A 115,343-nucleotide genomic window follows, 5' to 3' on the forward strand; every position below is an offset into this window, starting at 1 on the left:
TGATTTCCACGCGGCCGTTGTAGGTGTTGCCGGTTTGGATGACGCGCTTGGCGGCTACTTTCTGGCCGCCCTTCTGCTCCACCACCAGCACGTAGGAGTTCTGCTCGTCCTTCTGCACCAGGTCCACGGGCAGCACAGTGGCATTCTGGCGGTCGTAGTTGAGGATGCGCACGGTGGCCACCATGTTGGGGCTGAGCTGCACGGCTTTGCTGCCGCTCAGACGCAGCTCGGCGGTGAAGGTGCGGCTGGCCTGGTTGATGGTGCGGCTCACGGTGCGCACCGTGGCCGGCATTTCCTGGTCGCTCAGGTCCGGAATGGTTACCAGGGCCTGGTCGCCGGCCTTGATGCGGGCGGCGTAGGCTTCAGAGATGTCGGCCAGGATTTTGCCGCCCGAGCCGCCGGTAAGGCGCACCACCGGCGAGCCAGGAGCCGCCACCTCGCCCTGCTTCGGCAGCACCTCATCCACCACCCCGCTGAAGGGAGCCACCACGCTGTATAGCTCACGCTGGCGGTTCAGGGTGGAGAGGTTGCGGCGCAGCGCGTCGTAGTTGTTTTTGGCCTGCAGGTACTGAATCTCGGTGCCGATCTGCTGTTTCCAAAGGCGCTCCTGCTTCTCGTATACCACGCGGGTCAGGTCGAGGCGGGTGCGCAGCTCGGCAATGCTGGCATCTAGGATGCTGGCATCGATGGTAGCCAGCACCTGGCCCTTGCGTACCCGGTCGCCGCGCTGCACCCGAATGCTGGTGAGCGTGCCGGCCGAGCGGGCCGACACCGTGGCGCTCTGGTCGAAATCGACGCGGCCCTGCACTTCGAGGTAGCTCCTGAAGCTCTCGGGCGCTACTTTAATAACTGACACGGCTACGGCTTTGGCCGCGGCGGCAGCGGCCGCCGCCTCGGCGGTAGCCGGACCGGCTTTGGCCTCCAGCTCGGCAATTTTGGCCTGGTTGGCGGCCTGTTCGGCCTTTAGTTCGGCCAGCTCGGCCTTGGGGTCTTTTTCCGAGCCGCAAGCGGCCAGCTGCAAGCTGCAGGCGGCCAGTAAGCCGAAAGCCAGCGTGCGGGAAGAGAGTCGGGAAGGAGCGTATTTCATTGGGAGAAGCTTGGAGTTAGGAGGCAGGAGCTAGGAGCTAGGAGCTAGAAGCTGGGAGTTAGGAGGCAGGAGGTAAGGCCCGATGCTTGAATGAACAGCACTTCTATCTCCTAGCTTCCAGCTCCTAGCTCCTCATTTAGTGGCCTTATTGTACAGTTCGCCGGTGGCTTTGTCGCGGTCTACTTTGGCTACCAGCACGTCATAGATGGCACCGTAGTAGTTGGTCTGGGCGGCGCGCAGCTCGGTTTCGGCCGATACTACTTCTAGGTTCGAGCCTACGCCCTCCTGAAACTTGATGCGCGACACGCGGGCCACGTCGGCGGCCAGGGCCAGGTTTTCCTTCTGATTATCGAGCACGTCGAGGGCATTTACCAGGCTGGCCCGGCTCTGGGCATCCTGCAAATCGATGCTCTGGCGCAGGGTTTCGAAGCCCCGCTCCACGGTTTGCTGCGCAATGCGGGCCTGCTGCACCTGGTAGCGGCGGCGGAAGCCATCGAACACCGGCACCTGCAGGCTCAGGCCCACGTTGCCGAAGCCAAACCAGTTCTGGTTGGCGAAGCCGGCGCTGTTGCGCGAGTCGGGCCCGCGGAAAGCGAACAGCTCGCCAAACCGGTTGCTGGAGCCCGAAAAGCCGTAGGCCGCCGTAGCCAGCAGGCGCGGATACGCCCCGGCGCGGCGGTTGGCCAGGTCGAGGCCGGCCAAAGCCTGCTGGGTTTCGAGGGTGCTGAACTCGATGCGGTTGTTGTAGTTAAAGGCGGCCGCCGACTGACCGGTACGCCCGCCGCTGAAGGCCGCCTGCTGATCCTGGCGGCTCTGCTCGGGGCTCACGCCGGCCGGAGCCGGCACCGTAGGCACGGCCCCCAGGCCCGAAACGCCGCCCCCGGTAGTGGCGCTGCCCACGCCCAAACGCTGGCGCAGAGCCCCAGCGTCAATCACGGCCGCGTCTAGCGCGTCGGTTAGCTCTACTTGCTGCTCCTGGGGCAGGCCCATCTGAAACTTGAGCAAAGCCACGCTCAGCTCGGTGAGGCGCTGAGCCTTTTGCTGCTCCACCACCAGATTGTTGCGCTGCACGCGCAGGCGGTCCACGTCGAGCTTTTCGGCGAAGCCGGCCTTGAACACGGCATCGGTCTGGTAGAGCACCGTATCGAGGCGCTGCACGTTGCGGGCCAGCAGCTGCAGCCGCTCACGGGCCACCAGCGTGCTGTAGTAAGCCTTGCTGACCTGCTCCACCACCTCAATTTCGGCCTGCTGGGTTTGCTTCTGGGCCAGGCTCTCATACACCTTAGCGGCCTTCAGCCCAATCAGATACGAGCCATCGAACAGCAGCTGCGACACGGAGGCCGCGGCGTTGCCGGCGTACTGCAGGCCGAAGGCAAACGGCTGCGGCGGCAGGGCCAACGACTGCGTGGTGAGCACCTGCCGCTCGCCGGCGGTGGCGGCATTCACATCCGAGGAGGTGAGTACCGTTTGCTGCACCGGGAAGCTTACCAGGCTCTGCTGGAGCTTGAAGTTGTCGGCCAGGTTGGCGGCCACGTTCACCTGCGGGAAGCCCGCCGACTTGATTTCGCCCACCCGGGCGCGGGCCGTCTGCTCGCCCAGGCGGGTGGCCAGCAGCGTGGGCTTGTTCTTCACGGCGTAGTCGACGGCCTGCTGCAGGCTCAGCGGCATGAGGCCGCCGATGGCGGCCTGGCCGGCCAGCGCGGGACGGCCGGCCGGCGACAGGGTGGCCGGCGTCGTCGTCTGCGCCAGCGCGGCCCCGGCGGGGGCCAGCAGGCCCGGTGCGGCGGCCAGCAGCAAAACGCGGAGTGTGTTCTTCATATAACGAGGGAAGCTGGTGTAGTCGGGGTTGGGGAGGGAGCCGGGGCGGCGCTTATTCTTCTTCGGTCACGTGGCGGAACGCGTTGATCAGCTTGTGGCCTTTAAGCGTGGCCACGCCCAGCATGAAGTGCTCCAGCGTGACCAGCGCCACGCGCTGCGGATCAAACTGTCGGGGCGAAAAAACGGTGGGGTTGAAGGCCAGCTCGATTTCGGCCAGGCGCAGGCGGGCCAGCACGTCCACGTCGAGGTCGGCGCGGTAGAGGCCCTCGGCCATACCCCGGCGCAGGTTGTCCACTATCTGGTCGAGGATGAACTCATTTTTGTGCTCAAGCCACAGCTGCCAGGTGGCGGGGTGGTACTTCTGCAGGTCGTGGAAGATGCTGGGGTGGATATCGGCGAACTGGCTTTTCATCCAGCTCATCATCTTCACCAGCTCCGCCACCGCCGACTCCGACTGCCCGGCCATGGTTTCGCAGTCGCCCTGGGTCTGGGCCAGGTGCTGCTGCATCACGCCGTGCACAATCTGGTCTTTGTTCTCAAACCATTTGTAGAGCGTCTTTTTGGAGATGCCCAGCTGCGTGGCAATGTCGTCCATCGACACGCTCCGAATGCCATTGCGGCCAAAAAGCCCCAGCGCTGCCTGCAGAATCCGATCCTTGATTTCCATAACCGGGGCCAAAGGTACAACGGAAACTTTTAATGACTCCAAAGTTTCCATTAAATTTTTACTATCGAAAGAGGGGCCCAGATGCGACGCTGTGAGGGCTGACGGATTTGGCCGGGCAATATTTTAGCGGAGGTGCTTTTTTTTCGGCGGGCGGCGGGCGAACTGGCGGAAGTCTGAAATGGAGCGCAGCGCAATGGGACTTCCGCCAGGCCAGTGCCGGCGGTTCGTTGTACCTTGGCGGCTGGTATTATCTGCTCCACTTTTCTTCCCTGTTCGTATGAAAATCCGCGTTGGCTTCGGCTACGACGTGCATCAGCTCCGCGAGGGCCTACCGTTTTGGCTCGGCGGCATTCAGGTTCCGCACACCCACGGCGCGCTCGGCCACTCCGATGCCGACGTGCTCATTCACGTCATCTGCGACGCGCTGCTGGGCGCGGCCAACCTGCGCGACATCGGCTTCCACTTCCCCGACACCGACCCGCAATACAAGGGCATCGACTCGAAAAAGCTGCTGGCCGGCGTGATGCGTCTGCTGCGCGAAAAGGGCTACGAGGTGGGCAACATCGACTCGACCATCTGCCTGGAAGCGCCCAAGGTGAACCCCCACATTGCCGAGATGCAGCGGGTGCTGGCCGAGGTGATGGGCATTGCGGCCGAAGACATTTCCATCAAGGCCACCACCACCGAGAAGCTGGGCTTCGTAGGCCAGCGCGAGGGCGTGGCGGCGTATGCCACGGTGCTCATCGTGCAGGGCTAACGGCGCGGGCTAATGCAGCTTTCGGCGCGGCCGGTGTCTTTCATTTCATTCGTCCCTTTACACTTTCCGTTCATGTTCAAGCAGAAACACCCGTTTTACGCGCTGCTGCTGGCCGCTTGCTGCGCCACTTCCGCCGTGGCCCAGCAGGTGCCCGAAAAGAGCAAAATCAAGGTGAAGCGCGGCAAAGCCGAGAAGACCGCGCCGGCCCCCGTGGCCGCGCCGCTGCCCACCCGCCAGCCGCCCATCGAGACGGATATGGCGGCCGAATACGGCGCTACCATCACCCAGGACGACCTGCGCCGCCACCTCACCATCTTGGCTTCGGATGCCTACGAGGGCCGCGAAACCGGCGAGAAAGGCCAGAAAATGGCCGCCGACTACCTAGCCAAGGAGTTTGCCGCCCTCGACCTGACCGGCCCGGTGAAAAACTCCGACAACCCTTTCGTGCAGCACTTTAGCATGGAGCGCAGCACCTGGGCCGAGGGCGCGACACTGAAAGTGGCCGGCCAGACCTATAAGTGGCTGGCTGATTTCTACGGCATGGGCAGCTCGCCCTTCCAGACGGAAGCCACGGTGAAGCCCGTGTTTCTGGGCTACGGCATCGAGCAGGACGGCTACTCCGACTACGCCGGCAAGGACGTGAAGGGCAAGGACGTTATCATTTTGCTTGGCGAGCCGACCACGACCGAGGGCAAGGCCCTGCTGAGCGCCGATGGCAAAGCCACTAAATGGGGCACCGATTTCCGGGCCAAAGCCGTGAAGGCGGCCGAGAAGGGCGTGCGCAGCGTGTTTTTCGTGAACCCCGATCCGCAGAGCAACTTCGAGAAGATGGCGGCCCGCATGGCTCCTTATCTCAGCCGGCCCAGCATGCGCTTCCTGGATAGCAAAGACGCCGGCCGCTCATCGTTTTTCGTGTCGGCGGCGGTGGGCTACAAGCTGCTGGGCACCACGGCCGCGGCCCTGAGCAAGTATCAGGCAACGGTGGCGAAGGCCGGTAAGCCGGTGGTGGCCCCGTTCAAGCCGGCGGCTATCACCATCAAAGCCCCGAAAAAGAAGGAAGAATTCACTACCGAAAACGTGATGGGCTTTCTGGAAGGCTCCGACAAGCGCGACGAGGTGCTGGTCATTTCGGCCCACTACGACCACATCGGCATCACCAACGGCGAGGTGAACAACGGGGCCGACGACGACGGCTCGGGTACGGTGTCGGTGCTGGAGCTGGCCCAGGCTTTCGCCAAAGCCAAGCGCGAAGGCCACGGCCCGCGCCGCAGCATCCTGTTTCTGACCGTGACGGGCGAGGAAAAGGGCCTGCTGGGCTCCGAATACTACACCGACCACCCCGTGCTGCCGCTCGAAAACACCATCGCCGACCTGAACATCGACATGGTGGGCCGCACCGATAAGGAGCACGAAGGCAAGCCCGACTACGTGTACGTCATCGGCTCCGACAAGCTCTCTTCGGAACTGCACGCCATCAATGAGGAGGCCAATAAGAAGTACACCAACATCGACCTCGACTACAAATACAACGACCCCGAGGACCCGAACCGCTTCTACTACCGCTCCGACCACTACAACTTCGCCAAGCACAAAATCCCGGTGGCGTTCTTCTTCAACGGCGTGCACGACGACTACCACGGCGCGGGCGACGAGGTGGAGAAAATCGAGTTCGGCAAAATGGAAAAGCGCGCCCGGCTGGTATTCCACACCGCCTGGGAGCTGGTCAACCGCGACACTCGCATCGTGGTAGACTCGAATAAGCCGTAAGGCGGAAGATTGGCGCAAGCCGAAATTCGATGGACAGCCAGCCTAAATCGCAAAGTAGCCGCAGCGCGGCGGCAGGTTTGTAGCAACCAATAAGCACAAAGAACAAAGCCGCGTAGCGGTGACAGAATTGCCCGAACGGATCTGTCACCGCTACGCGGCTTTGTTCTTTTTCTACTTCAATGCTACAAACCTGTCGCCGCGCTGCGGCTTGCTTGTTCAGAGCTGACTTGAATGCGCGACGCAAAGTTGGGCTAAGAGCCCAGGTCGGCTTCGCGCCTTTTGCTTTGCCGGCCGGGCAGCCCACTTTTTCGGCTGCTTTGCGTTAGACTACCTCGGCTGTGCCAAGCGCCCCGCTTGCCGCGGCCGTCTCCGTCCTCTGCGCTATGAAAAAACTGCTTCTGTATAGTCTGCTGGCTCTGGTGGGCGGCTCCACGGCCTGGGCCCAGGCCCCAATTGCCAAAGCCACGGCCCGGCCGGGCAGCAAGGCTACCGGGCTGCCCTCTCCCACCGCGCCGGCCGCCACCTACGCCGCCACTATCCGCCAGGCCGACCTGCGCGAGCACCTCACGGTACTGGCTTCGGATGACTTTCAGGGGCGCGAAACCGGGCAGGCCGGGCAGAAAAAGGCCGCCGCCTATCTGGCCCGGCAGCTGGCGGCGCTGGGCCTGCAGGGGCCGGTGAAGGGCAGCGCCGACGGCTATCTGCAAGCATTTGAGGTGCGGCGGGGCTTGAGCCAGGAGGGCGGCTACTTGGAGGTAGGCGGGCAGCGCTACACCTGGCTGCGCGACTTTTTCAGCTACGGCCCCATCCTCTCGCCCTTCCCCACCGAAACCGCCGGCCAGCCCGTTTTTGCCGGTTTCGGCATCGATCAGGCCAACTATTCCGACTATGCGGGCCTGGATGTGCGGGGCAAGGATGTGCTGGTGCTGATGGGCGAGCCCCAGGATGCCAAAGGCCGCAACCTGCTCACGGGCACCAAGCAGGAAGGCGACTGGGCTTCGGGAACCAAAAAAATAGCGCTGGCCAAACAAAAAGGGGCCCGCAGCATCTTCTTCCTCACTTTCGGCTCTACTGCCGAGTTTCAGGCCCAGGCCGCCCAGTTGGCCCCGGCCCTGCGCGAGCCAGCCTTTCTGCTGCCCGACCCCGGCCAGCCCGCCCCCGACGCCGACCAGGAAGAAACCCCGACGGGCATTGGCGTATACCTCGTCTCGCCGGAGCTGGGCCAGCGCCTGGCGGGCACTACTGAGGAAAATTTGCTCGGCTACGTGGCGGCCATCGGGAAGAAAAAGGGGCCGGTGCCGCTCAACTTTCAACCGCCCGGCTTCACGGTTCACTTGCCCCAGCAGCAGCAAACGCTGACCACCGAAAACGTGCTGGGCCTAGTGGAAGGCACCGACCGCAAGGACGAAGTGCTGGTGATTTCGGCTCACTACGACCACCTGGGCATGAAGCACGACACCATTTACAACGGGGCCGACGATGACGGCTCGGGCACCGCGGCGGTGCTGGAAATTGCGCAGGCCTTTGCCCAGGCCAAAAAGGAAGGCCACGGCCCGCGCCGCAGCGTGCTGTTTGTGCTGATGACGGGCGAAGAGGAAGGCTTGTTTGGCTCGGAATACTACACCGGCCACCCCGTGCTGCCGCTGGCCAATACGGTGGCCAATCTGAACATCGACATGGTGGGCCGCACCGATAAAGCCCACGCCGACAAGCCCGATTTCGTGTATGTGGTGGGCGACGACCGGCTTTCGTGGGAGCTGCACACCGTCAGCGAAGCGGCCAACGCGCAGCACGCCCACCTCGCCCTCGACTACGCCTACAACGCTGCCGACGACCCCGAGCAACTCTACTACCGCTCCGACCACTACAACTTCGCCCGCCGCGGCATCCCGGTTATCTTCTATACCAGCGGCCTGCACGCCGACTACCACAAGGCCACCGACGACGTGGACAAAATAGAATTTGGCCCGCTGGAAAAGCGCACCCGGCTGGTGTTTCATACCGCCTGGGAGCTGGCCAACCGCGACCAGCGCGTGGCCCTGGACGCGGCAAAGAACTAGGTGGCGCACCCGGAAAAATCATAAAGGCCGGAAAGTTGGACAATGCCCGGAAAAGCGGCGGCCGACTTTCCGGCCTTTATATTTGTTGGTATCTCGTGCTGCCAACCTGCTACTGCCATGACAACCAAAGCCGCCCAGTTCCTCGCCGATTCCGATTCCAAAGCCTTCGATCTGGAGCACCGGCGCAAGATCCGCTTCAACATTGGTAAGTACAACGCGGCCGTGCAAACCGGGCTGGGCTGGTACCACGACCACGAGCTGGCGCGGGAGCGGGCTTCGTATCTGAAAGCCAAGGTGATAAACCGGCTCGATGAGTACCTGCTGGAGTTTGAGCGCAACTTCACGGCCCGCGGCGGCAAGGTAATTTGGGCGCGGGATGCGCAGGAAGCCCTGGCGGAAATCGGCAAAATCATGCAGCGCAAGCACGCCCGCACGGTGGTGAAGGCCAAGAGCATGACCACCGAGGAAATCCACCTGAACGACTACCTGGGCAAAAACGGCATCGACTCCATCGAAACCGACCTGGGCGAGTTCATCGTGCAGCTGAACGGCGAGCGGCCCTACCACATCGTGACGCCGGCCATGCACCTGAGCAAGCAGGATATTGCCGCTATCTTCGTGAAGCACCTCGGCATCGAGCACACCGACGACGCGCAGAAGCTGGTGCTCACGGCCCGCCACCTGCTGCGCGGCAAATACACGGCGGCCGAAGTCGGCATCACCGGCGGCAACTTCCTGCTGGCCGACATCGGCGCTGTGGCCGTGACCGAAAACGAGGGCAACGCCCGCCTTTCGGCCACCTTCCCCAAAACCCACATTGCCATCGTGGGCATCGAAAAGCTCCTGCCCAGCATCCACGACCTGGATTTGTTCTGGCCGCTGCTCAGCACCAGCGGCACGGGCCAGCAGGTAACGGTATACAATACCATCTACACCGGTCCGCGCCAGCCGCTGGAAAAAGACGGCCCCGACGAGATGTACGTGGTGCTGCTCGACAACGGCCGCACCAACCTGCTAGCTCAGCCCGAGCAGCGCGAGGCCCTGCAGTGCATCCGGTGCGGGGCCTGCCTGAACGTGTGCCCGGTCTACAAAAACATTGGCGGCCACACCTACGAAACTACGTACTCTGGCCCCATCGGCTCCGTTATTTCGCCCCACCTGAGCGGGCTGGCCGAAAACAAGCACCTGAGCTACGCCTCGTCATTGTGCGGGGCCTGCACCTCGGTGTGCCCGGTCAAAATCAACATTCATAACCTGCTGCTCAAAAACCGTCAGCAGGCCGTGCGGGAGGGCTTTACGGACAAAGAGGAGCGCCGGGCCGTGGCGCTGTGGCTGTATGGCATGAAGCACCGCTGGGTGTGGGATATGGCCCCGGTAGCGGGCAAAAACTGGGTGCTGAGCCGCCTGCTGGGCGAAGTGGGCTGGAACAAGCGCCGCGACGCGCTGCAAACCGCGCCCAAGTCGTTTCGGCAGCTGTGGAAGGCGCGGGGTAACTAGCGTAAGCAGCTACAGATGCGCGACAGGCCACGACAGCCGCGCCGCGGCAATCTGGCAGCAAATTATTGGGCCGGCCCCGCCACAAAGCAGAGCTTTGCCGGCGCTTCTATGCCCTGCCTGTAATATGCCCACCACTGATCCTTCCGACGATGACTTGGCGCTGCTGCGCAAGTTCCGGCAGCTGGCCGGCCGGATACTGGCCGAGCCCGGCTTCAGTGTGGACGACGCGGCCGGGCTGCTGGGCATGAGCCCCCGCTCGCTGCATCGCAGGTTCAAAGAGCTGACTGGCCTGACGCCGGCCGCCTACCTGCGTGAGCATCGCCTGTATTGGGCCAAGGAGCTGCTGGAAACCGGGGCCGTACGCAGCGTGGAGGCAGCCGCGTTTGCCGTCGGCATCGAGGATGCGGCCTACTTCGCCCGCCTTTTCTACCGGCGCTACCGGCTGCGGGCCAGCGCCCTGCTGCGTCCCTGAATCCTCGCTGGGCTCTACTGAAATGGGCAGCCTGATTGGCAGGAATTTACTAGGCCTCTATATAGTACTATTTTATTTTTGCGGGATTTTCTGGCGGCTGGCCGCGCGGTAAAGGGCTGCTGCCACTGCTGTGAGACTCGCCGAAATGCTGGCCGGACTTGTTCCAGCCGGCATTTGTGGCTTTTAGAAAAGCTAGATTTTTCTTCTATGACTCCAAGATTTACCTCCCTCCTGGCCGGCTTGTGCGCTGCCTTACTGCCGCTGCTGGCAGCGGCCCAGGCCACCGTACAGAGCACCACGCCGGCCGCCAACGCCACGAACGTGAGCCGCGCGGCCACCGTGCAGCTCACGCTGAATGGCACCATCGCGCCGGGCACGATGAGCAACTTCCGGGTGTTCAGCGCCCAGCGCGGGGGCAAGCTGGCGGGCACCTACACCCGCGTGAACATCGGCAATCGCACGATGGTGTTCGACCCGACCACCGATTTTCAGGCCGGGGAGGTGGTGCAGGCCGTCATTCCGTCCTCGGTGCGCTCGGTGTTCGACCCGGCCGTGAAGCGGGCCTACCAGTTTACGACGGAGACGGCGGGCGGCGGCACCTTTAGCGCCACGGGCAGCAGTTACGCCACCAACGCCCAGCCCAACGACCTAGCCGTGGCCGACCTCGACGGCGACGGCGACCTGGATTTTGCCACCGCCGACGCCGGGTACGCCACGCTGTCCGTCTGGCTGAACAGCGGCACGGGCAGCTTCCCCACGGCCGCGCCGATACTGGTGGGCAGCCAGCCGCGGGCGGTGAAGGCCGCCGACGTAGATGCCGACGGTGACCTCGACCTGCTCGCCGCGCTGGCCAGCACCGGCCAGGTGCAGGTGATGCTCAACGATGGCACGGGCGCATTTACGTTTGGGTCGCTGGTGACGGTGGGCAGCGCGCCGAATGAGCTGGCTATCGGCGACTTCGATGCCGATGGCGACCTGGACTTTGCGGTGGCCAATGCCAACAGCACGTTTGTGAGCGTAGCGCTGAACACGGGCAGCGGCACGTTTGGCGCGGCGGCCAGCCCGGCGGTGGGGGCCAAGCCCTACGGCCTGGCCGTGGGCGACGTGGATAACGACGGGGACCTCGACTTGGTGACGTCCAACAACCTGAGCAACACGGCGACGGTGCTGCTCAACGACGACAACGGCACGTTTACCGCCGCCGCTTCCGTGGGCGTGGGCAACGGCCCCTGGCGGGTGGCGCTGGCCGACCTCGACGACGACCAGGACCTGGACGTGGTAACGGCCAACGCGACCGGCGGCAGCGTGAGCGTCCGCCTTAACGATGGCAGCGGCGCGTTTAGCGGTACCACGAATCTGGCCATTGGCGGCGCGCCCCAGCAGGTGGCCGTGGGCGACTTCGACGGCGACGCGGACCTGGACCTGGCCGTGGCGGACCAGACCAACAGCCGGGTGGCGCTGCGCCTCAACAACGGCAGCGGCAGCTTCAGCGGCAGCGCCACGGTGGCCGTGGATGCCTCGCCCACCGCCGTGGCCCTGGCCGACGTGAGCGGCGACGGTGCCCTTGACCTGCTGACCCCCAGCTACAGCGGGGCCAAAGTCAGCGTGCGGCTCAACCAGATTCCGGCCCCGATTATCAGCTCCCTGACGCCCAACCCGGCGGTGGTGGGCGGGACGGTGGTGCTGACCGGGGCGAACTTTACGGGCGTGACGGCCGTGGCCGTGAACGGCGTGAGTGCCACCTACACGGTGGGGTCGCCCACCCAGATTTCGCTAACGGTGCCCGCCAGCGCCACCAGCGGCCCCGTGACGGTGACGACCGGCTACGGCACCGGCAGCAGCGCCCCGCTGCTCATCCGGCCCGACATCAGCAGCTTCACGCCCACCTCCGGCTCGGAAGGCGGCGGGGTGGCCGTCATCACGGGCACGAGCTTCAGCGGGGCCACGGCGGTGCGGTTCAACGGCACGGCCGCCAGCAGCTATACGGTCAATTCCGCGACCCAAATCACGGCCACGGTGCCGGTGGGGGCCAGCTCGGGCACCATCAGCGTGACCACGGCCAGCGGCACGGGCACCAGCAGCGGCAGCTTCACGGTTGTGCCGGGCGTGAGTGCCTTCTCCCCCAGCAGCGGCGCGGTGGGCACCTCGGTTTCGCTCACCGGCGACGATTTCCTGAGTGCTACCGTCGTGCGCTTCAACGGGGTGAGTGCGGCCTTCACCATCAATTCGGCTACCAGCATTACGGCTACGGTGCCTGCCGGGGCCACTACCGGGCTCATCAGCGTCACGTCGGCGGTCGGCACCCGTTCTTCGACCAGCAGCTTCGTGGTGACGCCGGGCATCAGCAGCTTTACGCCCCTGAGCGGCACGGCGGGCACCAGCGTCACCATCACGGGCACCACCTTCACGGGGGCTACCAGCGTGAAGTTTGGCGGCACGGCGGCGGCCAGCTTCGTGGTGAATTCGAGCACCCGGATTACGGCCGTGGTGGCCAGCGGCACCAGCAGCGGCACTATCAGCGTGACCACGCCCAGCGGCACCGCTACCAGCAGCACCCCCTTCACCTTGCCGCCCACCCTCACCAGCTTCTCGCCCGCCAGCGGCGTGGCGGGCGCTACCTTCACCCTTACGGGCACCAATTTTATCGGTGCTACCGGGGTGACTTTTAACGGCGTGACGGCTACTTTCAGTACGCAGAGCAATACCAAAATCACGGCCTCGGTACCGGCCACCGCGCTGTCGGGGCCGATTACGGTGACCTCGCCGGCGGGCTCGGCTACCTCGGCCACCTCCTTCGTGGTCATCCCGGCGCTGACGGCCTCGACGCCCGGCAGCGGCGTGGTGGGCACCGTAGTCACGATAACGGGCACCAACCTGACGAACCTGACCGGGGTGAGCTTCAACGGCACCGCGGCCACCAGCTTCACCCTGAACTCGGTTACGCAGCTTACGGTGCCCGTGCCGGCCGGGGCCACCACGGGCACCGTAACGGCCACGGTGAGCGGCACCACCGCCAGCCTGACGGTGCCCTTCCAGGTGCGCACGGCTACGGTGGTGGCCACCACGCCCGCCCGCGAGGCCCTCCAGCAGGCGCTGAGCGTGCGGCCGGCGGCCACCTTCAGCCAGACCCAGGCCGGCGGAGCCCCGGCGGCGGGCCTGAACGTGTACAGCGCCCAGCGCGGCGGCAAACGCGCCGGCAGCCTGAGCGGCAGCGGCACCTTCACCAGCACCTTCACCCCGACGCTGCCCTTCCGGGCCGGCGAGCGGGTGCAGGTGACGGCCCCCGGCGCGGCCGGCGGCGTGTGGCAGTTCCGCACGGCCGCTACGGGCACCGGCAACACCCACGTACTCACCAGCACCATGCCGGGCCTGGCCAGTACGGTGGGCAGCACCAGCGGCGACATCGACAACGACGGCGACCTCGACCTAGTGGTGACCAGCCGGGACTTCGGATTCCGGGTGCTGCGCAACGACGGCACCGGCGAGTTCACGTACTGGCAAGCCCCTAACTCCTCGGGCGATTGTCAAAATATTCGGCTAGCTGACATGAACGGCGACGGCTACCTGGATGCAGTGGTGGGAACGGGCCAGGTGCTCGTTTATCTGAACAATGGCACCACCGGGCAGCTCACGTATGCCAGTGCCTGTAGCATTAGTGGCGGCAGTAATTATGGGCCGCTTGACGTGGGCGATGCCGATGGCGACGGCGACCTGGATGTGGTGGCGGGCAACGACGACAGCGCCAGTATTTGCTACAACGACGGCACCGGCACGCTGACCGCCGTGCGGGTGGTCGGTAGTCCGGGCGATAATGATGCGTCGCTGTGGGTGGGGCCGGTGCTGCTCCGCGACGTGGACAACGACGGCGACCTGGACCTGATAAGGGGCGAAGGGGCCAACCTGGTAGTGTACCCCAATCAGGGCAATGGCACGATGGGCACCGCTCTATTCTCTACGAGTGTAGGCGGGATGATTGATGCCTTGCTAGGCGATGACTTCGACGGCGATGGCGACGTGGACATCGTGGAGAGCAACATGAACGGCGCTACCCGGCTGTTTGCCAACGACGGTACCGGCCAGCTGACCTTGCGCAGCACCATCAACCGGACGGCAAACTCCTTCTTTTCGTGGGCCGCTGCCGGCGACGTAGATGCCGATGGCGACCTGGACCTGATAACGGGCTTTCTGGACCAGAACGACGTGGCAGTGGTGCTCAACGACGGCACCGGCCTGCTGACCCTGCGAAATTATCTGACAATAGGCGATGCCAGCACCGGGACGCTTGGGGATTTCGACGGCGACAACGACCTGGACGTGATGGCCTACAGCTACAGCAACAGTAGCAGTCCTGCCGCCAGGGTCTTCCTCAACGGCCGCCCGCCCACCATTACAGCCTTCACGCCCTACGGCGCGGTGGGGGCCACCGTCACCCTCACGGGCACCGAGTTCAGCAACATCAGCGGCCTGACCCTGAACGGCACGAGCGTGGCCAGCTACACCCGCGTATCGAGCACGCAGGTGACGTTTGCGGTGCCGGCGGGCGCTACCAGCGGCCCCATCAGCATCACCACCGCCTGGGGCACGGCCACCACCAGCAGCAATTTCACGGTAGTCGTGCCGGGCAACACCACCGTGAGCGGGCTGAGTCCGGCCAGCGGGCCGGTGGGCACCAGCGTGACCATCACGGGCACGGCCTTCACGGGGGCCAGCAGCGTCACGTTCAACGGCGTCAGCGCCGCATTTACGCTTAATTCGACTACCCAGCTTACGGCCACGGTGCCCGCCACGGCTACCACCGGACCGGTGGTAGTGACGGCCGCCGCCAACGCGGCCAGCAGCGGCATCAGCTTCACCGTGACGCCGGAAGTCAGCAGCTTCAGCCCCGGCAGCGGCATCATCGGGGCCACCGTGGTGCTCACTGGCACGGGCCTGACGGGGGCCACCGACGTGACCTTCAACAGCGTCAGCGCCTCGTTTGTGGTCAACTCAGCTACTCAGATTACGGCCACCGTGCCCGCCACCGCCGCCACCGGCGTGTTGCGCGTGACCACGGCCGGCGGCGCGGTGAGCAGCAGCGCCAGCTTCACGGTTCTGCCGACCCTTACGAGCTTCACGCCCACCAGCGGGCCGGAAGGCACCAGTGTCGTCGTCAGCGGCACGGGGCTGACGGGCACGACCGGCGCGGCTTTCAACGGCACCGCCGTAACCACCATCACGGCGCAAAGTGCCACCAGCCTGACCCTGCTGGTGCCCGCCGGGGCCACCACGGGGCCGGTTAGCGTGACGACGGCGGGCGGCACCGCCACGAGTAGCGGCAGCTTTACCGTCTCGCCCACGCTCACTGCCTTCAGCCCCGGCAGCGGGCCGACGGGCAGCAGCGTGACGCTGACCGGCACCACGCTTACCGGGGCCACCGACGTAACCTTCAATGGCGTCAGCGCCCCGTTCGTGGTCAATTCGGCTACCCAGATTACGGCCATCGTGCCCGCCACGGCGGTTACCGGCATCATTCGCGTGACCACGCCGGGCGGCAGCTTCAGCACGAGCAGCAGCTTCACGGTGCTGCCCACACTCAGCAGCTTCGCACCCGGCAGCGGGGCGGAAGGAGCCAGCGTTACCATCAGTGGCACGGGGCTGGGCGGGGCTATGGCCCTCAGCTTCAATGGCACGGCGGCGAGCTTCACCATCAACTCGGTAAGTCAGCTTACGGCCGTTGTGCCGGCCGGGGCCACTACCGGGCCGATTAGCGTGACCACGGCGGGCGGCACCGCCACGAGTAGCAGCAGCTTTACCGTCACGCCCACGCTCACCGCCTTCAGCCCCGGCAGCGGGCCGGCCGGCACCAGCGTGACCCTGACCGGCACCACGCTCACCGGGGCCACGGCCGTTACGTTTGGCGGGGTGGCGGCCAGCAGCTTCACGGTGAATTCGGCCACCAGCATCACGGCCATTGTGCCCACCGCGGCCGTGTCGGGCGTAATTCGGGTGACCACACCCGGCGGCAGCTACGCCACCACGGCCAGCTTCCTGGTCACGCCGGGGATGCTGGCGTTCAGCCCGGCCAGCGGGCCGGTGGGCACCAGCGTCACCATCACCGGTACCGCGCTGACGGGAGCCACGGCGGTGCAGTTCAACGGCATCAGCGCCACCTATAGCGTGGTGAACAGCACGACCATCACGGCCACGGTGCCGGGCGGCAGCGCCCCCGGCCCCGTCACGGTGACCACGCCCAGCGGCGCGGGCAGCAGCGCGGCCAGCTTTGTGGTGACCTTCCCCGTCACGGCGGTGTCGCCCACGCGCCACGCGCTGGCCGTCAGCCGGGCCGCCGACGTGGGTGTGAGCTTCACCGAGCCGGTGGCCAGCGCCACGGCCGCCAACGTGCGGGTATTCAGCGCCCAGCGCGGCGGGCGGCGCGGCGGCAGCAGCAGCGCCAGCGGCAGCACGCTCAACCTGAATCCGACCCTGGATTTCCAGCCCGGCGAGTTGGTGAGCGTGAGCGTGCCGGCCGGCGTGACGAGCGTCGGCGGGGCTCCGGCCACGCCGCACGTACACCAGTTTACGGCGGCGGCCGGCCCGGCTCCCGGCGGCTTCGGCCTGCTGAATACGCTGAGCATGGGTGGCAGCGCGCAGCCCATCGGCACGGCCCTGGCCGACCTCGACGGCGACGGCGACCTGGATCTGGCCACGGCGGCCCTGGGCCTGAGCCAGGTGCTGGTGCAGCTGAACAACGGCAGCGCCGGTTTCGGCGCAGCCACTGCCTACGCCACCGGCAACGCCCCGGCCGACGTAACGGCCGCCGACGTGGACAACGACGGCGACCTGGATTTGCTCACGCCTAACTCAATCGGCAGCAGCTCGGTGAGCGTGCTGCTCAACAACGGCGCGGGCACGTTCGCGGCCGCCGCGGCGGTGGCCGTGGACAGCAGCCCGGCCCACGTAGTCGCGGCCGACGTAAACGGCGACGGCTGGCTCGATTTGCTGGTGCCCAACGCCAGCACGTCGTCGCCTTCGGTAGCCATAGCTCTGAACCTGGGCACCGGCGCGGGCACCTTCGCGGCGGCCACCACCTTGGCCAGCACCGGCCGCCCGCAAAGCCTGGCCGTGGCCGACCTCGACCTCGACGGCGACCTGGACTTTGCCCTGGCCGACCGCAGCAACAGCCTGGTGCGCTGGGCGCTGAACGACGGCACGGGCAGCTTCGCCTTCAGCGGCGGCACCGTGGCCGTGGGCTCCACGCCCTACGCTGTGGCCCTGGCCGACCTGAACGCCGACGGCCGGCCCGACCTGGCCACGGCCAACAACGGCGCGGCCTCGCTGTCGGTGGCGCTGGCTACGGGCGCGGCCACCTTCGGCACGGCCGGCAGCGTGACGGTGCCCGCCAGCCCCTACGCCTTGAGCACGGGCGACGTGGACGGCGACGGCGACCTGGACCTGATAACGGCCCACAACAGCAGCCCCGGCGCGGTGAGCGTGCGCCTGAACAACAGCAGCGGCACCGCCTTCAGCGGCAGCGGCTCGCTGGCCGTGGGCAACGCCCCCTACGGCCTGGCCCTGGGCGACCTCGACGGCAACCTGACCCTCGACGCCGTGACGGCCGACCGCAGCGGCCCTTCGGTGAGTGTGCTGCTCAACGTGGCCCCGCCCACCTTCGCCGGCTTCACGCCCACCAGCGGGCCGGAAGGCACCCTCGTCACCATCACCGGCACCAACCTGACCAATACCAGCACCGTGCGGTTCAACGGCACGGCGGCTACCAGCTTCACGGCGGTATCGGCCACGCAGGTGACGGCCACGGTGCCGGCCGGCGCGACCACCGGCCCCGTCAGCCTCACGGCGCTGGGCAACACGGTGAGCAGCAGCGGCAATTTCACCGTGACGCCGACCATTACCGCCTTCACGCCCGCGACCGGCCCGGCCGGCACGAGCGTGGTTATCAGCGGCACTACGCTGACCGGCGCTACCAGCGTGCGGTTCAATGGGGTGGCGGCGGCCAGCTTCACCGTCAATTCGGCTACCCAGGTTACGGCCGTGGCCCCGGCGGGCGTGACGACGGGCTACCTGAGCCTGACCACGGCGGCCGGCTCGGCCAGCAGCGCCACCGTGTTCGGGGTGCCGCCCACCATCAGCTCGTTCACGCCCGGCAGCGCGGTGGCCGGCACCGTGTTCACCCTCACGGGGCTGAATTTCACCGGCGCTACCGCCGTGAGCTTCAACGGCACGGCCGCCAGCAGCTTCACGGTGCTGAGCGACACCCAGCTCCAGGCCACGCTGCCCGTGGGCACGTCATCCGGCCCGCTCTCGGTGACGACACTTTACGGCACGGGCACCTCGGCCGCCAGCTTCACGCTGCTGCCGAGCATCTTCTCCTTCTCGCCCAGCAGCGGCCCGGTGGCCACGCGGGTGTACCTCACCGGCGACGGCCTCACGGGCATCAGCGGGGCGGCGGGCGTGAAGTTCAACGGCACCAACGCCGCGTCCTACACCGTCACGTCGGCCAACGCGCTGAACGCGGCGGTGGCCATCAACTCCACTTCCGGGCCGATTACCGTCGTGACCAGCGCGGGCACCCTGACCTCGGCCACGAGCTTCACTGTGACGACGGGCACGCCGGCCATCTCCTCGCTGACCGCCACCAGCGGGCCGGTGGGCACCGTGTTTGTTGTCGGGGGCAGTGGATTCCTGACCACCGGACCCTCGGCCATCACGGGGGCCACGGTGAACGGCGTGGCGGCCGCCTTCGTTCGGACCAGCCTGAACGCGATACAGGTAACGGTGCCGGCCGGGGCCAGCGGCACGGGCTACGTTACGCTCACCAACGCCAGCGGCAGCAGCCAGTCGGGCCAGACGTTCACGGTGCTCGACATCTTCACGGGCACCCTCAACCAGTGCCTGACCACGAACAGCATCCAGAGCACCGGGGGCAACACCTGGCAGTGGCTGCTGGCCCCGAATGGTCAGCTGGTGGCGGCCCTTAATGACGGGGGCAAGGCCCTGGGCACCGTGTACGCCGAGTACACGCTGAACGGCACAGCCGTGCGCAACGACGCACGCGGCGTCGAATACCTTGACCGGAACTGGCACCTGGTGGCCCAGAACGGCTTCACCGGCTCGTCGGTGCAGGTGCGGTTCTACGGCCTCAACACCGAGCTGACCCGCTTGGTGGCCGCCAACGACAACGACGGCAACGACGTGAACTCCGTGGCCGACCTGCGCCTGACCCAGTACGTGGGCAACAACGAAAACTGCGACTTGGCCGACAACACCAGCCCCACCAGCCAGCGCCTGCTCACGCCCACGGCCACCGAAAGCATCGGCGGCACCAGCTGGTTTTCGGTCACGGCCAGCGTGGCCGACCACTTCTCGGAGTTTTACCTGAACGGCGGCAGCAGCCCGCTGCCGGTGGAGCTGACGCGCTTCGGGGCCACCCGCAAGTCGGCCCGGCAGGTGGACGTGGCCTGGGCCACGGCCTCGGAAAAGAACTCGGCGGGCTTCTTGGTGGAGCGCTCGGCCGACGGGCGCACGTTCGCGGCGGTATCGGCTTTGGTGGCCGGGGCGGGCAGCAGCCCGGCCGCGCACAGCTACGGCTGGCGCGATGAGGCGGCCCCGGCCAGCCTGCTCTACTACCGCCTGCGGCAAGTTGACCTGGATGGCACCGTGCAGTTCTCGCCGGTGGCAGTAGTAGCAGGCGGGGCCGAAGCGGCCACGCAGCTGCTGGTGTACCCCAACCCCGCCGGCGGCCACGCCACCGTGCAGGTGACGGGCCCGACTGGCCCGGCCGCGCTGGTGCTGCTCGATGCCCTAGGCCGCCCGGTGTGGCGCGGCATGGGCCCCACGCTGGAGCTGCCCGGCCTGGCCGCGGGCGTGTACACGCTGCGCTGCCAGACCCCCACCGAGACCCTGACCCGGAAGCTGGTGGTGGAGTAAGGGAATTGGTCGCCCTCCGCGTGCGCCTTACCCCCCGGCCGCATCTGCTTTATGCGCAGAGTCTCCGAAAAGGAGAAGGGGTGTGTTCAACGACAGCCAAAACTACCTTTTGAGCGAGCCTCCGTGGCTCCCCTTCTCCTTTTCGGAGAAGGGGTTGGGGAATGAGGCACGCGCAAGGCGGACGACACCACAACGTAACGGCTCTGGGGGCGGAGGCGCAAGCAAGGCGACCATGCCCCATCACCCCGCCCGCGTTTACCCGGTTTTAGTCGGTAATTCGTGGCTGTCGGTGGAAATCGGCTTGCCAGCCCGCACCAGTGCCTACCATTGCGGCGAATTCGTTTCTTCGCACCCGATGACTATTGCACCCACGCAGCGCCTGACCACCGCCGTGAGCCAGGCGGCCACGGTAGCCCTGCCCGCCCTGTTGCCGCTGCTGCCGCCGCTGCTGCGCGGCGAGCTGCGCGGCTGGGCCGCGTGGGGGGCGCATTTGCTGGTGTCGGGGCTGCTGGTGGGGCTGTACTTTCTGAACACCCGCGTGGCGCTGCCGCGCCTGCTGCTGCGGGGGCGGGGCGGGGCCTACCTGCTGCTGGCCGCCGGGCTGATTGCGGCCGTGCTCGGCATCAGCCAGCTGAGCGGCATCGGCCTCACGCGGGGGGCGCTGGGCCAGCACGGCCGGCCCCGGCCGGATGCCGCCGCCGACCGGCCGGGGCCGCCGGGGCCGCTGGGCGTGACGCCCGGCGACGCGCCGATGGGGCCGGGCGGAGGGCGCGGGCCGCTGCGGCGCGTGAATGACTTCGCCATGATTCTGCTGCTCTCGAACATCCTGGTGCTGGGGGCCGGCACCCTCAACGTGCTCAACCAGCGCCGGCTCGACGAGGCCGAGGGACGGCGGCGGGCCGAGCGGGCCAGGCTGGAAACCGAGCTGGCCTACCTGCGCACTCAGCTCAACCCCCACGTCTTCTTCAATACCCTCAACACGATTTATGCCCTCACCGAGCTCGACGTGGAGCAGGCCCGGCAGGCCCTGCTGCGCCTCTCGCGGCTGATGCGCTACCTGCTGGCCCAAACCCACGAAACCCAGGTGCAGCTCTCGCAGGAAGTGGAGTTTCTGACCGACTACGTGGGGCTGATGCAGCTGCGCCTCACGCCCAACATGCAGGTGGTATTCGAGCGCCCCGAAACCCTGCGCAACGGCCTGCTGGCCACCATGCTGCTCCAGCCCTTCGTCGAAAACGCCTTCAAGTACGGCGTGAGCACCACCCAGCCGGCCACTATCTTTATCGGGCTGACCCAAGACCCCGCCGACGGCACGCTGACCTTCGAGGTGCGCAACCAGGTGTTTCCGGTTCCGCAGTCGGGCTTTGCAGTGGGCAGCGGCATCGGGCTCAGCAACACCCGCCGCCGGCTGGAGCTGCTGTATCCCGGCCGCCACATCCTGCGCGTGACCGAGCATACGGATACCGACGAATTTACCATTCACCTCACTCTGCCCCTCACCTGATGCAAACGCTCACTTGCCTGGCCGTAGACGACGAGCCCCTGGCCCTGAGCCACCTGTGCGGCTACATCGAGCGCACGCCCTTTCTGCGCCTGGCCGGCCGCTACACCAACGCCCTGGAGGCCCTGCACGCCCTGCAAGCCCAGCCCGTAGACCTGCTCTTCCTCGACATCCACATGCCCGAACTGACCGGCCTGGAGCTGGCCCGCCTGCTGGAAACGGCCGGCGGCCCTACGCCGCGCCTGGTGTTCACCACCGCCTTCCAGCAGTACGCCCTCGACGGCTACCGGCTCGACGCGCTCGACTACCTGCTCAAGCCCTTCGGCTACGACGAGTTTCTGCGGGTGGCCCTCAAGGCCCAGCGCCAGGCCGTGCCCCCGTCCGCCCCGGCCTCGGAACCGGCTGCCGACTCGGTTATTCTGAAGGTGGAAAGCCAGCTGGTGAAGGTGCGCTTCGCCGACGTGTGCTACATCGAGGGGCTGCGCGACTACGCCCGCGTCCACCGCCGCGACCCGCTGAAGCCGCTGATGACCCTGAGCAGTCTGCGGGCTTTGGAGGAGAAGCTGCCGGCCGGCCAGTTCATGCGCCTGCACCGCTCCTTCATCGTCAATCTGAGCTGCATCGAGGCCGTGTCGCGGCTGGCGGTGCAGATTGGGGAAACTCACATTCCCATCGGCGTGCAGTACAAGGACGAGTTCGGGGAGTTTCTGAAAACGTGGCTGGAGTAGAGGCAGGGCCGGCCGGGTTTTGTGCGTGTTGGTCGGAAAAACGTGCCTGCTGGCAGAGCGGACCCGCGAATGCTGCCGGGCAGTGGCATTTTCGGGGTGCTATGCCGTTTTCGCTTCTTCTCCAACCGCTCTGCGGACTGCTCGTAGCCCTGGCGCTGCCGCCGCGCCCCGCCGAAGCCACCGGCGCAGCTTCCCCCGCCCGGCCCGGCCCGCCGGCCGGCCTACGCCTGCGCGTGGAGCCGGTGTTTGGCTCCCAGCCGCTGGTGCTGGAAACGCAGACCTACCCTACGGCCCACAACGGCGCGGTCAGCCTCAGCACCTGCCGCTTCTACCTCTCGGCCCTGCGCCTGACCTTCACGGACGGCAGCAGCTACGCCGAGCCGGCCAGCTACCACCTCATCGACGCGGCCGACACCGCCACGTTCAGCCTGACCTTGCCCCAAGCACCCGGCAAGGCCATCAAGATGCTGACTTTCAGCGTGGGCGTGGATAGCGCCGCCAACGTGGCCGGGGCCCAGGGCGGCGACCTGGAGCCCGGCCGCGGCATGTACTGGGCCTGGCACAGCGGCTACGTGAACGCCAAGCTCGAAGGCCGCAGCCCCGCCTGCCCCGGCCCGCGCCACGAGTTCGAGTGGCACGTCGGCGGCTACCAGCGGCCCTGCGCCAGCCTGCGCCGTGTGACGCTGCCCGTGCCGCCCGGTCACCCGGCCACCGCCCCCCTGCGCGTGCTGGCCGACGTGGGCCAGTGGCTGAGCACCCGGCGCCTCGCCGAAACCGCCTCGGTGCTGGTGCCCGGCCCCGCGGCCCAGGCCCTGGCCGACGGCTACGCCACCATGTTCCGGCTAGCGCCGGCCACCCAGCCATGAGCCGCCGAGGGCCAAACCCGGCGCAGGCCGGCCGCCGCTGGCGGCGCCCGGCCGCGCTGCTACTGAGCGCGGGCCTGCTGGCCTTCACGGCCGCCGTGCCTGCCGATTTCGTGCCCTTCGTGCGGCCGGCCGGCTGGCCCAAGCCGGCCTACGAGCTGCGCCGCAACCCCCAGACGCCGGCCGGCTTCGCGCTGGGCCGGGCGCTGTTCTACGACCCCATCCTGTCGCGCGACTACTCCACTTCCTGCGCCAGCTGCCACTCGCCGGCCACGGCCTTCACCCACGCCGACCACCGCACCAGCCACGGCGTGGAAGGGCGCATCGGGCGGCGCAACGCGCCCACGCTCCAGAACCTGGCCTGGACTCCCGCTTTCCACTGGGACGGGGGCGTGAACAACCTGGAAGTGCAGGCCGTGAACCCGCTCACCCACCCCAGCGAGATGGACTTCACCCTGGACGGCGCCCTGGCCCGCCTGCGGGCCGCGCCCGCCTACCGGGCCCGCTTCGCCCAGGCGTTCGGCGACTCGGCCGTGACCGGGCAACGGCTGCTGAAGGCCCTGGCCCAGTTCACGGTGTCGTTGCAGAGCTACAACTCGCGCTACGACCAGGTGATGCGCCACGAGCCGGGCGCGGCGTTCAGCGAGCCGGAACTGCAGGGGCTGGCGCTGTTCCGGCAGCACTGCGCCAGCTGCCACCAGGAGCCGCTGTTCACCACCAATGGCTTCGCCAACAATGGCCTCGCGCCCGACCCCTACCTGCGCGACCCGGGCCGCGCCGGCATCACCCTCCAGCCCGCCGACTCCTTCCAGTTCCGCATCCCGACGCTGCGCAACATCGAGTTTTCGGGGCCCTACATGCACGACGGCCGCTTCCGTACCCTGGGCCAGGTGCTGCGCCACTACACCGCCGGCGGCATCCGGGCCAGCGCCACGCTGGCCCCGCAGCTGCGCCAGCCGCCCGCCTTCACGGCCGCCGAGCAGCGGGCCTTGCTGCTGTTTCTGTTCACGCTCACCGACAAGCAGTTTCTCCAGGACCCGCGCCTGAACTACGTGCCGGAAGCCGCTGCCGCCCCGGCCGCTGGCCCCTAGCCAAGTTCGGTTGCCAGCCCCCATGCTATATAGAATCAGGGGGATTTTTTGGCCTTCCGTAGTATTTTTGACTTTTCTCTCCTGCCATGTCTACCTTATTTACCCGCCTGTGTGCCGGTTTGCTGGTGCTGCCCCTGGCCGCCACGGCCCAGAATACGGCTTCGCCGGCCCTGATCGAAGTCAAGACCACCGACGCCACGCCGCTCACCCGCCTGCGGCTGCAAACCACGGGCGGCTTGTTTCTGGGCGGCACCTACAACACCAACGATACTGGGGGGGACGTGCCGGCCGAGAACGAAGGCACCCGCCTGATGTGGCACCCTGAGCGTGCCGCCTTCCGCGCCGGCTACGTCAGCGGCACGCAGTGGAACGATGCCAACATCGGCAACTACTCGGTGGCGCTGGGCCAGAACTGCCGGGCCTCCGGCAATAGCAGCTTCGCGACGGGCAACAGCAGCACAGCCGCCCAAACCAGCAGCGTCGCGCTGGGCCAGTACTGCACCGCCTCGGGCACGGCGTCGGTGGCGCTGGGCAACGATGCCCACACCAACGCCCGGCAGGGCAGCTTCGTGTTCAGCGACAACTCGCTGGTCCACGACAGCAACTCCGGCGCCGACGCCAACTCCTTCCGGGCCGCAAACAACAACTCGGCCAACTGGCGGGTAGCGGGCGGCTTCCGCATCTACACGTCCTCCGACAAAACCAAGGGCATCATCTTTCACGACGGGGCCACGTCGACCACTTCGGGAAGCTACACGCCCAGTTGGTTCAACTACCAGTACGTGATTTCGACCCACACCGGGGCCTACCTGAGCAACGGCGGCACCTGGACCAACGCCTCCGACCGCCGCAAGAAGCATCGCTTCGAAGCCGTGGCGGGCGAAGACGTGCTGCGCCGGCTGCGCCAGGTGCCCATCACGCGCTGGAGCTACCGTGCCGACCCCGCCACCGTGCGCCACCTCGGCCCCATGGCCCAGGACTTCCGCCGCGCCTTCGGGCTGGGAGCCGACAGCATCAGCATCGGCACCGTAGATGCCGACGGCGTGGCCCTGGCCGGCGTGCAGGCCCTCGATGCCCGTACCCAGGGCCAGCAAGCCGAGCTGGCCGCCCTACGCCGCGACAACGCCGAGCTGCATGCCCGCCTCGCGGCCCTGGAGCACGCCCCCGCCGCCCCGGCCACGGCGGGCCTGGCCGCGCCCGCCGCCGGGCTGCTGGCCGCGCTGAGCCTGGGCGTGGGCCTGCTGGCCGCCGGGCGGTGGCCGCGCCGGCCCCGGCCGGCGGCCCTGGCCGGGCGGGCCTGGCCGGGCGGGCCTGAGGCGTGCGGGGCGGGGCCGGCGGGGCCGTCCGAAAATTCCGGGTATCTATCCGGTTTCCGTCGCTATTAATCGATTTTGCAAAAAAGTCCGGCCCCGGCCGGGAGTTTTGGGGCTGCCTGCGTCGTGCGGGCGGCCCTTTTTTTTCAGCCCATGCGCCTTCGTCTTTTCTCCCTGCTGACATTTCTGCTGCTGGCCGCGGCCGCCCACGCCCAGCCCAACCCCCAGCTGGCCTCGTGGCTGCTGAACACCACCGGGGCCACCGGCTTCAACGGCCTGCCGGCCAATGTGCAGCGGGTGCAGTACTCCACCACCAGCGTGTACGTGAGCTGCTCGGCCATTCCGAGCTACACGGCCGGCTACGTGGCCCCGGCCAGCGGCCAGGGCACACCGGCCACCAACTCTTGGTTTCCGCAGCCCACGCGCGGGCCGGTGGCCCAGGGCTTTACGTTCCGGGTTCCGCGGGTGCCCCAGCCCAATGCCGGCGCAGCCATCAACATTCCGCCCGACCACGTGGGGCTGTGGCTGAACGGCGTGACCATGTTCAACGGCCAGGACGCGGCTTCCTACAACAACCAGGGCGTGTGGTTTACCGACGCGGTGGTGAACGAGGGCATCGGCTTTGACCGCTGCAACGGCCACCCCAACATGCAGGACGAGTACCACACCCACCTCAACCCCACCTGCCTCTACAACGACCGCGACAGCACCCGCCACTCGCCCATCATCGGCTGGGCCTTCGACGGCTACCCTATCTACGGCACCTACGGCTACCGCAATGCCAACGGCACCGGCGGCGTGAAGAGCATGAAGAGCAGCTACCGCCAGCGCAGCATCACCCAGCGCCGCACCCTGAGCGACGGCACCGTGCTCAGCGCCAGCCAGTACGGCCCGCCGGTGAGTGCCCAGAACCCCATCGGCAAGTATGTGGAAGACAACGAGTACGTGGCCGGCCGCGGCGACCTGGACGCCAGCAACGGCCGCTTCTGCGTGACGCCCGAATACCCCCAGGGCACCTACGCCTACTTCGTCACGCTGAACTCGCTCTACGAGGGTGCCTACCCCTACGTGCTGGGCAAAACCTACTACGGCGTGGCCCCCAATTGGGGCAATTTCGGCGGGCCCAACTCCGGGCACGTAGCTGTGAACGAGCCCGTGACCACCTACCTGCCCCTGGCCGCCCGCGCCGCTATCGGCCTCACGGTGCGCTGCTTCCCCAACCCCGCCCCGGAGCAGCTGACCGTGGAGCTGCCGGCCAGCGCGCCCCACGCGCTGCGCGCCTGGCTGCTCGATGGCCTGGGCCAGCCCGTGCGCTCGGCCGTGGCCCTGGCCGTCGGCCGCCCCGCCGTGCTCGACGTGCGCGGCCTGGCCGCCGGCCTGTATTTCCTGTGGGTGGAAGGCGAAGGTGTGGCCTTCAGCGAGAAAATAGTAGTGGGCCAGCACTGAGCCGGCCCGCACCGCGCCTCCCGTGCCAGCCCCGCCCGCCGACGATATGGCCCTGCTCCGACAATTCCGCCAGCTAACCGCTCAGGCCGTGCCCGACCCCACCTTCACCGTGGGCCAGGCCGCCGCCCGCATGGGCCTGAGTGAGCGCAGCCTGTACCGCCGCTTCCGCGAGCTGACCGGCCAGACCCCCTATGCCTACCTGCGCGAGCACCGCCTCACCCGCGCCCACGAGCTGCTGCAAAGCGGCACCGCCCGCACCCTCGACGAGGTGGCCTTCGCCGTGGGCATCGAGGACGTGGCCTACTTCGCCCGCATCTTCTACCGCCGCTTCCACCAAAGGCCCGGTGCCCTGCTGCGGCCTTAATGCCGGCCTGTCGGCACCGATGCAAGCCTGCACCTTCCAGCGGGCTTGCATCGGTGCCGATGGCGTTTTGAATCAACACTTGCTTATGCGTAAACTTCTACTTCTTGCCACCGCCGCAGCCGGGCTGCTGCCCGCGGCGGCCCTGGCCCAGGCCACCAACCCCATCGTCACGAGCTGGCTGCTGAACACGAATGCGGCCAAGGGCTTCAACAACCAGGCGGCCAACGTGACGAGCGTGCGCTACTCGGCCACGAGCGTGTACCTGGTGTGCCCGCGCATTCCGAGCTACTCGCTCAACTACCTGGCCCCGGCCAGCGGCCAGGGCTCGGCCACCACCAACTCCTGGTTTCCGCAGCCCACCCACGGGCCCTCGGCCCAGACCTGCACCGCCTACAACTTCCGCCTGCCGCTCACGCCCACGCCCAACATGGGCACGCCAGTGAGCATTCCGGGCGGCACCATCGGGGTGTGGATCAACGGCACCAACATGCACCCGGCCAAGGACGCGGCTTCCTACAAAACCAGCACCGCTACGGTGGTGAATAACGGCGACGGCGTGTGGTTTACCGACGCGGTGGTGAACGAGGGCATCGGCTTCGACGCCTGCAACGGCCACCCCAACATGCAGGACGTGTACCACACCCACGTCAACCCCGACTGCCTCTACGACCGGCGCGACAGCACCCGCCACTCGCCCATCATCGGCTACGCCCTCGACGGCTACCCCGTGTACGGCACCTACGGCTACAAGAACACCGACGGCACGGGCGGCGTGAAGAGCATGAAGAGCAGCTACCGCCAGCGCAGCATCACCCAGCGCCGCACCCTAAGCGACGGCACCGTGCTCAGCGCCAGCCAGTACGGCCCCGACGTGAGCACCACCCACCCGCTGGGCAAGTTCGTGGAAGACAACGAGTACGTGGCCAACCTGGGCGACCTGGACCGGCGCAACGGCCGCTGGTGCGTGACGCCCGAATACCCCGCCGGCACCTACGCCTACTTCTGCACCCTGAACTCTCTCTACGAGGGCACCTACCCCTACACCATCGCGGGCACCTACTACGGCACCGTGCCCTACACCAACGACCAGACCACGGCCACGGCCAGCCTCACCGAAACCGTGACCACCTATGCGCCGCCCGCCAGCCTGACGGTGAGCACCAGCAAGGTGCTGGCCGGCGGCAGCTTCGCCGACGTGACCGTGACCGGCACCGGCAACCTGGTGCTGGTGCAGCCCCTGGCCGTGACGGGCAGCCTGACGGTGCAGAGTGGCGGCGCCCTCGACGTGGGCACCCTCGACCCCAACACCCAGACCGTGAGCGGCGCGGGCACCTTCAGCCTGGCCAGCGGGGCCCGCCTGACCCTGGACGACGCCGCCGGCCTGAGCGGCAGCGGGGCCACCGGCGCGGTGCAAACCACCGGCACCCGCACCTTCGACGGCGGGGCTACCTACGTGTATAGCAGCGACGTGGTCCAGATAAACGACGGGGCCGCCGCCCAGAGCACCGGCACCGGCCTGCCCGCGGCCCTCAGCGGCCAGCTCGTCGTCAACAACACGGCCGGCGTGACGCTGAGCCAGAACACCTCCATCAGCGGCACCCTGGACCTGGCCACGCCCAGCACCAACACCACCGTGGGCAGCGGCACGCTCACGCTGGGCAGCGGCCGCACCCTCACCGTGGTCAGCGGCGGCACCGTCCGGCTGGGCCGCTACCCCTACCTCACCGGTGCCGGCTCCTTCGCGCTGGCCAGCGGGGCCAGCCTGTACACGGCCCACGCCAGCGGGCTGGTGAGCAGCACCGCGGCCGGCTCGCTACGCACCACCGTGGCCAACCGCAGCCTGAGCGCCAGCGCTACCTACGCCTACAACGGCACCGTGGCCCAGACCACCGGCAGTGGCCTACCCGCCACCGTGGGCAGCTTCAGCCTCCACAACGCCGCCGGCCTCACGCTGACCAACAACCTGGCCGTAACCGGCACGGCCACCTTCGGCAGCGGCAACCTGGCCTCGAACGGCAAAACGCTGACCCTGGGCAGCGGGGCCACAGCCATATTCAGCGCCACGCCCGCTTTCACCGGTGCGGGTGGCTTCGTGCTCGGCAGCGGGGCCACCCTGAAAACGGCTAACCCCGACGGTTTGACCAGCAGCGGCAGCACCGGCTCGGTGCAAAGCACCACCCGCAGCTTCAGCCCCGATGCGGCTTACGCCTACAACGGCACGGCCGCGCAGGTAACCGGGACGGGCCTGCCGCCTACCGTGGCCAGCCTGACCGTGGACAATGCGGCCGGCGTGGCTTTGAGCGCGGCTACCACCATCACCAACGCCCTGACGATGACCACCGGCGTGCTGAGTACCGGCAGCAACACCGCCACCCTGGGCACCGCCGCGGGCAGCCTGAGCGAGTCGGCTACCAGCTACGTGACGGGCCGGGTGCAGCAAACCAAAGACCTGAGCACGGCCGGCACCGCCACCAACTTCGGCAACCTGGGCCTGACCCTGACGCCCGCCGGCGGCATCCTGCCCGGCACCACCACCGTGGTGCGCACCACGGGCACGGCCCTCAGCGGGCAGGGCACCAGCCAAAGCATCAAGCGGTATTACGACATCGTGCCCGCCACCAACGCGGGCTTGAGCGTGACGGTGGAAATCGGCTACGCCGACGCCGAGCTGAACGGCATTGCGGAAGCCCGCCTGGGCATCTTCCGCTCCACCACCGGCACCGCCGGACCTTGGCAGAATGTGCCGTCCAGCGCCCGCGACGCCTCGGCCAACACCATCACGGCCACCGGCGTCGAGCACTTCTCGGTCTGGACGCTGGGCAGCTCGGCCAACCCGCTGCCCGTGGAACTGGTGCGCTTCACGGCCGAAGCGGCGGGCGCGGGCGCGGTGCTACGCTGGGCCACGGCTCAGGAAGTAAACAACGACCGGTTCGAAGTGGAGTCCTCCGCCGACGGGCACGCATTCCGGCACCTCGGCACCTTAGCGGGCCACGGCACCAGCCCCCAGCGCCACGACTACCAGTTCCTGGACCTCAATCTGGCCCGCTACGCCGCCCCGCTCGTGTACTACCGCCTGCGGCAAGTAGATGCGAATGGCACTGCGCACTACTCGCCGGTGGCGGTGGTAGCGGCCGGGGCCGAAGCGGCTACCCAGCTGCTGGTGTACCCCAACCCTGCCGGCAGCCACGCCACGGTGCGGGTGGTGGGCCCGGGCCCGGCCGCGCTGGTGCTCCTCGACGCCCTGGGCCGCCCGGTGTGGCGCGGCACGGGACCCACGCTACCGCTGCCCGGCCTGGCCGCGGGCGTGTACACGCTGCGCTGCCAGACCCCCACCGAGACCCTGACCCGGAAGCTGGTGGTGGAGTAGGGGGTGACAGGATAACGAAAAACCGGCGGGGCGCTGGACCAGGATGGTTCAGCGCCCCGCCCGCGTTTGCCCGGTGGCCCAAAACCCAACCATTCCGGGCCATAGCAGTAGAAAGACGGCCCCGGCGCTTTGCCTGTTACTCAGCCTGTTGTTATGCTCGATTTGCTCCTGCGCGTGCTGGCCTTCGGCAGCGGCGCGTTTTTGGTATTCAGCACCATATTGGCGGCCATCCGCTCGTTTGTGCTGCCCCGCAATGAGTCGGTGCTCATCAATAACTGGGTGTTCACCATCATCCGGCGGGCTTTCAGCGTGGTGGCGGCCCAGAAAAGAACCTACGCCGGGCGCGACCATATTATGGCTATGTATGCGCCGGTGGGGCTGGTGATGCTGCCCGTGGTGTGGCTGATTTTGCTGTCGGTGGGCTACACGGGCGTTTTGTGGGCGGTGGGTGAAGGCTCGTTGCTGCATAGCTACATTCTGAGCAGCACCTCGCTGCTCACGCTGGGCTCCGAAAAAGCGTCCACGACAATTGGCAGCATTTTCACCTTTTCGGAAGCCACGTTTGGCCTGCTGCTGGCTACGCTGCTGATTTCGTATTTGCCCACCATGTACCAGGCCTTCACGCGGCGCGAGCTGGTGGTGGCGCGGCTGGAGCTGCGCTGCGGCACCGACCGCACTGCTACCGAGCTGATTATCTGGCTGAACCGCACCGGCTCGCTCGCCGACGACGGGCCGCAGTGGGAGCAGTGGGAAGAGTGGTTTGTGGAGATTGAGGAAACGCACACCTCGCTGCCCATTCTGTCGTTTTTCCGCTCGCCGCAGCCGGGGCGCTCCTGGGTTACGGCGGCCAGCATCATCCTGGATGCCGCGGCCGTCATCATCAGCGCCGTAGACCAGCCGCGCGACCCGCAGATGGAGCTGTGCTTCAAGGCCGGCTGCATCGCCATCAACCGCATCAACCGCTACTTTCAGCACAGCGCCCACTCCGAGCCCAACAACCTGATAACCGAGGCCAACCCGGTGGAAGACCCCACGCGCCGCGACTTTTTCCAGACCTACGAGCAGCTGCGCGAAGCGGCCATGCCGGTGCGGGCCGACCGTGAGGCCGCCTGGCAAGAGTACCAGGAGTTGCGAATGCGCTACGCCGATGCGGTGCAGTACCTGGCCCGCCTCACCATGTCGCCGGACCTGAAGGCCATTGGCGGCAACCGCTGAAAACGGCACGGCAGCGGCGTAACGCGTCCTTGCGCCAAGACTGGGACTTGCTTTTCGTGCCCTCTGAAAGCTGCCGGCTAAAGCTCGGCAGCTTTTTTTTCCTTTCTTGAATGCGAAGTCACGGTTATCTGCTTTATATCAGCTACTTTGCTTTAACATTGTACAATAGCAATGCTTGAGCATTTTTCCGTTGGCAGTACTGGCCATTCCGGATAAAATGCAGGCATTTGTTTCGTTGCTATCCGGTATGCGTCAGCAGTATCAGCTTATTATTCGGCCGCTGTGCCGAGCCTAGGGCAGACTCCGTGGTCTGCCCCACAAGTTCGATAGTCAGTCGTTCGACAAGCAGTGCTTTTTTCCGGGCCTACGAGTGCGTAGCCGGCCTTTGCGGCCGGCGCTGGCTCGGCGGCCGGTTTCTTTTTTCACTTTTCCACCCTCCTTTTCATTTTTCTATGCAACAACCTTTACGTTTCGGGCGCCAGCCCGCATCTTCTACACCTGAGCCCGACACCCGGAGCCGCTGGACGCGGCTGCTGGGGCCGGGCCTCACCCTGCTACTGCTGCTCAGCAGCCAGCTCACGTGGGCGCAGACTACGCGCACCATTCCGGGCACCTACGCCAGCTTTCAGGCCGCTTTCGCCGATCTGAACACCAACGGCATACCGGCCGGCGGCGTCACCATCAGCGTAGCGCCGGGCTACGCCGAAACCCTGACAGCACCGCTGCTGCTCACGGCTACCGGCACAGCAGCCAACCCGATTGTCTTTCAGAAATCGGGCGCGGGCGTCAACCCTAAGATTACGGCCGGGGTGGGCACTACCACCAACCTGGATGCCATCATCGGCCTCTCGGGCTCCGACTATGTAACCTTCGACGGGCTGGAGCTGACGGAAAGCGCGGCCAACACCACGCCGACCACCCAAATGGAGTTTGGCTTTGCCCTGTTCCGGCCCTCGCCCACCGATGGCTGCCAGTTCAACACCATCCGCAACTGCGTGGTGACGCTGAACAAAACCAACACGGCTACCTTCGGCATCTACGGGGCGCCCTTCCCGGTTGCTACGGGCACTACTGCCGCGGCCACGGCTCCTAGCGGGGCCAACTCGAACAACAAGGTGAATGGCAACATCATCACCAACTCGGCCACGGGCCTGTACTTCACGGCTTCTTCCCTGACCACGCTGGCCAACTACGACCAGAGCAACGAGGTGGGCGTGACGGCGGCCAACCAGGTGTATAACTTCGGCACCACGGCCACCGGCTGGGGTATTGGGGGTAACTACCAGAACGGCTTCCGGGTGCTTAATAACGTGGTGAACAACACGCTGAACTATGCTGGCGGCACCACGGCACCTGTGGCAGCCAGCACCGTAACCAGCACGCTGCGCGGCATTTATGGCAACGCCGGCCCCTCGGCCAGCATCGACATCATCGGCAATACCATCACGCTGGCCAGCGGTACTACTGCTTCACTGATCAGTGGCATCGAAAACGGTATCGGCTCGACGGCGGCTTCCAACACGGTGAACATCACCGGCAATATGGTGACCATCGGCAGCACGACCGTAACAACCAGTACCCTGAACGGGATTACCAACACGGCTTCGGCCGCCACGGTGAACATCACCGGCAATACGGTCACGAGCTGCGCGTTTCCGGCGGCCACCACGGCGGCCTTCACGGTAATCGGCAATACGGGCGCGGCCACCACGGCCACTCTGAGCACCAACACCGTGACCAACAACGCCAGCGCCGGCACGGGTACGCTGACGCTCATCTCGGGCGGCTCGCCCACTACGCTGGCTATGAGCGGCAACACGCTGACGGGCAACAGCAAAACCGCCGCTGCCACCACGGCCGGTATTACGCTTCAATGCCTGGTAGCCGGTACGGCCGTAATAACGGCCAGCAACAACGTGGTGAACAACAACACCATCACCACGACCGGGGTCAGCACCTCAACCGGCACGCTCTACGGCTACGTGAACTCGAGCAGCCCCACGGTGGAAACGATGAGCTCGAACACGTTCACCAACCTGAGCATCAGCGGCACCTCTACCTCCACGGCCAGCGTGATCAGCGGCATCCGCACCAACACCATCGCCGCCGATGTGCAGACGATTACGCTGAACACCATCGGCGCACTGGCCATCACGGGCAGCGGCTCGGGCACAGTCAACGGGATGCAGTTCGTAGCGGGCGGGGGCAGCGGCTCCAATATTGCCCGCAACAAGATCTACGACCTGAGCGCCACGGGAACCGCCGGAGCCATCAACGGCATCAGCGTGAGCGGCGGCGGCACCTATCCGCTGAACAACAACCTGATCGGCGACCTGCGGGCCCCGGCCGCGTCGGGTCTGCTGGCCGTCAATGGCCTGGCCATCTCGGGGAGCACGGCGGTGAATGCCTACTTCAACACCATCTATCTGAACGCCAGCAGCACGGGTACCACCTTCGGCAGCTCGGGCATCTACCTGAACTCGACCACCACCACGCTCGACGCCCGCAACAACATCGTGGTGAACAAGAGCACGGCAGCCGGCACAGGCGGCTACACGGTAGCCCTGCGCCGCGGTACGGGCACGGCCGGCACGGCTCCGGCCAACGTGGCCAGCGCCACCAACAACAACCTCTACTACGCCGGGACGCCTTCGGCTACTAACCTGATCTACGTGGAGGGCTCGGCTACCGCCACCAACCCCCAGCAGACCCTGGCGGCCTATAAGGCCTTCATGAGCCCGCGCGAAAGCAACTCGGTGACCGAGGACGTGCCCTTCCTGAGCACGACCGGCACCAGCGCTACCTTCCTGCACATCAACCCGGCCGTGCCAACCCAGGTAGAAAGTGCCGGCGTGGCCATCAGCGGCATCACCATCGACTTCGACGGCGACACGCGTAGCGCCGCCCCCGACCTGGGTGCCGACGAGGGCACCTTCCTGCTGCTCGACTTCTCCGGCCCCACCATTACCCTGACGGCCCTGGGCAACACGCCCAGCACCGCCAACCGCACCCTGAACGTGACCATCACCGACCCCAGCGGCATTGCCACCGGGGCCAACGCCCCGCGCCTGTTTTTCCGCAAGGGCACCAGCGGCGCGTTTCAGAGCGTAACGGCCACCAGCGTGAGCGGCAGCACCTACACCTTCACCTTCGACTACGCGCTGGTGGGTGGCGTAACGGGCTTCGATGTCATTCAGTACTACGTGGTGGCCCAGGATGCCAGCGCCAACAACAACGTGAGCAGCAACCCGGCCGGCGGCACGTTCTCCACCGTGCCCGCCCAGGTGTACCAGTTCCAGATTCAGGGCCAGCTCAGCGGCACCTACTACGTGGGTACCGGCACCTCGCCGGATCCGACCCGTACCTACGCTACGCTTACGGCGGCGGCCCAGGTCTACAACAACAACCAGCTGACCGGAGCCGTGACCTTCCTGCTGCTCGACGCCAGCTACGGCGTGGGTGAGACGTTCCCGATTCAGCTACTGGCCAACCCCGACGCCTCGGCTACCAACACGCTGACCATCAAGCCCAACACGGGCGTAACCAGCACGCTGACCGGCAGCAACGCCACGGCCCTGTTCCAGCTCATCGGCACCGATTACATCACCCTGGACGGCAGCAACGGCGGCACCATCTCGGCCACCGACCCGCGCCCGAGCCGCAACTGGACCATTAACAACACCAGCACCTCAACGGCCAGCAACGGCATCGTGCTGACGGTGTTTAACTCGGGGGTAGACAATGCCACCAACAACACCTTCAGAAACCTGGTGATAACGGGCAGCGGCGCGGCTACGGCCCAGGCCGGCATCATCATGCTGGCGACGGCGGCTAACACGGCCGCCAACAACAACAACGTGGTGCGCAACAACGCCATTTCCGGCAGCATCTACGGCGTTTACACCCAGGGCCCGAGCGCCACGCTGAAAAACACGGGCACCGTCATCAGTCAGAACGACATGACCGTGACGGGCACCGGGGCCATCGGCCGCTACGGCATCACGGCCTACTTCGAGGACGGCATCCAGGCCACCCAGAACACCATCGACGGCATCAACTTCGCCGGCCTCGGCGACGTGTGGGGCATCAGCATGGGCTTCACAGGGATTAGCACCTCCTCCTTCACGGGCCTTGAGGTGACCAATTCTACCGTAGACCGCAACTACGTCGGGGTGGTGAGAAGCACGGGCACGTATTCGGCCGTGGGCATCGGGGTGGCTTCAGCCGCAACGGGCACCTCCACCATCAGCAACAACATGGTGTCCGGGGTTTCGTCCAATGGCACCTCCGGTGACTTCGGCGCGGGTATTATGCTCGGCGGCGGTACCGGCTCTACCACCCGCGTGGTGTTCAACTCGATAAACATGACCGGCACCCAGACCGGGGGCGACCAGGCCAACTTCGCCCTGGCCGTGGGCGGCTCGGCTCCGACGGTGGAAATCCGCAACAACGTGCTGGCCAACAGCCAGACCACGGGCACCGGTAAGAGCGTTGCCCTGGGCCTGGCTTACAGCAGCACCGCCGGCGCTTACGTGGGCCTCACCTCGTCGCACAACGACTTCTTCGTGGGCACCGGCGCAACCTTCGCCGTGGGCCAGACCGGCAGCCTGTCGCCTACTGGCACGGTGCGCGCTACGCTGGCAGCCCTGAACGCCGAAACCGGCCAGGACAACCCGGCTACCTCGAAAGTGGCCGATCCGCAGTTCGTATCAGCCACTAACCTGCACAGCACCAGCCCGGCATTGAACAATGCCGGCGTGCCCGTAGCCGGTATCACGGTTGATTTTGACGGCCAGACCCGCTCTACTACCACCCCCGATATCGGGGCGGATGAGTTCAGCCTGCTCGACCTGGCTACCACGGCCCTTACTGGCCCGGTAGCCGGCAACGGCTGCTACTCGGCTACGGAAGCCGTGTCGGTAACGCTCCGTAACAACGCCTCGACTACGCTGGACTTCGCCACCACACCCGCCACCATCACCGTGACGGTAACCGGCGGCGCAGCTACCCAGACCATTACGACCACCGTGAATACCGGCACGCTCGCGGCCGGCGCCTCGCTGGTAGTCGCCGTGGGCACGGTCAATCTGGCAGCTGCCGCTACGTACTCGCTGACTGCTTCGGTTAGCCTAGCCGGCGACGAGAATGCCGGCAACAATGCACTGGGCACTCCCCTCAGCATTGTCAGCACGCCGCGCACGGTGGCTTTCACCTATCCGACGGGAGCAATCTGCGCTGGGTCAGCTCCGGCTGTTGCGCCCGCACTGGGCAGCGGCTCGGTCACGGGCGGCACGTTCAGTTCGACGGCGGGCTTGAGTCTTGATCCGGCTACGGGTGCTATCAACCCAGCTACTTCGGCGGCCGGCACCTATGTCGTATCGTATGACGTGGCGGCTGCGGGCAGTTGCCCGGCCATCAGCGCTACGCAAAGCGTGACCATCAGCCCTGCTGCCGTAGCCACGCTCACGGCCGGAGGTGCTACCACGTTCTGCCAGGGCGGCTCGGTTACGCTTTCGGCCGCCACTACGGCCGGCAACACGTACCAGTTCCTGCTGAATGGTAACCCCATCAACGGTGCCACCACCGATAGCTACGTGGCCACGGCCAGCGGCAGCTACACCGTTACGGTGACGACGGCTAATGGCTGCTCGGCCACCTCCACGGCGACCATCGTCACTGTGAATCCGGCAACCACGGCTACGTTCAGCTATGCGGCGGCTTTCTACTGCCTGAACGGCACCAACCCCACGCCCACCATTACCGGCACGGCGGGTGGTACGTTCTCCTCAACTACGGGCTTGAGCCTGAATGCTACGACGGGCGCTGTCAACCTGGCGGCTTCCACGGCTGGCACCTACGTAGTAACCTACAGCGTGGGGGGCGCCTGTCCTTCCACGAGCACGGCCAGCATCACACTGAACCCGGCTACTTCGGCGGCCTTCGCCTACGCGGGCAGCACGTTCTGCCTGAGCGGCACCAATCCGACGCCGACCATCACGGGCACCACGGGCGGCACGTTCTCTTCGACGGCGGGCCTGACCCTGGATGCTGCTACGGGTGCCATCACGCTGGCTTCGAGCACGGCGGGCACCTACACCGTGACCTACAGCGTGGGCGGCCCCTGCCCTTCCACGAGCACGGCGCAGGTAACCATCACCACGGCTCCTTCGGCCTCGTTCTCCTACGCCCAGGCCAGCTACTGCGCGGGCAGCACCGCTACCGTTGCGCCGGCCTTCGGCACAAACAGCAGCGGCGGCAGCTTCTCGGTTTCGCCGGCTACCGGCCTGACTCTTGATGCCAATACGGGCGTTATCACGCTGGCTTCGAGCACGGCGGGCACCTACACCGTGACCAATACCATTGCCGCTTCCGGCGGCTGTGCGGCGGCCACGGCTACTACCACCGTCATCATCAACGCGGCCCCAACGGCCACGCTGACGGCCGGTGGGCCAACCACGTTCTGCCAGGGCGGCTCGGTTACGTTCACGGCGCCAGCCGGCACGGGCAACACCTACCAGTTCCTGCTGAACGGCACCGCCATCAGCGGCGCTACGGCGGCTACCTATACGGCTTCGGCCGCCGGCAGCTACTCCGTAACGGTGACCAACGCCAGCGGCTGCACGGCCACCTCGGCCGCTACGGCGGTTGTGGTGAACCCGGCTACCACGGCTACGTTTGCCTACGCGGCTTCGGCCTTCTGCCTCACGGGGACGAACCCCACGCCGACCATCACGGGCACGACCGGCGGTACGTTCTCTTCGACTTCGGGCTTGAGCCTGAATGCCACGACGGGCGCTATCAACCTGGCGGCTTCCACGGCCGGCACGTATGTGGTTACCTACAGCGTGGGCGGCTCCTGCCCATCCTCGGCCACGGCCAGCATCACGCTGAACCCGGCGGCGGTAGCTACGGCGGGCCCCGACCGGGCGTTCTGCTCGGGCGGCTCGGCCCAGTTGGGTGGCGCCTCGGTAGCCGGCAACACATATAGCTGGAGCCCCGCCACGGGCCTGAGCAGCACCACGGTAAGTAACCCCACCGTGACGCTGACCAACACTACCGGCGCACCCGTGACTACCACCTACACGCTGACGGTAACCACGGCCAATGGCTGCTCGGCTACTTCTACGGTGCAGGTAACGGTGAACCCGGCTCCGGTAGCCACACTCACGGCGGGCGGTGCCACCACCTTCTGCCAGGGCGGCTCAGTTACGCTCACGGCCAACGCCACGACTGGCAATACCTACCAGTATTTCCTGAACGGCACGGCCATCAGCGGCGCTACCAACCCCACGTTCACGGCCGCGGCCTCGGGCAGCTACACGGTGCAGCTGACCAATGCCACGAACTGCTTCACGGTTTCGACCCCGATTGTGGTAACGGTGAACCCAACGCCGACCACGCCAACGCTGACGAGCACCACCCAGCCTTCGGGCGCGGTATTGCTCACGTCGAGCGCGGCCACCGGCAACCAGTTCTTCCGCAACGGCGTGGCCATCGTCGGCGCTACGGGCCAGACGTACCTGATTCTCTCGGGCGCGCAGAACGGCTCGTACACGGTCGTTTCGACCAGCGCCAGCGGATGCGCCTCGGCGGCTTCGGCCCCGGTAAGCGTTATCGTGACGGCTTCGGCCAAGGCCAATCTGGCCAGCGTGAATGCGCAGCTGTTCCCGAACCCAACCCTGGACGGCAACATCACGCTGGAGCTGCGCGGCTACACCAAGGCCGCCGAAGTAACGGTGCTGAACACGCTGGGCCAGGTGGTACGTACGCTGCCGCTGCACCTCGAGAAAGCCACCTCGGGCACCAGCGCCACCGCCGTTGATTTCTCCAACCTGCCGGTGGGCGTGTACACGCTGCGTATCAGCAGCCCAAACACCGCCACCCAGACCCTGAAGCTGGTGCGCCGCTAGGCCCATCCGCTTTATCCGCAAAAAGCCTCGCCGGTTATCCGGCGGGGCTTTTTTTGTGCTTGAGTTTTGGGGCTGATTGTCTTTCGGCAGTCAGCCCGCGCCGCCTGTCATCCTGAGCAAAGCGAAGGACCTTCCTCGTAGTTTACTGCAACCACCTTTCGACGTACAAAGCCCTTCACCGCACGCTGGTAAAGGGCTTTGCTCATTTCAAAAGGCTTGTCACTCAGCAGAGGAAGGTCCTTCGCAGGCGTACGCCAGATGAAGGATGACAGACGGAAAAATGATAAAGCGCCTACCGCCCTAATCCTCATCCGGCAGGATATTCACATCCTGCACCAGCACCATCTTCTCAATTTCGCGGCCGCGGGTGGTATTGGCCAGGCCGCCGAGGGCGGTTTCCTTGTAGCGCGTTTCCATGCTCTGGCCCACCTCACCCAGCGCCGCCACGCACTGATCGACGGGAATAACCGGATTCACGCCGGCAATGGCAATCTGGGCGGACGAAAAGGCAATGGCAGCGGCCGAGGCGTTGCGCACCACGCAGGGCACTTCCACCAGGCCCGCCACCGGGTCGCAGACGAGGCCCAGCATACACTGAATGGTGATGGCCACCGCCGCGAAGGTCAGCTCCACGTCGCCACCCAGGCAATACACGATGGCACCCGAGCCCATGGCGGCAGCGCTGCCGGTTTCGGCCTGGCAACCGCCCACGGCCCCGGCCAGCGAGGCATTCTGCTCGATGATGAGGGCAATGCCGGCCGCCACGAGCAGCCCTTCCAGAATCTTGCGGTCGTCGAGCTTGTGCAGATCCTGCAGCGTGACCAGCACGCCGGGCAAGATGCCCGAGGCCCCGGCCGTGGGCGCGGCCACCACGCGGCCCATGCACGAATTCACCTCCTTGGCCCCCAGCGCCCGCACAATCAGGCTTTTGAACTCCGGCGACAGCACCGTGATGGGCGAAGCGGCAATCTTTTTAGCTCCGTTGTTTATCATGCCCGAGCGCGAAGTCATATCCTCGGTGAGACCGGTGTGCACGGCGTCGCGCATCACGTCGTAGGCCCGCTGCAGGCCGTTCCAGATTTCGGTTTCGGTGCGGCCTTTCTGCTCAATTTCGTAGTCGAGCACGGGCTGGTAGAGCGGCTGGCCGGTGGTGGCGCAATGCGCCTGCCAGGAGGCAAAATCGGTGAAGAGCAACGACATGACGGGTGGGAAGAAAGGGTGAGGAAGGAGCAGCCCGCGAATTTACGAAAAGCCCGGCCGGAGCCACGCCGGGCCGCCGGCGCAAAGCCTAGAACGCACCGCCGCGGGCCGGGGTGCGAAAGTCGGCAGTTTTTCCGCAACCCGCCCCAACAAAAACCGCCGCCGGCTCGGGGCCGACGGCGGTTTGTTTGCCTGGAATAGGGAAGATACTTACTCCACCACCAGCTTGGTTTGCTGGCTCTGGCCGCTGGCCGTGAGGCGCACCAGATACAGGCCGGCGCGCAGATTCAGCGCGCTTAGCTCCACGGTTTGAGCCGTGGCGGCCGGGGCCGCCGCGCGGCTCAGGCGGCTGATGAGGCGGCCCGTCAGGTCGAGCACTTCTACCGTGGCGGGGCCGGCCACGGGCAGTGCGTAGCGCAGCTGGGCCGCGCCGCGGGTGGCGGGGTTGGGCACCACCGTGAGGCCAGCAGCCAGGCCGCGGGTCGCGGCCGTGGCGGTGGTACGCTGGTAGGTGTTCTGCACGCGGTAGTTATTGGTGAAGGTGCCGGTGGCCGCGTTGTAGGTCTGATACAGTTCCTGGGCAGTGTTGCCGTCGGCATCGTAGGTGTATTGGTAGGCCCCCACGCGCACCCAGGCGCTGGAAACGTAGCGCTCAATGGTGAAGAGCTGAAGCTGGCCGGTGCCGTTGTATATGAAGCTGTTGCGCTGGTCATCAACATACGCCCCGCCCTGGTAATACTGCTGCAGCGTGGTTTGCACCTTGCCGGCGGTGTTGTAGGTCAGAAAGGTCTTGAAAAACGGGTTGAAGCCGGGTCCGGAAGTCTGCGCGGTCATAAACTCCGACACGGTAAGGCGGCCCTGGGCATCGTAGGTCAGCACTTCCCGCGACGAGTTTTCCCAGGCCGTGCCGAAGTAGGTTTCGTCCAGAATGAGCGTGGGCTGGTTGGCTGCGTTGTAGGTGTAGGTGGTGCGGGCATAGTTGCGCCACGTCCCGCTTATCTTCAGCTGCTGTACCCACTGCGTGAGGTTGCCCTGCGCATCGTAGGTGTTCACCTCGTTTATGAGCGGGTTAATGCCGCCGGCGGCAGGGAAAGTATAAACGGTATCGAGGGCTACCTTCTGGGCTGCGTTGTAAGTGTAGCGGTAGAGGCGAATGCTGCGAAAAGGTGTGCCGGCCTTAGGGCTGGCCTGCTCCCACAGCATCGACTGCGGATTGTCGGCGGCGGTGAAGCGCGAATAGGTGCGGCGCAGCGTATCGGCCCAGGCGCCGCGGTACTGCTTCTGCTCCAGCTGCTGAATCAGGCGGGTATTGCCGGCCAGGCGCTGCAAGGGATTGGTAGCCGAAACCTCGTGTTTGGCAATGGCCAGGGCCAGATTGCGGGAAGAGTGCTCGGGCTGGCTCTGCGCCTGCGCGCCCAAAGTGGTGCCGACCAGCAGCAATGTGACGAGTACAGATTTGTACATAGGTGGAAAGTGAGGGAAGAAGGGAAAGGGTGGCGGCTCCACGGGTTGAGCCGTCTAAAGATAATTGTTTTCAGCTTGCCCCTACCCTCCTGATTCTGCCGGTCCAGCTTTTTTCCACGCAAAAGCCCATAGTCCGCCGCCCTGACGCACTGCAAGTTACAGGCTTTTGCGTGGGCAGCGGGAGCTATGCCGGCTGCTCCTGGCGCGGCAGCGGCCGCGCTACGGCTCTACGCCACAAATACTTCAGCAGCGGCTTGCTGTCGGGCGGCCCGCTCCAGCCAGGCGAAGTCTTTGCCGATGGCAATTACAAAGCCTTCCCCAGGCAGCTCAATCTTTGCCGCTAACTCCTGCACCCAGGTTTCCGGGGCTTCCTTGCTACTGCCGGCCGCAGTGCTAAGGCGAGCTACCAACAGCACATATAAGGGCTTTTGGATGAAGTACTGAACTTGCTTGCGCATCAGCCAAGCCCGACCAATGGCATATTCTGGCACCGCCAGTTCGGCCCGTAGCTTCTGCAGCTCCTCCTCAGTCAGGCCGTGGGGTAGCAGGGTATCGGCTGGGCGGATAGCTTCCCGCTCCGCCACTGCCTCGTCTAGCGTATCGGCGTGGCGCAGCTGCACGGCCCCCAGCTTCCGCACCTGCTCCCGGTTGCCCTGGCGCTGATAATAAGCCTCCTGCAATGCCAGGCCTGGGGCCATGTAGTTGGGTTCCTGTTCCATCACGGCCGCCAGCCAGGTCAGCCCCTCGGCGTTATCACTGTTGAGCAGAATACGACCCACAGAAAAGCGGGCGGGCAATTTCCACCGGGCATCATCGGTCAGCTGCTGAAACAGGGGCAGGGCTTCGGTGCTGCTAATGTGGTCTTCCGTAAGGTCGGCCAGCTCCCAGGATTCATCGGCCGTCAGGCTGGCCCCGGCTTGCTGCTGGGTGGTCAGTTCGCGCAGGCGTTCCTGCTGTTGCCGTAGTAGGCTATGTCGTTCCTGCCATATAGCCGCGCGGCTGGAAACCCAGGCTTCATCCAGAGCCGCCGCCAGGGCGGGCAAGCTGGCACCCAGCCACGCTTCGGCCGCCGTAGTCGCGGGCAGTGGCGGTACCGCCGCGGCCTGCCCCAGCGCCGCCAGCCGTTCGCCCAGCGTGGGGTGTGTGCTGAACAGATCGGGTTCGGCCTCGTTGGCGTTGGCCAGCAATATTTGTTCGTCAGCTGCGGGTAAGCGGCTATTTTTGGCCAAAGGCAGCAGCCGGCTGATGGCATCGCTGGGCGGAGTCGGCCGCTCGGCCAAGGAGGCACTGAGCACATTCCAGTGCAGCCGATCCAGCGTAGCATCGCGTACAACGGTGGCACAGAGAGCTTCAGCCATCGCCTGGGGGCTGGTCAGCTGAGCCGCCGCGGCATCGGCGGCAAATTCGTCGGTGCGCCGCACGGGGTGCGACCAGGCATTGAAGCGCGGCACGTACCACGCCGTGAAACGCGAGAACAGGCTGCGGTTCGATTGCCTTTCCAGCTGCTCGATCAACTGCGTCCAGGTTTGGCTGACCCGGTAAATCCAGGCCCCGAAGCGGCCGTGGCCACCACGCAGGTGGCCCAGCTCGTGCCCGACAACGGCGGCGGCCTGCACCGGCGACAACGATTGCAGCAAGGGCAAGCCCACGACTACGTAATTGCGCGGCCAGCCCAATACGCCCAGGCGCGGCACCTGCACTGCCGCTGCGTTGAAGTCGGCGGTAAGCAGCACCTGATGCACCTGAGGGGCCCGCAGGGCCTGGGTCTGCTGCTGGAGCAGGGCCAGCAGCGGGGCCGCTTCGGCGGGCGTCAGCGGCAGCCCTTCAGGAGGGTCAAACTTTACCCACAATGAGCGAAGCACTTTCCAGGCAAACACGGCCAACACTGCTCCAACCTTGAATACGATAGCAAAAGCCTTGCTAAACACGCCGACCGCCAACGTGAGCAGCAGCAGCCCAACTGTGCCCAGCAGCAACAGTAAAATGCCGGCGTAGCCTAACAGGGCCCATAACCACACGCGGCGGCGGTAGCCTGCCGGATTTGCTTCCGCCAGCGGGCTCAGCCGACGCAGGCGAGCCAGGAATTCTTCACGAGTCATAAAGGAAACTAATAAGAGAAGGCCGGCCCGCAGGCATAAAAGCTGCGGGCCGGCCTCTAAATTATAGCCTCCTGATTACTTATCCTATTGCGTCGGCTGCGTCGCACTCACCAGCTTGATGCTGGCCGAGTTGATGCACAGGCGCAGGCCGGTGGGTGGCGGGCCGTCGGGGAAGGCGTGGCCCTGGTGGGCGTCGCAGGTGTTGCAGAGCACCTCAATGCGCGTCATGCCGTAGCTGGTGTCTTTCTTATAGCGCAGGGCGTTGTCCTGCACGGGTTGGGTGAAGCTAGGCCAGCCGGTGCCGCTCTCGAACTTGGTGCGCGAGTCGTAGAGCGGGGTGCCGCAGCATACGCAGGCGTAGAGGCCGGCCTCGTGGGCCTCGCAGTACTCGCCCGTGAAGGCCCGCTCGGTGCCGTGCTGGCGCGTGACGTGGTACTGCTCGGGCGTGAGCTGAGCTTTCCACTCAGCATCGGTTTTTTCTACCCGCCGCGCGGGGGCCGGGCTGCCATGGTTGGCCAGCCGGATAACGTCGTTCCAGGTTTGCATATAACGCAGCGTTGATTTTGAAGGTCAGATTCTGCTTACCAAACGCGGCAGCCGGGCCGGAAGTTTTGCGCGCGCTTCTCGCCCACGCTCCGCAGCGGCGGCCCGCTACAGGTTCAGCGGCCAGGTCTGCTGGTTGCCCACTTGGTCCTTCGCCACAATGGTGTACTTGCCCGGTGCCAGCGCCAGCTGCTGCGGCGGCCGCGCACGCTGCAGCTCCACCACATCCACCGGAATGGCCTGGGCCAGCGCCTCGCCGGCCGCGTAGGCCAGCACCAGGCACGGAAAGCCCACCGTGACGCGGCCTGCTACTGCCACCGGCCGGCGGCCCGCCCCGAATACCCACGTGGGCCGGCCGGCGCGGTACGTAGTGCGCGGATGGAACACCATCAGGTCCACCGTCATGTCGTTGCCGGTGGCGGTAAAGGGCTGCTGGCGGTCATCGAGCAGCACGGCGCTGCCGGCGGCCCGCGCCAGCCGGTAGCGGGCATTTTCGCCGCCCCGCGTGCCCGATTCGCTCAACTCGGTCTGGTCGATGGTAAGCGGATCAATGCCGGTTAGCTCTCTGAGCCGGCGGGCCATGGCGGGCTGGCCGCCCAGACCGTTGGGGCCCTCGTTGAGGTGGCTGAAGCCGCAGTGCACCACAATTTTTGCCTGGGGGTCAGCCTGCAAAATCCGTTGAATGTTGCGGGCCTGCGCCATTTCCCGGCCCTCTACCCGCGCACCGGCATCGCCGGCGTGGGAGAAGCCGTAGTCGTAGGGCACCAGCTGGTAGCGCGTGCGGGCCGCCAGCCGCAGCAGGTTGCTAAACTGGGGCTCTTTGGTGTAGAAACCGCTCTGCAGCATCGGGTAGCCGCGCTGGTTGAGCACGGAGTCCTGCTCATTGAGCCCTTCTACGGCGAAATAGCGGAATCCCAACCCAGCCAGGTCGGGCAGCAGCGAGGCCGTGAAAGCCCGGTGCCGCGGGTTGTGGTGCGCCTCGTTGATAATGACAATCCGGGCGGTGCGGGCCCGGCCCAGAATGTAGGAGTGGGCCGGCACTCCGTGCAAGGCCGCAAAAGCGGCGCTGTCGGCCGTGGGCAATTTGCGCAGCGGCTGGCGGGGCGTATCCCAGGCTTCGAGCGCCGCCTGGTACTGGCCGATGTAGGAATATTCCCAGGCCGCAAATTGATTGGCACCGGGCGTGCCGCTCAGGAGCAGCTTCCCAATGTCGGCGGAAAACTTGTAGCTGGACGTGTCCGGAGCGGGCTGCTGAGCACGCGCAGGCAGCAAAAGCAATGAGCTACTGATTAAAGCTAGCTTTCCGATCATAGCAACAAAAGGAGACAGAGGCACAAAACAGCTCTTAAAACTCAGGAAACACAACTTTTATTGCTTCGCCCCATACACTTACCGACTCAACGCCCGCCCCAACACTGGCAGCCTACACCAGTAGCGCAGCCTGAACAAAAAGCTCATTATCTCACCATCTCACCAGTTCACCATCTCGCTATGAAACTCCTCCCCGCCACCCAGATCCGCCAGGCCGACCTGGCCACCATTCAGGAGCAGGGCATCACCTCGGAGGCGCTGATGGAGCGCGCGGCCCTGGCCTTCACCGACTGGCTCACCGCCCGCCAGACCCCAGCCGAAGCGGGCGAAATCTTGCTGCTTTGCGGCCCCGGCAACAACGGCGGCGACGGGCTGGCCGCCGCCCGCCTGCTGCACCAGCGCAGCTACGCGGTGCGCGTGCTCCTACTGCCCGCCGAAAAGTATTCCGCCGATTTCAGCCTGAACCGCCAGCGCCTGCCCGCCGTGCCGGTAGCCGAATTGAACCCCGCCGCCCTGCCGCCCATCGCGCCCGACACGCTGGTGATTGATGCGCTGTTTGGCACCGGCCTCACCCGCCCGCTCTCCGGCCCGGCCGCCGCCGTGGTGGCCCACCTGAACGCGGCGCACGCGCGGGTGGTGGCATTGGATATTCCCTCCGGCCTGCTGGCCGATGCCCCACAAACCGCCGACAGCCCCGTGGTGCGGGCCCGGCACACCGTGAGCTTCGAGTTGCCCAAACTGGCTTTTCTGCTGCCGCAAAACGCCGAATATGTGGGTCGCTGGCACGTAGTTCCCATCGGGTTGAGCCGGCCGTTTGTGGCGCAGGCGGCGGTTGATATGCACTTTATAGATGCCGCGCTGCTGGCGAGGCGGCTGCCGCGGCGGGCTACGTTTGCCCACAAAGGCACCTACGGGCACGCCTTATTGGTAGCGGGCAGCTACGGCAAGATGGGGGCCGCCGTGCTGGCCGCGCGGGCCTGCCTGCGCAGTGGCGTGGGCCTGCTCACGGTGCGCGGGCCGGCCAGCGGCTACGATATTCTGCAAACCTCAGTGCCCGAAGCCATGGCCCTCCCCGACCCGGCCCCCGACTTCGTAACCGAGCTGCCCGACCTGCAACCGTACTCCGCCGTGGGCATCGGGCCGGGGCTGGGCAAGGAGGACGGCCCGAAGCTGGTGCTGGAAAAGCTGCTGCGCGAAGCCATCGTGCCGCTCGTGCTGGATGCTGACGCGCTGAACCTGCTGGCCGAAAACCCCGACCTGCTCGCCCTGCTCCCCCTCGATTCCATCCTGACGCCCCACCCTAAAGAATTCGAGCGCCTTGCCGGCCCCGCCCGCCACGACTACCACCGTCTGGAGCTGCTGCGCGAGTTTTGCCAAATCCACCGCTGCTACACCGTGCTCAAAGGCGCGTATTCCTGCCTGGGCACGCCCGAAGGCACATTTTACTTCAACAGCACCGGCAACCCCGGCATGGCCACCGGCGGCAGCGGCGACGTGCTCACCGGCATGCTCACCGCCCTGCGCGCCCAACGGCTGCCGGTCCTCGACGCGGCCCTGCTCGGCCTCTACGCCCACGGCCGCGCCGGCGACCTGGCCGCCCGCCACACCGGCGAAGCCGGCCTCATTGCCACCGACATTATCGCCCACCTCGGCCCCGCCTTTCAGGAATTGACCACGATGGAAGCATTCTAGCCCTGGCGCAAGTCTGAAGCCGCAGGCGCGACTTGCAGCCAAGATGCACGGGGCAAGTCTCCAGACTTGCGGAACTGGGGTCACCTGAGTCGTGCAAACGTCGTCAGTCTGGAGACTGACCGCGTGCGTCCGGCGGGAAGTCACATTGCGCTGCGCTCCATTTCAGACTTCCGCCAGTAGTTTTCTTTTACGCCACCCAATACGCTACCGCAAACTGCACCAGCATCAGGCCGTCGGCGAGCAGGGCGAAGTAGTACTCGGGGCGGGTTTCATCGGCAAACCAGAGGATGACGCCGGCCAGCAGCGTGGGCAGCAGCAGCACCCAGCCGTGGGCCGCCGACACGCCGGGCGGAACTAGCACAGCCGACACGGCCAGAAAGATCAGCCCCAGCACCTTGGTGGCGCGCAGCCCAAACAGGCCGGGAAACGTGCGGGTGCCGCTGAGCTGGTCCTTGGTAAAGTCGCGGATGTCGAAGATCAGGGCCAGGTTCAGGATGAAAAAGAACCGCCGGGCAAACAGCACCAGCACCGCCGGCTCATCCAGCGCCTTGCCCAGCCGCAGCGCCGGCACCCACACCGTCACGGCCGACCAGACGTAGGCAATCAGGAACATCTTGAGCAGCGGCAGGTCGCGCAGGGCGCGCCAGTGGCCGCGGCGGCGCACCACCGGCAGCGAGTAGAGCAGCGAAATGGCGGCCAGATGCCCCCAGAACAGCCGCAGGTGCCACCAGCCATCCACCACGAACAGCACCACCGCCACCGCCAGGCTGCCCAGCGCTAGGGCCAGCAGGCCGCGCCGGTGGCGCAGCACCCAGCGCTTGCGCGCCGAAAGCACGGCCTGCTGCCGGTATTTGTAGGGCAGCACGCTGTCGAGGTTGTAGAGAAACAGCGTAGCGGCGAAAATCAGGGCACCGAGGCGGGCCGGAATGGGGGCGTGCCAGAACAGAAACGTGGCCCCGGTAAGGGCCGTGGCTGCCGCCGCCACCAGCCCGCTACTGTAGAGCACGACATCCAACGCCCGCTTCGGGCCGCTCAACTCGCGCAGGGTTCCGGGCAGCATGGCAAAGGAAGCGGCAAAGGGCGGCGGTAAATGGAGCCCAAAGATAAGGCGGCCCCGCTACTCGCCGGTTTCGGCGTGGCTGGCATCCACCGGCTTCGATTCCGGCGAGCCTTTCTGCCGCAGAAAGATGGAAAGGCCCACAATGGACACGATGCTGAGCATTTCGCTCTGCCAGTTCTGAAACGATTCGAACCAGAACCGCGCGGTTTCCATGTACGCCACAGTCGAAATCTGGGGCTTGCCGGCCTGCTGCTGCTCGATGTTGTAGACGGCGCGCCCGCCGGCGGCGTGCAGCCACGCCGCGCCCAAAAACAGCACCAGAAAGGCCAGGCTCAAGGAGTTCTGGTAAAGCGTCAGCACCCAGCCGCCGCGCTTCACCGGCGCAGGCGCATGGGGCTTGTTAGGGTCGGGCGTGCGGTCTACTTCCTCGTCCTCATACAGCTTTTTCGACTCGGAGGAGCCTTTCTGCCGCAGCCAGATGGTGAGCAGCACGTAGAGCCCCATTTGCAGAAACTCGCTTTCCCAGTTCTCGAACGTGGCTTCCACGAAGTGCCCGGAAGTGAGATACCGGCCCAGCGTGAGCGGCAGCAGGCCCATATCTTCCAGCTCACTGTTGTACTCGTGCCAGCCGGTGAGGCCCTGCCCGACCAGCGTAATCAGCATCAGCCCCGTGCCCACCAGCAGCAGACCATTTTCGTAGAGGAAGCGCCGCAAGGGCGAAGCAGAGGGCTTTTTCGACATACCCGCCCTTACGTACAACCCGGCCCAAGAGGTGTGTTCCCGCTCCCATCCCGGAAAACCCCATCAGCCAAAAGCCCCGAAATCAACCTGATTCCGGGGCTTTTGGCTGATGGGCATTGCGCTGATTACGCCTTCAGGCTCTCGGCTTTGGCGGTGGTCACGCCGTCGGCATCCTTCTGGAAGGTGTCGTGGTAGAGCTTGATGCTGTCTTCGATGATGCGGTAGGCATCTTCGCGGCCCATGAAGCGCTCCACGGTCACTTGCTTGTGTTCCAGGGCTTTGTAGTCCTCAAAGAAGCGGCGCATTTCCAACAGCGTGTGCGGGGGCAGGTCAGAAATGTCGTTGTAGTGGTTCACCGAAATGTCGTTGGCGGCCACGGCAATGATTTTGTCGTCTTCCTCGTCGCCGTCAATCATCTGCATCACCCCGATTACCTTAGCATCAACCAGGCACATAGGCACAATGTCGACGGAGCAGATAACCAGAATGTCGAGCGGGTCTTTGTCGTCGCAGTAGGTCTGCGGAATGAAGCCGTAGGCGGCCGGGTAGTGCACGGCCGAGAACAGCACGCGGTCCAGCTTGAGCATGCCGCTGTCTTTGTCCAGCTCGTACTTGCCTTTGCTGCCTTTGGGAATTTCGATGATGCCGTTAACGACGGCGGGGGCGTTTTCGCCGCGCTCTACGTCGTGCCAGGGGTTGAAATGAGCCATTTTTGGGTTTATTAGGGTCTTAGGGACTTGGGGTCTTGGTTTGTTTTTGGGTCTTGGGGCTTAGGGTCTTGGTTGGTGGGGTCTTGGTTTTTTGGTCATCTGTCATCCTGAGTAAAGCGAAGGACCTTATGGGATGGGAACGAGCCGTTGTTAGCATCATCGTTCAACTGGCATAAGGTCCTTCGCAAGCTTACGCCAGATGGAGGATGACAGATGACCAAAAAACCAAGACCCCACCAACCAAGCCCCCAAGACCCTAACGGAGCACCTCCACCAGCGGGGTGCCGGTGCAGCCGTTGGGTTCCTGAATGTGCAGCATCCGCGCCAGCGTGGCCGCCGCGTCCGTAATCTTGGCCACCACGCTCGACTCGCCGTGCTTTACGTGCCAGCCCCAGAAAACGAGGGGCACGTGCGTATCATAAGTATTCATGGAGCCGTGGGTGGTGCCCTTGTTCACGGGGTACGTGTACGATTCGAGCCAGCCCGGCTGCAGCACCACCATCACGTCGCCGCTGCGGTGGGGGAAGAAGCCGTTTTCCAGATACATCAGCATCCCGCTTTCCCAGTGCGACTTCTGCAAGTCGTCGGCGGCAATGGCGCGGTTCACGCCGCTGAGCGTGCCGGCAATGTCTACCACCTCGTCCTGCACCGTGCGCAGGTTCAGCTTGTGCTGCGCAATGAGCGGGCGGTTGAGGTACACTTGCTGGTTTTCGTAGGTAAGCACCCACTGGCCGGCCCCGTGCCGCCGCACCAGCGCCTGCTGAATGGAGTCGCGCATGAGGGCCGGGCCCACCGAGCCGGCGGGCAGCCGGTGCAGGCGCATGAAGTCGGGCGAGCTGGCCGCGCCGTGGTCAGCGGACAAAAACACTAGCGTCTGGCCCTTGCCTACGGTCTTATCCAGGTAGGCCAGCACGCGGGCCAGGTCCTGGTCGAGGCGCAGGTAGGTGTCTTCGGTTTCGATGGCGCTGGTGCCGAACTGGTGGCCCACGTAGTCGGTCGAGCTGAAGCTCAGGGCAAGAAAGTCGGTCTGGCCGCGCTGGCCCAGCTGCTCGGCCCGGATGGCTTCGAGGGCGAAGTCGGCCGTGAGCGAGTTGCCGAAGGGCGTAGAGCGGATCAGGTCGAGGTTGCGGGGCGTGGCGGCCGGGGCTTTTTCGCCCTCAGCCTTCAGCGCGCCCTGCACGGCTGCCGGAGCAGCGCCGCTCAGCCGGGGCAAATCGTGCGGAAACACGGGCTTGGCCTCGCCCCGGAAAGCCGCTTCCCACGCCACGTCATCGGCGGAGCTTTCGGTGTACTGGCCGATGGGCAGCAGCGTTTCCCAGGGCTTATCGAGGTAGCGGGCGGCCCGCTGCTCGGCGTTGAACTTCGTAACCCACTCGGGCAGCGCGGGCTGGTAGTAGGTGCTGGTGATGAAAGCCCCGTTGGAGCCGTCGTACCAGTAGGCGGCATTGGCGGCGTGGCCGGCGGGCAGAATGGAGCCCCGGTCTTTGATGCACACCCCGATGACCTTGCTCTGGAAGTTGGTGGCTAAGCGCAGCTCGTCGGTGATGGTGCTGGTGAGCATGTGGCGCGGCGACATCTGCCCGGCCAGCGCCGTGCCGCCCACCGGCTGCACGGTTTTGTCTTCGGTCACGTAGGTGCCTTTGCCCTCTTCGCGCACCCACCAGTTGTTGCCCACAATGCCGTGCATGGAGGGCGTGGTGCCGGTGTAGAGGCTGGCGTGGCCGGGCCCGGTGTAGGTGGGCACGTAGTTGTAGTGGGTATTCTCGTAGCTGAAGCCTTCGCCCAGCAGCCGCCGGAAGCCGCCGGTGCCGTATTTGCTCCAGTAGCGGTAGAGGTAGTCGTAGCGCATCTGGTCTACCACAATGCCCACCACCAGCTTGGGGCGGCTCAGGGCAGCGGCTTTTTTCTGCCCAAAGGCAGACCCCGACAGCGCGGCGGCCAACAACAGGAACAGGCTCTTTTTCAAATCAGTAGCAGAATAACGCCGCAAGTAAACCGGCGAACCGGCCAGGGCGGCTGCAAAGGTAACAGCCCGCCGCCGGAATTTGGGTGCCGCCCGCCAAAATAGCCGGAGCGGCGTAAAGCAGGTCGCCCGTATGTAGAGACGCGACACTTCGCGTCTCAATCGTTGCTGAAGTTGCTGAGGTTGTCTATCCCAGCGGCCCAGCACCCATCGTTCAACGCCGAGACGCGAAGTGTCGCGTCTCTACACCGCTTATCCCATGCCCACTCCCCTGCTTCCCTACGCCCTCATCTTCGACATGGATGGCGTTATCATCGACAACACCCGCTACCAGGCCCTCGCCTTTCAGTTGCTATTCCGCGACCTGGGCCTCACCACCAACGCCCGCCGCCTGCTGCGCCGCCTGAACGGAATGCCCGCCCCCGACATCCTCAAAACCGTCTTCACCAGCCCCGTGCCCAAAAAGAGGCTGGAAGAATACGCCACTCAGCGCGAGTTTCTCTACCGCACCCTCTACTGGAGCCACCGCCGCGAAACCGCCGGCCTCACCACCTTTCTTAAAGCCGCCCGCGCCGCCGGCTTCAAAATAGCCCTGGGCACCGGCTCGGGCGAGGAAACCATCCGCTACATCCTCGACCACCTTCAGCTGCGCCCCTACTTCGACGTCATCATCGGCAAAGACGATATTGAAAAGGGCAAGCCCCACCCCGATACCTTCAGCGCCGCCGCCCGCAAGCTGGGCGTGCCGCCCGAGCGCTGCCTCGTGTTTGAGGATGCCGTTCTGGGCGAGCAGGCCGCTTACAAAGCCGGGATGCGCGTGGTGGCCGTCGCCTCGTCTTTGCGGGCCAAAGACTTCCAGGCCCCGCTCACCGTCATCAAGGACTTCACGGAGCTGACGCCGGAGCGGCTGCGAGAGTTGCTGGAGCAGCCGCTCGCAGCTCCAAAGCCCAGCAAAACTCTGGCCCAGCGAGCCTACAGCAAGCAATAGTAGGTCAGCCGAGTTAGAGGCTATGCTGTCGGTCTATATAACGCTCACTTGTGGCGCGGTAGGCCGATTTGGGTATAGCTAAGCCATTAGGCCTCCTCACCTACCAACTCACCGCAAACCATTTCAGGCCCGGCGGCGAGCCGGCCGGCGTGGGTTCAGCCTCCACGCGCACATGCCCGGCACCCATCGGCTTAAACTTGCGCACCAGCCCGGTAATGATGCCCCGGTCAAATTCTACGGGGTTGGGCGTGAGGCATACCACCCGCACCTCGCGCAGCCCCCGCCCCTCTACGCGGTAGTAGCCCAGCTCCTGCCCGCGCACGTTGGCGTGGTAGGCCCAGTCCAGGGCCAGCAGGGCCTCGTGCATGGTGTGCAGGTTGGGCGGCCAGAGGCTATGGGTGATGCACTGCAGTCCGGCCGCATACAGCGTGGGCGCACCGTGAATTTCCTCCAGCTCGGCCAGCACATCCAGCCAGGCTTGCCAGGAGTACCAGCTATCGGGCTCGGGCTGGGTGGGCAAGCCATGCTTGCGAAGTAGCGCGGTAGCCTGCTGCGGCACTGGCAGCGCATCGAGCACTATCTGAATATTGCGCCCGTTCACCTCAGCTGCCGGGTCAGCAGCGCGGTATTTAGTGTTCATAATGAGAAGAGCAACTTGGCTAGCAAGGTAAGGACGTTTGCCGTTTGACTGGTACCGTCGCCCGCCACAAACCAGGCACCCGCGTGGTTTGTTATTCAGCCGTATTTCCATCTCACAAAGACAATGGCCCGTTTCCTTGTACAAGGAAACGGGCCATTGTCTTTGGTTAGTGCTGCAGAGCCGGTCTTACTGGCTTGCCGCCAGTGCCTCAGCCCCACCCACGATTTTGAGAATGTCGGTGGTGATGGCCGCCTGCCGGGTGCGGTTATACGTCAGCTTGAGCGACTTGAGCAGCTCCCGGCGTTTCCGGTGGCTATCCTTGCAGCCGGAGACAACTCACTTTTATTCTACCACTAAGCGGGCTACTTGCCCGGCAGAGCGCACCAAATAGATGCCGGGCACCAAGCCAGCTACGTGGAGGGTAGCCGCTCCGGCCAAAGCGGGCACTGTACACACTACCTGGCCCAGGGCATTGAGCAATTCGGCGCGGCGGGCAGTGGCCGGCAGTCGTAGCCGCACCTGCCCGGTAGCGGGATTAGGATAGACTGCCAGCGCCTCCGCGGTTGCGCCGGACCTGACTGCGAGCGGGCCGGTGCCGCCATTCAGCCGCACGCTCACGGCGTAGCTGCTCTGGCTCGGAGCCAGTAGGTCTATGTCGCCGTCACTGTCCAGGTCGCCCACGGCCAGCGCCAGGGGGTTGGAGGACACGGGTATCTCGGCGCTGGTGGCGGGGGGCAAAAAGCGGCCAGACCCATTATTCAGGCGCAAGCTTACGCTGTTGGCACCGGCGTTTACGGCCAGCAGGTCGAGGTGGCCGTCGCTGTTCACGTCGGTCAGGGCCACGTTGTAGGGGAAGCTACCCACGGGCACTTCGGGTAGGGTGGTGGAAGGCACGAAGGCCCCCGCGCCGGTGTTGAGGCGCACACTTACCATATTGCCGTTTGAACTGGCCGTTACAAAATCCAAATCCCCATCAGCATCCACGTCGCCCAAAGCTATTCCTTGCGGTCGGAAGGCCACGGGGCATTCGGCGTTTAGAGCCGGGGCCGTGAAAACACTGCTGCCGTTGTTGAGACGTATACTCACAGTGTTGCTACTGGTATTGGAAGCCAGCAAGTCTAGGTCCCCATCATTATCCACGTCGCCCAGGGCCACAGCATAGGGGTACTGGCCCACCGCCACCGAGGCCGTAGCCAACGAAGTAAAGAGGGCCGTACCATCGTTGCTGAACACGCTCACCGAGGCTGACTGGTTGTTGGCGACCACTAGGTCCAGGTCACCATCGCCATCAATGTCGCCGAGCGCTACCCCCAATGGATACATGCCGGTGGTCAGCTGCGCGCTCTGTGGCACGCTGAAGTTGCTGCTGCCGTCGTTGAGACGAACACTTAGCGTATTGCTGAAGGAATTGGCAGCCACTAGGTCCAAGTCGCCGTCGCCATCTAAGTCGCCCAAAGCCAGATTGCGCGGGGCGCTGCCCACGGCTATTTCCGCGTTGGTGGCAGGGGCCGTAAATGTGGCGGCTCCGTCATTGAGGCGCACGCTCAGGGTGCCGGTGGCAAAGGCGTTTGCCGTTATCAGATCCAGGTCGCCGTCGGCATCCAAATCACCTACCGCTACGCTTTGGGGCGCCGTGCCCACGCTCGGTTCCGCCAGGCCCGCTGGCAGGCGAAAATCACCGCGGCCCGTCCCACCCACGGCCGTCGTGAACTGCTGCACCCAGGGCGTAGCCAGCGAATCGTCGGCACTCGCTGCGGCGCGGGTCACAGTCAGTTGTACCGTTTCGCCGGGCATAAAGGGGTATGCCGTCGGGAAGAACCCCAAGTTGGCTCCCACTACGGTGGCCACCCCGTTCCCGCGCAACCCGCCGCGTTGGCTGCTGAACACCTTGAGCGCCGTGACGGAAGCGGCGGTAAGCGGCCTGCTAAAGCTAGCTACCACGCCTGTAGTTCGGGCGGCAGAGTGGGCATTAGCGGCAGGTGCCACATTGAGCAAAACAGGTGCCTGCGCCTGCGCCGCCACGGAGCAGATCAGCGGCAATAGCCCACTGGCAGTTCGAATAAACAGGGAGTAACGGTTTAGCATACAAGGGAGGTAAAGGAATAGAGAAGCACATGGGGTCCGTTCAGGCATGTGGAGCTGCAGCAAACTTATAGCATAAAACCTGATGAGGTGATTTTTAACGTTTTTGGTGCTCTTCTCTCAGCAAGCAGCGTTGCAGCAATCTTACAAAAAAAGGCTCCAACCTGCTGGTTGAAGCCTTTTTGACATTTGAGTAAAGACAACCTGTGGAAAGGGTCTTTGCCGAGTCTAATGATTATTCTACTGGCTTGCCGCCAGTGCCTCAGCCCCACCCACGATTTCGAGAATCTCGGTGGTGATGGCCGCCTGACGGGTGCGGTTATACGTCAGCTTGAGCGACTTGAGCAGCTCGCCGGCGTTTTCGGTGGCCTTGTCCATCGCCGTCATGCGGGCGCCGTGCTCCGAGGCGTTGCTTTCCAGCACCGCCTTGTAGAGCTGCACCTTCAAGGACTGCGGAATCAGGGTCTGCACGATTTCCTCTTTCGAAGGCTCGAACAGGTAATCGACGTTGGAAGTAGCGGCGGCCGGTGTGGCGGGTGCCTCGGCGGGCACCAGCGGCAACAGCTGCTCGGCCCGTACCACCTGCGTGGCTACGTTCTTGAACTCGTTATACACCATCGTCACCTCGTCGAACTGGCCCATGCTGAAACCGGCCATAGCCTGCTCCGCGGCTTCGCGCACCGTGTCGAACGACAGCTGGCCGAAGACGTGAGTGTAGTTGCCTATGATCGGGCCGCGCTTCGAGAAATACTCGTGGGCCCGCTTGCCGATGGCCATTACCGTTACCTGACCGGCCGCGGCCTGCGCTGCGTAGCGCGAAGCAATCAGCGCATTCACCCCCTTGAAGATGTTGCTGTTGAAAGCCCCGGCCAGGCCGCGGTCAGACGTGATGGCAATGATTAGCACGCGGCGCACTTCGCGCTGCACCGTGTACGGACTTGCCACTTCCTCCCCGACCTGGGCGGTCAGGTTGCTCAGAATGCTGTTGAGCCGCTGGGCATAAGGGCGCATCCGCAGGATGTTGTCCTGGGCCCGGCGCAGCTTGGCCGCCGCCACCATTTTCATGGCTTTGGTAATCTGCTGCGTGCTCTGCACCGATACAATGCGGTTGCGGACTTCTTTTAAGCTAGCCATTCCGTTCGGAATTATGAATTATGAATTATGAATTATGAATTGGTGGACGTGCGCCGTTTTGCCAGTTCATAATTCATAATCCAGAATTCAGAATTAATAATTACTTCGAGGCGTATACCGCCGACAGATCTTTGGCGACCTGACGGATGGCACCTGTAATCTCGTCGTCGAGCTTACCGGCTTTCAGCGACTTGAGGGCCTCGGGGTGGCGCGACTGCATCACCTGACGGAACTCGGTTTCGAAAGCCCGCACCTTGTCCACGGGCACCAGGTCAAGCAGACCGTTGGTGGCGGCGTAGATGATGGCCACCTGATCTTCCACCTTTACGGGCGAGAACTGGGGCTGCTTCAGGATTTCGAGGTTGCGACGGCCACGCTCGATGGTGAGCTTGGTCGAGGCATCGAGGTCGGAGCCGAACTTGGCGAAGGCTTCCAGCTCGCGGAACTGGGCCTGGTCCAGCTTCAGCGTACCAGCCACCTTCTTCATCGACTTGATCTGGGCGTTACCGCCCACGCGCGATACCGAGATACCCACGTTGATGGCGGGGCGCACACCGGAGTTGAAGAGGTTAGTTTCGAGGAAGATCTGGCCGTCGGTAATCGAAATTACGTTGGTCGGAATGTACGCCGAAACGTCGCCGGCCTGGGTTTCGATGATCGGCAGGGCCGTCAGCGAACCGCCACCTTTCACCATGTGGCGAATGGAGTCGGGCAGGTCATTCATGTCAGCGGCAATCGTGTCGGAAGCGTTGATCTTCGCGGCCCGCTCCAACAGGCGGCTGTGCAGGTAGAATACGTCACCAGGGTAGGCTTCCCGTCCGGGAGGACGACGCAGCAGCAGCGACACCTCGCGGTAGGCCACGGCTTGCTTCGACAAGTCGTCATACACCACGAGGGCCGGACGACCCGTATCGCGGAAGAACTCGCCGATGGCGGCACCCGTGAAGGGCGCGAAGAACTGCATTGGAGCCGGGTCGGCAGCCGTAGCGGCTACTACCACCGTGTAGTCCATGGCACCGCCCTTGGTCAGGGCCTGCACGATCTGGGCTACGGTAGAGGCTTTCTGGCCTACGGCTACGTAGATGCAGAAAACCGGCTCGCCGCGCTCAAAGAACTCGCGCTGGTTCAGGATAGCATCCAGAGCCACCGTCGACTTACCCGTCTGGCGGTCACCGATGATCAGCTCGCGCTGACCACGGCCAATCGGAATCATGGCATCGATAGCCTTGATACCGGTCTGCATGGGCTCGGTTACGGGCTGGCGGAAGATTACGCCGGGGGCTTTGCGCTCCAGGGGCATCTCGTAGGTGTCGCCAGCAATGGGGCCGCGGCCGTCGATAGGCTGGCCCAGTGTGTTCACGACGCGGCCAATGATGCCTTCGCCCACCTTGATGGAGGCAATCTTGTTGGTGCGCTTCACGGTGGCACCCTCGCGGATTTCGCTGTAGTCGCCGAGCATTACGGCACCCACGTTGTCTTCCTCCAGGTTCAGCACCAGGGCCTGCAGGCCATTTTCAAATTCAATCAGCTCCCCCGCCTGAGCATTGCCCAGGCCGTAGATGCGGGCTACACCGTCGCCAACCTGAAGCACCGTACCAACCTCTTCGAGTTCGGCTTCGGTCTTAAAGTTGGACAGCTGCTCCCGCAGGATGGCGGATACTTCATCCGGACGTACGTCTGCCATGTTGTTGTTTATAGATGGGGTTGGTAGGGGTTCTCTTTAAAGGTGTTGCGCAGCTTGCGCAAGCTGTTGCGCACCGATTCGTCGAGCTGCCGGTCGCCGACGCGCAGAATGAAGCCGCCGATGAGGGACTCATCAACCGTTTCTTCCAACGTCACGCTTTCCAGGCCCGACTGCCGGCGCACTACTTTGTTCAGTTCCTCGCGCAGGGCCGGGGCCAGCGGAGTAGCGGTAGTCACCTGGGCTACCTGCATGCCGCGCCGCACGTCGTACTGGCTCTGAAACTCGGTAGCTACCCATTCCAGGGCACTTTCGCGGTTATGTTGGGTTACGATAACGAAGAACTTCTCCGTCACCTCACTCACTTTGCCGCCAAAGATTGCCCTCAGAATGGCCAGCTTCTTATCGTGCTTCACGATGGGGTTGCGCAGCAACAGGCGCAGGTCGCGGCTCTGCTCCAGCGTGGTGCGGAACAGATCCATGTCGGCCTTCACCTGCTCCAGCGTCCCGCGCTCCTGGGCCAGATCCAGCAAGGACTTGGCGTAGCGGGAGGCAACTCGTTGTTCAGACATTGGGTTTGAGCTGCAAGCTGTAAGCTACAAGCTGCAAGCCTTTTCGCCGACGGAATGTCAGCTTACGGCTTGTAGCTTGGAGCTTGCAGCTTAGTTTAATTTTACATCCTTCAGGTACGAGTCCACGAGCTGCTGTTGCGAGCTGGAATCAGCCAGTTCACGGCGCAGGATGCGCTCGGCAATGTCGATGGAGAGCTTTGCGGCCGTGTTTTTCACTTCGGTCAGCGCGGCGTTTTTCTCGTTCTGAATGGCTTCGCGAGCCTGCATGATCATGCGGCTGCCTTCTTCCGTGGCTTTGTTTTTGGCGGTTTCAACGAGTTGATTGGCCATCTGGGAAGCCTCCTGCATCATCTTGTCGCGCTCGATGCGGGCATCGGTCAGCAACTTTTCGTTGCCGGCTTTCAGCTGTTGCATTTCCAGCTTGGCCTGATCGGCCATGCGCAGGGCGCTTTCAATAGAATCTTCGCGCTCCTTGAGGGAGAGCAAAATAGGCTTCCAGGCAAACTTAGCCAGCAGAAACAGCACGGTGAGGAAAATCACCAGCTGCCAGAAGATCAGACCAAATTCGGGCGTTACGATTTGCATAGCGCGGTAAACTCTACGTTGGCTTCGACAGCCAACAGATGAAAGGAGGAAATAGAATCGGAGCCCGAGGGCAGCCGAAAACCTACTTCAAAAAAGCCAAGTCAGCCCGCTACGCCGTGCGCCGAAGCGACGCGCAGCGGGCTGCTCTTGCGGTGCCTCCTCTACTGGAGCTTGAACGAAATCAGCAGGCAAACTACCACGGCGAACAGCGCCAGACCCTCGATCAGGGCGGCTACGATCAGCATGGCCGTCTGGATTTTGCCGGAAGCCTCAGGCTGACGACCGATGGCCTCCATGGCGCTGCCACCGATGCGGCCGATACCCAGACCAGCACCCAGAGCAACCAGACCAGCACCGATACCGGCACCCATTACGGCGAGACCAGCGGCATTAACAACCTGCAACAACAGAGAAAGAAGCATAAAACAGAGGTTTGAGAGAAATGTAAAACAGAAAAAAAGTCGGGTGAGAAAAGCTTAGTGTGCGTGGGCCGGCTCTACGCCGTTGCCGCCACCCATCTGCAGATCCGCATCGTGGTGGGTTTCCACCGCGCCGCCGATGTACATGGCGGTGAGCAGCGTGAAGATGTAGGCCTGCAGAATGGCTACCAGCAACTCCAGCACGTTGATGAACAGGCCGAAAGCCAGTGAAACCGGAGCCAGCGCCGCGCTTTTGAAGATGAAGATCAGGCTGATAAAGCTCAGAATAACGATGTGGCCGGCCGTGATGTTGGCAAACAGACGAACCATCAGCGAGAAGGGCTTTACCACGATGCCAATCAGCTCGACCGGAATCATGATAGGCAGCAGGGCCTTGGGCACACCGGGCGTGGCGAAGATGTGGGCCCAGTAGTACTTGTTGGAACTGGCCAGCGTGATGATGAGCGTGAGCACGGCCAGCGTAAAGGTCACGGCGATGTTGCCGGTGAGGTTGGCGGCACCCGGCATCAGGCCCAGCAGGTTGTTGAACCAGATGAAGAAGAACACGGTGAGCAAATACGGCATGTAGCGCTCGTACTTGGGGCCGATGGACTTCTTGGCTACTTCATCCCGAATGAACAGGATAATGGGCTCGAAGAACGACTGCACGCCTTTCGGGGCTTTGCCGTGGTTCTTTTTGTAGCCGCTGGCTACGGCCGTGAACACCAGCAGCAACAGCACGGCGCTCAGGATGAGCGAAGCCGTGTTCTTGGTGATGGAGAAATCGTAGACTTTGCTGCCGTCTTCGGCCATCAGGTGCTCGTGCTCCAGCTTAAGGCCGTTATAGGCCTGGCCGTGGGCCAGCTTCGAGGAAGAGAAGACGCTCAGGCCCTTGGCAGGCTGGTAAGCAATAACGGGCAGCGGAATCGTGACGTGCGTGCCGTGCTCCGCGTTGCCGAGCGTGGCAAAATGCCATTCGTGAGAGTCCCCGATGTGGTGCAGAATCATCTCCCCGGGGTTGAAAGCTTCCTGATCGGTTGCTTCAGCCGTGGTAGCCGCAGGTTCGTTAGCGAAAACGGGAAGCGTAAGAATGCAAAAGAGAGCTATCAGTAAGCGCTTCATTCAGTGGGAATTAGGGTAAAATCCGCAAAACCTTTACTCAGGATTTTCACCCGGTTTTGAAAACGGGCGCAAGTTACTCAGGATGCTCCAGACTTCAAACCCGGCGTAAAAGAAATACAGAATAAAGAAGCAGCCGAGGAAGGTCCAGGTGCCCCGGCCCTCGTGGGCCCCGCCCTTATACAAGTAAATCATTACCAACCCGATAGACAGCAGCAGCCGCAGCACGATGGAGCTAAAATAGGCCGCCATAAAGTTATCGGGGCTGGCCCGCACCAGCCGGAGCGTAATCCAGTAGGTGATGGCCGTGAGCAGGGTAAAGAAGCCGAAGATGCTGTAGGCCAGCGGATGCACCACGGCCGCGCCGTAGTGCAGCTGCAGACCATATAGAATGGCCCACACGATAACGCAGAAGAGCAGGAAGGAGCGGAGAAAAACGGCCACGGGTTACTTATTCTATTCGTTGCGCGAAACGGCGCGGATGATCTGGTAGGTAGCGGCCAGCAGGCCAAAAACCATCAGGCCGATGGTGTACCACGGGTTTTTATTCTGAAAATACGCATCCAGCTTGAGGCCGCCCCAAGTGCACAGGCCAATGATGGCCAGCATCTGAAAGCCCAGCCCGGAGTATTTGGCGAAGCTGCGCAAACGGTCAGAATCGTTGGACTTGGGCGGTGGCGGAGCGTCGGCGGGCATGGCGCGGGGCGGTTTGGGGGTGCGAAAGTATTGATTTTCGGCGCAGTAGCCTACGGTTGCGGGCAGGTTTTGGCTAAAGTAGCGAAGTGGCCGCGGCCGCGGCCGGGCAGCAAAAGCCAACAGGGCCAGGGAAAAACCGTAATTTTACCCAACGCCCTACGTTGTAGAACCCACGCGCCGCCGGATCGAACGAATCGGCGGAACCCGCGCGTTTGATTTGGCAACCCGGGACTCTCTCCTATTCCTCTGCTTTGACGAAGTATCCGCTTTTCCGCCTGCTTTCCGTGCCTGTGGCGCTGCTTTTGGTAGCCGCCGTGGGGGCCTGCTCCTCGGAGCGGAAGTCCATTATCGGGCATAGCTACGAGAACATCGTGGCCCGCGACAACGGCTTTTTTCTGGCCCGCGAGAAGCTGCGGGCTACCGAGGCCACCTTATACAAGGCCCGCGTGAACGACTACAACCGCGTGCTGCCGCTGTTCCCGACGCTGGACGACGCTACCGTGGCCCGCGTGACGGCCGACCTCGACGACGTCATCAAGAAGGCCTCGCTGCCCATTCAGCACCGCCCCGGCTCCGACTGGACCGACGACAGCTACCTGCTCATCGGGCAAGCTCGCTACTACAAGAAGGAGTATGAGGACGCGGGCAAGACGTTCAAGTATGTGAATACCACCAGCAAGGATGCCAACGCCCGGCACGAGGCGCTGATCTGGCTGATGCGCACGTTTCTGGCCACTAAAGAACTGGAAAACGCGGCGGCCGTGTCCGATTTGCTGGATAAGGAGCAGGGCTCGGGCCGGAACGCGCGGGAGCTTTTTCTGACCCGCGCCGAGTACTTTCTGCAGACCGGCGACCAGTTGAAAGCCATTGAGAATCTGACCCGGGCGCTGCCCTACATCAAGCCCAAAAATGAGCTGTCGCGCACGCGCTACATTCTGGCGCAGCTGTATCAGGCCACCAATCAGGATAAGGAAGCCTACGCGCAGCTGAACAAAATTCTGAAGCGCAACCCGCCCTACGAGCTGGATTTCTTCGCCAAGCTGATGCTGGGTCAGGTTTCAGATCTGAACACGACCGACAAGGCCCGGCTGGACAAGTATTTCGCCAAACTGCTGAAGGACACCAAGAACAAGGAATACCGCGACAAGATCTACTACGAGATGGCGCGGCTCGACTACCGCCAGCAGCGCTACGACAACGCGCTGGCGCTGCTACGGCAGTCGGCGCGGGCCACCACCAGCAACAAGGCTCAGAAATCGTACACGTATCTGCTGGCCGGCCGCATCTACTACGAAAACCTGCAGAAGTACCCGCTGGCCGCCGCCTACTACGACAGCACGGTGCAGAACATGCCCCGCGAAGCCCCCGAGTATGCTGCCACCGTGGAGCGGAGCGCTATTCTGAAGGACTTCGCCCGCCAGACCACCATCATCAGCACTCAGGACAGCCTGCAGGCACTGGCCCGGCTGGACAGCGCCACCCTGCGCACCCGCCTGACCGACTTTGCCACCGCCGAGCTGGTCACCCGCAAGAAGAATGAGGAGCGCCAGGCTGCCCTGGTGGCCCGGCAGGCCCAGCGGCAGCAAACGGCCAGTACCAATGCCGTATCAGCTTTCGGCAACGTGAATACGGATCCGCTGGCGGCGGCCAACAGCACTACGGGCGCTTTGTGGTATTTCGACAACCCTACGGCCCTGACCACAGCCCGCGGCGAGTTTATCCGGAAGTGGGGCGACCGGAAGCTGCAGGATAACTGGCGCACCACGAGCCAGGCCAGCGCCTCGGCCGTGACGAGCCAGGGCGGCAACGTGCCGGTTTCGATTGCCGGCGCAGATGGCGTCCGCGTCAATCCGACCACTGGTGCGCCCGCTGCCGCCGCTGATCCGGCGGCGCAGGTGCGGGGCTTGGTGGCCGGCTACCGCCAAAACCTGCCGCTGACGGAAGCGCAGTTGAAGGCTTCGCAGAAGCAGGTGGAAGAGGCGCTGTTCGCGCTGGGTGGCATCTACAACCAGCAGCTGCGCGAGCCGGTGCAGGCCGCCGACACCTACGAGAAGCTGGTGACGCGCTTCCCCGGCGGCGTGCACACGCCCGAAACGTATTACAGCCTTTATCTGCTCTACAAAGAGAAAAACGACCCGCGCGGCGAAGCCTATGCCCAGAAGCTGCGGACGGAGTACCCAAACTCGTCGTATGCGCGGCTGGTGGCCGACCCGGAGTATCTGCGGCGCACGTCGGTGGCCAATGCCCAGGTAGGTGTGCTGCTCGATTCGGCCTTCACTTTCTATAAAAAGCAGGAATTCACCAAGTCTTCGGCGGTGCTGGCGCGGGCCCGCAAGCAGTATCCGGTGACGGATCTGAACGACCGGGTGGCGTTTCTGACCACGCTCATCACCATCCGGACCAAGCCGCCGGTGGTGGCGAAGGCAGCCGTGGACAAATTTCAGAAAGACTACCCGGAAAGCCCGCTGCTGAGCCAGGCGCAGGCGCTGCTGGGCAGCTACAAGCGCTACGAGGAAGGCCAGATTGCCGGCGCCCTGGCTTCTACCGACAAGCCCGTGATATCCGTTTTCCGGCCCGGCGAAGTGGATAACCGGATGCGGATTTTCTACGGCGAGAACGAAACGCCTGCCAAACCAGTCCCCGCGCCGCCTGCATCAGTGCCCGTGCCGGCTCCCAAACCTTCGGCGACCGATGCGGCACCAGCCACGATGCCAGCGGCCACGCCACCCGCTGCCCCGGCTTCTAAACCCAAGCTAACCCGCCGCCAGGCCCGCAAGGCCAGCACGCCTCCAACCGATTCAGCCGGCACCGCAGCCCCGAATACTCCTGTGGTGCCGCTAGCCGCCCCAACTCCTGCTTCAGCCCCAGCCGCGCCCGTCAAACCCGCTACGCCCTACACCACCAACCTGGCGGCCGGGCACGCGGTAGTGCTGGCTTTCCCGAAAGGTGCCGCCCCGCTGAAGGACCTGCCCGCCCTGCTGAGCACCTACAACAACCGCTTTTTCAAGGCCAGCAACCTGCAGGTGCAGCAATCCGCCCTCGGCGACAGCCTGGACCTGGTGGTGGTGCAATCTTTGCCGGGCGCGAAAGTAGCGCAGAGCTACGCCCTGAAGTTGCGCGGCCCGCAAGCCCCACTGAGCAAGCTGCGCGGCGTGGGTTACCAAACCCTGATCATTGGTATTGATAACATGCCGCTGCTGCTCCAAAGCAAAGATTTGGCAGAGTATCAGCGCTTCTACCAGAAGACTTACTCCAAATAATTCTGAGTTATGAATTCTGAAGCATGGATTGGTGCTTATGCCAGTTCGGACATTCATAATTCATAATTCTTAATTCATAATTGAATTCATGGCTTACCCTGCCACCAAGACCAAACCGGCCCCGCGCAAACCTCAGCGGCCGGGTCGATTCACGGCTTTCACGCGCACCATGTGGCTGCTTTTCGGCGGTGGCGTGCTGGGCTTCGTGCTGTATGTGCTGGCGGTGAGCGTGAATTTTCTGGGGCTTTTCGGGCGGATGCCTAACCTGAAGACGCTGGAAAACCCGAAGAGTGAGTTGGCCTCGGAAATCTACTCGGCTGATGGGGCGCTGATGGGCAAGTATTTCCACGAAAACCGCACCCCGGCCGAGTACGAAGACCTGCCCCAGCACTTAGTTGACGCGCTCATTGCCACCGAGGATTCGCGCTTCGAGCAGCACTCCGGCATTGACCCTAAAGCCACAGGCCGGGTGGCGGCGGGGCTGCTCACGGGCGGCAGCGGCGGCGGCGGCTCCACGCTTACCCAGCAGTTGGCCAAGGTACTGTTCCGCACCCGCGGCGACCTGAACGACGGCACCCTGAACGACGTGCCCGGCGTGCGGATGCTCATCACCAAGACCAAAGAATGGATTCTGGCCGTGCGGCTGGAGCGCAACTACACGAAGCGCGAAATTCTGCGCATGTACTTGAACACCAACGACTATGGCTCCAACGCTTTTGGTATCAACACGGCCTCCAAGACATTTTTCAATAAGAAGCCGAAAGACCTGACGGTGGCTGAAGCGGCCACGTTGGTGGGCGTACTCAACGCGCCCTCGCGCTTCAGTCCGCGCTTCAACCCGGAACGCTCCAAGCTTCGCCGCAACTGGGTGCTGCTGCAGATGAATAAGTACGGCTACCTGAACGAGACAGCCTTACGGGCCGAGACGCTCAAGCCCATCAAGCTCGACTACAGCGTGGAAAACCAGAACGAAGGCATTGCGCCCTACTTCCGGGTGGAGGTGAGCAAAATGCTGAAGGAGTGGGCCCGCGACACCGACCACGACCTGTACGCCGATGGCCTGAAAATCTACACCACCATCGATTCGCGGATGCAGCGCTACGCCGAATCGGCCATTGCCGACCACATGAAGCTCCAGCAGAAGTGGTTCGACGCGCACTGGAAAGGCCAGCAGCCGTGGCGCGATGAAAACGGTAAGGTCATTCCGAACTTCATTAACACTTCCATCCGGCGCACGGAGCGCTTTAAGTCGCTCAGCAACCGCTTCGACGGTAACAAGGACTCCATCAACTACTACCTGCGCAAGAAGTACAAGATGATGGTGTTCTCGTGGAAGGGCGAGAAGGAAGTGTTCATGTCGCCGCTCGATTCGCTGGCGTACTACAAGCACCTGCTGCAGGCCGGTTTTATGGCCATGAACCCGCTCAATGGCCAGATTAAGGCCTGGGTGGGCGGCACCAACTACAAGTATTTCAAATACGACCACGTGAAGCAGGGCAAGCGCCAGCCGGGCTCCACGTTTAAGCCCATCGTTTACACCGCCGCCATCGACCAGGGCTACTCGCCCTGCTACCAACGGCCCGACGTGGCTACCACGTTCCCGGCCGTGGCCGGCCGCGAGTCGTATACGCCCAAGAATTTTGAGGGCGGCTTTTCCGGCCGCACCTTCACGCTGCGCCAAGCTCTGGCCCGCTCCATGAACTCCATTACGGCCTGGGTAGTGCAGAAAATCGGGCCCGAAACGGTGGTTTCCTACGCCAAGCGCCTCGGCATCACTTCCCCCATCGAAGCCGTGCCGGCCGTGGGCTTCGGCTCCTCCGACGTGAGCATGTACGAGCTGTGCGGAGCCTACGGCACATTCGTCAACAAAGGCGTCTGGACGGCCCCGATGATGGTAACCCGCATTGAGGACAAAAACGGCAACGTGCTGCGCGAATTCGTGCCCCAGACACGCGAAGCTCTCAGCGAGGAAACCGCCTACATTATGACCCACATGCTGCAGGCTTCTACCACCGAGCCGGGCGGCACGTCGGTTATTCTGAAAACGGGCTTCAAGTTTCCGTATGAAATCGGGGCTAAAACTGGCACCACCAGCAACTATTCCGATGCCTGGTTTATGGGCATCACGCCCGACCTGGTGTGCGGCATGTGGGTCGGCGGCGAAGACCGCAGCATTCACTTCCGCACCGGGGCCTACGGCCAGGGCGCCCGCCTGGCGCTGCCTATCTACGGCGTGTTCATGCGCAAAGTATACGCCGACAAGAGCATCGGCATCAGTACCGCGCCCTTCCCCAAGCCGGCCCAGCCGCTCAGCATCGAAATCGACTGCAGCCGCTACTACGGCGGCCAGCGCGACACGATTCCCTACGACCAAAAGCTCAACCAGACCGATCTGGAGGACCTGAACGACCAGGATATTTAGCGTGCCCGATTACGCGGATCTTTCGCTGATTTCATTGAAGATTACGGAATGTGGCCGGGACAACCTGGCCACATTTTTTGTTAGAGAATGCGCAATATTGTGCTGATCCTGCACCTTGCGCGGCTCCGTCCGTATCTGGAGCAGAGCATCTTTTTTTGTTCGCTGCCCTGCGTACGCAATCAGCGTAATCAGCGAAAAATCCGCGTCAATCAGTGATTCTATGGCTGCTAAAGAACATCTACAGGAGCAAATTCGCCACCTGCCGCACCGGCCCGGTATCTATAAGTTTTTCGACGACGAGACGATCATTTACGTCGGCAAGGCCATTGATATCCGCAAGCGGGTAAGCAGCTATTTCAGCAAGCAGGACCACAACAAGAAAACCCAGCAGCTGGTCAAGAATATCCGGCGCATCGAATTTACCATCGTCGATAGCGAATCGGATGCATTTCTGCTCGAAAACAACCTTATCAAGGAGAACCAGCCCAAGTACAACATCCTGCTGAAAGACGGCAAGACGTACCCGTACCTGTGCATCACCAACGAGCGGTTTCCGCGCCTGCTGCCCACGCGCAACAAGATTAACGACGGCTCGCGCTACTACGGCCCCTACGCCAACCTGACCGCCATGAATGTGGTGCTGGAGCTGATTCGGGCTTTGTATCCGCTGCGCACCTGCACCTACAACCTCTCACCCGAAAACGTGGCCGCCGGCAAGTTCAAGGTGTGCCTCGAATACCATATCGGTAACTGCAAAGGGCCCTGCGAAGGCCACCAGGACGAGGAAACCTACGCCCAGTATATCCAGCAGATCCGCAGCATTCTCAGCGGCAACCTCACCGTGCCTAAGGCCTACTTCCGGGAACGGATGACGGCCGCGGCCCAAGAGCAGCAATACGAGCTGGCCCACGCCCTCAAGCAGAAGCTCGACCGTCTCGACGACTTCCAGGCCAAGTCCACAGTCGTGAATGCTGCCTTGTCCAATATCGACGTGTTCAGCATTGCCTCCAACGAGAAAAGCGCCTTCATCAACTATCTGAAGGTGATGAACGGCTCCATCATTCTCACGCAGTCAATAGAAGTACAAAAAAAGCTGGACGAGACGGATGCCGAAATCTTGGCGCCCATGATCATGCAGATGCGGACCGAGTTTGAAAGCCAGTCGCGGGAAATCCTGGTCAATACCGATGTTCCGGGCCTACCGCTGGCTGGCGTTACGGTAACGGTGCCTCAGATCGGCGACAAGCGCAAGCTGCTGGAGCTGTCCATCAAAAACGTGCTCTACCTGCGCAAGGAGAAGGAAAGCATGAATGACCGGAGCAAAGACGTGAACGAGGTGCGCATCATGGAAGGCATCAAGCGGGATTTGCGCCTTACTGAGCTACCTAAGCATATTGAATGTTTCGACAACTCCAACTTTCAGGGCGACAACCCGGTGGCCGCCATGGTGTGTTTCCGCAATGCTAAGCCCAGCAAGAAGGACTACCGCCACTACCACATTAAGACTGTAGTCGGCCCCAACGATTTCGATTCCATGTACGAAGTCGTCACGCGCCGCTACCGTCGCCTGGTCGATGAAGGCGCGTCCCTGCCCCAGCTCGTCATTGTCGATGGCGGCAAAGGCCAGCTCAGCATGGCCGTAAAAGCCCTCAAAGACCTAAACCTGTGGGGTCAGATGGCCGTCATCGGCATCGCCAAGCGTTTGGAGGAAATTTACGTGCCCAACGATCCGCTGCCGCTCTACATTGACAAAAAGAGCGAGTCGCTCCGCCTTTTCCAGCGCATGCGCGACGAGGTACACCGCTTCGGCATCACCTTCCACCGCAGCCGCCGCGACGCGGCTACCCTCAAAACTGAACTGACCGACGTGAAAGGCCTCGGCCCCGTCACCGCCGACAAGCTCCTAACCAAGTTCAAGTCCGTCAAGAAAATTAAGGAGCTTACCGAACTACAGCTTATCGAAGAAGTAGGCAAAGCCAAAGCCCGCATCCTGCTCGATTACTTCAGCCAGCAGGAAACCCCGGCTGCCAGCTCCGGGAGCTAAGCAACACTAAACCCCAAGTAAACAAAGAGCCCCGACCATGTTGGCCGGGGCTCTTTGTTTACTTGGAACTTGACTACAAAATCCGTAAAGTCCGAAAAATCCGGATGAATCTGTGGTCTAGAAACTCCACAGGTTGTACTCATATTCAATCAAATCGGAAGCGGCTTGCTGCGAGGCCAAGATGCCCTGCTGCTGCCCACCGTAGATTTCGTCGAGTCGTGAATCGTTCGGGTTAGAAACCTTCACGATGTACGAGTTGAACAACCACAACTCGAAGGCATCCGCCAGGTTCTTGTGCTGCGCGTCGTTCTGCGAGTTAAACCAGATAGCCTTGTCCGGATTAGCCCGGAACACGCGCACCAGGTCGCTGTACTTGAACGTAGCAATCGTCTTTTCAATACCGGAAGTGTTGGCACCCAGCGTTGAAGGAACTAACAGTGTTACGGTTTTGATGTCGTGATACATCCGCGACCGTTTCTTGTCGAAGATCATATCCTCCTTCAATTCCATCTGGTAGATATCCTTGGGACGATACTCGTAGCTCGGCGGAGCCACAGGCTTTTTGGGAGCCGCGGCTACCTTTTTGCCTTTGGCGGTTTTCTTAGGGGTTCCCCAGCCATCATCGGCCGCGGCATCGTCGCTGAAGCCAGCGGCTTTTTCCTCGTCACTCAGGCCCGCGTTAGTTTCAGCATACGACATGTTGCCGGATACCTCCGTAGGCGTGAAAGTAGTCGTCAGCGAGTCGTTACGATAAGCTTGAAGCTCTCCCCGCTTCACTGCTTCCAGAATCACCCGGCTGATTTCCTTGCCTTCCGAAAACATCGGTTTGTTCTGCTTTTCGCGCAGATCAACAGCCCGCCAGATAGTCTTGCGGAACATGATGTCCGAGTTCGGAATCGGGCGATACGAGCCATTGCTGCTCGCGGTGGTGGCTTGCTCCTGAGCTGAGGCTGCCACCGACAGCATCATACCAGCCGAAAAAGCGGCGAAGAAAAGGAATTTGTTCATACCAGGGTAATCAAAAAAGCGCATCGGTTAGTTCAGCAGTGTAACGCTTACAGCAGCGGAATATTGAACTGCTTCGACACTTTTACATCTTCCATCTGATCCTGGAAGTTCATCCGCTTCACTTCTTTCACCTCGATGTAAAGACGGTCGCCTTCACGACCCGCGTTTACCACCGAAGTCAGGTTAGCATCCGGACCGTTGAAAGTCATGGGCGGCATAGCCGGGCGCTTGCCACGCACCAGCGTTACTTCGTAGCGCGTTACGCGGTAGCGGGCATCGTCGGGCAGGAAGGTGGCAAAACCAGCATCCGGCACCGCTTTCAGAATCATGTTGCGTACAGCCGTAACGGGCGTACCCTGCTTCTCATTGGCCGGACGACCACCAACCCAGCACTGAATGTCGGGCTTCGGAATTGGGCGAACCTGGAAGGTCTGCGAGCCAATGGCGTTACCGCCGCTGCTCACGTTCAGCGTAACCTCGCGCGAATTAGGTACTAGCGTTACATCACCCAGCTTTGAGCCCTGAATAACCGAGGCACCGGAAGCACCAAAGCTAGGCTTGTACTGAGCACCCAAAGCCGGAACCTGCACGCTAAGTTTGTTGCCGCACTTGAAATACAGCGCCTGGACCGAAGCCGACTGAATCTGCATTACGGGCTTAGTCACGGTGTAAGGAACCGTCACCTTAAAAGTAGTATCGCGGCCATTCTGCTTGAAGCGAATAGAACCCGTCCACTGTGCTTTGGCATTGCCCGAAGCATCAAATGAGCCGGGACGAGCGGTAAATTCCACCAGACCTTTTCCATCAGGACCAACGCGCAACGGCGAGCCATTCAGCGTCATCGAAGGGTTCAGGCCCGAAGCCGAAGCCGTCAGAAAGAGCTCTGCTTTGTACTTGGTGCCGGCAGCTACCGTGTTCGACTCTGCGCTGGCGAAAGCACCAACCTTATCGAATACGATGATGTTGCCACCAACTTTAGCCGATTGGGCAGCCAAAGCATCCGACTCGTATTTCAATACTTCAGCTTCCTTCTGCGACAGAACGGCCAAAGCAGCAACCACAGGGGTATTTTCGAAATTCAACTCCGCAAAATTCTTGCTGCGTTGCTCCGGGTCCGTCACCATCGGGTCTTCCTTGGCATCGAGTGCCAGAAGAGCTGCGTTTGGAACGAACTGCTTGATGTAAGTAGCGTACTTGTTCAGCTCATCCTTCATAGCATAAGCAGCACCGTTCTTGCTGCCACCCAGCATCGTGATGGCTACTTTGTCTTCGGCACTCATGTTCTTGAACTCATTCTTGCCTTTGTTCTCCGTGGCCGTCATGAGTTTTTCACGTACATCGCGCAGGTAGCTTACCATCTGCTGCGTACGGGTCCGAATTTCTTCGCTTTGCTTCAATACGGCCACATCAGCGGGCGTATTGCGGTTCTTCACGACTTGCGCCTGAATCCCCTTCACTGTGCCCGCGTTAGCCTTGTCTACCTTTTCGTTGATACCGAACAGGCTGTCATCCAAGAACTTGAACTTGAGCAAAATTGCTGAATTAACTTGTAGGGCAAGAAGGGCCGTCAGTACCAAGTACATCATGCCGATCATTTTTTGCCGTGGAGTCTCTTTTCCTCCCGCCATCGTGTTCTTTCCTAGTCGATAAAATTATTGGACAGAAACGTTCATTGCGTTGCTAGCGGCCTTAGCCGTTAGAGCGCATGGCGTTTAGCATGTTGCCGTACACGCGGTTCAGCGAACCCAAGTTGCTGGTCAGCTGCGTTACTTCCTGCTTGAACTGGTCGGTTTCTTTGCCAGCCTCGGTCAGGTTCTCCATAGCCTGGCTCAGAGTACCGTAAAACTTGTTCATGGACTTCAGGTGCGTGTTGGCATCCTGCAGCTCCATTTCATACACAGCGTTCAGAGCGCCCAGGTTTTTGGTCACGTTCTGCACCTGCAGGTGGTACTCACGGGCATCCGAAGTAGCATCGGACATAGCACCGATAGCCTGAGCCGTCTGGGCGTAAGCTTCGTTGATGCGCTCCAGCGACTGAGCAGCCGAGCGAACTTTGGTGGTGTACTCTTCCGTAGCGTTAGTAGCGTCGCCCAGCGACGAGAGCTGCTGCGTAGTGGTGCTCAAACGGTTCAGGCCCTGGCCCAGCGAAGCAATAGCTTCGGGAGTTACGTTAGCATCCTTCAGCATGTCGTCCAGCTTGCGGGTCAAGCCTTGGCTGTTATTAGCGGCCAAGCTATTGCTACTGCTAGTCGAAGGGTCGTAGCCTTCCGACAATTCGGGGTACACCAATGACCAATCGTGCTCCTTCGCCGTGGGCTGGAAAGCACTCAAAAAGAAAATTACTGCCTCAGTACCCAAACCTACCATCAACATGATGTCAGCACCTTTCCAGTGCAGAATCTTGAACAATGCCCCGATGATTACTACTGCAGCACCGATACCATAAATTTTGGGCATCAGTACATCATACATGAAGCTACCGCCTTTTGCTGCCATTTTACTTGAGTTGAAAGAATTGGATTGGATGAAATGAGAAAGCTGTGGAAGAGCGGGAATTTAGAAAAGGCTGCCCGTGGCGACTGTTAGTTGAGTGCATTGTTCGTGCCCTGCCCAATCTGAATCATAGCGGTGCGGAAACCGATATAGGAGCGAGCAGAGTCCTGGTATTCGAAATTACGCGAGCCGGTTTCGAGGAAGTAGGAAATGTCTTTCCAAGAACCACCACGTACTACTTTGCGCGGCTCGTTGTCATCCGGGTTAGTTGGGTTCATATCCCATACTACGGGCACCGAAGCTTCCATATAAGCATCATCGCACCACTCCGCTACGTTGCCCGACATATCATACAGGCCAAAATCGTTAGGGAAGAACGAGCCTACCGGGGCCGTATAGGCATAACCGTCGCTGGCATAGTCGCCGCGGCCGGGCTTGAAGTTAGCCAGCATGCAGCCCTTCGAGTTGCGCAGATAAGGACCGCCCCAAGGGTAGGTTGCCAGATTGCGGCCACCGCGGGCGGCATATTCCCATTCCGCCTCAGACGGCAGACGGAAGTTAGGCGTTGGAGCCAGACCGGCTTCCACGTTGGCCGCGTTTTTATTCTTGGTGCGCCAGTTGCAGAAATACTTAGCAGCGAACCAATCGACTCCAACTACGGGATAATCATCGAAGGCCGGATGGGTGTAATAGTACTCCATCAGCGGGTCGCCCATGTGGTAGGTGAAGTCACGCACCCACACGGTCGTATCTGGGTAGAGCTCCGTCATGACATACTCTTCGCCGAGCACGTCGATGGAATCCTGCCGGATGGCGTTCATGAACTGCCGGTACTCGTTGTTGGTAATTTCGGTTTCGTCCATGTAAAAGCCGGCGATAGTCACCTGCTTGTTCATGTTCACCATCGAAGCGGAGATATCCTGGTCCGTCTGGCCCATGTGGAACGTGCCGCCGGGGCAGGGAACCATGCCGAATGGTACCTCCTGCGGGTTAAACTCGGGACGGTCTTGCGCCCCGACAAGGTCGCCCTGCGGTCCTTTGCTGAAACCACAGCCTCCCATGAGCAGCGCCGACAGGGCTAAGAGAGGCAATACGAGTAACTTATTCATGTCTGAAAAAAAAAGACTGCTCAGGCGGCGATACCCGAAGATTACAATTTAATGAGCCGGCAAATCTAGTGATTCTTACGTTCGTGCGCAAGCCTCTCGCTCAATACCGCATAACTGTCTACGAAAGCGACAGCTTACCGGTTGAACGAAGAAGGTCAACTACTTAGTACAACAGCACTGGAAATTCAGTCAACACGTAATCAGGGCCTCGGAATGAACCCCGACAGCTAGATTTTTAGAAGCTGTAGCGGGGAGTGCGAATAGCGGGACGAGTGGCCAAACCAGGTTTCGGCAGGCGGTAGGAGAGCATAATCTCGTGCGAACTGAATGCACGAGCGTCTTGGTTAAATGCAATAAAGTCAAATGCATAACCAAAGCGCAGAGCATTGTCCTTAGCAAAGCTCATGCCCAAAAGACCCGTGAACGATTCGTCGTACCGATAGCCAAGGCCGCCCCAGAATTTATCGTCGAGAGTAGCACGAACGCCGGCCTCGTACGAGTTATTGCTGAAATTAAACTTGTTACCGTCGCCGAATTTGCCGGGCATTACCAGCTTCGCTAATACGGTAGGCGTCACAATGATGGAAGATGAGGCTTCGATATTGTAGCCGGCGCTAAAATAGGCGTGGTTTTCACCTATCACCTGCGCAGTAATACCACCCCCTTCGCTGTTAAACCGATAATCGGCCCGTAGCAGGTTGTTCACACTCAGGCCAGCGTAGAGTTTGTCTGACTCGTACCAGACCCCCGCACCTGCATCAAACTTCTGATCGGAACCCTCCCGGGGCACACTCGCATCGTTGTTATCACGAGCCCGATAAATCCCTTTGCTCAGGTGGTTGAAGATACCCTGCACACCGATACCCAGACGGCCTTCGCCAACTTTGAGGTGCTTGGAATAGGAAATCTGGGCATTCGTGATGTTGGACTGCGCGATTTTATCCCGGAAAATGCTAATGCCGATGCCGCCGCCAATAGCAGCAACCGGCAGAGAAGCACTCAGCATGTAGGTTTGGGGAGAGCCGCCATCGTCGAAGCTACCATTGTAGCCCAGATACTGATAACGGCCCAGGGTGGTGATTTCGCCTTGGCCCTTAATACCAGCGTACGCTGGATTGAGGTACATCCCGTTGAAGCCGTAGTGGCTGAACTGGGGCTGCTGCTGTGCAAGGGCTGAACCGGCAACTGCCGATACCAAAAGGGTGGCAAGTAAAGTTCCCTTCATAGAAGCGACTGATTTAGGGTTTGTTACGCGCTGGGGTGGTCAACGCAAGGGTTTCCAAATGTATGGAAAAAACCCTGTGCAACAAATCACAGAAAAAAAACAGCCGAATATGCCTTTAAAAGCATATTCGGCTGTTTTCAGAATCAGGCGCTTTGCTTGCCGGTTACCTTCTTATCCTTGCTGGACTCAAGGCCGTGATGGTAGCGGATATAGGCTTCAATGGCTCCCGTCATGGAGGGGGCATTGGGCAGGGGCGCTTCAATATCCAACTCCAGGCCAGCATCGCGCACAGCTTTGGCGGTGGTGGGGCCGAAGGCAGCTATGCGCGTGCCATTCTGCTGAAAATCAGGGAAATTGATAAAAAGTGAGCTGATGCCAGAAGGGCTGAAGAAGGCCAAGCAGTCGTACTTCACGTCCGTCAGATCGGACAGGTCGCTGGCTACGGTACGGTAGATGACGGCTTCGCTGAACTTGAAGCCATTGGCCCGCATAAACTCCGGCAGGTCATCTTTGCGAATATCGGAGCACGGATAGAGAAACTTCTCCGTTTTGTGCTTTTTGATAACGTCGAACAGATCGGTGGCGGTACGCAGGCCCACGAACAGCTTGCGCTTACGCAGCACGATGTACTTCTGCAGGTAATTAGCGGTCTGCTCGGAGATGCAGAAATACTTCATCTCGGCCGGCATTTCCAACTTGGCTTCCTGGCAGATGCGGAAGAAGTGGTCGACGGCGTTGCGGCTGGTGAAAATGATAGCCGTATGCTCGGCGATATTGACTTTCTCCTTGCGAAAATCCTTGTAGGAAACCGGGTCGACCTGGATGAATTCGCGGAAATCGACTTTAATCCCGTGCTTTTCAGCAATGGCAAAGTACGGATTGACGTCGGTCGTCGGCTTGGGCTGGGTGACAAGGATGCTGGAGATACGCTTCGCGTGACGGCCCGTCCCCGGTTTGTCTGTGCTTTCGGCCATAAAATTAAAAAAAGAGTAAGGCTCGGACGATAAGTGGGATGTTGAGAGAAAATGTCAGCCAACCGATTGATAATCGAGGCATTAGTAGGTAAAAACGACCAATTTCAGCAGAATGATTAAGGGAATCACTTCTGTGGCGCAAAGGTAAGAAAACAAATGCAGATTCAGTAGGGAAGCGCGCCGATGCAGCGTACGGGCAATGCGAACTACGGTGCCAATCAACATCAAGGAAACCACCCCATTGGATATCCAAAGCACGGCTTCGGGCAGCGTCTGATTCAGGCCCAGATACAGAAGCATGACCAAGGGCAGAAACAGGCCCATGAACAGAATGGTCCGCACGAATTCGCGGTATTGCACCATAACCAAGGGCGTTACATCGAAAATGTATCCCATTAGCTCCAAAAACAGGTATTTGCCTAGCACGAAACCGGCTACCAGCGCGGCATAGAGCAGCACGCGCAGCACGATGGCGGATTCGGGCACATCGAACAATCGACGCAGAATCACGATGGTCTGGATATTGGTGTGAATGGCGACCAGCAGCAAGGCAAATGACAGCGCAAAAACCAGCACCAGCAGCAGATTGAGCCAAGTCAGGGTGGGCTTGGTCAGAAAATCCTGGTCGTTGGCCTGCTTGCTCCAGAGGCCTTCGAACTGATAGATACGGGCGAAACCAGGCTGATAGGTGGCGCGAATGCCGCCGTAGAGCAGGCCGATGAGCAGCAGAAAGCACAAAAATACATTCTGGCCCTGGTGCCCGCGCGGTCGGGGCTGGGCCAGCAGCGGAGCCGAATCGGCTTTGCCGGGTCGGATAGCGGGAGCAGCGGCAGCGTTGGTGAAAGAAGCCAGATTGGGCGGCACTTCGGGCTGCCATACGCAGAGCAGATGGGTGCCAAACCGCTCGGCTTTGGGCAGCAGACTGGCCAGATCCAGCGTGTAGGATGCTGGGCTGCCAGCGCTGAATACCAGGCGGTTATCCAGAAACAGGCTCAGATCTTTGCGGGCCGTGAAAGTGATGGGCAAGGGGCGGTCGGGGCGCACCGAAATCCATTGGTAGTAGGCCTGCGCCGGGGTATGGTAATCGGGAAGGTAGAGGATGAGGCTGTTGCGGGCAGCATCATAGATCAGCCAATCGGCGGAGAGGCCGCCACGCGGGGCCAGCGGAAGCGGGCGGTATTCGGCAGCCGAAACCCGGCCCGCCGATGACAGCGACGCTATAAGGCACAATAGCAGCAGACGGAAGCGGACGACAAGCATACTATTTCCTCTTCTACGCCGACAATACTCTTTTTATCAGGAAGTTACGCGCTGCTGGGCGCTCCGACTCTGGTAGACGCCCAAGAAGATGCTCAGGACCACAGAAAACGCAACCATGCCGACGATAAGCCAGGTATTGCCGATGGCCGCGAAATTGATAACGAACAGGATGACGACCAGATTCAGCAGGGCGAGCAGCACCACGGTGCTGATCTGCTGGAAGCCCATGGCCAGAATGCGGTGGTGAACGTGGTTCTTGTCGGGGGCGAAGGGGGAGCGGCCGCCCAGCATGCGCACAATGAAGATGCGAAGCGTATCGAATAGGGGCACGAACAGAATGCCGATGGCCACGGAGGGCGACGACGAGCCAAAGGGCTGGCCGGCTCTCAGGCCCATTTCGATGAACTGAATGGTGAGAATAGAAACGATGAAGCCGCACACTAACGAGCCGGTATCGCCCATGAAGATGCTGGCCCGGTGGAAGTTGTAGCGCAGGAACCCGAGCAGACCACCGATGAGGCAGACTGCAACGAACACGTAGTTGCCATAGCCGGCCCCACCGTAGCGCAGAAAGTAGTAGCCGTAGGTGCTGGTGATAATCAGGACGATGGTGCCGGCCAGCCCATCAAGGCCGTCGATGAGGTTGATAGCATTGGTGATGCCTACGATGGCCAGGAATGTGAAGGCGTAGCTGATGCCGATGGGCAACTCGTGGATGCCCAGGATGCCCTGGAAGCTGGTGACGCGGATATCGGCCATGATCATGACGATGCCGGTGGCTAACAGCTGGCCTACGAACTTTTTGGCCACCGAAATACTGACCAGATCATCTTTCAGGCCCACGAAAAACAGCACGATGCAACCGGCCAGCAGCTGCTGAATGCCATTGCCGAGGTCGGCGAAGATGGTGAGGGCCGACATGAAGCCCGCAAACACGGCCACGCCACCCAGCCGTGGCGTGAGCGACTCGTGTACGGTGCGCACGTTGGGCGTGTCGAGCATGTTTTTCAGGTGGGCGATGTAGATGATGGAGGGCACCGCGAACAGCGCCACCAGAAATGCCCAGAGAAAGGACAACCCCAACTGAATTCCGATTGGATTCATATTCTCGGCTCAAATAGTAAGCAAACTAACTGCGGGCTTGCGCTCCACGGCCGGCTTGCGGATCAATGCCTAGCTGTGCAGCACGCCTTCGCGGTTGAGCAGGGCAATGTGAATTAGATTGGCAGGCACAATGGAATCCGGCACGAAGATGTATTTCTTATCGAAAATCTGCGGGCCGTGGTAGTAGCTCACCCAGTACTGATTGTTGAGGTGAAACAGGTCTGGGTCAATGGGTTCGATGGGCGTGGCGCTCTGGGGCTCCACTTCCATCAGGACGTGGCGGAGGGTGGACGTGCGGACTACTTCACCGTTGTCGCGGGTGCCGTAGCCGTTGGAGCTGATGATGACGTTGTGCAGCGGAAAGGCGTTGTGATTGAGCAGATAAACCTGCCAGCCTTGCTTGCCTTCTTCGGTGGCAGCATTCTCGTCGGGCACCACGGCCACTGATACGCCTTCTACCGGATCAAAATTGATGTCGTCTTTCATGCCTGCTTATCTGATAAGCGCCGCATCGAGCAAAACAGCCAGATGCCGCAGCAGCTTTTCTTCGACCTCCGGCAGCGGCACCGCGCGGCCCAACTCCTGCTGGAGCGAGGTCACGGCTTTGTCGGTGATGCCACAGGGCACGATGTGCCCGAAATACGTGAGGTCAGTATTAATGTTGAAGGCAAAGCCGTGCATGGTAACCCAACGGCTGCACTTCACGCCCAACGCGCAGATCTTGCGCGGATTGGCCGCTCCTTCCTCAAATCCCAGCCAGACGCCGGTGAGCCCCGGAATGCGGCCAGCATTCAGGTCGTAGTCGGCCAGCGTGCGAATAACCGCTTCTTCGAGTACGCGCAGGTAGCGGTGAATATCAGTGAAGAAATTGTCGAGGTCGAAGATGGGGTAGCCTACCAGTTGGCCCGGGCCGTGGTAAGTGATGTCGCCGCCGCGGTTGATGCGGTGGTAGGTGGCACCGTAATGGTTCAGGCTTCCCTCATCGAGCAGCAGATGCTCGGGCTTGCCGCTTTTGCCCAGCGTGTACACGTGCGGATGCTGGCACAGCAGCAGCACATTGGGCGTGGCCTCAGTGGGTAGTCCTGCTTCCAGCGCTTGCCGGTTGCGGGTTTTGAGCGCCACCGTAGCAGCCAATAATTCTTCCTGATACGCCCAAGTGGCGGCGTAGTCGGCCAGCCCCAGCTGCTCCACGCGCACCTGCCGGTTCTGCCCCAACTGCCTGACGGCCGGCTCCAAAGGAGCCACGGGCGTACCTGCTGAAGTTGCAGACGAGGGAAGAAGTGAGGTCATATCAGCTTTAAAACAGCCCAAAGTGAAATTCTCCGGGAAACATTCCGCGTATTGTAAAACTGCATGGAAAACGCGCAAAGGTACTAGATTTAGCTCCAACCTTCACTTTTGCCCCACTATTCTCCCGCTATGGCCTCCGCTGCTCACCTACTCGGCCAGGCCGGCGAAGCGGCGGCCGCCGCCCACCTCATTGCGCAGGGCTACACCATAGTGCGGCGCAACTACCGCTACCGCCGCGCCGAGGTAGACCTGATTGCGCAGCACGGCTCGAAGCTGCTGGTGTTCGTGGAAGTGAAGGCGCGGTCGTCGGCGCAGTTCGGGCACCCCGAGGAGTTTGTGACCGAGCGCAAGCGGCAGCTGTTTGGGCTGGCGGCCGAGCAGTATCAGGAGGAAGTGGACTGGCAGGGCGATATCCGCTTCGATATTCTGGCGCTGCTGCAAGTGGCCGACGGCTTCCGCATCAATCATTTCGAAGATGCTTTCTATTGAAATGTTGAGTTTTGAAGGTTGAATGTTGAATGCACCTAAGTCATTCACCATTCAAAACTCAACATTCACCACTATTTAGAGCCGGGGCGGTCGGTGACGGCATCGCGCTTGTCGAGCTTGTCCTTCTCGAAGACCAACACGCCGTTGCGGTTGTATTCTTTAATGAGAACGGGCTCCGTCACTTCCGGGTCGTAGCCGGACTCGCCGTACTGATACACGTAATGGCGGCGGTCCTTGGTGTTGCGGAAGCCCCAATACTGCGTCCACTCCCCTATTTTCTTGCCGTTCTCGAACTGGCCTTCCCATTCGCGCTTGCCATTTTCGAGGAAGCTCACGTAGTCGCCATCGATTTTGCCCGCGGCGTAGGGAATCACTTCCTTCAGGCGCTTTTTGTCGTTGGCATAGAAGCTCACTTGGGCATCGCGCGGGAAGCCCATCTCATAGTGATTCTTGCTAAGCAGGATGTTGTCCTTGTTGAACTTCTCCCAACGCAGGTGGCGGGTGCCCAGCGCGAAAAAGCCAGTTTCCACCACTTTGCCGCCCTGCATCTTCTTGTAGGGGCCGTGCAGCACCTTGGCGGTGGCGGGGTCCAGTTCCTCGGTGGTTTTGAAAATCTTGCGCTTTTTGGGGTCGAAGTAGTAGCGGGCGGGCGCGAAGTCGTTGGGCTGCTGGAAGGTGCGCAGGTAGTAGAAGGTTTCAATTACCTGGTTGCGTCCCTTCGGCCCCGACTTGGTAAAGCTTTTTTTGATTTTTTCGCCCAGGAAGACGTTCTTTTTCTTCTTGGGGGTGCGCTGCGCCACCTTCTGCTTTTCCTTGGCGGCCTTTTCCTGCTCCTTGGTCAGCACCACTTTCTTCGTGTCGAGCGAGGGCGCGTTGGTGGTGTCGCGGGCGGTGGTGAGCGAGTCGCGCACGGGGCCGGCAGCCAGCACCTGATCGAGCTTGCTGTTGAAGGAGACGGTCTTTTTGGAGCACGCCCCCGTGGCTAGCAGCGAGGCCGTGAGCAGGAAAAGAAACGGACGAAATGGGCGCATCAACGGGATAAGGCAGATTTGTAAGCTCGAACGTAAAGATATAGGGATTTGGTGCCCCGGTGGTGAGGTGGGGAAATTGTGGAGTTGTCATTGCGAGCAAAGCGAAGCAATCCGTCCTGGACAATGTGTTGAACTTTGTAAACAGAAAAAGCCCTGACGTATGCGCTACGTCAGGGCTTTTTGGTAAAAAGTAGCTTTTTACATTTCAGAGGACGGATTGCTTCGTCCTTCGTCCTCGCAATGACACGACAGCGTCAGCTTACTCGGCGGCCAGCAGGTCGGCGCTGCGCTTCACGAAAGCCGTCAGGGCTTCGCCTTTGAGCAGGCCCTGAGCCAGCAGGCCCAGGTCGAAGGCCTGGCGGGCCAGCTTTTCGCCGGCTTCGCCGTCGGCGCTGAGCACGCGCTGGGCCACGGGGTGGTTGGCATTCACGCTCACGGTGTAGGAGTCGGGCAGGCTGCCGAACATCTGCATGCCGCCGCCGCCGCCGGTGCGCTGCATGTCTTTCATGCGGCGCATGAATTCGGGCAGGGTGATGATGACCGGCGAATCCTGGGGCGAGAGGGCCTCCACCTGCACATGCATGTTCTGGTTGCTGATGGCCTTAGTGAACAGCTCCTGCAGGCGGGTCTTGTCGTCGTCGCTGAGCACGCTCTCGGTGGCGTCGTCCTTGTCGATGAGCTTGCTGGTGGTTTCAGCGTCCACACGCTTGAAGGTGGTTTTCTCCAGCTTCTGCTCCAATTGGCCAATAAAGTGGGAATCGAGCGGGCCGTTGAGGTCGAGCACGTCGTAGCCGCGGTCCTGGGCGGCCTGCACGAAGGCGTGCTGGGCCTCGGCGTCGGTGGTGTAGAGGATGACGGTCTGCTCATCCTTGCTCTTCTGGTTGGCCTGCACGAATTCCTGATACTCGGGCAGGGTGAAGAACTTGCCCGCCACGTTCTGCACCAGCACGAAGTCCTTGGCCTTGTCGTAGAACTTCTCATCCGACAGCATCCCGTACTTCACGAACAGCCCGATGTCGGCCCATTTCTCCTCGTAGCCGGCGCGGTCTTTCCGATACAGTTCGGCCAGCTTGTCGCCGACTTTCTTGGTGATGTAGGTGTTTATTTTCTTCACTGCCGCATCCGCCTGCAGGAAGCTGCGCGACACGTTCAGCGGAATATCGGGCGAGTCAATCACGCCGTGCAGCAGCATCAGGAACTCGGGCACCACGTCCTTCACCTCGTCGGTGATGAACACCTGGCGCGAGTAGAGCTGGATCTTGTTGCGCTGGAACTGCAGCTCGTCCTTCACCTTGGGGAAGTACAGGATGCCGGTCAGGTTGAAGGGGTAGTCGACGTTGAGGTGAATCCAGAACAGGGGCTCGTCCATGCTCATCGGATACAGCTCGTGGTAGAACTTCTTGTAGTCCTCGTCGGTCAGCTCGGCCGGCTGCTTGGTCCAGATGGGCTGGGTCTGGTTGATGACCTCGCCCTCGAACTCAATTTCGATGGGCAGGAACTTGCAGTACTTGTTCAGGATGGTGCGCAGGCGGGCCGGCTCCAAGAACTCGTCGGAGTCCTGGGCCACGTGCAACACGATGTCGGTGCCGCGGTCGGCCTTGTCGGCGGTTTCGAGGGTAAACTCGGTGCTGCCGTCGCAGGTCCAGTGGGCGGCCTCGGTGCCCTCCTGGTAGCTCTTGGAGAAGATTTCGACGTTGTCGGCCACCATGAAGGCCGAGTAGAAGCCCATGCCGAACTTGCCGATGATCTGGTCCTTGGTGGCCGCGTCCTGCTCCTTGTACTTCTCCACAAACTCGGAAGCGCCGGAGAAGGCAATCTGGTTGATGTACTTCTTGATTTCCTCGGCCGTCATGCCCAGGCCGCGGTCCGAAATGGTGATGGTGCGGGCTTCCTTATCCACGCTCACCTTCACCTTCAGCTCGCCCAGCTCGCCTTTGAACTCGCCCAGCTGGGCCAGGCTCCGGAGCTTCTGGGTGGCGTCTACCGCGTTGGAAACCAGCTCCCGCAGGAAGATTTCGTGGTCGGAGTAGAGGAATTTCTTGATGATGGGGAAGATATTCTCGGTGTGAATCGAGATGCTACCTTTCTCTTGCATAGCGCGTTGCCTAAGGGTGAGAAGAACTGGAAAACCGGACGAAACGCCAGCCCATTGCGGGCCGGAGTCATCGGGCGGGGCGTTTCAAAAGCTGTTCCAGCCCGCGTCGGCTGTCAGATTGGCAGCGCTAAATCCCACCGGCAGCCTGCCACTCCAGCTGCAGCCGCGTCATCTCTTCCTCCGAGCAGGTCAGCCAGTCCAGCGCCGCCAGCGGGTCGGAAAAGTATTGCACCTCGAAGCGGATAAATGCCCGGCCCAGCTTCAGCAAGCTCTCCACCACCATCTGGTTGTATTGGCGCGACACGGGCACCACTAGCGCCACCTGCCGGGCCTGATGCCGCACGATGCGCGGCAGCCACTGCGTGCCCAGCCACACCTGCTCCTCGATACCGATGTCGGGCAAATCGTGAAGGTCGAGCAGGCAGTATTGCACCTGATGTTGCTGCACCAGCGCTAGCACATGGTTCAGCGCCGCCCGGAACCCGGTGAGGGACCCGGCTTTTTGCCACTGGTATCGGATGAGGCTAAGCTCGGCGCTATACTGAATGCGCAGGCAATCGAAATCGGTAATGATCATACATTATAAGAAACCACAAACACATAGAGGCGCCCCCACGATACGGAGCCGACAGCCAGCTGTTTCAGCCCGCGCTCGACAGCGGCACCGGCTCGGGCGGCCACGGGCTCAACAGCGCCTGATCGGGCTTTTCCAGGTCGCTACCGTAGTTGGCCTGCCACTCCTGCTCCAGGGCCGCTATGCCGGGCGCAGAGTCGGTGAGCCAGTCCAGCGCCGCGGCGGCATCGGAGAAAAACTGCACGCTGGAGGGCATATAGTGCTGCTCATCGAACATCAGATGCTCGACCACCAGCGCGTTGTGCTGCTTGAGCGGCAGCACCAGCCCGATTTTGTACACGCCGAGCCGGGCAAACTGCGGCAGCCACTGCTCGCCCAGCCACACCTGCTCCTCAAATCCCACCAGCGGCATGTCGGACGTATCGGCCAGCCACTTGGAAATGTGGTGCTGACGCGAAAAATCAGCGAGGCCCTCGAAAGCCCGCTGAAATTTGAGCAAATCCATGGAGCCGTGCCACTGCCAGCGCACCAGCCTCAAGGAAATGTCGTATTGAAAATAAAGGGAATCTACTCTAAGAATCATGCCTGAACACCAGCCGGATAATGAGGGCCGGTTTTAGGCAAAGATACTACATCACAGGGGTTTGCGACGTAATATTTTAATAACATTGCATTTTGGCGGGGTCAAAATTCACTTTATAAACCGCCGGGCTCAGGCAGCCTCGCAGATTGGCATAACCGCTTGCTTGCTATTTCCGGCACTCCGCCGGCTCAGGGCATTTTTATGATCTTTGAAAGACGGCGCCAGCGCAGCGGCGGGGGCGCTGGCCGGCTGTTGCGGCCCCGCCCGGTAGATGGTGGCCGGCCGCCGGTAGCCAAACGGGCCGGGCCGGAAGAGAAAAGACGGCATCCGGGGTGAGGGTTAGACGAACAGCGCCTCCATACCATCAGGAGCGGATACCGGCGTGGGCCGTAGCACGGTGGCGAATCGGCGGAGCAGACGAAGCGAGAGAGTTTTCATAGCGCAGAGAGGCGTGGTATTGAACACCACAAAGGTCAGTTACTAGTGTTGCCCGCAGGTTGTCGGGGCATTATGCTTTTATGAAAGCTGACCCCGGCCAGCGGCAGGAGCCTTGAGCAAAAATCCGCTACTTTTGATTTACGTCTCAAAAGAGGTCTGCTACAATGCGTGCTTTTCGTTCCCAGCTGGCTGTTCTGCTGCTCCTGTGCTTCGTGCGGGTGCTGCTGCCCGATGGCTGGGTGCTGGCGCTGCACGCCCACCAGCACACCGAGCGGGAGCCCGAGCGCCCCAAGGCCGCCAAGGCCACACTCACGGCCAAACACCAGCACTGCCACACCGACCACTTCTGCACTCTGCCGTTCCAGACGGTCGCGCGGCTGGAGTTCGGGGTTGGGGCGCGCTACTGCCGCCCGCAGGCCGTGCCGCGGGTTTCGGTGTGGGCCAAGGACACTCCTACCGCGCTATTGCTGCGCGGGCCGCCGGCACTGGGGTAGCATCTGCCTCTCTGTTTTCCTGTTTTGCAGCCCACCCCGACGTGCGCCCGGCCGCTAAATAGCTGCTGACGGGTCGCCGACGACTCGTCCTGCTGCCTGCTTTGGTATTGGTGCCCGGCCGCGCGCTGACCACCAATCCGTGCCCAGGCCCGGCTTGGGCCGCACCAGCGCTATGCCAGGCCGCCCGTGGGACTTGTGGCTGCACTTCTCCCCTTTCTTCTGACTTACTGTTATGTCCCGATTTTTTCTGGCGGCCGCGTGCTTCGTGCTGACCACTGGCGCCTGGGCGCAAACCACTCCGGTTCGCCCGGCCCGGCCCGCCCGCGTGGCGGCCGCCCCCATCACCGGCCGCGTCATCGATGAGACCACTAAAGAGCCGCTGCCCGGCGCTACCGTATTGTTTCCCGACCTGAAGCAGGCCACCGCCACTGGCCCGGATGGCACGTTCCGGTTCAGCAGCCTGCCGCGCGGGCGCTTTCTGATGCAGGTGCGCTTTGTGGGCTATACTACCGTGGTGCGCACCGTGGATACCGGCACGCCGCAGGCGCTGGAGGTAGCGCTGGGCGTGGCCGCCACCGAAATCGGCCAGGTCGTTGTCACGGGCGTGTCGGCTTCTACGGAGCTGCGCCGCTCGCCCGTGCCTACCACCGTGGTCGACCGCACCCAGCTCAACCAGAGCGCCGCCACCAACGCCGTGGATGCCATTGCCCACACGCCGGGCCTGAGCCAGATTACGACCGGAGCCGGCATCAGCAAGCCCGTGATTCGGGGCCTGGGCTCCAACCGCGTGATTACGCTGAACAACGGCGCCAAGCAGGAGGGCCAGCAGTGGGGCGACGAGCACGGCATTGAAATAGATGAGTATGCCATTGACCGGGCCGAAATCATCAAAGGTCCCGGCAGCCTGCTCTACGGCTCCGACGGCATGGCCGGCGTTATTAACTTCATGGCGCCCGAGCCGGTGGAAGAGGGCAAAACGCTGGCCGCGCTGGCCGCCAACTACCAGACCAACAACCATTTGCAGGGCTACTCGGTGATGAACGCCGGCAACCGCAACGGCCTGAACTGGCTGGTGCGCGGCAGCAGCAAAGTGGCCGGCAACTACCACAACCGCTACGACGGCCGGGTGTACAACTCCGGCTTTCGGGAGCTGGACGGCAACGGCTACGTGGGCGTGAATAAGAGTTGGGGCTATTCGCACCTCACCTTTTCCTCCTTCAATCAGCGGGTGGGGCTGGTGGAAGGCGACCGGGACGAAGCCACGGGCCGCTTTCTGAAGCAGACAGTTTCCGGCGACTCGGTGCTGGGCGTGCCCGTGACCAGGGCCGACCTGCGCGGCTACGGCCTGGCCGTGCCCCGGCAGCAGATCAACCACCTGCGTATCGGCACCGACAACAACTTCATTCTGGGCCAGAGCCGCCTCACGGTGAATGTGGGCGGGCAGCAGAACCTGCGCCGGGAATTCGGCAATGCCCTCGACCCGCAGGAAACCTCGCTGTTTTTCCAGCTGCGCACCCTCGACTATGCCGTGCGCTACTACCTGCCCGAGCGCAACGGCTGGAACCTCACGCTGGGCACCAGCGGCATGGCCCAGCAAAACGTGAATCGGGGCGTGGAGTTTCTGATTCCGGCCTACCGGCTGTTCGACAATGGCGTGTTTGCGGTGGTCAAAAAGAGCTTCGGCCGCCTCGACCTCAGCGGCGGGCTGCGCGAAGACGTGCGCACCATCAGCGGCGACGCGCTGTATCTGGATGCCGACGAGCGGCCGACGGATGTTGAGAGCGGCGAGCAGAAGTTTGGCGGCTTCCGGCGCACGTTCCGCAACGTATCGGGCAGTGTGGGCGGCTCGTTCGGTGCCACCGAGCGGCTGGTGCTGAAGGCCAACGTGTCGCGCGGCTTTCGGGCGCCTAACATTGCTGAGCTGGCCTCCAACGGCAAGCACGAGGGCACCATTCGCTACGAGTTGGGCGAAACCAGCCTGCGCGCCGAAACCAGCTTGCAGCTCGACGGCGGCCTGAGCTATACCACCGACCACATCAGCCTGAGCCTAGATGCCTTCCGCAACGGCATCCGGAACTACATTTTTCCCGCTCGCCTCGGCGACTCACTTTCTACGGAAGGCGACCCGGTGTTCCGCTACGGGCAGGGCCAGGCGCGGCTGACCGGCGGCGAAATCAGCCTCGACCTGCACCCGCACCCGCTCGACTGGCTGCACTTCGAAAACTCATTTTCTCTGGTGCGGGCCGTGCAGCTGAACCAGCCCGAAGGCCAGCGGAATCTTCCCTTTATTCCGGCCGACCGGCTGCAGTCGGAGCTGCGGGTGAACTTCCGCCGGGCGGCCAGCTCGCGGCTGGGCCACCTGTACGCCCGCGGCGGGGTGGAGCACACGTTCGCCCAAAACCGCTTTTTCTCCGCCTTCGACACCGAAACCCGCACCGCCGGCTACACGCTGGTGAACGTGGGTCTGGGCTCCGATGTGCTGAGCGCGGCGGGCAAAACGCTGTTTTCGGTGTATCTGGCCGGCAACAATCTGTTCGACGTGGGCTACCAAAGCCACCTGAGCCGTCTGAAATACGCGGCCTTCAATGCAGCCAACGGCCGCACGGGCGTGTTCAATCAGGGGCGCAATGTGAGCGTGAAGCTGCTGGTGCCGCTGTCGTTCTAGGTAGCTTTCCCGCAGAGGTTCGCGGAGGGTCCGCAGAGGTACGCAGAGGAACGACCTCCGCGAACCTCCGCGGACCTTCTGCGCTCCTCTGCGGGAACCTGGCACCAGAACATTTTCCTGGCGGCAATAAGCTCAAGCTTGTGCTACATTCGCGGATGCTTCCTACTTCCCAGAAACCAGCTGGCCTGTTCAGCGCCATCGTCATTGTGGCCTCGCTGGGCTACTTCGTAGATATTTACGACCTGATTCTGTTCAGCATTGTGCGGGTAAAAAGCCTAAACGAGCTGGGCATCACGGCGGCCGACGCGGTGACCAATCAGGGCCTGTTTCTGATAAACATGCAGATGGGCGGGATGCTGCTGGGCGGCATTCTGTGGGGAATATTGGGCGACAAGCGCGGGCGGCTATCGGTGCTGTTCGGCTCCATTCTGCTCTATTCGCTGGCCAACATTGCCAACGGCTTCGTGCAGACCATCGAGCAGTACGCCTGGCTGCGGCTGATTGCCGGCATCGGGCTGGCCGGCGAGCTGGGCGCGGGCATCACGCTGGTGGCCGAAACGCTGCCCAAGGAAAAGCGCGGCTACGGCACCATGATTGTGGCCACCGTGGGCGTATCGGGGGCCATGCTGGCCTACTGGGTGGGCGAGGTGCTGGGCTGGCGCAATGCCTACTTCGTGGGCGGTGGGCTGGGGCTGGCCCTGCTGGCGCTACGCGTGGGCGTATACGAGTCGGGCATGTTTGAGCAAACCAAAAACTCCGACGCGCCGCGGGGCAACTTCCTGAGTTTGTTTACCAACACTACCCGGCTGGCCCGCTACGCCAAATGCCTGCTGATTGGGGTGCCGCTGTGGTTCGTGGTGGGCATTCTGATTACGCTGGCCCCCGAGTTTGGCCGTGAGCTGGGCGTTACGGGGCCCGTTACGGCGGGGCTGGGCGTGTTCTGGTGCTACTTCGGCCTCGTGTTCGGCGACTTCGCCAGCGGCACGCTGAGCCAGCTGCTGCGCAGCCGCAACCGAGCGTTGCAGGTGTTTCTGGGGTTGTGCGGGCTGATGGTGGGCGTGTATCTGTTCGGCACGCGGGGTGTTTCGCCCACGGCATTCTACGCGGTGTGCTTTCTGCTGGGAGTGTCGGTGGGGTTCTGGGCGCTGTTTGTGACGGTGGCAGCCGAGCAGTTTGGCACCAACCTGCGGGCCACCGTGGCTACCACGGCCCCCAACTTCGCCCGCGGCTCGGTGGTGGTGCTGGTGCCGCTGTTCAAGGCGCTGGCCGGGCCGCTGGGCATCATCGGGAGTGCGGCCGTGTTGGGCGTGGGGTCGTTGGTGGTGGCTTTCTGGGCAGTGAGCCGCCTGCCCGAAAGCTTTGGCAAAGACCTGGACTACCTGGAGGAATAAGCCCGCCGGGCGGCCCCACAATGGCTTGTGCGGACGCAGTGGGCCAAAAACCTTGCGCATAGCGCGGCGTACAAGCAAGCCGGAGCCAATTCCGGCTTTTACCCTCCCCATTATGAAAAAAGCACTCAGCCTCGTAGCGTTGCTGGCCGCCGCAGCCCTCACGGCCCAGGCCCAGACCACGCCTACCACTACCACGCCAGCCGTCATTCAGGCCACGCCGCTGGAGCAGCCCGCCATGACGACGCCCGAAATGCAGAAGCAGCGGGCCGAGGATGCCAAGAAGACCTACGAAACCCAGAAGCAGCAAACTACGGCCAGCGAGCAAGTGGCACGCGACACGCGCAGCGCCATGCAGGACAGCAAGCAGCAGATGCGCGACCAGAAAAAGCAGATGAAAGCGCAGAAAGACCAGCTTCGGGCGCAGCGCAAAACGGAAAAGGAAAACAAAGCCCGCGAAAAAGCCGCCCGCATGCAGATGAAAGCCGAAAAGCAGCGGGCTAAGGCCATGAACTAACCTTCGCAGTTGCTCGAAAATCCGAAAAACTCTGGCTCCGGTCAGAGTTTTTTCTTGGCCCTGCGCCCGTCGTATCCCCTTTTTTTGCGCCTCCTCTTTCCCGGAACCTATGACCCCTCCTACCAAAAACAAGCCGATGTTTTACGCGCCGCACCACTTCGTGCTGGTTCCCGCGGCGCTTATTATGGTGATTTATACCGTGCGTCGCTACCTGAGCGTGGCTGGCAACGACGATGAGATTTCGCGCCTGTGGTTTTCGGTGATGGTATTGGCCATCATCGGCCTCGGGGCCCTGGTGATGCTGCGCCAGCACTATGCTCTCACGCTGCAGGACCGCCTGTTGCGTCTGGAAGTGCGTCAGCGCTACTTCGAGCTGACCGGCCAGCGTCTGCAGCCGCTGGAAACCCAGCTCACGCTCAAGCAGATTCTGTCCCTGCGCTTCGCCGGCGATGCCGAGCTGCCCGCGCTGGTGCAGGCCGCCATCAAGGAAAGCCTCAGCCCCAAAGACATCCAAGCCCGGATTCAGGATTTCCAGTTCGACCCGATGCGGGTATGAGTTTGCCGGGAATGAGGGCATCTGAGTTCCGGAGGCTGGATTTTTCCGCCGACCTTTGCGTTATCAGATGCCGGCCTGGCAGCACCCCGGCCCGCCTTGCCGAAATGAAACCATACGACCCAAGCCTCCGCAAATCATGATTTTATACAACGTCACTACCAGCCTCGACCCCGAAATTGCCGATGAGTGGGTCGCGTATATGCGCGACGTGCATATGCCGGAGGTAATGGCAACGGGGTTTTTCGTTAAGAGCCAACTCTGCCGCTTGCTCAATGAGGAAGACAACGGCATTACGTATGCCTCGCAGTATTACTGCGTGAGCCTGGAGCAGCTGGAAGAGTATCAAATAGTAGCCGCTCCGGCCCTCATTCAGGAGATGGAAAAGCACTTCGGTGGTCGCTACGCCTCATTCCGCACGATGCTGGAAGTGGTAGGTTGATTTTTTGATGTGCTGATGTGCTACCAGCCATCGAAAGCAGTATTTTTCTGGCAGAGAATCTAAGCTACGAGAAAGCCGCATAGCGGCGGCAGGTTTGTAGCCTTGTGCGCTGCCGCACGAAAAAGCCGCGTAGCGGTGACAGAGTAACCCGAGCGGTTCTGTCACCGCTACGCGGCTTTCTTCTGCTGCTCAACATTGGTGCTACAAACCTGCCGCCGCTAAGCGGCTCTCGCATATCTAAGCATATTATTCACATCAGCACATTGCCCACATTACCCACATTAACCCACGGCCGCTACTGCTGCCGGGTCGCAGGGGTAAGCTTGTAGCTGCTCAGCGGTTAGGTTGCCGTTGAGCCATTCGGGGTCGAGGTTGGCTCCCAGCTTTTTGTAGAAGCCGATGGCGGGCTCGTTCCAGTCGAGCACCTGCCACTTCATGCGGTGCGCGCCGGTGCGGCGGGCCTCGGCCACTACGGCATCGAACAGCTTGCGGCCCAAGCCGGTGCCGCGGGCGGCTTCGGTCACCACCAGGTCTTCTAGAAATAGCATTCGGCCCTTCCAGGTAGAGTAGGCCGTGTAGAACAACGCAATGCCCAGAATGCCTTGTTCGGCCGCCTCGGCCACGAAAAAGCCGAAGATGGGCTCCGGCCCGAACCCGTCGCGGCGCATATCGGCCAGCGTATTGGTCACTTCGTCGGGAGCCCGCTCATACACCGCCAGCTCGACGATGAGGGCATGAACGCGGGGCAAATCGGCTTCGGTGCCGCGGCGGATGGTGATGGAAGGCATGGGACTGGGAGAAAAGGGTAGAAATGAGCAAAAAACCGAACGTCATGCTTCATCTGGCGTCCGCTTGTCGAAGCATCCCGCGTGCTGACGTCGGATTACTAACCTAACGACGGCCACGCGAGATGCTTCGACTTCGCTCAGCATGACGTCCTGATAGGTCACTACGACACAGCAACGCCCATCTGCTACACTCAGCAAATGGGCGTTGAAAGCATTTCGGCCCGCAGGCTGAAATTTACATCTGGGGCTGCATCTTTTTGATGTCCTCAGTGGCGTTAGCGGCGTTGATTTCGCGGGTGGCCGGGTTTTCAGCGGCGGTTTTGCCCCCGGTAGTGTCCGGCGCGGCCGGAATGGGCGGCAGCGCCTCCGTGGCTACGTCGTCGGAGGTTTGGTAATCGGGGTTCTGGCACGAAGTAACCGACAGCGTGAGCAGCGAAGCGCCGGCCAGCAGACCAAGCAGAAACTTTTTGTTCATGGGTAAGCCGAAATAAGACAGTCGTTTGGGACTTTGGGGCCGCAAGATACGAAGCGGGCCGCGAAACCCGCCTACGTAGTTAGCGCCCCATTGGGTACGGATTCACGCCCATATTCTGAAACGCAAAGGCCCAGATGTCGGTCCATTCCTGAATCTGCAGGGCGGTGCTTTTGCCCGCGCCGTGGCCGGCATTCACATCCACCCGAATCAACTGGGGGTTGGGGCCGGCGTTGGCTTCCTGCAGGGCCGCGGCGTACTTAAATGAGTGCGCGGGCACCACTCGGTCGTCGTGGTCAGCGGTGGTAATCAGGGTGGCCGGATACGTGGTGCCGGGCTTCAGATTGTGTAGCGGCGAGAATTTGTAAAGATTCTGAAACTGGGCGAAGTTGTCGGAGGTGCCGTACTCGGGCGCCCAGTTCCAGCCGATGGTGAACTTCTGGTAGCGCAGCATGTCCATCACGCCCACGGCCGGCAGGGCCACGTGGGCCAGGTCGGGCCGCTGCGTCATGATAGCGCCCACCAGCAGGCCACCGTTGGAGCCGCCGGCCAGGGCCAGATGCTTGGTATCGGTATAGTTCTGGATTTTGAGGTATTCGGCGGCCGCAATGAAGTCGTCGAACACGTTCTGCTTGTTGGGCGTCATGCCGGCCTGGTGCCAGGCTTCGCCATACTCGCCGCCCCCGCGCAGGTTCGGAATGGCCAGAATGCCGCCATTTTCAAGCCATAGCATCCGCACCACCGAAAAGCTCGGCGTGAGCGAAACATTGAAGCCGCCGTAGGCATACAGATACGTCGGGTTCTGACCGTTGAGCTTCACGCCTTTCTTGTGGGTGATGAACATCGGAATCTTGGTGCCGTCCTTGCTGGCGTAGAACACCTGCGTGGTCACGTAGTCCGCCGGGTTTACGTCTACCTTCGGGGCGCGCAGCACGGTGCTTTGCTTGGTGGCGAAATCGTAGCGGTAGATGGTGGTGGGGTAGGTAAACGAGGTGAAGGCGTAGTACACACTCTTCGCGTCGCGGCGGCCAGCGAAGCCCGCGGCCGTGCCGATGGCGGGCAGTTCTATGTCGTTCTGAAATTCGCCGGTTTCGCTGTACACTTTCACCTGGCTGCTGGCATCCTTCAGGTAGGTCACGATGAGGTGGCCGCCGGCGTGCTCGATGCTTTCGAGCTTATTTTCGCTCTGCGGAATTACCTCCTTCCAGCTGGCTTCCTGGGGCTTTTTGGGGTCGATGAGCACCACACGGTAGCGCGGAGCCTTGTAGTTGGTCAGCACCAGCAGCTGCCCGCCCACGTTGCCCACCACCGAGTTGTTGTGCTCGTAGCTGCTCATCAGGGTGGTAAACTTCGTGGCCTGCTTCGGGTCGGTCAGGTCGCGCACGGCCAGGCGGTTGCCGTCGGCTTTGCCATCCGTGTTGTAGAGCACCAGGAACCGCTCGTCTTCGGTGGTACCCACGGTGCGGAAGCCCAGGGCCATGCTTTTGTCTTCGTACACCAGCTTATCGGCACTCTGGGGCGTGCCGAGCTTGTGGTAATAGACTTTGTGAAACTCGTTTTTGCCCGAAAGCTGGTTCTGACCGGCCTTGGGCGCGTCGTAGCGGCTATAGTAGAATCCATACTTGGCCCAGGCCGCGCCCGATACTTTAACCCACTGCAGCTCATCGGGGAGGGTTTTGCGGGTCTGCAGGTCCATCACCTTCAGCTTCTGCCAGTCGGAGCCGCCGCCGCTAGTGGCGTAGGCCAAGTAGCGGTGGTCGTTGGAGAAATAGGTGCCAGCCAGGGCCGTGGTGCCGTCTTGGGAAAACTTGTTGGGGTCGAGCAGCACGTCGGGCTGGCCCTCGCCGCCTTTCTGCTGCACGTAGAGCACCGCCTGGTTCTGCAGACCGTCGTTTTTGGAGAAGTACAGATTAGCGCCTTCTTCCTGCGGCACGCCGTAGCGCTCGTAATTCCACATTTTGGTGAGGCGGGCCTTGATCTGCTCCCGGAACGGAATCTTGTCCAGATAGCCGAACGTGACCTTATTCTGAGCCGTCACCCAGGCTTTGGTTTCGGGCGAGTCGAGGTCTTCGAGCCAGCGGTAAGGGTCCGTAACGGAGGTGCCGAAGTAGTCGTCGGTGTGGTTGGACTTGCGGGTTTTGGGGTATTCCACGGTCAGGCGGGGCGTTTCGGGCGCGGCGGCCCCGTTGCGGCGGTCCGAAGCGCTGGAAGTGGTAGATTGAGAAGCCGCGTCCTGAGCAGGCTGCGAGGAGCGGCAGGCAGTCAGCGCGGCGAGGGTGAGCAGGGCAAGCGTGGGCGTACGCAGCATAACGATAAGGTCGAGGAGAGTGTAAATGTAGTCCGTTCAGTCTAACAAGCGCCGGTTCCCGCAACGGTACGCAAAGCGCGGCATCAGGGCTGCCCACCAGTGGTTATTCGGCCAATTTTGGGGATTACCTGAATCAGGAAGCGCTTGTTCTGGCCTTCGCGGGCCCCGGCGTAGCGGCCGGTGCCGAAGAAGCCGCTGCCGCCAATGATCAGCTCGATGCCTCGGTCCTGGCTGAAATCGAGGCCGTTCTGCTTCCAGAAGTTGAGTAGGTTCAGGGCCCGGCGGTAGCTGAGCTGGTAAGTGAGCTGCTCCTCGGCGCGGTTGCGCGGGTCGTTGCCGGCGTAGCGGGCCGCCATACCTTCCACAATGACGAGGTAGCGCACAGGCTGCTCGGTTTTGATGGTTTTGAGCACCGAGCGCAGCGTGCGGCCAGCCTGGAGCAGGGCGGGCTTGTAGGCATCCTGAATTTCGTCGCGGCCGGCCTTGAACTGCACGGGCACCAGCAGCTCGTGGCGCTCCAGCGTGGGGTCGTACTTGAAGTAGCGGCCCTCCAAGCGCTGCAGGGAGCGACGGATCTTGGTAATCTGCTCCAGCTCCTCGGCTTTCGCCTTCAGCTCGCCATTGGCCTTTTTTAGGTCGTGCTCCCGGTCTTTAAACAGCTTAAAGCTGTACACGAACAGCACCAGCATCACCACGAACAAGGACGTCATCAGGTCCACGTAGCTGGGCCAGAAGAAGTCGTTGGAGGAGCGGTTTTGCGGGTCGTTCATAGTTCTAAATGGAAGAAGTCAGCGGCGGAAACGAGGTAAAGACGTGATACTTTGCGTCTCAATCGCTGCTGACGTTGTTCGGTGCGTGCGGCTCCGGTCGTTCAACGAGGAGACGCGAAGTATCGCGTCTCTACTTCGTTCTATTGTGGCTTCACTCCGCCAAACACGCTGTCCATAGCCCGCTGGAGGCGGTTTTTGGCGGTGGCTTTCACCAGCACGGCATTCAGATTAGCCAACTCCGACAGAATTTTAGCCTGAATCTGCGAGTCCAGCTCGATTTTGCGCAGCAATTCGCGCTGGGTGGCTGTTACGTCGCGGCTGAGGGCTTCCTGCTGGGCATTGAGCTGCTGGAAAGGCTCCAGGTACTGGCGGATTCGCTCGAAGACGTTGTCCTTGTTGAGCTGCTGGAAGTGCTGGCTCCACTTTTCGTAGGCCTGCTGGGCGTCGCGCTCGTGGAAGCTCAGGCGCTGCTGCATCAGGTCGGTGAGGCGGCCGGTGGCTTCGTCGAAGTACTGTTCAGTGCGGGCCGCCAAATTGCTCATCTCCTTCTGGTGGCGTTGGAAGAAGTCGAGTTGGTGCTGAATCAGGTTGTCGTGCTGGCCGATGTACTGACCCACGTTGTTGATGCCCCGCTCGAAGCCCACCAGCCGGTCCAGGATGCTGCTCACGGCCTGGGCAGTGGCGGTGCCGTCTTCCAGCATCTGGTTCAGCCGCTGCTGGTAGCCCACAAATTGCCCGAACATCTCCGCCGACTGGCTCACCTTCTCAAACACGGCCACGTTGGCGTTGGCCATTTTGTCGAACCCGATTTCGTTGAGGCGCACCAGAAAGTCGCGCTGCACTTTTACGTTCTCGGTGAGGGTGCCAATAACGGGCTCGAAGAGGGTGACCTTGCTCACGAAATCCTGGTTGAAGGCGTCGAGCACGGCCTTCAGGTTGGAGAGGCTGCCGGCCATGTCCGAGTGCAGGATGGGCAGCAGGCGGGCCTGCAGGAAGGTATAGTAGTTGTTCTGGGCCTGATCCAGCTTCTGGTGAGCGTTGCGCACCAGGCCGTTGCCGAGCAGCGTGAGCAGCAGCCCCACGAAAGAACCCGTCATGGCAATGAGCACGCCGGTCAGAAACGGCGTCAGCGCCGCGTCGTCGGATACGCCATTGCGGGCAATGCCGACCAGGCCCAGAATCACGCCCAGAAACGTGCCCAGCAGACCCAGGTACAGCGGCGTAGCCACGTTGGCCTGCACCGCATTTTCCAGCACCTGACTCTGGCGCTCCGAAATGTCTTTCAGAATGCTGAAGTCGGCCGCGCCCTTGTTGTAGCGCAGGTAGCCGTTGGTGTCGGCCATGATTTCCTGGAAGCCTTCGGATACCGCGTCGGCCTTGATGATTTCGACCGGAAATGAGCCTTCCGGGGCGTTGGCGGCGTAGTCGGGCAGGTCGGTGCCCTCAGGCGTGACGAGGCGGCGCTCCACGCGCAGGGCACTTTTATCAGGATAAAGCTGGCTGAGCCGGACCGCTTGGCTGCGGGTCTGCAGAAACGTGCGGATCTGCAGGCCCACCACAATGGCGACGACGACGACTTCGAGGAGTATTTCGAGCATGAAACCGGGAACGGGAACGAAGCACAAAGGTCAGCGCAAATACGCTGACCTGAGCGGGAAGATGCAAAAAAGGCCGCTGGATTGAACGATGTAGAGACCCGACACTTCGCGTCTCGGCGTTCGCGCCGTTTGTTGGAGGCCGTTCGATGGGTATCGTTCAGCGGATGTCGTTCAACGACGAGACGCGAAATGTCGCGTCTCTACACCGTTCTGGCGCCTGTTAATTCCTGCCTATTCTACTCGAAATGAATGGCTGCCTTGTGCTCAATCTGCCAGGCCCCATTGCTCTTCACCAGTGTCCCATCCTTATCCGTCACGATGCGCGACACCGGCCCGTTGGGCTGCTGGTACGCGCAGGCATCGCGCAGAGAATATTGGGCGCTCTGAATGGCGTAGGCGTGCACGGCGGAGTTGGACGTGACGCGGAATGTGGCCCGCTCGGGCACGCGGGCGTCGGGGGTGATTTCGTAGATGCTGTCGTGCTGGGGCTGTTCCTGGAGGTCGTAGTCGCTGAAGCCACCGTTCACGGGCACCTTCACGTAGTAGCGCGTCGGCGCGGGCGGTACGGGCGTTGATGCTACCGGCGCAGTGGCTTCGGCCCAGTTCGTGCTCGGTAGCTGCACGGGCGGAATCAGGCTGTCGAACTCGTCGCGGGGGCCGCTGGCGGTCGAGCCGGCCGGCAGTACGGGCGGCTGAGGCATGGCTTCCTGGAAGGATTCGGGCGCGGCCACCGGGGCAGCGGCGGGGGCCGAAGCGGGAGTTGGCGGCGCGGGTGCCGCTTGGCGCTGGGGCTGGGGTTGTGGCGAAGGAACCGCTACCGGCTGCCCCGGCCGCGACTGATTATTCGACTGCTGATTTCCCTGGTTGCGCGGCTGGTTCTGCGGTTTGCCTGGGTTTTGGCCCTGCGGCTGCCCACTCCCCTGCCGCTTGCCCAGTTCCTCAGCCACACGCTGTTGCACCAGCTTCTCAATGTCGCGCTGCAATTCCGGCGTCAGGCCCTTAGCCGTAGCAGCCGGGCGGGCGGGCGTGCTGCTGGTAGAGGAGGCCTTCACCGATTCCAGCTCGTTGCGGTGGCGGTCGGCGCGGCTGCCCAGCTCGCTGATGCTGCGGCGCAGCATCATGTAGAGGAACAGGCTCAGCAGAGACAGAATCAAGGCCAGCGGGGCGAAGAACTTGCTCATCAGGCTTTCCCCACCCGCCGGGCGCGCTGTTGTCGTGTTCACCGACTGGCTGCCCAGGCCGGTTTCGGCAGGGCCAGCCACGGCATCGTCGGTAGCCGTAGTGTCGATGACGTCGGTAGTCTGATCGGCGGGAGCGGCGGCAATGTCGGTGGGCGGGGTGCCGTTTTCGACGTAGCCTTTCAGCTGGGCTTCCAGGGCCTGCACGCCCTGCATCCGGGCGGCATCCTTGCGGCGGGCCGGAGAGGCTTTCAGCTTGTTGATGATTTCGGTAGCCAGCTTCTGCAGCCGCGACTTATCCGAGCCCAGCCCCGTGTACATGCTGCCCTTCACCTCCAGCGGGCGGTAGAGCATGCTGTACACCTTTTGGCTGTCGGCCTTGATGCTGTTTTCGAACTCCTTGAGGCTGCCCCCGCAGCGCAGGGTGCTTTGCAGGTTGGGCCGGCCGGTGTCGCCGTACACGAACTTCATCGTGGCGCACCAGATCTGGGTTTTCTGCTCGTCGAGCGTGGGCTGGCCCAGGGGCGTTTGGGCGTGGGTGGCCGTCGCTAGGAGCAGCAGAGCGGTGAGCAAGGCAAAGACGCGGCGGGAAAGGGTCATGGCAGCGGGAAAGGGGAAGGACGCTGGTTGTCGTTGTTTATTAAGCTTGTCATGCTGAGCGAAGTCGAAGCATCTCTACCACAGTAGCAATCAAATTACTTTGGCGGTAGAGATGCTTCGACTTCGCTCAGCATGACAGCCGATTCTGTTCTTGGACTCAGGGCCTACCCGTTCGAAATCAGCTCCCGGCTCAGGTTGTACAGGGCTTGCTTGAGCGGGTAGAAGAACAAGGTTTCGGGCAGGGTTTCGCCCTGGCCGAGGTTGCGGCCAATCTGGTGCAGGCCCAGGTTGAGGCTGTCCTCGATTTCGCGCAGCAGCATTTCCTTGATGCGGGTGCGGTCCACGTCCACGCCCACCTCGCGCATGAGCGGGGCTACGTCGTCGTTGTCGAGCACGATGTCGAGGAAGCGCTTGGTGTTGTCGATGACGCTCTGCTTGAGGTCGGCATCCACCTGAGGCATTTTCAGGCGGGCCGTGTCGATGTCCTGACCGGTCAGGGCGCCGTCCAGCTTCACGGTGCGGATCTGGTCGAAGTCAGCGGCGCTGGTGGCACTTTCCTCGAACAGCACCCCGCCGTTGGTAGTGGCTTCCTTGGGGTTGTCGGCCAGGATGACGCGGAAGTTCTGGGGCGCCTCCTGGCCCGTGGCGGCCTTAAACACGGCTTTGCTGATCTTCTCAATGGCGGCCATGCTGGCCCCGCCGCTGAGCAGACGCAGGTACAGGCTGCCCTTGCCCGAGAAGCACAGGTAGCGCGGGGGCTTGAGGCCGAGGTGCTGCACAAGCTGGGCCACGTGGTAGACGATGGCCGTGTAGTGCAGGTAGAACAGCACCCGCAGCTGCCGCCCCTTACCCAGGCCCAGGCTCTGGGTGAAGCGCAGCGCGTCGTTGTAGGTGAAGAGCAGGCTGGTCACGTCGGCCGAGCCGAAATCGGGGTTCTGGAGCGCGGCGCGCAGGTAGCCCTTGTACTCCTGATTTTCCTCCGAGTCTGGCAGGCTTTCCACGTACTGCACGCCGAGGCGGAGCAGGCCGTTCTGCTTGGGCGCCCCCTGCACGCGGGCGTAGCCGTCACCCCAGAGGTCGTCGCCGGCAAAGCGGAACGAGGAGCTGAAGGCGGGCTTCTGGTCGGCGAAGATCAGCAGGTCGGTGGTGCCGCCGCCGATGTCGATGTTGATGACGTTTTCGTCGCGGTTGGGCACCACCTGGTTGGTGGCCGTGAGGTAGTAGTACGGCGCCACCGACTCCGAAATGCACTGGGTGGGGCGGCGGGCCCGGAAAATCTGCTGGAAGGCCTCGTCCCAGACCTGCTGGAACTGGTTGCGCAAAAACATGTCGAAGCTCAGCGGGGCAAACCACACCACGCGGGTGTCTTCCAGAATGCCGCCCTGCATGGCCGCCTTGTGCTTCATCAGCAGCAAAATCTCCTTGAAGAAGGCCGCAATGCGGTTCACGCCCTGGGGGTCCAGCTCGGCGCTCCACTTCAGGTTGGTCACGAAGCGGTTCTGGGGCGGCTGCCCAGTCTCGGTGTTGATGCTGAAGCCGATGTTGATGTTGCTGAGCACCTTGCTGGGCTCGTTGGCATAGGAGTTCGTCTCGCACACGGCAGTCCGAATCGGAAACTCATACACCGAGCCGGCCTCGCCGATGATGCTGGGCACGAATTCGCGGTTCTGAATCAGCGGAATGTCGAACAGCTGGCCGGGGCCGCGCATGTAGCGCTGGTAGGCCGAGTAGCCGGTGTCGGGCAGCGGGGCGTTGAGCAGCTCCATCTGCAGGTCACTTTCGCTGATGGTGAACGGGCGCGGGTGGGCCGAGGGACCGTCGGCGTAGGCCACGTGGGTGTTGCTGGTGCCAAAGTCGACGGCGAAGGTGAAGCGGCGGGTGCCGCGGTCCAGCTCCCGCCAGCGCGGCACAATCAGGCCCCGGGCCGGGGGTGCGCCGTGGAAAGCCGGCGGGCAGGTCAGCTCGGCCAGGTCGAAGTGCGTCCCAGTTATTTCGTAGTAGGTGCTGCCGGCCGTGGACACGCTCTTCTGGGTGCGCTCAAACTTGGTGGCCCGCTTCGACGCGCCCTGGTCCGTGAGCCGCTCCCCGCCCACGAAGAAGGTGAGGTCGTAGCGGCGCTGGAGCATGGTGGGCGAGTTGTCGGCGTCCACAAGCATGACCTTGTAGAAGTCGTTGTACTCGGGCTGGGCGCGCATCTTGTAGAACGGGAGCACACCCAGGCCGATGTTGGCCTTCACGATGCGGCCCTTCTCGGGAATCTCCCGGCCCTGCGCGTCCTTGGGGTTCTGAGGGTTCTGGTAGTAGCTCCGCTCGAAGGTGATGAAGCGGCCGCCCTGCACCGGAATCCGCAGCGCGATGCGCACATGGTTGAGGTCGATGGTGAAGGTGAGCAGCTCGGCCAGGTCGTGGTCGGAGAAGTACTCGAAGAACGTCTGGCGCAGGGGCAGCAAGTAGGGAAACCGCGCCCGGCCCTGGGTGTCGGCCCCGTACTGGAACGTGACCTTGCCGGTGTGGAAGCGCTGGGCGTTCAGCTCGTAGGGCAGCTCCACCAGGGCATCTTCCAGAAAGTCGCCGACGGTCAGGTACGGGTACTTGAAGCCTTTGCCGGGCAGCACGCGGTTTTCCAGGGTCAGCTCGTCGGCGTAGGGCACCGGGGTGCGGTCGTCCCAGGGCTGGCCGTTGAGGTAGTTGGCACCCTGCATGGTCAGGTTGGGGCGCAGCACCAGCGGCGTGGGCCGGCTTTGGTTGGTCTGCCGGGTGGGCGCGATGAACAGGTCGGAGCTGGTCACGGCCGACTGGTCGGCGCGGCTGGGCAGGGGCACGTGCTTCACGCTGGCCAGGTTGCCCTGGAAGTCGGCAATGGCGGGGTACTTGGTGGCAAACTGCTGGGCCGTATGGTCGCCCTGCATCTGCATCTGGTTGATGCGGTTGCGGTCTAGCCCGGCAAACACGCTGCCGGCAAACTCCCGGCGCTGGAGCTGCGGGTAGGCCAGGAACAGCTCGTAAACAAAGTCGCGGAAGGCCGGGGAACGGTCTTCGAGCAGCACTACCTGGTTGTCGAAGTAGTGCCCTTTGGCCTGGGCGCGCTCCAGATCCAGCTGGCGCACGGCGGGGGCGGTGAAGAGCAAGGTCAAGGGCGAAGTGCCGCCGAGCAGCTGGGGCCCGCCGGGCATATTCGGCGACTCGTAGAACACGAGGTACATGTCGGAGAAGTCGCGGAACCGGTCGTCCTGCAGGAACAGGCGCAGGGTTTCGCCCAGCAGGCGGGTGCCTTCGTCCTGCTGCATCCGCCGCAGCTCGGCCTCCACGTTCCAGCGGCGCAGGGTGATTTTGCGGCCGGCCTGAGTGTAGAGGTTGTAATTGTAGAGGATTTCGAACAAATCCCAAAGGTGCGACACCAGCTCGTGGTAGACTGAGCCGGGGTTGCGCTGCCCTTCCCGGGCCAGGAAGTCGAAGGCGGTTTCAAACAGGTGCATCCGCGCAAACGGCGTCGGAATGCTCACCGCCACGTTCTTGGCCCGCCCGCCCGTGGGGTCGGTGACGGTATTGATTTCGGTGCTGGTGATGGGGGCGGTTTTCTGCCAGCCCTGCACCTGCTGGGAGCCGTTGTTGTGAAGACGAAGGACTTTGGGCATATCGTGGACCCCTCCCCCCGGCCCCCTCCCCAAAAGGGATGGGGAGCCTGACGAGGATGTTCGGGGCGTTTGTTTTGGACTAAAAACCAGGGATTAAAACCGCAGCTACAACTACCGCGAGAGCAAGAGCAAGAGCTAGAACAAAAAGCCAAAGCTAGAGCCCCTCCCTTTTGGGGAGGGGTTGGGGAGGGGTTTCCGCTACACCACCTTCACCTTTTCCTCGAACGCCTTATCCGTCACCTGATCGAACAAAGCCACCAGCTTGCGAAAGCTGTCGGGCTCGTGGATGGACTTGGCGGCGTCGTTGAGCTGGTTGAGGAAGTAGTTCTGGCTGAGGCCCTTGTTGAAGAAGTCGTTCCACTTCTTTTCCACCGGCTTGCCCGCAATCATGGCGTTGAAGTCGTCGGTGGTCAGGTCGAAGGGGCGGAAGCTGCGGCGGTTCTGGCTGAGCTCCTTGAGCCACTCGTCGACGCCGTACTCAGGGCTGTGCAGGAAGTTGTTGAGTTCTTTGAAGATGGGCTCGTTGCGCAGGGCGTGGTCCAGGTTCAGGTTGTCGTGGTAGGGGGCCTTGTCGGTGGGCAGGTGCTGCTTGTGGTAGCGCGAGAAGTACAGCAGCTGGGTCAGGTGCTTGGCAATCAGCTCCCGGCTCTCGTCGGGCAGGTGGCTGAAGTTCAAATCCTGGGTGTCGGTGCCGAGGCCGTACTCGTGGAAGTGCGGGGCGCCGTTGCGCAGCTCCGCGTCGGAGTACTGCATGAAGTCGACCACGCTCAGGGCGGCCAGCAGCTCGATGAGGTGGGCCTTGTTGCGCTGGGCCGTGCCGCCGGGCTGGTTTTCGTAGGGCGTGTCGGGCGTGTCGGCCAGGTAGTACAGCGCGTCGAGACCCTGCAGGTTGTGCTCGTAGTAGCTGAGCGCGGCCTTGGTCTTGGTCAGGAAGGAGTTGGAGTCGATAACCGAGTTATCCTCCGACTGCAGGGCGAAGTAGGGCATCACCGTCACGGCCCCGGTGAGAGCGTTGCGCAGGTAGCCGGCGTTGCTGAGGCGGGTGTTGGGGTCTTTCAGGTTTTTGAGCAGCAGCGGGAAGCCTGCGGCCCCCGTCCCGCCGAAGATGCTGGAGATGAAGAATACCCGGTCCCCGGCCTGGAAGTTGTCGGCGAAAAACCGGATTTCCGGCGACTCCACTACTTTGTTCAGCACGATGCTGCCCACGTTGGGCGAGCCCCGGAAACCGATGGTCAGCGGGCTTTCCAGGTTGTCCTGGGTGAACAGCAACTCCACCAGCCCCTTGGAATCGACGGACAATTGGTCGTAGCTCAGGTACTGGCGGAAGCTCTGGTTGATGCCGCCGAAGTCGAATACGAATGTGTCCTTCACCCCGCCGTTGGTGTCGGCCGAGATGCTGCTCAGGGTGCTCATATCCGTCTGGAAGAAGCCGTCCTCGCGGGGCCCCAGGTGCTGGTAGATCTGCTGGTAGCTCTTGAGCATGTCCACCGTGCGGTTCATGTCGCCGTTGTGGGCGTCGGGGTCGATGATGATGGGCACCACCCGGTCGCAGTTGGCGAGCTTCACGCCCGAGGCCAGCAGCATGGTCAGGGACCGGATGACGCGGGAGCCGGTGCCGCCAATGCCGAAAATGAACAGTTTAGCCATTGAATCGCAGATTTTGCTGATTAAGCGCGGAGTGCGCAGATTTCGTGTAGAGACGCATAATTGCGTCTGCCGTTGAACGATAGCCGCTTAGCCGCCGGACCATCCAACGATTGAGACGCAAGTATGCGTCTCTACATTCCTAAAAAGGCGTCGTACTGGCGTTGGTGGAGCCCCGCTTGAGCAACACCGAGAACAGGAAAAACCAGAACAGGCCCAGGATGGCGTTCCAGGTGGCCATCCAGTAGATGTAGCTGTGCGAGGCCACTTCCTGCGCATTGGTCTGCCAGATGCCGATTACAAAGGCCAGTACGGCATTAACCACCAGGAAAATCACCCAGTGCCGCACCTTGTTGAAGGTGGCCACGCCCAGGGCGCGGTTGATGAGGTAGTAGAAAATGAGCACCATAGCCAGGGACAGGCCGATGGTGAGCAGGCCCACGTTGGGGAAAATCACCTCCCGGTACACGGGCGTTTCGGAAGGAGGCTGCGGGGTGCCGATAAGCTCGTAGATGAAGCGGAAGAAACCTTTCATTCTTAGAAATTTTGAATTTTAAATACTGAATGCTGAATGGAAAGGATTGAGTAGTGCGGCGGAAGACAGTATCCATTCAAAACGCAACCCTCAAGATTCCCCATTGCTTAGTCTGCAGGCTGCAGAGTGAGCGGGATAATGAACACCGGCGTTGGGGTCTGCTCAGTGGCAGTTACAGCCTGCACGCCATCCATGAGGCTGCTGAGAGCAAAGGTTTTGGTGCCGGTCTGGTTGATGTTGCTGTCGTTTTTGGTGGTCCACTGCGCCACCCAGGCCGGGCGCTGGTTCCGGAGCACCAGTTGGAGCGGGCGGGCGGCCTTGCCGAGCTTGGTAACGTGCACTTTCACAAAATGCGTGTACTTACTTTCCTCACCGCTGCTGTTTTTTGTCTGCTCATTAGCGGCAAACACGCTAACTATCTTCGCGTCGGTGTCCTGGGCCTGTATGTTAAGACTGGTTTTCAGGTAGTTCAGGTCGCGGTAGAGGGCCGGCAGGGTTTTCAGGTCCATGCCCACCACAAATTCTACTGGTTCCTTGGCAGAGATGCTGCTCACGGCCACGGTATGGTATGAAGCCCCGGCGGCCCGCTTGCTGGCGTCTTTCTCGCCGTAGTACCAAGCACCCACATTCTGAAAGCGGCTAAGCAAAGAGGAGGCCGGCGTGGGGTACTTCACCCCAAAGTGAGCCTGCTGCCCCGGCTGCCGCTCCAGCAGCGCCGCATCGAAGCGGCGCACGGCATCGGCAGGGCCAATGACCCAGAAGTAGTACGGAATCGGCGTGTCGCAGCAGGCGCTGATTTTCCTCACGCCGGTATTGAGGGCTGGATAGTACGCGCCGCGAAAATCCGACGTGTAGCCGTACACCGAGATGGCCAGGTCGGGGCGCTGGGTGCGGTTCAGCGCGTCGGTGATATCGGTGCTGATGTAGGGAATGGCCCCGGCGTTTTTCGGCGAGTAGATGAAGTCCGAAATCAACACGCTCACCGTGTTGGTGGCATAATAGCCGCTAACCAGCGTGTCGAGCACCGTCGGAATATCGGTACTGCTGGCGGGCTGCTGAATGCCGGAGCGCACCGTCTGGGAAAGCTGTTGGTAGGAGTCGCGGTAGGGCTTTTCCTTGATGCGGAAGTAGGTTTTGCGGGCCGCGCTGCTGCGGTTCACTTCTGACAGAAACTGTGCTACATGCTGCTGGAAGCGGGTATTAGCGGCATCCGCGCCGGTTTTGGGCATGAAACCTTCCATAGAGCCCGATACTTCCAGAAACACGTTCACCTGGGCCAGCGGGCCAGCAGCCGCAGTTGCTGGGGCAGAATTATTGGTAGCATCAGCCGTGGGCGCGGGAGTCGTGGCGTTTTCGTCCGGGGCGGCGGTTTCGGTAGAGGCAGCTGGCGCGGTGGCCTTTTCGCCCTTCATATCGGAGCGGGAGTAGCAGCCGGCCAGCAACAGGCCCACGGTCAGGGCAGGAAGCAGGCGAAAAGAACGGGTCAAGTGCATTCGAAAAAAGTAAGAGCCGCCAACCGACGTCGTTTGCTGCGTACTGCCAACGGGTCGGGCAGGTTGTGAGCGGAACGTGTGTAAGGCTATAAAATTTTATGGCAAAAACCGCATATAGGATTTGCGCGCCGAACAAAGCCGTGCCGCTCAGCCCGATAAAACTGTGCCACAACGAAAAAGGCTTCGTGGCTTTACTGTATCAGTAAAGCCACGAAGCCTTTGCAAATTAATCCCAAGTAGCGAAGCAGCCGCAGCGCAGCGGCTAGTTATAGTCAATTTCCGTGTTGTCGCCGATGTTCAGCGTGTGGTTCAGGCCGCGGAACGAGGCATCGGAGCCCACGATGCAGTCGTGCATCACGGCCTGGCGCAACTCGCTGTAGGAGCCGATGATGGAGTCGCTCAGAATGGTGTTTTTGACGATGGTCCGGTCGCCGATGGCCACGTTGGGGCCGATGATGGAGTGCGAAATCTGGCAGTCCTTGCCGATGCTGACGGGCGGGATGATGATGGTATCGGGAAACTCGGTGTAGTCGCGCTCCAGAAATTCGGGGCGGTTCAGCAGGCGGGCGTTGGCTTCGAGCAGGCTTTCCTTGCGGCCGCAGTCAAACCAGTTGTCTACCGGCGCCGTGGTCATCTGGGCCCCGTCCTGAATCATGAGCATCAGCGCGTCGGTGAGCTGAAACTCGCCGTGGGTGCGCTGGTCCTGGTCGATGAGGCGCTCCAGAGCCGAGGCCAGCCAGTCGGCATTGGCAAGCTTATACAGCCCCACCAGCGCGTAGTTCGACTTCGGAATGCGCGGCTTCTCCACCACTTTGGTCACGCGCCCGCTGGTGCCGGTTTCGACCAGGCCAAACATGCTGGGCGTTTTCACTTCCTTCACGGCCAGCACGTTGCCGGGCGTGTGCAGCAGCAAGCCCAGATCTACGTCCACGATGGTGTCGCCGAGCATAATCAGCACGCCGTCGTGTTCGTGGCGGAAAGTCTCGCGGGCCAGCCACAACGCATGGCCGATGCCTTCGCGCGGCTCCTGCACCACAAACGTAGACCTCAGCTCGGGGTACTGCCGGCGCACGTAGCTCTCAATCTTCTCGCCCAGATAGCCGATGATAAAGACAAACTCCTCGATGCCGGCGGCTCGCAGCCGATCAATGATGTGCCCCAGAATGGTGTTGCCGGCCACGGGCACCAGCGACTTGGGCTGGGTGTGCGTGTGCGGGCGCAGGCGCGACCCAATACCCGCAACGGGAATAACAGCTTTCATGAACGATGACGCTAGCGTAAGTCCGCAAAGTAAGGAATCATTGCGGAGCGAACCGCAACCCGATACAACCGCAATGGCCTGAATGCGTACTTTGCAGCGCACCGGCCCGCGGGCGGTCTGTCGTAACCGGCCGCGCCGCCTGCGGGTTTTGTTTTCCGCGCTCTTTCTCTCCTTTTCCTTCCAACCTCCAATTCTCTCCCATGAAACGCTTTCTTCTCTACTTCGTCGGTCTGGCGATTTTGCTTTCCCAGTCGTCGTGCGGCTACAACTCGATGGTGTCGAAAGACCAAGCCGTGAAAGCCCAGTGGGCCAACGTGCAAAACAGCTACCAGCGCCGCGCCGACCTGATTCCGAACTTGGTGAACACCGTGAAAGGTGCCGCCAACTTCGAGAAGTCGACCCTGACGGACGTAATTAATGCCCGCGCCAAAGCCACCAGCGTGCAGCTTTCGTCTGACCAGCTGACCCCTGAAAACATCAAGAAATTTCAGGAAGCCCAGAGCCAGGTATCAGCCGGATTGGGCCGCTTGCTGGCCGTGTCGGAAAACTACCCTGAGCTGAAAGCCAACGCCAACTTCCAGGAGCTGCAGGCCCAGATCGAGGGCACCGAAAACCGCATCAACGTGGAGCGCGGCAAGTTCAACGCGGCCACCAACGACTACAACGGCTACATCAAGTCGTTCCCGAATAATCTGTTTGCCGGCATGTTCGGCTTCAAGGAGAAACCCTATTTCGAAGCCGACGCCGCTTCGCAAAAAGCCCCGACGGTTCAATTTTAAGCTCGTTTCAAAGTAAAACGGCTGTCATGCTGAGCTTGCCGAAGCATGACACGTTAATAAACAGCAGGAATGAACAACCCTCTCACTCCGGAGCAGGAGGCGGCGCTGGTCGCCGCCATCCGGCAGGCGGAAATCACGACTTCCGGCGAAATCCGGGTGCATCTGGAAGATGCCTGCCCCACGCCCGAGCCCCTGGACCGCGCCGCGCAGGTTTTTGCCGAGCTGAACATGCACAAAACGGCCTTGCGCAACGGCGTGCTGTTTTACCTGGCCTGGGATACGCGCCAGTTTGCCGTCATCGGCGATGCAGGCATCAACTCCGTGGTGTCGGATGAGTTCTGGGAAATCACCAAGGAAGCCGTGCTGGAGCAGTTTCGCCTCGGCAAATTCGTGCTGGGCCTGGAGCGCGGTATTAAGATGGTGGGCGAGCAGCTGCAGCACCACTTCCCCTACGACCACGCCACCGACCACAACGAACTCGACGACACCATCTCGTTTGGCGACGCCAAGCCGCCGCGCGTATGAACAACTCCCCCGCTTTGCCGCTCCGCGGTATCTGGCTTCGACTCCTGCTGATTGTGCTGCTGGCCGCCGGCCCGTGGCGGCCCTTGTGGGCGCAGCAGCTGCCTCCACGCCACAATCCGCCGCGCCTCGTTAACGACCTGGCCGGCATGCTGCGCCCCGATGAGGAGCAGGCCCTGGAGCAGAAGCTGGTGGCCTACAACGACTCCACCACCTCGCAGATTTCCATCGTCACAATCCCCACCCTCGGCGATTATGAAATTGCCGACTACGCCCAGAAGCTCTACGAAAGCTGGGGCATCGGGCAGAAAGGCACCAACAACGGCGTGCTGCTGCTGATAGCCGAGCAGGAGCACCGCGCCCGGATCCAGACCGGCTACGGCCTGGAAGGGGCCATTCCAGACGCTTTGGCTAAGCGCATCATCTCCAATACCATTGTGCCCGCATTTCGGGAGAAGCAGTATTACGAGGGCCTGAACCGGGCCACCGACCAGCTCATTGCCCTAGCCAAAGGCGAATACCAAGCCGACCAGACGCCCGCCGCCCGCCAGAATACCGACGACAGCGGCTCGGGCTGGAAGTTCTGGCTCATCATTGCGGCCATCGTGCTGTTCATCATCCTGCGCAGCCGCGGTGGCGGGGGCGGCGGGCGGCGCAGCGGCGGCTTCGGCGGCGGTATGATTCCGCCCATCATCTTCGGCGACTTTAGCGGCGGCCGCGGTGGCTTCGGTGGTTTTGGCGGCGGGGGCGGCGGTGGGGGCTTTGGCGGCTTCGGCGGCGGCAGCTCCGGCGGCGGCGGCGCCAGCGGCGAGTGGTAGGCTCTCTAGTTATCAGCAACAAAAACGGCGGCCTATATGGGCCGCCGTTTTTGTTGCTGATAACTAGAGAGCCTAGCGGACTACCACGCGGCGCACTACCGAACCACCGGCGTAGTTTACCCGAAGCAGATAAATGCCCGTGGGCAGAGCCCCCACCGACAGGCTTAATTGCGGTTGCGGAGTAGTCTGAGTATACACGAGTTGGCCTGTTGCGTTCAGCAACTCAACGCTCAATGGGCGGGCCGTGGCATCTAGCTTTATCCGCAGTACCTCGTGAGCTGGATTCGGCCATGCCGCAGTGGGTGCATTGAACTGCGGGCTGACCGCATTCAGCACATTGGGAGCCGTGAGGCCTGCCAGCCCCAAGGCCCGCTGCCCGCCGACGCTGGTGAAAAAGCCACCTACCACCAGCTTGCCATTGGCAAGCACTGCCACATCTTCCACGTCGCTGCTGAAGCTAATGGGACCGAACGACGGATCCGACTGACCATTGGCCAGCTTGCGAACCACACCATTGGCGTACGCTGCTACCAGCAGGCGGCCGTTTGGCTGCAGCGTCAGGCCCCGCACAAAGCCAACCCCGCTGCCGTTGACGGGCAGGCTGCTGACGAAGCTATTATCAGTTGCTCCATCGGGCAGGGTTCGAAACAGGCCAAATGCCTGCTGGGCAGCCGTCATGCCGGCATATACGTAGCCGCCCGCTATTATCTTCCTGTCGGGCTGAAGTAGCAGCTCGTCCACCTCTACATCGGGAGTATTCTGGATGGGAGACGAAAAGGAAGCATCGACCGAGCCGTTGGCCAGCAGGCGTACCAAAGTCCGTCGGGGCTGGGAGTTGAACGCAGTCCAGTAACCCCCGACCAGAATTTTGCCGTCTGGCTGACTTAGCAGCGTGTATACGCTCCCATCGGTGGTAGCCTGCGCAAACGTATTGTCCACCTGGCCGTTGGCCAGCAGGCGGGAGATATCAGCGCCGTCGGTAATGGCAATGCGGCCGTCTGGCTGCAGGGCAAAGCGGTAAACGAAGGTGCCCGCGGCCGGCTGAAACGAGTTGTCGGTCGCACCGGTAGGGAGCAGCCGCACCAGAGTCTGGGTTGGATTGGTGCCGGTAGTGGCCAGCGAACCAGCCAGCAGAATTTTGCCGTCCGGCTGCTGTACCATCTGCTCCACTCCGAAAAGAGTTGCGGCTTGGGCCGTAAAGGCTGCATCTACGCTACCATCCGCGTTGAAACGGGCTACATTGCTGGTCCGCACGCCCGCAACCTCATCGAACACGCCGCTGGCCAACACTTTGCCGTCGGGCTGTGGGATGACGCAATATACCTGCCCGCCGGCTAGCAGCACGGGGTTGAAGGAAGCATCAAGACTGCCATTGGCATTAAGCAGCGCTACATCACCGCGGTGCCCGTTCAAGCGGAAGTTCTGCCCGGCAATCAGCAGCTGACCGTTGGGCATTAGCCGCAGGGAGTTGATTTCCGTGGGCGTGCGGTTGCTGGGCAGCGGGGCCGAAAAAGAGGCATCGCGCGTGCCGTTGGCGTTCAGGCGAATAAGCCAGTTGGTAGACTGACCTCCATACACGCCCTGCACGGCAACCAGAATACGGCCGTCGGGCTGGACAATGAATTCGTTGGCATCGTAGCGGTTGTACACGGGAGGAGGGCCGGTCTGGGACTGCACGGCGAAGGAAGCATCCCGGCTGCCGTCGGCCAGCAGCCGGGCTACCAACGCCGTGGACCCATCGTTGAAGCGAAGACCATAATGGCCGGTACTGATCAGAATACGACCGTCGGGCTGCAGGCCAATCATGCTCACCCGGGAGTAGCCACTCGGTACGTTGCTCAGGGGTGAAGAAAAGGAGGCATCAAGACTCCCGTTGGGAAGTAGGCGAACAATACCGTTGGGGGCGGTAAACGAGCCACCCACCAAAATTTTTCCATCGGGCTGCAGGGTAATTTCCTCCAGGCCACCAGCGAAACCTATGCTTACGCTGAAAGTGGCATCCACGGCTCCGGTGGGCAGCAGGCGCACCAGGCGCTGGGCGCCGCTGCCGTTGTAGTTGGTAAATGAGCCGCCTACCAGGATTTTTCCGTCGGGCTGCACCGCCGATACCCGGCCTGCGCCGCCGCTACTGCTGGCCAGGCCCGCATCAAAGCTGGCATCGGCGGTGCCGTCGGCGTTGAGTTGCAGCAAGTCTTGCCGAGTGAGGCTGCCGAGCGTCAGGGCTCCTTCACCTACGAGTAGCAGCTTGCCGGAGGGCAGCACCCGCACGTTGTTGATATCGCCGCGCAGGGTGGCCACATTGGTGCAGAAGGCCTGGTCCAGGGTGTGGTCGGCGTTGTAGCGCATCAGTACCCGGTCCGGGCCCACTTCTGTCTGGGCAAACGTGCCCAGGACAAGCTGCTTGCCATCGGGCTGACCCACGGCCGCCTTCACCGGAGCCGGACGATATAGCTCGGCCTGAACGAAGCTCGGGTCAAGGGTTTGGGCCAGGGCAGGAGACCCAGCCAGCAGAGCAAAACCGGCCACCAGGCCGCACAATAAGTGTATTTTCATAAAAAGCCGAAAAAAGACAATTCTCTGGCAAGGTAGTTACAACCAGCCTAAATCGAACTTGACGATGCCCGTTACCTTATTACAGCCGCCGCTGGGCGCTTTGCGCCACTAACGCAGGCCACGTATACTAGGCGCACGCCGGAGCCTATAGTCAGCGCGGTAGAAGTAGGTAGGCGGATTTTTTGAGGGAGGTTTGGTAGCCAATTGCTGGCAAAGTATGTCAGTCGACGATTACTACAGGTGATAACTGGAATGGAGCGCCGGAGCAGCATTCTGAGGAAACTGCCTATATTGAGCGCTTAAGTAGCTAGCAGGATAGTATATCGGTTGTCTTTTTCACATTACTCATGAAAGCAAAACATTGGATTTGCTCTTTTCTACTCGTTTTATTCTGTCAGTCAGCCTTCAGTCAATCCGGATCAGAACTCCCAGACGCCGCTGCCACGTCTCTGGTGCTTAGTGCTCAATATAGCACTGCCTTTGGCGCGCATCCCAGCTTATATAATGGCCCCGAATATGTTGATTATACCAAGCGCTATTACAAGAGCATCGGACACCAATTTTTCCTAACCAGCGAAAAATCCGAGGGCAGCATTTATTATAATAATCATTTATTTAACAATCTAAAGTTCACCTACGATATAGCTATGGATCAGGTGGTGCTCCAGCAGACCACCAATCCGCTTACATTGCGGCTGGTGAACGAACATGTTCGTTCGTTCACGCTGGCCGGCCGCCCATTTATCCGAGTGGTAGCTGACAGCGCCTCTAGCCGGGCTCTGAACACTGGCTATTATGAAGTATTGTTGGATAGCACTGTGCAAGTGCTGGCAAAACGCTACAAGAGAATACAGGAGCAAACCAGTGACGGCCAACTGGTTATTAACTTTCTGCAGAAGGATGCTTTTTTTGTTAAGAAAGGTGGTGTGTATTATCCAGCAAATTCTAGAAGCGCGATTATACACTTGTACAATGACCATGGAAAGGAGATTCAAAAATACATTCGAGCCAATCATCTGAAATTCAAAACCGCCACATATGCTTCTGATATAATCGCTACCACACGCTATTATTTAAAATTGAAGCATAATTAATTTCTTCAGCAATATTCATTTCTGTATTTTCAAACTTCTGATATGAGATTTTTATACCTCTTGCTATTCTTACTGTTGCTGGTGTTCAGCTTTGCAGCAAATGCGCAACAAAGTCAGCAAACAGTCAGCGGCAATTTCAACCAGACTCCTTTTGAGCAATTTGTCCGGCAGTTGGAGGCACAGACGAAGCTGCGCTTCTATTTTGACCCCAAAGCCGTCGATAGTCTGATGATTACGCTTCAGGCGCAGAATCAGCCCGTAGAGGACGTGTTAGCACTAGCTCTGAAAAATAAGCCCTTCCGCTTCGTTTTCGACGAGGAAAACCGGGTTTTTATCACGGCCGGCCTCCTGCTGGAGCCCACGTTGCCCGACTACTTTTTTCAGCCCGAAACGCCCCAGTCGGCCGCCGCCAACACCCGCGCCGACGATGCCGAAACTGCCAGCAGCACCGGCCGCTCGCGCTACGTGAGTCCGGCCGAGTTTAAGGTGTATGAGCTGGGCGCAGCCGGAACAACGACCGGCAAAGCCACGCTGGCGGGCCATATCCGGGAGGCCAAATCGGGGGAGCCCGTCATTGGGGCCACCATCTACAGCGAAGCCCCGTCGGTGGGCACCAGCACCGACCAGTTCGGCTACTATTCGCTCACGCTGCCGGTGGGCCGCCACGATTTGAAGATACGCGGTATTGGCATTAAGAATACCAAGCGCCAAGTGGTGCTGCGCGGCGACGGCAAGCTGGAAATCGAGGTAGAGGAGGATATCACGCCTCTGAAGGAAGTGGTGATTGAGGGCGAGAAAGACAAGAACGTGTCGGGGATGCAGATGGGCCTGGAGAAGCTGGACATCAAAACGATGCGTCAGATTCCGACGGCCTTCGGCGAAACGGACCTGCTGCGCGTGGTGCTCACGCTGCCGGGCGTGAAGTCGGTGGGGGAAGGCAGCACGGGCCTGAATGTGCGCGGCGGGGCCACCGACCAGAACCTGATTCTGTTCAATGGCACTACTATCTACAACCCCTCCCACCTGTTCGGCTTTTTCTCGGCTTTCAACCCCGATATTCTGCAGACGGTGGAGCTGTACAAAAGTGCCATTCCGGCCAAATATGGCGGGCGGCTTTCTTCGGTGCTGGAAATTAAGACCCGGGAAGGCAATAAGAAGAAGTTCGCCGGCGCGGGTGGCATTGGGCCGCTAACCAGCCGCCTAACCCTGGAAGGCCCCATCGTGAAAGACAAGGCCGCTTTCATCATCAGTGGGCGCACCAGCTACTCCGACTGGATTCTGAAGAAGCTCT

General features: G+C 62.2%; 81 protein-coding genes and 1 pseudogene (2 of these 82 only partly in view). 33 read left to right on the top strand and 49 right to left on the bottom strand.

The features are described 5' to 3' along the window. The 3 genes from BUB62_RS00785 to BUB62_RS00795 all read right to left on the bottom strand — a co-directional run. A protein-coding gene (locus BUB62_RS00785) for an efflux RND transporter periplasmic adaptor subunit (RefSeq protein ID WP_073104951.1) crosses the window boundary here: on the bottom strand, nucleotides 1-1,087 show its 5' portion. The gene continues 80 nt to the left of window position 1, outside the view; 1,087 of the gene's 1,167 nt are visible here — the first part of the coding sequence; its start codon is at nucleotides 1,085-1,087; its stop codon lies off the left edge, out of view. Between the two features lie 132 nt (nucleotides 1,088-1,219). Continuing rightward, nucleotides 1,220-2,905, bottom strand: coding sequence for a TolC family protein (locus BUB62_RS00790; protein WP_073104952.1), 1,686 nt, complete (start codon nucleotides 2,903-2,905; stop codon nucleotides 1,220-1,222). Between the two features lie 52 nt (nucleotides 2,906-2,957). Beyond that, complete coding sequence (locus tag BUB62_RS00795) at nucleotides 2,958-3,572, bottom strand: TetR/AcrR family transcriptional regulator (RefSeq protein WP_073104955.1); 615 nt, start codon at nucleotides 3,570-3,572, stop codon at nucleotides 2,958-2,960. 277 nt (nucleotides 3,573-3,849) lie between these two features. Between BUB62_RS00795 and ispF the strand changes: the two genes are divergently transcribed. The 16 genes from ispF to BUB62_RS00875 all read left to right on the top strand — a co-directional run bounded on the left by ispF (nucleotide 3,850) and on the right by BUB62_RS00875 (nucleotide 39,847). Continuing rightward, the gene (gene ispF, locus BUB62_RS00800; protein ID WP_073104956.1) at nucleotides 3,850-4,329 is read left to right on the top strand and encodes a 2-C-methyl-D-erythritol 2,4-cyclodiphosphate synthase; all 480 of its coding nucleotides are present in this window, start codon (nucleotides 3,850-3,852) and stop codon (nucleotides 4,327-4,329) included. 72 nt (nucleotides 4,330-4,401) lie between these two features. Beyond that, the gene (locus BUB62_RS00805) at nucleotides 4,402-6,096 is read left to right on the top strand and encodes a M28 family peptidase (RefSeq protein ID WP_084538719.1); all 1,695 of its coding nucleotides are present in this window, start codon (nucleotides 4,402-4,404) and stop codon (nucleotides 6,094-6,096) included. Between the two features lie 383 nt (nucleotides 6,097-6,479). Further along, complete coding sequence (locus BUB62_RS00810) at nucleotides 6,480-8,156, top strand: M28 family peptidase (RefSeq protein ID WP_073104958.1); 1,677 nt, start codon at nucleotides 6,480-6,482, stop codon at nucleotides 8,154-8,156. Between the two features lie 117 nt (nucleotides 8,157-8,273). Next, nucleotides 8,274-9,653, top strand: a complete 1,380-nt coding sequence (locus BUB62_RS00815) for a LutB/LldF family L-lactate oxidation iron-sulfur protein (protein ID WP_073104960.1) — start codon at nucleotides 8,274-8,276, stop codon at nucleotides 9,651-9,653. A 124-nt stretch (nucleotides 9,654-9,777) separates the two neighbouring features. After that, entirely contained in the window at nucleotides 9,778-10,125 is a 348-nt protein-coding gene (locus BUB62_RS00820; RefSeq protein ID WP_073104962.1) for a helix-turn-helix transcriptional regulator, read from the top strand. A 240-nt stretch (nucleotides 10,126-10,365) separates the two neighbouring features. After that, nucleotides 10,366-20,049 (top strand): FG-GAP-like repeat-containing protein, encoded by a 9,684-nt coding sequence (locus BUB62_RS18870; protein ID WP_073104964.1) that lies wholly within the window; start codon nucleotides 10,366-10,368, stop codon nucleotides 20,047-20,049. 232 nt (nucleotides 20,050-20,281) lie between these two features. After that, nucleotides 20,282-21,553 carry a sensor histidine kinase gene (locus BUB62_RS00830; protein WP_143163971.1) on the top strand — a complete coding sequence of 424 codons (1,272 nt, stop codon included), beginning with the start codon at nucleotides 20,282-20,284 and terminating at the stop codon, nucleotides 21,551-21,553. Further along, entirely contained in the window at nucleotides 21,553-22,278 is a 726-nt protein-coding gene (locus tag BUB62_RS00835) for a LytR/AlgR family response regulator transcription factor (protein ID WP_073104969.1), read from the top strand. The genes BUB62_RS00830 and BUB62_RS00835 overlap by 1 nt, the downstream gene beginning before the upstream one ends. Before the next feature lie 101 nt (nucleotides 22,279-22,379). Continuing rightward, nucleotides 22,380-23,144 (top strand): MbnP family protein, encoded by a 765-nt coding sequence (locus BUB62_RS00840; protein ID WP_073104971.1) that lies wholly within the window; start codon nucleotides 22,380-22,382, stop codon nucleotides 23,142-23,144. Beyond that, nucleotides 23,141-24,232 (top strand): cytochrome-c peroxidase, encoded by a 1,092-nt coding sequence (locus BUB62_RS00845; RefSeq protein ID WP_073104973.1) that lies wholly within the window; start codon nucleotides 23,141-23,143, stop codon nucleotides 24,230-24,232. The genes BUB62_RS00840 and BUB62_RS00845 overlap by 4 nt, the downstream gene beginning before the upstream one ends. Nucleotides 24,233-24,318: 86 nt before the next feature. Further along, on the top strand, nucleotides 24,319-25,617 hold the full coding sequence (locus tag BUB62_RS00850) for a tail fiber domain-containing protein (protein WP_073104976.1): 1,299 nt from the start codon (nucleotides 24,319-24,321) through the stop codon (nucleotides 25,615-25,617). Between the two features lie 81 nt (nucleotides 25,618-25,698). Beyond that, nucleotides 25,699-26,991: a YHYH protein gene (locus BUB62_RS00855; protein WP_073104978.1), complete on the top strand. Its 1,293-nt coding sequence runs from the start codon at nucleotides 25,699-25,701 to the stop codon at nucleotides 26,989-26,991. 46 nt (nucleotides 26,992-27,037) lie between these two features. Further along, nucleotides 27,038-27,355, top strand: a complete 318-nt coding sequence (locus BUB62_RS00860; RefSeq protein WP_159437379.1) for a helix-turn-helix domain-containing protein — start codon at nucleotides 27,038-27,040, stop codon at nucleotides 27,353-27,355. An 85-nt stretch (nucleotides 27,356-27,440) separates the two neighbouring features. Continuing rightward, entirely contained in the window at nucleotides 27,441-30,722 is a 3,282-nt protein-coding gene (locus BUB62_RS00865; protein WP_073104983.1) for a YHYH protein, read from the top strand. A gap of 153 nt (nucleotides 30,723-30,875) precedes the next feature. Further along, nucleotides 30,876-31,937: a hypothetical protein gene (locus tag BUB62_RS00870; RefSeq protein ID WP_073104985.1), complete on the top strand. Its 1,062-nt coding sequence runs from the start codon at nucleotides 30,876-30,878 to the stop codon at nucleotides 31,935-31,937. Nucleotides 31,938-32,389: 452 nt separating this feature from the next. Beyond that, the gene (locus BUB62_RS00875; RefSeq protein ID WP_073104988.1) at nucleotides 32,390-39,847 is read left to right on the top strand and encodes a T9SS type A sorting domain-containing protein; all 7,458 of its coding nucleotides are present in this window, start codon (nucleotides 32,390-32,392) and stop codon (nucleotides 39,845-39,847) included. A 300-nt stretch (nucleotides 39,848-40,147) separates the two neighbouring features. On the opposite strand, the gene sdaAA is transcribed toward BUB62_RS00875, so the two are convergent. The 5 genes from sdaAA to BUB62_RS00900 form a co-directional block, all read right to left on the bottom strand. Further along, nucleotides 40,148-41,047 carry an L-serine ammonia-lyase, iron-sulfur-dependent, subunit alpha gene (gene sdaAA, locus BUB62_RS00880; RefSeq protein WP_073104991.1) on the bottom strand — a complete coding sequence of 300 codons (900 nt, stop codon included), beginning with the start codon at nucleotides 41,045-41,047 and terminating at the stop codon, nucleotides 40,148-40,150. A 210-nt stretch (nucleotides 41,048-41,257) separates the two neighbouring features. Beyond that, the gene (locus BUB62_RS00885) at nucleotides 41,258-42,511 is read right to left on the bottom strand and encodes a T9SS type A sorting domain-containing protein (RefSeq protein ID WP_084538721.1); all 1,254 of its coding nucleotides are present in this window, start codon (nucleotides 42,509-42,511) and stop codon (nucleotides 41,258-41,260) included. 227 nt (nucleotides 42,512-42,738) lie between these two features. Further along, nucleotides 42,739-44,610, bottom strand: a complete 1,872-nt coding sequence (locus tag BUB62_RS00890; RefSeq protein ID WP_073104997.1) for a M48 family metallopeptidase — start codon at nucleotides 44,608-44,610, stop codon at nucleotides 42,739-42,741. A gap of 84 nt (nucleotides 44,611-44,694) precedes the next feature. Then, nucleotides 44,695-45,156, bottom strand: a complete 462-nt coding sequence (msrB, locus tag BUB62_RS00895; RefSeq protein WP_073105000.1) for a peptide-methionine (R)-S-oxide reductase MsrB — start codon at nucleotides 45,154-45,156, stop codon at nucleotides 44,695-44,697. Between the two features lie 105 nt (nucleotides 45,157-45,261). Continuing rightward, nucleotides 45,262-46,425 (bottom strand): hypothetical protein, encoded by a 1,164-nt coding sequence (locus BUB62_RS00900; protein WP_073105003.1) that lies wholly within the window; start codon nucleotides 46,423-46,425, stop codon nucleotides 45,262-45,264. A gap of 219 nt (nucleotides 46,426-46,644) precedes the next feature. Between BUB62_RS00900 and BUB62_RS00905 the strand changes: the two genes are divergently transcribed. Next, nucleotides 46,645-48,156, top strand: a complete 1,512-nt coding sequence (locus tag BUB62_RS00905; RefSeq protein ID WP_073105006.1) for a bifunctional ADP-dependent NAD(P)H-hydrate dehydratase/NAD(P)H-hydrate epimerase — start codon at nucleotides 46,645-46,647, stop codon at nucleotides 48,154-48,156. A gap of 187 nt (nucleotides 48,157-48,343) precedes the next feature. On the opposite strand, the gene BUB62_RS00910 is transcribed toward BUB62_RS00905, so the two are convergent. From BUB62_RS00910 to pafA, 4 genes are all read right to left on the bottom strand, one after another. Beyond that, nucleotides 48,344-49,216, bottom strand: a complete 873-nt coding sequence (locus BUB62_RS00910) for a UbiA prenyltransferase family protein (RefSeq protein ID WP_073105009.1) — start codon at nucleotides 49,214-49,216, stop codon at nucleotides 48,344-48,346. Between the two features lie 57 nt (nucleotides 49,217-49,273). Continuing rightward, nucleotides 49,274-49,957, bottom strand: a complete 684-nt coding sequence (locus BUB62_RS00915) for a DUF6766 family protein (RefSeq protein ID WP_234988454.1) — start codon at nucleotides 49,955-49,957, stop codon at nucleotides 49,274-49,276. A 125-nt stretch (nucleotides 49,958-50,082) separates the two neighbouring features. Next, the gene (locus tag BUB62_RS00920) at nucleotides 50,083-50,667 is read right to left on the bottom strand and encodes an inorganic diphosphatase (protein WP_073105015.1); all 585 of its coding nucleotides are present in this window, start codon (nucleotides 50,665-50,667) and stop codon (nucleotides 50,083-50,085) included. Nucleotides 50,668-50,923: 256 nt separating this feature from the next. Continuing rightward, nucleotides 50,924-52,633 carry an alkaline phosphatase PafA gene (gene pafA / locus BUB62_RS00925; protein ID WP_073105018.1) on the bottom strand — a complete coding sequence of 570 codons (1,710 nt, stop codon included), beginning with the start codon at nucleotides 52,631-52,633 and terminating at the stop codon, nucleotides 50,924-50,926. Nucleotides 52,634-52,889: 256 nt separating this feature from the next. Between pafA and BUB62_RS00930 the strand changes: the two genes are divergently transcribed. Next, nucleotides 52,890-53,618 (top strand): HAD family hydrolase, encoded by a 729-nt coding sequence (locus BUB62_RS00930; protein WP_073105021.1) that lies wholly within the window; start codon nucleotides 52,890-52,892, stop codon nucleotides 53,616-53,618. Nucleotides 53,619-53,718: 100 nt separating this feature from the next. On the opposite strand, the gene BUB62_RS00935 is transcribed toward BUB62_RS00930, so the two are convergent. The 11 genes and pseudogenes from BUB62_RS00935 to BUB62_RS00985 all read right to left on the bottom strand — a co-directional run bounded on the left by BUB62_RS00935 (nucleotide 53,719) and on the right by BUB62_RS00985 (nucleotide 62,546). Beyond that, entirely contained in the window at nucleotides 53,719-54,258 is a 540-nt protein-coding gene (locus tag BUB62_RS00935; RefSeq protein ID WP_073105023.1) for a hypothetical protein, read from the bottom strand. 186 nt (nucleotides 54,259-54,444) lie between these two features. After that, nucleotides 54,445-54,555: pseudogene (locus BUB62_RS00940) on the bottom strand (F0F1 ATP synthase subunit gamma); the annotation flags it as partial. A gap of 45 nt (nucleotides 54,556-54,600) precedes the next feature. Beyond that, a complete protein-coding gene (locus BUB62_RS00945; protein ID WP_159437380.1) occupies nucleotides 54,601-56,343 on the bottom strand; it encodes a T9SS type A sorting domain-containing protein in 1,743 nt (580 codons plus the stop codon). 237 nt (nucleotides 56,344-56,580) lie between these two features. Then, the gene (gene atpG, locus BUB62_RS00950) at nucleotides 56,581-57,474 is read right to left on the bottom strand and encodes an ATP synthase F1 subunit gamma (protein ID WP_073105029.1); all 894 of its coding nucleotides are present in this window, start codon (nucleotides 57,472-57,474) and stop codon (nucleotides 56,581-56,583) included. A 100-nt stretch (nucleotides 57,475-57,574) separates the two neighbouring features. Beyond that, on the bottom strand, nucleotides 57,575-59,158 hold the full coding sequence (atpA, locus tag BUB62_RS00955) for a F0F1 ATP synthase subunit alpha (RefSeq protein ID WP_073105032.1): 1,584 nt from the start codon (nucleotides 59,156-59,158) through the stop codon (nucleotides 57,575-57,577). Between the two features lie 8 nt (nucleotides 59,159-59,166). Then, nucleotides 59,167-59,727 carry an ATP synthase F1 subunit delta gene (atpH, locus tag BUB62_RS00960; protein ID WP_073105035.1) on the bottom strand — a complete coding sequence of 187 codons (561 nt, stop codon included), beginning with the start codon at nucleotides 59,725-59,727 and terminating at the stop codon, nucleotides 59,167-59,169. Nucleotides 59,728-59,817: 90 nt separating this feature from the next. Continuing rightward, nucleotides 59,818-60,312, bottom strand: coding sequence for a F0F1 ATP synthase subunit B (locus BUB62_RS00965; protein ID WP_073105038.1), 495 nt, complete (start codon nucleotides 60,310-60,312; stop codon nucleotides 59,818-59,820). A gap of 161 nt (nucleotides 60,313-60,473) precedes the next feature. Next, the gene (gene atpE, locus BUB62_RS00970; RefSeq protein WP_073105040.1) at nucleotides 60,474-60,734 is read right to left on the bottom strand and encodes an ATP synthase F0 subunit C; all 261 of its coding nucleotides are present in this window, start codon (nucleotides 60,732-60,734) and stop codon (nucleotides 60,474-60,476) included. A 54-nt stretch (nucleotides 60,735-60,788) separates the two neighbouring features. Next, nucleotides 60,789-61,853, bottom strand: a complete 1,065-nt coding sequence (gene atpB / locus BUB62_RS00975) for a F0F1 ATP synthase subunit A (RefSeq protein WP_073105043.1) — start codon at nucleotides 61,851-61,853, stop codon at nucleotides 60,789-60,791. 33 nt (nucleotides 61,854-61,886) lie between these two features. Then, nucleotides 61,887-62,294, bottom strand: coding sequence for a hypothetical protein (locus BUB62_RS00980; protein WP_073105046.1), 408 nt, complete (start codon nucleotides 62,292-62,294; stop codon nucleotides 61,887-61,889). A 12-nt stretch (nucleotides 62,295-62,306) separates the two neighbouring features. Beyond that, nucleotides 62,307-62,546 carry an AtpZ/AtpI family protein gene (locus tag BUB62_RS00985; protein ID WP_073105928.1) on the bottom strand — a complete coding sequence of 80 codons (240 nt, stop codon included), beginning with the start codon at nucleotides 62,544-62,546 and terminating at the stop codon, nucleotides 62,307-62,309. Between the two features lie 251 nt (nucleotides 62,547-62,797). On the opposite strand from BUB62_RS00985, the gene porW reads away from it, so the two are divergent. From porW to uvrC, 3 genes are all read left to right on the top strand, one after another. Next, nucleotides 62,798-65,806 carry a type IX secretion system periplasmic lipoprotein PorW/SprE gene (gene porW, locus BUB62_RS19640; protein ID WP_073105049.1) on the top strand — a complete coding sequence of 1,003 codons (3,009 nt, stop codon included), beginning with the start codon at nucleotides 62,798-62,800 and terminating at the stop codon, nucleotides 65,804-65,806. Nucleotides 65,807-65,894: 88 nt separating this feature from the next. Continuing rightward, nucleotides 65,895-68,228: a transglycosylase domain-containing protein gene (locus BUB62_RS00995; protein WP_234988492.1), complete on the top strand. Its 2,334-nt coding sequence runs from the start codon at nucleotides 65,895-65,897 to the stop codon at nucleotides 68,226-68,228. 220 nt (nucleotides 68,229-68,448) lie between these two features. Further along, nucleotides 68,449-70,272: an excinuclease ABC subunit UvrC gene (uvrC, locus tag BUB62_RS01000; protein WP_073105052.1), complete on the top strand. Its 1,824-nt coding sequence runs from the start codon at nucleotides 68,449-68,451 to the stop codon at nucleotides 70,270-70,272. Nucleotides 70,273-70,389: 117 nt separating this feature from the next. Here uvrC and porN read toward each other — a convergent pair whose 3' ends face one another. From porN to lipB, 10 genes are all read right to left on the bottom strand, one after another. Continuing rightward, on the bottom strand, nucleotides 70,390-71,280 hold the full coding sequence (porN, locus tag BUB62_RS01005; protein WP_073105055.1) for a type IX secretion system ring subunit PorN/GldN: 891 nt from the start codon (nucleotides 71,278-71,280) through the stop codon (nucleotides 70,390-70,392). A 47-nt stretch (nucleotides 71,281-71,327) separates the two neighbouring features. Next, complete coding sequence (porM, locus tag BUB62_RS01010; protein ID WP_073105057.1) at nucleotides 71,328-72,908, bottom strand: type IX secretion system motor protein PorM/GldM; 1,581 nt, start codon at nucleotides 72,906-72,908, stop codon at nucleotides 71,328-71,330. Nucleotides 72,909-72,969: 61 nt separating this feature from the next. Beyond that, a complete protein-coding gene (gene porL, locus BUB62_RS01015; protein WP_073105060.1) occupies nucleotides 72,970-73,776 on the bottom strand; it encodes a type IX secretion system motor protein PorL/GldL in 807 nt (268 codons plus the stop codon). A gap of 86 nt (nucleotides 73,777-73,862) precedes the next feature. Beyond that, nucleotides 73,863-74,882 carry a T9SS ring complex lipoprotein PorK/GldK gene (porK, locus tag BUB62_RS01020; RefSeq protein ID WP_073105063.1) on the bottom strand — a complete coding sequence of 340 codons (1,020 nt, stop codon included), beginning with the start codon at nucleotides 74,880-74,882 and terminating at the stop codon, nucleotides 73,863-73,865. Between the two features lie 235 nt (nucleotides 74,883-75,117). After that, nucleotides 75,118-76,107, bottom strand: a complete 990-nt coding sequence (locus BUB62_RS01025; protein WP_073105066.1) for a PorP/SprF family type IX secretion system membrane protein — start codon at nucleotides 76,105-76,107, stop codon at nucleotides 75,118-75,120. Nucleotides 76,108-76,250: 143 nt separating this feature from the next. Beyond that, nucleotides 76,251-77,081 (bottom strand): uroporphyrinogen-III synthase, encoded by an 831-nt coding sequence (locus tag BUB62_RS01030; RefSeq protein WP_073105069.1) that lies wholly within the window; start codon nucleotides 77,079-77,081, stop codon nucleotides 76,251-76,253. Between the two features lie 81 nt (nucleotides 77,082-77,162). Then, a complete protein-coding gene (locus BUB62_RS01035; protein ID WP_073105071.1) occupies nucleotides 77,163-78,341 on the bottom strand; it encodes a DUF4271 domain-containing protein in 1,179 nt (392 codons plus the stop codon). A gap of 36 nt (nucleotides 78,342-78,377) precedes the next feature. Continuing rightward, the gene (locus BUB62_RS01040; protein ID WP_073105074.1) at nucleotides 78,378-79,445 is read right to left on the bottom strand and encodes an MraY family glycosyltransferase; all 1,068 of its coding nucleotides are present in this window, start codon (nucleotides 79,443-79,445) and stop codon (nucleotides 78,378-78,380) included. A gap of 69 nt (nucleotides 79,446-79,514) precedes the next feature. Then, nucleotides 79,515-79,931: a hypothetical protein gene (locus BUB62_RS01045; protein WP_073105077.1), complete on the bottom strand. Its 417-nt coding sequence runs from the start codon at nucleotides 79,929-79,931 to the stop codon at nucleotides 79,515-79,517. Nucleotides 79,932-79,937: 6 nt separating this feature from the next. Continuing rightward, nucleotides 79,938-80,735: a lipoyl(octanoyl) transferase LipB gene (lipB, locus tag BUB62_RS01050; RefSeq protein ID WP_084538724.1), complete on the bottom strand. Its 798-nt coding sequence runs from the start codon at nucleotides 80,733-80,735 to the stop codon at nucleotides 79,938-79,940. Between the two features lie 129 nt (nucleotides 80,736-80,864). Here lipB and BUB62_RS01055 point away from each other — a divergent pair, with 129 nt between their 5' ends. Next, nucleotides 80,865-81,224: a YraN family protein gene (locus BUB62_RS01055; protein WP_073105080.1), complete on the top strand. Its 360-nt coding sequence runs from the start codon at nucleotides 80,865-80,867 to the stop codon at nucleotides 81,222-81,224. Between the two features lie 71 nt (nucleotides 81,225-81,295). Here BUB62_RS01055 and BUB62_RS01060 read toward each other — a convergent pair whose 3' ends face one another. From BUB62_RS01060 to BUB62_RS01075, 4 genes are all read right to left on the bottom strand, one after another. Beyond that, nucleotides 81,296-82,255 (bottom strand): toxin-antitoxin system YwqK family antitoxin, encoded by a 960-nt coding sequence (locus BUB62_RS01060; protein ID WP_073105083.1) that lies wholly within the window; start codon nucleotides 82,253-82,255, stop codon nucleotides 81,296-81,298. A 259-nt stretch (nucleotides 82,256-82,514) separates the two neighbouring features. Then, nucleotides 82,515-84,350, bottom strand: a complete 1,836-nt coding sequence (htpG, locus tag BUB62_RS01065; RefSeq protein ID WP_073105087.1) for a molecular chaperone HtpG — start codon at nucleotides 84,348-84,350, stop codon at nucleotides 82,515-82,517. A gap of 127 nt (nucleotides 84,351-84,477) precedes the next feature. Then, the gene (locus tag BUB62_RS01070; protein WP_073105090.1) at nucleotides 84,478-84,927 is read right to left on the bottom strand and encodes an STAS/SEC14 domain-containing protein; all 450 of its coding nucleotides are present in this window, start codon (nucleotides 84,925-84,927) and stop codon (nucleotides 84,478-84,480) included. A gap of 64 nt (nucleotides 84,928-84,991) precedes the next feature. Then, nucleotides 84,992-85,507, bottom strand: a complete 516-nt coding sequence (locus BUB62_RS01075) for a hypothetical protein (RefSeq protein WP_143163973.1) — start codon at nucleotides 85,505-85,507, stop codon at nucleotides 84,992-84,994. A gap of 602 nt (nucleotides 85,508-86,109) precedes the next feature. On the opposite strand from BUB62_RS01075, the gene BUB62_RS01085 reads away from it, so the two are divergent. The 6 genes from BUB62_RS01085 (at nucleotide 86,110) to BUB62_RS01110 (ending at nucleotide 92,004) form a co-directional block, all read left to right on the top strand. Then, entirely contained in the window at nucleotides 86,110-86,439 is a 330-nt protein-coding gene (locus tag BUB62_RS01085) for a hypothetical protein (protein WP_073105098.1), read from the top strand. Between the two features lie 232 nt (nucleotides 86,440-86,671). Then, nucleotides 86,672-89,104: a TonB-dependent receptor gene (locus tag BUB62_RS01090; RefSeq protein ID WP_084538725.1), complete on the top strand. Its 2,433-nt coding sequence runs from the start codon at nucleotides 86,672-86,674 to the stop codon at nucleotides 89,102-89,104. Nucleotides 89,105-89,259: 155 nt separating this feature from the next. Further along, complete coding sequence (locus tag BUB62_RS01095) at nucleotides 89,260-90,495, top strand: MFS transporter (protein ID WP_073105101.1); 1,236 nt, start codon at nucleotides 89,260-89,262, stop codon at nucleotides 90,493-90,495. 112 nt (nucleotides 90,496-90,607) lie between these two features. Further along, nucleotides 90,608-91,009, top strand: coding sequence for a hypothetical protein (locus tag BUB62_RS01100; protein ID WP_073105104.1), 402 nt, complete (start codon nucleotides 90,608-90,610; stop codon nucleotides 91,007-91,009). A gap of 109 nt (nucleotides 91,010-91,118) precedes the next feature. Beyond that, on the top strand, nucleotides 91,119-91,565 hold the full coding sequence (locus BUB62_RS01105) for a DUF6526 family protein (protein ID WP_073105107.1): 447 nt from the start codon (nucleotides 91,119-91,121) through the stop codon (nucleotides 91,563-91,565). A 136-nt stretch (nucleotides 91,566-91,701) separates the two neighbouring features. After that, nucleotides 91,702-92,004 (top strand): DUF4286 family protein, encoded by a 303-nt coding sequence (locus BUB62_RS01110; RefSeq protein ID WP_073105936.1) that lies wholly within the window; start codon nucleotides 91,702-91,704, stop codon nucleotides 92,002-92,004. Between the two features lie 281 nt (nucleotides 92,005-92,285). On the opposite strand, the gene BUB62_RS01115 is transcribed toward BUB62_RS01110, so the two are convergent. The 11 genes from BUB62_RS01115 to BUB62_RS01165 all read right to left on the bottom strand — a co-directional run bounded on the left by BUB62_RS01115 (nucleotide 92,286) and on the right by BUB62_RS01165 (nucleotide 108,286). Next, nucleotides 92,286-92,792, bottom strand: a complete 507-nt coding sequence (locus tag BUB62_RS01115) for a GNAT family N-acetyltransferase (protein ID WP_073105110.1) — start codon at nucleotides 92,790-92,792, stop codon at nucleotides 92,286-92,288. A gap of 235 nt (nucleotides 92,793-93,027) precedes the next feature. Beyond that, complete coding sequence (locus BUB62_RS01120) at nucleotides 93,028-93,267, bottom strand: hypothetical protein (protein WP_073105113.1); 240 nt, start codon at nucleotides 93,265-93,267, stop codon at nucleotides 93,028-93,030. 79 nt (nucleotides 93,268-93,346) lie between these two features. Further along, nucleotides 93,347-95,572, bottom strand: coding sequence for a prolyl oligopeptidase family serine peptidase (locus BUB62_RS01125; RefSeq protein ID WP_200799887.1), 2,226 nt, complete (start codon nucleotides 95,570-95,572; stop codon nucleotides 93,347-93,349). 83 nt (nucleotides 95,573-95,655) lie between these two features. Continuing rightward, nucleotides 95,656-96,342, bottom strand: a complete 687-nt coding sequence (locus BUB62_RS01130) for a hypothetical protein (protein WP_073105116.1) — start codon at nucleotides 96,340-96,342, stop codon at nucleotides 95,656-95,658. Between the two features lie 140 nt (nucleotides 96,343-96,482). After that, entirely contained in the window at nucleotides 96,483-97,940 is a 1,458-nt protein-coding gene (locus BUB62_RS01135; RefSeq protein ID WP_073105119.1) for a hypothetical protein, read from the bottom strand. 236 nt (nucleotides 97,941-98,176) lie between these two features. Further along, a complete protein-coding gene (locus tag BUB62_RS01140; protein ID WP_073105122.1) occupies nucleotides 98,177-99,718 on the bottom strand; it encodes a hypothetical protein in 1,542 nt (513 codons plus the stop codon). Between the two features lie 164 nt (nucleotides 99,719-99,882). After that, entirely contained in the window at nucleotides 99,883-103,353 is a 3,471-nt protein-coding gene (locus BUB62_RS01145; RefSeq protein WP_073105125.1) for a hypothetical protein, read from the bottom strand. A gap of 198 nt (nucleotides 103,354-103,551) precedes the next feature. Beyond that, complete coding sequence (locus tag BUB62_RS01150; RefSeq protein WP_073105128.1) at nucleotides 103,552-105,000, bottom strand: FtsZ/tubulin family protein; 1,449 nt, start codon at nucleotides 104,998-105,000, stop codon at nucleotides 103,552-103,554. Nucleotides 105,001-105,139: 139 nt separating this feature from the next. After that, nucleotides 105,140-105,532, bottom strand: coding sequence for a hypothetical protein (locus BUB62_RS01155; protein WP_073105131.1), 393 nt, complete (start codon nucleotides 105,530-105,532; stop codon nucleotides 105,140-105,142). Between the two features lie 107 nt (nucleotides 105,533-105,639). Further along, nucleotides 105,640-107,019, bottom strand: coding sequence for a hypothetical protein (locus tag BUB62_RS01160; protein WP_143163974.1), 1,380 nt, complete (start codon nucleotides 107,017-107,019; stop codon nucleotides 105,640-105,642). Nucleotides 107,020-107,287: 268 nt separating this feature from the next. Next, entirely contained in the window at nucleotides 107,288-108,286 is a 999-nt protein-coding gene (locus BUB62_RS01165; RefSeq protein WP_073105136.1) for a sugar phosphate nucleotidyltransferase, read from the bottom strand. A gap of 200 nt (nucleotides 108,287-108,486) precedes the next feature. Between BUB62_RS01165 and BUB62_RS01170 the strand changes: the two genes are divergently transcribed. From BUB62_RS01170 to BUB62_RS01180, 3 genes are all read left to right on the top strand, one after another. Beyond that, entirely contained in the window at nucleotides 108,487-109,065 is a 579-nt protein-coding gene (locus tag BUB62_RS01170) for a LemA family protein (RefSeq protein ID WP_073105139.1), read from the top strand. A gap of 69 nt (nucleotides 109,066-109,134) precedes the next feature. Further along, nucleotides 109,135-109,590 (top strand): TPM domain-containing protein, encoded by a 456-nt coding sequence (locus BUB62_RS01175; protein WP_073105141.1) that lies wholly within the window; start codon nucleotides 109,135-109,137, stop codon nucleotides 109,588-109,590. After that, nucleotides 109,587-110,405: a TPM domain-containing protein gene (locus BUB62_RS01180; RefSeq protein ID WP_073105143.1), complete on the top strand. Its 819-nt coding sequence runs from the start codon at nucleotides 109,587-109,589 to the stop codon at nucleotides 110,403-110,405. Before BUB62_RS01175 ends, BUB62_RS01180 begins: the two co-directional genes overlap by 4 nt. Nucleotides 110,406-110,477: 72 nt before the next feature. Here the strand turns inward: BUB62_RS01180 and BUB62_RS01185 are convergent, their stop codons facing one another. Then, the gene (locus BUB62_RS01185; RefSeq protein ID WP_084538727.1) at nucleotides 110,478-112,958 is read right to left on the bottom strand and encodes a T9SS type A sorting domain-containing protein; all 2,481 of its coding nucleotides are present in this window, start codon (nucleotides 112,956-112,958) and stop codon (nucleotides 110,478-110,480) included. A gap of 347 nt (nucleotides 112,959-113,305) precedes the next feature. On the opposite strand from BUB62_RS01185, the gene BUB62_RS01190 reads away from it, so the two are divergent. Together BUB62_RS01190 and BUB62_RS01195 are read left to right on the top strand one after the other, a co-directional pair. Then, nucleotides 113,306-114,052, top strand: a complete 747-nt coding sequence (locus BUB62_RS01190; protein ID WP_073105147.1) for a hypothetical protein — start codon at nucleotides 113,306-113,308, stop codon at nucleotides 114,050-114,052. Nucleotides 114,053-114,094: 42 nt separating this feature from the next. Then, nucleotides 114,095-115,343, top strand: the beginning of a protein-coding gene (locus tag BUB62_RS01195; RefSeq protein WP_073105149.1) for a TonB-dependent receptor. It continues 1,523 nt past the right edge of the window; only the first 1,249 of its 2,772 coding nucleotides appear in the window; the start codon lies at nucleotides 114,095-114,097; the stop codon falls past the right edge of the window.

The sequence above is a fragment of the Hymenobacter daecheongensis DSM 21074 genome (genome assembly GCF_900141805.1).
Taxonomy (GTDB): Bacteria; Bacteroidota; Bacteroidia; order Cytophagales; family Hymenobacteraceae; genus Hymenobacter; species Hymenobacter daecheongensis.

Excerpts from the sequence above, each read along its gene's own strand:
- BUB62_RS00790 (WP_073104952.1), bottom strand. The coding sequence starts at position 2,905 with ATGAAGAACACACTCCGCGTTTTGCTGCTGGCCGCCGCACCGGGCCTG.
- BUB62_RS00795 (WP_073104955.1), bottom strand. The coding sequence starts at position 3,572 with ATGGAAATCAAGGATCGGATTCTGCAGGCAGCGCTGGGGCTTTTTGGC.
- ispF (WP_073104956.1), top strand. The coding sequence starts at position 3,850 with ATGAAAATCCGCGTTGGCTTCGGCTACGACGTGCATCAGCTCCGCGAG.
- BUB62_RS00805 (WP_084538719.1), top strand. The coding sequence starts at position 4,402 with ATGTTCAAGCAGAAACACCCGTTTTACGCGCTGCTGCTGGCCGCTTGC.
- BUB62_RS00810 (WP_073104958.1), top strand. The coding sequence starts at position 6,480 with ATGAAAAAACTGCTTCTGTATAGTCTGCTGGCTCTGGTGGGCGGCTCC.
- BUB62_RS00815 (WP_073104960.1), top strand. The coding sequence starts at position 8,274 with ATGACAACCAAAGCCGCCCAGTTCCTCGCCGATTCCGATTCCAAAGCC.
- BUB62_RS00820 (WP_073104962.1), top strand. The coding sequence starts at position 9,778 with ATGCCCACCACTGATCCTTCCGACGATGACTTGGCGCTGCTGCGCAAG.
- BUB62_RS00830 (WP_143163971.1), top strand. The coding sequence starts at position 20,282 with ATGCCCCATCACCCCGCCCGCGTTTACCCGGTTTTAGTCGGTAATTCG.
- BUB62_RS00835 (WP_073104969.1), top strand. The coding sequence starts at position 21,553 with ATGCAAACGCTCACTTGCCTGGCCGTAGACGACGAGCCCCTGGCCCTG.
- BUB62_RS00840 (WP_073104971.1), top strand. The coding sequence starts at position 22,380 with ATGCCGTTTTCGCTTCTTCTCCAACCGCTCTGCGGACTGCTCGTAGCC.
- BUB62_RS00845 (WP_073104973.1), top strand. The coding sequence starts at position 23,141 with ATGAGCCGCCGAGGGCCAAACCCGGCGCAGGCCGGCCGCCGCTGGCGG.
- BUB62_RS00850 (WP_073104976.1), top strand. The coding sequence starts at position 24,319 with ATGTCTACCTTATTTACCCGCCTGTGTGCCGGTTTGCTGGTGCTGCCC.
- BUB62_RS00855 (WP_073104978.1), top strand. The coding sequence starts at position 25,699 with ATGCGCCTTCGTCTTTTCTCCCTGCTGACATTTCTGCTGCTGGCCGCG.
- BUB62_RS00860 (WP_159437379.1), top strand. The coding sequence starts at position 27,038 with ATGGCCCTGCTCCGACAATTCCGCCAGCTAACCGCTCAGGCCGTGCCC.
- BUB62_RS00865 (WP_073104983.1), top strand. The coding sequence starts at position 27,441 with ATGCGTAAACTTCTACTTCTTGCCACCGCCGCAGCCGGGCTGCTGCCC.
- BUB62_RS00870 (WP_073104985.1), top strand. The coding sequence starts at position 30,876 with ATGCTCGATTTGCTCCTGCGCGTGCTGGCCTTCGGCAGCGGCGCGTTT.
- BUB62_RS00875 (WP_073104988.1), top strand. The coding sequence starts at position 32,390 with ATGCAACAACCTTTACGTTTCGGGCGCCAGCCCGCATCTTCTACACCT.
- sdaAA (WP_073104991.1), bottom strand. The coding sequence starts at position 41,047 with ATGTCGTTGCTCTTCACCGATTTTGCCTCCTGGCAGGCGCATTGCGCC.
- BUB62_RS00885 (WP_084538721.1), bottom strand. The coding sequence starts at position 42,511 with ATGTACAAATCTGTACTCGTCACATTGCTGCTGGTCGGCACCACTTTG.
- BUB62_RS00890 (WP_073104997.1), bottom strand. The coding sequence starts at position 44,610 with ATGACTCGTGAAGAATTCCTGGCTCGCCTGCGTCGGCTGAGCCCGCTG.
- msrB (WP_073105000.1), bottom strand. The coding sequence starts at position 45,156 with ATGCAAACCTGGAACGACGTTATCCGGCTGGCCAACCATGGCAGCCCG.
- BUB62_RS00905 (WP_073105006.1), top strand. The coding sequence starts at position 46,645 with ATGAAACTCCTCCCCGCCACCCAGATCCGCCAGGCCGACCTGGCCACC.
- BUB62_RS00910 (WP_073105009.1), bottom strand. The coding sequence starts at position 49,216 with ATGCTGCCCGGAACCCTGCGCGAGTTGAGCGGCCCGAAGCGGGCGTTG.
- BUB62_RS00915 (WP_234988454.1), bottom strand. The coding sequence starts at position 49,957 with ATGTCGAAAAAGCCCTCTGCTTCGCCCTTGCGGCGCTTCCTCTACGAA.
- BUB62_RS00920 (WP_073105015.1), bottom strand. The coding sequence starts at position 50,667 with ATGGCTCATTTCAACCCCTGGCACGACGTAGAGCGCGGCGAAAACGCC.
- BUB62_RS00930 (WP_073105021.1), top strand. The coding sequence starts at position 52,890 with ATGCCCACTCCCCTGCTTCCCTACGCCCTCATCTTCGACATGGATGGC.
- BUB62_RS00935 (WP_073105023.1), bottom strand. The coding sequence starts at position 54,258 with ATGAACACTAAATACCGCGCTGCTGACCCGGCAGCTGAGGTGAACGGG.
- BUB62_RS00945 (WP_159437380.1), bottom strand. The coding sequence starts at position 56,343 with ATGCTAAACCGTTACTCCCTGTTTATTCGAACTGCCAGTGGGCTATTG.
- atpG (WP_073105029.1), bottom strand. The coding sequence starts at position 57,474 with ATGGCTAGCTTAAAAGAAGTCCGCAACCGCATTGTATCGGTGCAGAGC.
- atpA (WP_073105032.1), bottom strand. The coding sequence starts at position 59,158 with ATGGCAGACGTACGTCCGGATGAAGTATCCGCCATCCTGCGGGAGCAG.
- atpH (WP_073105035.1), bottom strand. The coding sequence starts at position 59,727 with ATGTCTGAACAACGAGTTGCCTCCCGCTACGCCAAGTCCTTGCTGGAT.
- BUB62_RS00965 (WP_073105038.1), bottom strand. The coding sequence starts at position 60,312 with ATGCAAATCGTAACGCCCGAATTTGGTCTGATCTTCTGGCAGCTGGTG.
- atpE (WP_073105040.1), bottom strand. The coding sequence starts at position 60,734 with ATGCTTCTTTCTCTGTTGTTGCAGGTTGTTAATGCCGCTGGTCTCGCC.
- atpB (WP_073105043.1), bottom strand. The coding sequence starts at position 61,853 with ATGAAGCGCTTACTGATAGCTCTCTTTTGCATTCTTACGCTTCCCGTT.
- BUB62_RS00985 (WP_073105928.1), bottom strand. The coding sequence starts at position 62,546 with ATGCCCGCCGACGCTCCGCCACCGCCCAAGTCCAACGATTCTGACCGT.
- BUB62_RS00995 (WP_234988492.1), top strand. The coding sequence starts at position 65,895 with ATGGCTTACCCTGCCACCAAGACCAAACCGGCCCCGCGCAAACCTCAG.
- uvrC (WP_073105052.1), top strand. The coding sequence starts at position 68,449 with ATGGCTGCTAAAGAACATCTACAGGAGCAAATTCGCCACCTGCCGCAC.
- porN (WP_073105055.1), bottom strand. The coding sequence starts at position 71,280 with ATGAACAAATTCCTTTTCTTCGCCGCTTTTTCGGCTGGTATGATGCTG.
- porM (WP_073105057.1), bottom strand. The coding sequence starts at position 72,908 with ATGGCGGGAGGAAAAGAGACTCCACGGCAAAAAATGATCGGCATGATG.
- porL (WP_073105060.1), bottom strand. The coding sequence starts at position 73,776 with ATGGCAGCAAAAGGCGGTAGCTTCATGTATGATGTACTGATGCCCAAA.
- porK (WP_073105063.1), bottom strand. The coding sequence starts at position 74,882 with ATGAATAAGTTACTCGTATTGCCTCTCTTAGCCCTGTCGGCGCTGCTC.
- BUB62_RS01025 (WP_073105066.1), bottom strand. The coding sequence starts at position 76,107 with ATGAAGGGAACTTTACTTGCCACCCTTTTGGTATCGGCAGTTGCCGGT.
- BUB62_RS01030 (WP_073105069.1), bottom strand. The coding sequence starts at position 77,081 with ATGGCCGAAAGCACAGACAAACCGGGGACGGGCCGTCACGCGAAGCGT.
- BUB62_RS01035 (WP_073105071.1), bottom strand. The coding sequence starts at position 78,341 with ATGCTTGTCGTCCGCTTCCGTCTGCTGCTATTGTGCCTTATAGCGTCG.
- BUB62_RS01040 (WP_073105074.1), bottom strand. The coding sequence starts at position 79,445 with ATGAATCCAATCGGAATTCAGTTGGGGTTGTCCTTTCTCTGGGCATTT.
- BUB62_RS01045 (WP_073105077.1), bottom strand. The coding sequence starts at position 79,931 with ATGAAAGACGACATCAATTTTGATCCGGTAGAAGGCGTATCAGTGGCC.
- lipB (WP_084538724.1), bottom strand. The coding sequence starts at position 80,735 with ATGACCTCACTTCTTCCCTCGTCTGCAACTTCAGCAGGTACGCCCGTG.
- BUB62_RS01055 (WP_073105080.1), top strand. The coding sequence starts at position 80,865 with ATGGCCTCCGCTGCTCACCTACTCGGCCAGGCCGGCGAAGCGGCGGCC.
- BUB62_RS01060 (WP_073105083.1), bottom strand. The coding sequence starts at position 82,255 with ATGCGCCCATTTCGTCCGTTTCTTTTCCTGCTCACGGCCTCGCTGCTA.
- htpG (WP_073105087.1), bottom strand. The coding sequence starts at position 84,350 with ATGCAAGAGAAAGGTAGCATCTCGATTCACACCGAGAATATCTTCCCC.
- BUB62_RS01070 (WP_073105090.1), bottom strand. The coding sequence starts at position 84,927 with ATGATCATTACCGATTTCGATTGCCTGCGCATTCAGTATAGCGCCGAG.
- BUB62_RS01075 (WP_143163973.1), bottom strand. The coding sequence starts at position 85,507 with ATGATTCTTAGAGTAGATTCCCTTTATTTTCAATACGACATTTCCTTG.
- BUB62_RS01085 (WP_073105098.1), top strand. The coding sequence starts at position 86,110 with ATGCGTGCTTTTCGTTCCCAGCTGGCTGTTCTGCTGCTCCTGTGCTTC.
- BUB62_RS01090 (WP_084538725.1), top strand. The coding sequence starts at position 86,672 with ATGTCCCGATTTTTTCTGGCGGCCGCGTGCTTCGTGCTGACCACTGGC.
- BUB62_RS01095 (WP_073105101.1), top strand. The coding sequence starts at position 89,260 with ATGCTTCCTACTTCCCAGAAACCAGCTGGCCTGTTCAGCGCCATCGTC.
- BUB62_RS01100 (WP_073105104.1), top strand. The coding sequence starts at position 90,608 with ATGAAAAAAGCACTCAGCCTCGTAGCGTTGCTGGCCGCCGCAGCCCTC.
- BUB62_RS01105 (WP_073105107.1), top strand. The coding sequence starts at position 91,119 with ATGACCCCTCCTACCAAAAACAAGCCGATGTTTTACGCGCCGCACCAC.
- BUB62_RS01110 (WP_073105936.1), top strand. The coding sequence starts at position 91,702 with ATGATTTTATACAACGTCACTACCAGCCTCGACCCCGAAATTGCCGAT.
- BUB62_RS01115 (WP_073105110.1), bottom strand. The coding sequence starts at position 92,792 with ATGCCTTCCATCACCATCCGCCGCGGCACCGAAGCCGATTTGCCCCGC.
- BUB62_RS01120 (WP_073105113.1), bottom strand. The coding sequence starts at position 93,267 with ATGAACAAAAAGTTTCTGCTTGGTCTGCTGGCCGGCGCTTCGCTGCTC.
- BUB62_RS01125 (WP_200799887.1), bottom strand. The coding sequence starts at position 95,572 with ATGCTGCGTACGCCCACGCTTGCCCTGCTCACCCTCGCCGCGCTGACT.
- BUB62_RS01130 (WP_073105116.1), bottom strand. The coding sequence starts at position 96,342 with ATGAACGACCCGCAAAACCGCTCCTCCAACGACTTCTTCTGGCCCAGC.
- BUB62_RS01135 (WP_073105119.1), bottom strand. The coding sequence starts at position 97,940 with ATGCTCGAAATACTCCTCGAAGTCGTCGTCGTCGCCATTGTGGTGGGC.
- BUB62_RS01140 (WP_073105122.1), bottom strand. The coding sequence starts at position 99,718 with ATGACCCTTTCCCGCCGCGTCTTTGCCTTGCTCACCGCTCTGCTGCTC.
- BUB62_RS01145 (WP_073105125.1), bottom strand. The coding sequence starts at position 103,353 with ATGCCCAAAGTCCTTCGTCTTCACAACAACGGCTCCCAGCAGGTGCAG.
- BUB62_RS01150 (WP_073105128.1), bottom strand. The coding sequence starts at position 105,000 with ATGGCTAAACTGTTCATTTTCGGCATTGGCGGCACCGGCTCCCGCGTC.
- BUB62_RS01155 (WP_073105131.1), bottom strand. The coding sequence starts at position 105,532 with ATGAAAGGTTTCTTCCGCTTCATCTACGAGCTTATCGGCACCCCGCAG.
- BUB62_RS01165 (WP_073105136.1), bottom strand. The coding sequence starts at position 108,286 with ATGAAAGCTGTTATTCCCGTTGCGGGTATTGGGTCGCGCCTGCGCCCG.
- BUB62_RS01170 (WP_073105139.1), top strand. The coding sequence starts at position 108,487 with ATGAAACGCTTTCTTCTCTACTTCGTCGGTCTGGCGATTTTGCTTTCC.
- BUB62_RS01175 (WP_073105141.1), top strand. The coding sequence starts at position 109,135 with ATGAACAACCCTCTCACTCCGGAGCAGGAGGCGGCGCTGGTCGCCGCC.
- BUB62_RS01180 (WP_073105143.1), top strand. The coding sequence starts at position 109,587 with ATGAACAACTCCCCCGCTTTGCCGCTCCGCGGTATCTGGCTTCGACTC.
- BUB62_RS01185 (WP_084538727.1), bottom strand. The coding sequence starts at position 112,958 with ATGAAAATACACTTATTGTGCGGCCTGGTGGCCGGTTTTGCTCTGCTG.
- BUB62_RS01190 (WP_073105147.1), top strand. The coding sequence starts at position 113,306 with ATGAAAGCAAAACATTGGATTTGCTCTTTTCTACTCGTTTTATTCTGT.